112 protein-coding genes and 5 pseudogenes are annotated in these 112,746 nt (G+C 61.7%); 39 read left to right on the top strand and 78 right to left on the bottom strand.

The window, feature by feature from the left end; translation table 11 throughout:
• Positions 1–10: 10 nt before the first annotated feature.
• The 50 genes from flhB to LXM55_RS15180 all read right to left on the bottom strand — a co-directional run bounded on the left by flhB (position 11) and on the right by LXM55_RS15180 (position 53,726).
• The gene (gene flhB / locus LXM55_RS15425; protein ID WP_233321178.1) at positions 11–1,186 is read right to left on the bottom strand and encodes a flagellar biosynthesis protein FlhB; all 1,176 of its coding nucleotides are present in this window, start codon (positions 1,184–1,186) and stop codon (positions 11–13) included.
• A 3-nt stretch (positions 1,187–1,189) separates the two neighbouring features.
• Positions 1,190–1,972, bottom strand: a complete 783-nt coding sequence (gene fliR, locus LXM55_RS15420; protein WP_233321177.1) for a flagellar biosynthetic protein FliR — start codon at positions 1,970–1,972, stop codon at positions 1,190–1,192.
• 4 nt (positions 1,973–1,976) lie between these two features.
• Positions 1,977–2,246, bottom strand: a complete 270-nt coding sequence (fliQ, locus tag LXM55_RS15415; protein WP_011059988.1) for a flagellar biosynthesis protein FliQ — start codon at positions 2,244–2,246, stop codon at positions 1,977–1,979.
• Between the two features lie 24 nt (positions 2,247–2,270).
• The gene (gene fliP / locus LXM55_RS15410) at positions 2,271–3,020 is read right to left on the bottom strand and encodes a flagellar type III secretion system pore protein FliP (RefSeq protein ID WP_011059987.1); all 750 of its coding nucleotides are present in this window, start codon (positions 3,018–3,020) and stop codon (positions 2,271–2,273) included.
• On the bottom strand, positions 3,020–3,445 hold the full coding sequence (gene fliO, locus LXM55_RS15405) for a flagellar biosynthetic protein FliO (RefSeq protein ID WP_267924448.1): 426 nt from the start codon (positions 3,443–3,445) through the stop codon (positions 3,020–3,022). Before fliO ends, fliP begins: the two co-directional genes overlap by 1 nt.
• Before the next feature lie 18 nt (positions 3,446–3,463).
• A complete protein-coding gene (gene fliN, locus LXM55_RS15400) occupies positions 3,464–3,925 on the bottom strand; it encodes a flagellar motor switch protein FliN (protein ID WP_233321173.1) in 462 nt (153 codons plus the stop codon).
• A 55-nt stretch (positions 3,926–3,980) separates the two neighbouring features.
• Positions 3,981–4,949 (bottom strand): flagellar motor switch protein FliM, encoded by a 969-nt coding sequence (gene fliM / locus LXM55_RS15395; protein ID WP_011059984.1) that lies wholly within the window; start codon positions 4,947–4,949, stop codon positions 3,981–3,983.
• 9 nt (positions 4,950–4,958) lie between these two features.
• Positions 4,959–5,459, bottom strand: a complete 501-nt coding sequence (fliL, locus tag LXM55_RS15390) for a flagellar basal body-associated protein FliL (protein WP_233321171.1) — start codon at positions 5,457–5,459, stop codon at positions 4,959–4,961.
• Positions 5,460–5,649: 190 nt separating this feature from the next.
• The gene (locus LXM55_RS15385; protein ID WP_233321169.1) at positions 5,650–7,077 is read right to left on the bottom strand and encodes a flagellar hook-length control protein FliK; all 1,428 of its coding nucleotides are present in this window, start codon (positions 7,075–7,077) and stop codon (positions 5,650–5,652) included.
• A 98-nt stretch (positions 7,078–7,175) separates the two neighbouring features.
• On the bottom strand, positions 7,176–7,520 hold the full coding sequence (locus LXM55_RS15380; RefSeq protein WP_233321167.1) for an Hpt domain-containing protein: 345 nt from the start codon (positions 7,518–7,520) through the stop codon (positions 7,176–7,178).
• A gap of 30 nt (positions 7,521–7,550) precedes the next feature.
• Positions 7,551–9,248 (bottom strand): SpoIIE family protein phosphatase, encoded by a 1,698-nt coding sequence (locus tag LXM55_RS15375; RefSeq protein ID WP_325169899.1) that lies wholly within the window; start codon positions 9,246–9,248, stop codon positions 7,551–7,553.
• Between the two features lie 14 nt (positions 9,249–9,262).
• Positions 9,263–9,568: an STAS domain-containing protein gene (locus LXM55_RS15370; protein ID WP_011059979.1), complete on the bottom strand. Its 306-nt coding sequence runs from the start codon at positions 9,566–9,568 to the stop codon at positions 9,263–9,265.
• Between the two features lie 87 nt (positions 9,569–9,655).
• Positions 9,656–10,105, bottom strand: a complete 450-nt coding sequence (fliJ, locus tag LXM55_RS15365) for a flagellar export protein FliJ (protein WP_233321163.1) — start codon at positions 10,103–10,105, stop codon at positions 9,656–9,658.
• 6 nt (positions 10,106–10,111) lie between these two features.
• Positions 10,112–11,470, bottom strand: coding sequence for a flagellar protein export ATPase FliI (gene fliI / locus LXM55_RS15360; RefSeq protein ID WP_233321161.1), 1,359 nt, complete (start codon positions 11,468–11,470; stop codon positions 10,112–10,114).
• Complete coding sequence (fliH, locus tag LXM55_RS15355; RefSeq protein ID WP_233321160.1) at positions 11,460–12,305, bottom strand: flagellar assembly protein FliH; 846 nt, start codon at positions 12,303–12,305, stop codon at positions 11,460–11,462. Before fliH ends, fliI begins: the two co-directional genes overlap by 11 nt.
• A 9-nt stretch (positions 12,306–12,314) precedes the next feature.
• On the bottom strand, positions 12,315–13,334 hold the full coding sequence (fliG, locus tag LXM55_RS15350; RefSeq protein ID WP_011059975.1) for a flagellar motor switch protein FliG: 1,020 nt from the start codon (positions 13,332–13,334) through the stop codon (positions 12,315–12,317).
• A complete protein-coding gene (gene fliF, locus LXM55_RS15345; protein WP_233321157.1) occupies positions 13,327–15,114 on the bottom strand; it encodes a flagellar basal-body MS-ring/collar protein FliF in 1,788 nt (595 codons plus the stop codon). Before fliF ends, fliG begins: the two co-directional genes overlap by 8 nt.
• A 15-nt stretch (positions 15,115–15,129) precedes the next feature.
• Entirely contained in the window at positions 15,130–15,456 is a 327-nt protein-coding gene (fliE, locus tag LXM55_RS15340) for a flagellar hook-basal body complex protein FliE (protein ID WP_011059973.1), read from the bottom strand.
• Between the two features lie 128 nt (positions 15,457–15,584).
• A complete protein-coding gene (gene fleR / locus LXM55_RS15335; protein WP_233321155.1) occupies positions 15,585–17,003 on the bottom strand; it encodes a sigma-54-dependent response regulator transcription factor FleR in 1,419 nt (472 codons plus the stop codon).
• Between the two features lie 5 nt (positions 17,004–17,008).
• Entirely contained in the window at positions 17,009–18,220 is a 1,212-nt protein-coding gene (locus tag LXM55_RS15330) for a sensor histidine kinase (protein WP_442799760.1), read from the bottom strand.
• 110 nt (positions 18,221–18,330) lie between these two features.
• A complete protein-coding gene (locus tag LXM55_RS15325) occupies positions 18,331–19,806 on the bottom strand; it encodes a sigma-54 dependent transcriptional regulator (RefSeq protein WP_011059970.1) in 1,476 nt (491 codons plus the stop codon).
• A gap of 170 nt (positions 19,807–19,976) precedes the next feature.
• Positions 19,977–20,273, bottom strand: coding sequence for a flagellar protein FliT (locus LXM55_RS15320; RefSeq protein ID WP_233321154.1), 297 nt, complete (start codon positions 20,271–20,273; stop codon positions 19,977–19,979).
• Between the two features lie 11 nt (positions 20,274–20,284).
• Positions 20,285–20,680: a flagellar export chaperone FliS gene (gene fliS / locus LXM55_RS15315; protein WP_060842814.1), complete on the bottom strand. Its 396-nt coding sequence runs from the start codon at positions 20,678–20,680 to the stop codon at positions 20,285–20,287.
• Between the two features lie 128 nt (positions 20,681–20,808).
• The gene (gene fliD, locus LXM55_RS15310; RefSeq protein WP_233321153.1) at positions 20,809–22,269 is read right to left on the bottom strand and encodes a flagellar filament capping protein FliD; all 1,461 of its coding nucleotides are present in this window, start codon (positions 22,267–22,269) and stop codon (positions 20,809–20,811) included.
• A gap of 82 nt (positions 22,270–22,351) precedes the next feature.
• A complete protein-coding gene (locus LXM55_RS15305; RefSeq protein ID WP_016963146.1) occupies positions 22,352–22,723 on the bottom strand; it encodes a flagellar protein FlaG in 372 nt (123 codons plus the stop codon).
• Positions 22,724–22,796: 73 nt separating this feature from the next.
• The gene (locus LXM55_RS15300) at positions 22,797–23,648 is read right to left on the bottom strand and encodes a flagellin domain-containing protein (RefSeq protein ID WP_060842811.1); all 852 of its coding nucleotides are present in this window, start codon (positions 23,646–23,648) and stop codon (positions 22,797–22,799) included.
• A gap of 233 nt (positions 23,649–23,881) precedes the next feature.
• Positions 23,882–24,151 (bottom strand): hypothetical protein, encoded by a 270-nt coding sequence (locus LXM55_RS15295; RefSeq protein WP_233321152.1) that lies wholly within the window; start codon positions 24,149–24,151, stop codon positions 23,882–23,884.
• Complete coding sequence (locus tag LXM55_RS15290; RefSeq protein ID WP_233321151.1) at positions 24,148–25,437, bottom strand: motility associated factor glycosyltransferase family protein; 1,290 nt, start codon at positions 25,435–25,437, stop codon at positions 24,148–24,150. The genes LXM55_RS15295 and LXM55_RS15290 overlap by 4 nt, the downstream gene beginning before the upstream one ends.
• Positions 25,438–25,519: 82 nt before the next feature.
• Positions 25,520–26,446: a ketoacyl-ACP synthase III gene (locus LXM55_RS15285; protein ID WP_233321150.1), complete on the bottom strand. Its 927-nt coding sequence runs from the start codon at positions 26,444–26,446 to the stop codon at positions 25,520–25,522.
• Between the two features lie 231 nt (positions 26,447–26,677).
• Entirely contained in the window at positions 26,678–27,730 is a 1,053-nt protein-coding gene (gene pseI / locus LXM55_RS15280; RefSeq protein WP_233321149.1) for a pseudaminic acid synthase, read from the bottom strand.
• Positions 27,723–29,228 (bottom strand): UDP-2,4-diacetamido-2,4,6-trideoxy-beta-L-altropyranose hydrolase, encoded by a 1,506-nt coding sequence (pseG, locus tag LXM55_RS15275; RefSeq protein ID WP_233321148.1) that lies wholly within the window; start codon positions 29,226–29,228, stop codon positions 27,723–27,725. The genes pseI and pseG overlap by 8 nt, the downstream gene beginning before the upstream one ends.
• Positions 29,225–29,932: a pseudaminic acid cytidylyltransferase gene (pseF, locus tag LXM55_RS15270; RefSeq protein ID WP_233321147.1), complete on the bottom strand. Its 708-nt coding sequence runs from the start codon at positions 29,930–29,932 to the stop codon at positions 29,225–29,227. The genes pseG and pseF overlap by 4 nt, the downstream gene beginning before the upstream one ends.
• Entirely contained in the window at positions 29,929–31,101 is a 1,173-nt protein-coding gene (pseC, locus tag LXM55_RS15265) for a UDP-4-amino-4,6-dideoxy-N-acetyl-beta-L-altrosamine transaminase (protein WP_233321145.1), read from the bottom strand. Before pseC ends, pseF begins: the two co-directional genes overlap by 4 nt.
• On the bottom strand, positions 31,098–32,099 hold the full coding sequence (pseB, locus tag LXM55_RS15260; protein WP_233321143.1) for a UDP-N-acetylglucosamine 4,6-dehydratase (inverting): 1,002 nt from the start codon (positions 32,097–32,099) through the stop codon (positions 31,098–31,100). Before pseB ends, pseC begins: the two co-directional genes overlap by 4 nt.
• A 10-nt stretch (positions 32,100–32,109) precedes the next feature.
• Positions 32,110–35,046, bottom strand: coding sequence for a TIGR00180 family glycosyltransferase (locus LXM55_RS15255; RefSeq protein ID WP_233321142.1), 2,937 nt, complete (start codon positions 35,044–35,046; stop codon positions 32,110–32,112).
• A 50-nt stretch (positions 35,047–35,096) separates the two neighbouring features.
• Positions 35,097–35,834 carry a cephalosporin hydroxylase family protein gene (locus LXM55_RS15250; protein ID WP_233321141.1) on the bottom strand — a complete coding sequence of 246 codons (738 nt, stop codon included), beginning with the start codon at positions 35,832–35,834 and terminating at the stop codon, positions 35,097–35,099.
• Between the two features lie 20 nt (positions 35,835–35,854).
• Complete coding sequence (locus LXM55_RS15245) at positions 35,855–36,925, bottom strand: class I SAM-dependent methyltransferase (RefSeq protein WP_233321139.1); 1,071 nt, start codon at positions 36,923–36,925, stop codon at positions 35,855–35,857.
• Positions 36,915–37,772, bottom strand: a complete 858-nt coding sequence (locus LXM55_RS15240; RefSeq protein WP_233321137.1) for an NAD-dependent epimerase/dehydratase family protein — start codon at positions 37,770–37,772, stop codon at positions 36,915–36,917. Before LXM55_RS15240 ends, LXM55_RS15245 begins: the two co-directional genes overlap by 11 nt.
• 5 nt (positions 37,773–37,777) lie before the next feature.
• The gene (locus LXM55_RS15235; RefSeq protein WP_233321136.1) at positions 37,778–39,004 is read right to left on the bottom strand and encodes a class I SAM-dependent methyltransferase; all 1,227 of its coding nucleotides are present in this window, start codon (positions 39,002–39,004) and stop codon (positions 37,778–37,780) included.
• Positions 39,001–39,561: a dTDP-4-dehydrorhamnose 3,5-epimerase family protein gene (locus tag LXM55_RS15230; RefSeq protein ID WP_233321135.1), complete on the bottom strand. Its 561-nt coding sequence runs from the start codon at positions 39,559–39,561 to the stop codon at positions 39,001–39,003. Before LXM55_RS15230 ends, LXM55_RS15235 begins: the two co-directional genes overlap by 4 nt.
• Positions 39,558–40,640, bottom strand: coding sequence for a CDP-glucose 4,6-dehydratase (gene rfbG, locus LXM55_RS15225; protein WP_233321134.1), 1,083 nt, complete (start codon positions 40,638–40,640; stop codon positions 39,558–39,560). The genes LXM55_RS15230 and rfbG overlap by 4 nt, the downstream gene beginning before the upstream one ends.
• On the bottom strand, positions 40,622–41,395 hold the full coding sequence (gene rfbF / locus LXM55_RS15220; protein ID WP_233321133.1) for a glucose-1-phosphate cytidylyltransferase: 774 nt from the start codon (positions 41,393–41,395) through the stop codon (positions 40,622–40,624). Before rfbF ends, rfbG begins: the two co-directional genes overlap by 19 nt.
• 266 nt (positions 41,396–41,661) lie before the next feature.
• Positions 41,662–45,234 carry a glycosyltransferase gene (locus LXM55_RS15215; RefSeq protein WP_233321132.1) on the bottom strand — a complete coding sequence of 1,191 codons (3,573 nt, stop codon included), beginning with the start codon at positions 45,232–45,234 and terminating at the stop codon, positions 41,662–41,664.
• Positions 45,235–45,355: 121 nt separating this feature from the next.
• On the bottom strand, positions 45,356–46,924 hold the full coding sequence (locus LXM55_RS15210; RefSeq protein ID WP_233321131.1) for a flagellar hook-associated protein 3: 1,569 nt from the start codon (positions 46,922–46,924) through the stop codon (positions 45,356–45,358).
• A gap of 13 nt (positions 46,925–46,937) precedes the next feature.
• Positions 46,938–48,989, bottom strand: a complete 2,052-nt coding sequence (flgK, locus tag LXM55_RS15205) for a flagellar hook-associated protein FlgK (RefSeq protein ID WP_233321130.1) — start codon at positions 48,987–48,989, stop codon at positions 46,938–46,940.
• Between the two features lie 10 nt (positions 48,990–48,999).
• Positions 49,000–50,262, bottom strand: a complete 1,263-nt coding sequence (flgJ, locus tag LXM55_RS15200) for a flagellar assembly peptidoglycan hydrolase FlgJ (RefSeq protein WP_233321129.1) — start codon at positions 50,260–50,262, stop codon at positions 49,000–49,002.
• Between the two features lie 10 nt (positions 50,263–50,272).
• The gene (locus LXM55_RS15195; RefSeq protein WP_233321127.1) at positions 50,273–51,382 is read right to left on the bottom strand and encodes a flagellar basal body P-ring protein FlgI; all 1,110 of its coding nucleotides are present in this window, start codon (positions 51,380–51,382) and stop codon (positions 50,273–50,275) included.
• A 15-nt stretch (positions 51,383–51,397) separates the two neighbouring features.
• A complete protein-coding gene (gene flgH, locus LXM55_RS15190) occupies positions 51,398–52,093 on the bottom strand; it encodes a flagellar basal body L-ring protein FlgH (protein ID WP_233321126.1) in 696 nt (231 codons plus the stop codon).
• A 61-nt stretch (positions 52,094–52,154) separates the two neighbouring features.
• Positions 52,155–52,940, bottom strand: a complete 786-nt coding sequence (gene flgG, locus LXM55_RS15185) for a flagellar basal-body rod protein FlgG (protein ID WP_233321125.1) — start codon at positions 52,938–52,940, stop codon at positions 52,155–52,157.
• A 45-nt stretch (positions 52,941–52,985) separates the two neighbouring features.
• A complete protein-coding gene (locus tag LXM55_RS15180) occupies positions 52,986–53,726 on the bottom strand; it encodes a flagellar basal body rod protein FlgF (RefSeq protein WP_233321124.1) in 741 nt (246 codons plus the stop codon).
• A gap of 317 nt (positions 53,727–54,043) precedes the next feature.
• On the opposite strand from LXM55_RS15180, the pseudogene LXM55_RS15175 reads away from it, so the two are divergent.
• Positions 54,044–54,289, top strand: a pseudogene (locus tag LXM55_RS15175) (hypothetical protein); the annotation flags it as partial.
• A gap of 379 nt (positions 54,290–54,668) precedes the next feature.
• Here the strand turns inward: LXM55_RS15175 and LXM55_RS15170 are convergent.
• Complete coding sequence (locus LXM55_RS15170) at positions 54,669–56,231, bottom strand: sigma-54-dependent transcriptional regulator (RefSeq protein ID WP_233321123.1); 1,563 nt, start codon at positions 56,229–56,231, stop codon at positions 54,669–54,671.
• Between the two features lie 305 nt (positions 56,232–56,536).
• Here LXM55_RS15170 and phhA point away from each other — a divergent pair, with 305 nt between their 5' ends.
• The 3 genes from phhA (at position 56,537) to LXM55_RS15155 (ending at position 58,950) form a co-directional block, all read left to right on the top strand.
• On the top strand, positions 56,537–57,328 hold the full coding sequence (gene phhA, locus LXM55_RS15165) for a phenylalanine 4-monooxygenase (protein WP_233321122.1): 792 nt from the start codon (positions 56,537–56,539) through the stop codon (positions 57,326–57,328).
• A gap of 69 nt (positions 57,329–57,397) precedes the next feature.
• Complete coding sequence (locus LXM55_RS15160; RefSeq protein ID WP_007930096.1) at positions 57,398–57,754, top strand: 4a-hydroxytetrahydrobiopterin dehydratase; 357 nt, start codon at positions 57,398–57,400, stop codon at positions 57,752–57,754.
• A complete protein-coding gene (locus LXM55_RS15155) occupies positions 57,754–58,950 on the top strand; it encodes an amino acid aminotransferase (RefSeq protein ID WP_233321121.1) in 1,197 nt (398 codons plus the stop codon). Before LXM55_RS15160 ends, LXM55_RS15155 begins: the two co-directional genes overlap by 1 nt.
• 140 nt (positions 58,951–59,090) lie before the next feature.
• Here LXM55_RS15155 and LXM55_RS15150 read toward each other — a convergent pair whose 3' ends face one another.
• Both LXM55_RS15150 and LXM55_RS15145 read right to left on the bottom strand, forming a co-directional pair.
• The gene (locus tag LXM55_RS15150; protein ID WP_233321517.1) at positions 59,091–59,861 is read right to left on the bottom strand and encodes an anti-sigma factor family protein; all 771 of its coding nucleotides are present in this window, start codon (positions 59,859–59,861) and stop codon (positions 59,091–59,093) included.
• Positions 59,861–60,367 carry a sigma-70 family RNA polymerase sigma factor gene (locus LXM55_RS15145; RefSeq protein ID WP_233321120.1) on the bottom strand — a complete coding sequence of 169 codons (507 nt, stop codon included), beginning with the start codon at positions 60,365–60,367 and terminating at the stop codon, positions 59,861–59,863. Before LXM55_RS15145 ends, LXM55_RS15150 begins: the two co-directional genes overlap by 1 nt.
• Positions 60,368–60,515: 148 nt before the next feature.
• On the opposite strand from LXM55_RS15145, the gene LXM55_RS15140 reads away from it, so the two are divergent.
• The 5 genes from LXM55_RS15140 to LXM55_RS15125 all read left to right on the top strand — a co-directional run bounded on the left by LXM55_RS15140 (position 60,516) and on the right by LXM55_RS15125 (position 63,763).
• On the top strand, positions 60,516–61,487 hold the full coding sequence (locus LXM55_RS15140; protein ID WP_233321119.1) for a metallophosphoesterase family protein: 972 nt from the start codon (positions 60,516–60,518) through the stop codon (positions 61,485–61,487).
• 11 nt (positions 61,488–61,498) lie between these two features.
• A complete protein-coding gene (locus tag LXM55_RS15135; RefSeq protein WP_233321118.1) occupies positions 61,499–61,816 on the top strand; it encodes a cupredoxin domain-containing protein in 318 nt (105 codons plus the stop codon).
• Between the two features lie 228 nt (positions 61,817–62,044).
• Complete coding sequence (locus tag LXM55_RS32440) at positions 62,045–62,176, top strand: hypothetical protein (protein ID WP_267924420.1); 132 nt, start codon at positions 62,045–62,047, stop codon at positions 62,174–62,176.
• A gap of 87 nt (positions 62,177–62,263) precedes the next feature.
• Positions 62,264–62,446, top strand: a complete 183-nt coding sequence (locus tag LXM55_RS15130; protein WP_233321117.1) for a hypothetical protein — start codon at positions 62,264–62,266, stop codon at positions 62,444–62,446.
• Positions 62,447–62,563: 117 nt separating this feature from the next.
• A complete protein-coding gene (locus tag LXM55_RS15125; RefSeq protein WP_233321115.1) occupies positions 62,564–63,763 on the top strand; it encodes an MFS transporter in 1,200 nt (399 codons plus the stop codon).
• Here the strand turns inward: LXM55_RS15125 and arfB are convergent.
• Positions 63,760–64,173 carry an alternative ribosome rescue aminoacyl-tRNA hydrolase ArfB gene (arfB, locus tag LXM55_RS15120; RefSeq protein ID WP_233321114.1) on the bottom strand — a complete coding sequence of 138 codons (414 nt, stop codon included), beginning with the start codon at positions 64,171–64,173 and terminating at the stop codon, positions 63,760–63,762. The two genes, LXM55_RS15125 and arfB, sit on opposite strands and share 4 nt — an antisense overlap.
• Positions 64,174–64,321: 148 nt before the next feature.
• A complete protein-coding gene (locus LXM55_RS15115) occupies positions 64,322–65,743 on the bottom strand; it encodes an amino acid permease (protein ID WP_233321112.1) in 1,422 nt (473 codons plus the stop codon).
• Positions 65,744–66,762: 1,019 nt separating this feature from the next.
• Between LXM55_RS15115 and LXM55_RS15110 the strand changes: the two genes are divergently transcribed.
• Together LXM55_RS15110 and LXM55_RS15105 are read left to right on the top strand one after the other, a co-directional pair.
• Positions 66,763–66,900 (top strand): hypothetical protein, encoded by a 138-nt coding sequence (locus tag LXM55_RS15110; protein ID WP_232644369.1) that lies wholly within the window; start codon positions 66,763–66,765, stop codon positions 66,898–66,900.
• A gap of 63 nt (positions 66,901–66,963) precedes the next feature.
• Entirely contained in the window at positions 66,964–67,929 is a 966-nt protein-coding gene (locus tag LXM55_RS15105; protein WP_233321111.1) for a leucyl aminopeptidase, read from the top strand.
• A gap of 109 nt (positions 67,930–68,038) precedes the next feature.
• On the opposite strand, the gene rluB is transcribed toward LXM55_RS15105, so the two are convergent.
• From rluB to LXM55_RS15080, 5 genes are all read right to left on the bottom strand, one after another.
• A complete protein-coding gene (gene rluB / locus LXM55_RS15100) occupies positions 68,039–69,229 on the bottom strand; it encodes a 23S rRNA pseudouridine(2605) synthase RluB (protein ID WP_233321109.1) in 1,191 nt (396 codons plus the stop codon).
• Between the two features lie 226 nt (positions 69,230–69,455).
• Positions 69,456–70,463, bottom strand: a complete 1,008-nt coding sequence (gene scpB, locus LXM55_RS15095; RefSeq protein ID WP_233321108.1) for an SMC-Scp complex subunit ScpB — start codon at positions 70,461–70,463, stop codon at positions 69,456–69,458.
• A 12-nt stretch (positions 70,464–70,475) separates the two neighbouring features.
• Complete coding sequence (locus LXM55_RS15090) at positions 70,476–71,174, bottom strand: segregation and condensation protein A (protein WP_173655933.1); 699 nt, start codon at positions 71,172–71,174, stop codon at positions 70,476–70,478.
• 120 nt (positions 71,175–71,294) lie between these two features.
• Entirely contained in the window at positions 71,295–71,924 is a 630-nt protein-coding gene (locus LXM55_RS15085; RefSeq protein WP_233321107.1) for an L-threonylcarbamoyladenylate synthase, read from the bottom strand.
• Positions 71,925–71,937: 13 nt separating this feature from the next.
• Positions 71,938–72,798, bottom strand: a complete 861-nt coding sequence (locus tag LXM55_RS15080) for a PHP domain-containing protein (RefSeq protein ID WP_233321105.1) — start codon at positions 72,796–72,798, stop codon at positions 71,938–71,940.
• An 87-nt stretch (positions 72,799–72,885) separates the two neighbouring features.
• On the opposite strand from LXM55_RS15080, the gene LXM55_RS15075 reads away from it, so the two are divergent.
• From LXM55_RS15075 to LXM55_RS15050, 6 genes are all read left to right on the top strand, one after another.
• Entirely contained in the window at positions 72,886–73,482 is a 597-nt protein-coding gene (locus LXM55_RS15075) for a septation protein A (protein WP_233321104.1), read from the top strand.
• A gap of 1 nt (position 73,483) precedes the next feature.
• Positions 73,484–73,783 (top strand): YciI family protein, encoded by a 300-nt coding sequence (locus LXM55_RS15070; protein WP_233321101.1) that lies wholly within the window; start codon positions 73,484–73,486, stop codon positions 73,781–73,783.
• A gap of 110 nt (positions 73,784–73,893) precedes the next feature.
• The gene (locus LXM55_RS15065; protein WP_233321098.1) at positions 73,894–74,304 is read left to right on the top strand and encodes a translation initiation factor 2; all 411 of its coding nucleotides are present in this window, start codon (positions 73,894–73,896) and stop codon (positions 74,302–74,304) included.
• Positions 74,305–74,311: 7 nt separating this feature from the next.
• Complete coding sequence (locus tag LXM55_RS15060; RefSeq protein WP_233321097.1) at positions 74,312–74,989, top strand: response regulator transcription factor; 678 nt, start codon at positions 74,312–74,314, stop codon at positions 74,987–74,989.
• A 143-nt stretch (positions 74,990–75,132) separates the two neighbouring features.
• The gene (locus tag LXM55_RS15055) at positions 75,133–75,570 is read left to right on the top strand and encodes a Spy/CpxP family protein refolding chaperone (RefSeq protein WP_233321096.1); all 438 of its coding nucleotides are present in this window, start codon (positions 75,133–75,135) and stop codon (positions 75,568–75,570) included.
• A 65-nt stretch (positions 75,571–75,635) separates the two neighbouring features.
• Entirely contained in the window at positions 75,636–76,976 is a 1,341-nt protein-coding gene (locus tag LXM55_RS15050) for a sensor histidine kinase (protein WP_233321095.1), read from the top strand.
• An 81-nt stretch (positions 76,977–77,057) separates the two neighbouring features.
• Here the strand turns inward: LXM55_RS15050 and LXM55_RS15045 are convergent, their stop codons facing one another.
• Positions 77,058–77,624, bottom strand: coding sequence for a nitroreductase family protein (locus LXM55_RS15045; protein ID WP_233321094.1), 567 nt, complete (start codon positions 77,622–77,624; stop codon positions 77,058–77,060).
• 122 nt (positions 77,625–77,746) lie between these two features.
• On the opposite strand from LXM55_RS15045, the gene LXM55_RS15040 reads away from it, so the two are divergent.
• Positions 77,747–79,201: a TrkH family potassium uptake protein gene (locus LXM55_RS15040; protein WP_233321093.1), complete on the top strand. Its 1,455-nt coding sequence runs from the start codon at positions 77,747–77,749 to the stop codon at positions 79,199–79,201.
• Here LXM55_RS15040 and LXM55_RS15035 read toward each other — a convergent pair.
• Positions 79,158–80,219 carry an AraC family transcriptional regulator gene (locus LXM55_RS15035; RefSeq protein WP_233321092.1) on the bottom strand — a complete coding sequence of 354 codons (1,062 nt, stop codon included), beginning with the start codon at positions 80,217–80,219 and terminating at the stop codon, positions 79,158–79,160. The two genes, LXM55_RS15040 and LXM55_RS15035, sit on opposite strands and share 44 nt — an antisense overlap.
• Before the next feature lie 159 nt (positions 80,220–80,378).
• On the opposite strand from LXM55_RS15035, the gene LXM55_RS15030 reads away from it, so the two are divergent.
• Positions 80,379–80,690 (top strand): DUF962 domain-containing protein, encoded by a 312-nt coding sequence (locus LXM55_RS15030; RefSeq protein WP_233321090.1) that lies wholly within the window; start codon positions 80,379–80,381, stop codon positions 80,688–80,690.
• A gap of 98 nt (positions 80,691–80,788) precedes the next feature.
• A complete protein-coding gene (locus LXM55_RS15025) occupies positions 80,789–81,379 on the top strand; it encodes an HD domain-containing protein (protein WP_233321088.1) in 591 nt (196 codons plus the stop codon).
• A 22-nt stretch (positions 81,380–81,401) separates the two neighbouring features.
• Here the strand turns inward: LXM55_RS15025 and LXM55_RS15020 are convergent, their stop codons facing one another.
• The gene (locus LXM55_RS15020) at positions 81,402–82,223 is read right to left on the bottom strand and encodes a UDP-2,3-diacylglucosamine diphosphatase (protein ID WP_233321087.1); all 822 of its coding nucleotides are present in this window, start codon (positions 82,221–82,223) and stop codon (positions 81,402–81,404) included.
• Positions 82,224–82,355: 132 nt separating this feature from the next.
• On the opposite strand from LXM55_RS15020, the gene LXM55_RS15015 reads away from it, so the two are divergent.
• Positions 82,356–83,171 carry an AraC family transcriptional regulator gene (locus tag LXM55_RS15015; protein ID WP_233321085.1) on the top strand — a complete coding sequence of 272 codons (816 nt, stop codon included), beginning with the start codon at positions 82,356–82,358 and terminating at the stop codon, positions 83,169–83,171.
• 51 nt (positions 83,172–83,222) lie between these two features.
• Positions 83,223–84,116 (top strand): DMT family transporter, encoded by an 894-nt coding sequence (locus LXM55_RS15010; protein ID WP_233321083.1) that lies wholly within the window; start codon positions 83,223–83,225, stop codon positions 84,114–84,116.
• Here the strand turns inward: LXM55_RS15010 and LXM55_RS15005 are convergent.
• Entirely contained in the window at positions 84,110–84,397 is a 288-nt protein-coding gene (locus LXM55_RS15005; RefSeq protein WP_233321082.1) for a SelT/SelW/SelH family protein, read from the bottom strand. The two genes, LXM55_RS15010 and LXM55_RS15005, sit on opposite strands and share 7 nt — an antisense overlap.
• A gap of 71 nt (positions 84,398–84,468) precedes the next feature.
• Between LXM55_RS15005 and LXM55_RS15000 the strand changes: the two genes are divergently transcribed.
• Complete coding sequence (locus tag LXM55_RS15000; protein ID WP_233321080.1) at positions 84,469–86,658, top strand: patatin-like phospholipase family protein; 2,190 nt, start codon at positions 84,469–84,471, stop codon at positions 86,656–86,658.
• A gap of 96 nt (positions 86,659–86,754) precedes the next feature.
• Here the strand turns inward: LXM55_RS15000 and LXM55_RS14995 are convergent, their stop codons facing one another.
• Positions 86,755–87,189: a MarR family transcriptional regulator gene (locus LXM55_RS14995; RefSeq protein ID WP_233321077.1), complete on the bottom strand. Its 435-nt coding sequence runs from the start codon at positions 87,187–87,189 to the stop codon at positions 86,755–86,757.
• Between the two features lie 119 nt (positions 87,190–87,308).
• Entirely contained in the window at positions 87,309–89,435 is a 2,127-nt protein-coding gene (recQ, locus tag LXM55_RS14990; protein WP_233321075.1) for a DNA helicase RecQ, read from the bottom strand.
• A 274-nt stretch (positions 89,436–89,709) separates the two neighbouring features.
• On the opposite strand from recQ, the gene LXM55_RS14985 reads away from it, so the two are divergent.
• Positions 89,710–90,297 (top strand): UPF0149 family protein, encoded by a 588-nt coding sequence (locus LXM55_RS14985; RefSeq protein ID WP_041116614.1) that lies wholly within the window; start codon positions 89,710–89,712, stop codon positions 90,295–90,297.
• Between the two features lie 10 nt (positions 90,298–90,307).
• The gene (locus LXM55_RS14980; RefSeq protein WP_233321074.1) at positions 90,308–90,700 is read left to right on the top strand and encodes a YbaN family protein; all 393 of its coding nucleotides are present in this window, start codon (positions 90,308–90,310) and stop codon (positions 90,698–90,700) included.
• Between the two features lie 104 nt (positions 90,701–90,804).
• Here LXM55_RS14980 and LXM55_RS14975 read toward each other — a convergent pair whose 3' ends face one another.
• Complete coding sequence (locus LXM55_RS14975; RefSeq protein WP_233321072.1) at positions 90,805–91,410, bottom strand: tRNA-uridine aminocarboxypropyltransferase; 606 nt, start codon at positions 91,408–91,410, stop codon at positions 90,805–90,807.
• Positions 91,411–91,419: 9 nt separating this feature from the next.
• The gene (locus LXM55_RS14970; RefSeq protein WP_016962625.1) at positions 91,420–92,313 is read right to left on the bottom strand and encodes a LysR family transcriptional regulator; all 894 of its coding nucleotides are present in this window, start codon (positions 92,311–92,313) and stop codon (positions 91,420–91,422) included.
• A gap of 358 nt (positions 92,314–92,671) precedes the next feature.
• Between LXM55_RS14970 and speB the strand changes: the two genes are divergently transcribed.
• From speB to LXM55_RS32435, 4 genes are all read left to right on the top strand, one after another.
• Positions 92,672–93,622 (top strand): agmatinase, encoded by a 951-nt coding sequence (speB, locus tag LXM55_RS14965; RefSeq protein WP_011059912.1) that lies wholly within the window; start codon positions 92,672–92,674, stop codon positions 93,620–93,622.
• A gap of 105 nt (positions 93,623–93,727) precedes the next feature.
• Positions 93,728–93,922 carry a hypothetical protein gene (locus LXM55_RS14960; protein ID WP_233321070.1) on the top strand — a complete coding sequence of 65 codons (195 nt, stop codon included), beginning with the start codon at positions 93,728–93,730 and terminating at the stop codon, positions 93,920–93,922.
• Between the two features lie 132 nt (positions 93,923–94,054).
• The gene (locus tag LXM55_RS14955) at positions 94,055–95,434 is read left to right on the top strand and encodes a sodium:solute symporter (RefSeq protein ID WP_233321069.1); all 1,380 of its coding nucleotides are present in this window, start codon (positions 94,055–94,057) and stop codon (positions 95,432–95,434) included.
• A 219-nt stretch (positions 95,435–95,653) separates the two neighbouring features.
• On the top strand, positions 95,654–95,782 hold the full coding sequence (locus LXM55_RS32435) for a hypothetical protein (RefSeq protein WP_267924417.1): 129 nt from the start codon (positions 95,654–95,656) through the stop codon (positions 95,780–95,782).
• Positions 95,783–95,869: 87 nt separating this feature from the next.
• Here the strand turns inward: LXM55_RS32435 and LXM55_RS32430 are convergent, their stop codons facing one another.
• The gene (locus LXM55_RS32430) at positions 95,870–95,998 is read right to left on the bottom strand and encodes a PA1414 family protein (RefSeq protein ID WP_011059908.1); all 129 of its coding nucleotides are present in this window, start codon (positions 95,996–95,998) and stop codon (positions 95,870–95,872) included.
• 133 nt (positions 95,999–96,131) lie between these two features.
• Positions 96,132–97,025: a putrescine utilization regulator PtrR gene (gene ptrR, locus LXM55_RS14950; RefSeq protein WP_233321067.1), complete on the bottom strand. Its 894-nt coding sequence runs from the start codon at positions 97,023–97,025 to the stop codon at positions 96,132–96,134.
• A 104-nt stretch (positions 97,026–97,129) separates the two neighbouring features.
• Here ptrR and LXM55_RS14945 point away from each other — a divergent pair, with 104 nt between their 5' ends.
• Positions 97,130–98,290: a YbfB/YjiJ family MFS transporter gene (locus LXM55_RS14945; RefSeq protein ID WP_233321066.1), complete on the top strand. Its 1,161-nt coding sequence runs from the start codon at positions 97,130–97,132 to the stop codon at positions 98,288–98,290.
• A 7-nt stretch (positions 98,291–98,297) separates the two neighbouring features.
• On the opposite strand, the gene LXM55_RS14940 is transcribed toward LXM55_RS14945, so the two are convergent.
• The 3 genes and pseudogenes from LXM55_RS14940 to LXM55_RS14930 all read right to left on the bottom strand — a co-directional run bounded on the left by LXM55_RS14940 (position 98,298) and on the right by LXM55_RS14930 (position 100,374).
• Complete coding sequence (locus tag LXM55_RS14940) at positions 98,298–99,221, bottom strand: DMT family transporter (RefSeq protein WP_233321065.1); 924 nt, start codon at positions 99,219–99,221, stop codon at positions 98,298–98,300.
• Positions 99,222–99,269: 48 nt separating this feature from the next.
• Positions 99,270–99,509 (bottom strand): annotated as a pseudogene (locus LXM55_RS14935) (DUF2177 family protein); the annotation flags it as partial.
• A gap of 28 nt (positions 99,510–99,537) precedes the next feature.
• The gene (locus LXM55_RS14930; RefSeq protein WP_233321064.1) at positions 99,538–100,374 is read right to left on the bottom strand and encodes a CvfB family protein; all 837 of its coding nucleotides are present in this window, start codon (positions 100,372–100,374) and stop codon (positions 99,538–99,540) included.
• Between the two features lie 342 nt (positions 100,375–100,716).
• Here LXM55_RS14930 and LXM55_RS14925 point away from each other — a divergent pair, with 342 nt between their 5' ends.
• From LXM55_RS14925 to LXM55_RS14915, 3 genes are all read left to right on the top strand, one after another.
• Positions 100,717–100,905: a hypothetical protein gene (locus LXM55_RS14925; RefSeq protein WP_016962619.1), complete on the top strand. Its 189-nt coding sequence runs from the start codon at positions 100,717–100,719 to the stop codon at positions 100,903–100,905.
• 196 nt (positions 100,906–101,101) lie between these two features.
• Positions 101,102–101,821, top strand: a complete 720-nt coding sequence (locus LXM55_RS14920) for a TorF family putative porin (protein ID WP_233321062.1) — start codon at positions 101,102–101,104, stop codon at positions 101,819–101,821.
• 65 nt (positions 101,822–101,886) lie between these two features.
• Entirely contained in the window at positions 101,887–102,756 is an 870-nt protein-coding gene (locus LXM55_RS14915) for a DUF6279 family lipoprotein (protein WP_233321061.1), read from the top strand.
• Here LXM55_RS14915 and LXM55_RS14910 read toward each other — a convergent pair.
• The gene (locus tag LXM55_RS14910) at positions 102,753–103,145 is read right to left on the bottom strand and encodes a transcriptional regulator (RefSeq protein ID WP_233321059.1); all 393 of its coding nucleotides are present in this window, start codon (positions 103,143–103,145) and stop codon (positions 102,753–102,755) included. The two genes, LXM55_RS14915 and LXM55_RS14910, sit on opposite strands and share 4 nt — an antisense overlap.
• Before the next feature lie 193 nt (positions 103,146–103,338).
• Between LXM55_RS14910 and LXM55_RS14905 the strand changes: the two genes are divergently transcribed.
• Positions 103,339–104,082, top strand: a complete 744-nt coding sequence (locus tag LXM55_RS14905) for a DUF899 domain-containing protein (RefSeq protein ID WP_233321058.1) — start codon at positions 103,339–103,341, stop codon at positions 104,080–104,082.
• Between the two features lie 118 nt (positions 104,083–104,200).
• Positions 104,201–105,148 carry an AraC family transcriptional regulator gene (locus LXM55_RS14900; protein WP_233321056.1) on the top strand — a complete coding sequence of 316 codons (948 nt, stop codon included), beginning with the start codon at positions 104,201–104,203 and terminating at the stop codon, positions 105,146–105,148.
• Positions 105,149–105,288: 140 nt separating this feature from the next.
• On the opposite strand, the gene LXM55_RS14895 is transcribed toward LXM55_RS14900, so the two are convergent.
• Positions 105,289–105,870, bottom strand: a complete 582-nt coding sequence (locus LXM55_RS14895) for a hypothetical protein (protein ID WP_233321055.1) — start codon at positions 105,868–105,870, stop codon at positions 105,289–105,291.
• Positions 105,871–106,158: 288 nt separating this feature from the next.
• Between LXM55_RS14895 and LXM55_RS14890 the strand changes: the two genes are divergently transcribed.
• The 4 genes and pseudogenes from LXM55_RS14890 (at position 106,159) to nfi (ending at position 109,336) form a co-directional block, all read left to right on the top strand.
• Entirely contained in the window at positions 106,159–106,431 is a 273-nt protein-coding gene (locus LXM55_RS14890; RefSeq protein ID WP_233321054.1) for a hypothetical protein, read from the top strand.
• 159 nt (positions 106,432–106,590) lie between these two features.
• Positions 106,591–108,118: pseudogene (gene tnpC, locus LXM55_RS14885) on the top strand (IS66 family transposase).
• Between the two features lie 52 nt (positions 108,119–108,170).
• Positions 108,171–108,407: pseudogene (locus LXM55_RS14880) on the top strand (IS5/IS1182 family transposase); the annotation flags it as partial.
• A 230-nt stretch (positions 108,408–108,637) separates the two neighbouring features.
• Complete coding sequence (gene nfi / locus LXM55_RS14875; RefSeq protein WP_233321053.1) at positions 108,638–109,336, top strand: deoxyribonuclease V; 699 nt, start codon at positions 108,638–108,640, stop codon at positions 109,334–109,336.
• Here nfi and LXM55_RS14870 read toward each other — a convergent pair.
• The 3 genes and pseudogenes from LXM55_RS14870 to LXM55_RS32530 all read right to left on the bottom strand — a co-directional run.
• Positions 109,320–110,186: a hypothetical protein gene (locus LXM55_RS14870; RefSeq protein WP_233321052.1), complete on the bottom strand. Its 867-nt coding sequence runs from the start codon at positions 110,184–110,186 to the stop codon at positions 109,320–109,322. The two genes, nfi and LXM55_RS14870, sit on opposite strands and share 17 nt — an antisense overlap.
• On the bottom strand, positions 110,186–110,758 hold the full coding sequence (locus LXM55_RS14865; RefSeq protein WP_233321051.1) for a YwqJ-related putative deaminase: 573 nt from the start codon (positions 110,756–110,758) through the stop codon (positions 110,186–110,188). Before LXM55_RS14865 ends, LXM55_RS14870 begins: the two co-directional genes overlap by 1 nt.
• Before the next feature lie 34 nt (positions 110,759–110,792).
• Positions 110,793–112,721: pseudogene (locus LXM55_RS32530) on the bottom strand (DUF637 domain-containing protein); the annotation flags it as partial.
• Between the last annotated feature and the right edge of the window lie 25 nt (positions 112,722–112,746).

The raw sequence follows: 112,746 nt of genomic DNA, 5'->3' as shown, positions 1-112,746 counted from the left end.
AACCCGCGCTTTACAGCGGATCGATCGGGCCAGTGGACGACTGCTTGCCAGAGGTGTCGCGCCGCAGATCCGGCGGAATCGGCAGGTCCTTGAGCGGATCCGGACGCTTGCCCTTGCCCGCGCGATGCTGGCGGATCTGGTAGACGTAGGCCAGAACCTGGGCCACCGCCAGATACAACCCGGCAGGAATCTCTTCCTCAAGCTCGGTGGAATAGAAGATCGAACGCGCCAGGGCCGGCGACTCCAGCAGCATGACTTCGTGAGCCACGGCGATCTCGCGAATCTGCAGGGCCAGGAAATCACTGCCCTTGGCCAGCAACACCGGCGCCCCACCCTTTTCCGCGTCGTACTTGAGGGCCACGGCGTAGTGGGTCGGGTTGGTAATGACCACGTCGGCCTCCGGAATGGCCGCCATCATCCGCCGCTGAGACATCTCGCGCTGCAACTGGCGAATCCGCTGCTTGACCTCGGGCCGCCCCTCCTGGTCCTTGTGCTCGTCGCGCACTTCCTGCTTGGTCATCAAGAGTTTCTTGTGCGCCTGGTACAGCTGCACCGGCACATCCACCGCGGCAATCAGGATCAGCCCGCAGGCCATCCACAAGGTGCTCCAGCCCACCACCTGGACACTGTGGATGATCGCCTTCTCCAGCGGCTCATGAGCGATACGCAACAGGTCGTCGATGTCCGCCGAGAGCACCGAGAGCGCCACGAACAGCACCAGGCCGAACTTGGCCAGGGCCTTGAGCAGCTCGATCAGCGCCGTGGGAGAAAACATCCGCTTGAGGCCGTTGGCCGGGTTCATCCGACTGAACTTGGGCGCCAGGCTCTTGCCGGCGAACAGCCAGCCCCCCAGGGAAATCGGACCGATGATCGCCGCCAGCAGCAGCGTCAGCAACACCGGCTGCACCGCCAGAATGGCGATCTTGCCCGAGTGCAGCAGGTACAGCCCCATGGAACCGGGGCTGAGCAGCACTTCCCGGGGCAGGGAGAAATTCAGGCGCATGATTTCCAGCAGATCGAGGGCCAGGCCGCCGCCATAGACCAGCAGGCCACCCGCCCCGGCCAGCATGATGGCCAGGGTATTGAGCTCCTTGGAACGGGCGATCTCGCCCTTTTCCCGGGAGTCCTTTTTGCGTTTCTCCGTGGGTTCTTCTGTCTTGTCCTGGCCGCTCTCGCTCTCTGCCATGGCTTAGCGCGCCTTTGCCAGTTCGCGTAAAAACTGCAAAGCCTCGGAGGCCAGCGGTTGATACTGATTGAGAATGTCAGCCAGGCTGATCCAGACAATGCCCATGCCCAGCACCAGGGTCAGGGGAAAACCGATGGAGAAGATGTTCAACTGCGGCGCGGCGCGGGTCATGACACCAAAGGCGATATTCACCACCAGCAACGCGGTAATCGCCGGCAATACCAGCAACAAGGCCGCCCCCAGCACCCAGCCGAGCTTGCCCGCCAGCTCCCAGTAATGATTGACCATCAGGCCGCCGCCCACCGGCAAGGTGGTAAAGCTCTCGGTCAACACCTCGAACACCACCAGGTGGCCGTTCATGGCCAGGAACAGCAGGCTCACCAGCATGGTGAAGAACTGCCCGATCACCGCCACCGAAACGCCGTTGGTGGGGTCGACCATGGAGGCGAAGCCCATGCCCATCTGGATCGCCACGATCTGCCCGGCGACCACGAAGGCCTGGAAGAACAGCTGCAGGGAAAACCCCAGCACCGCGCCAATCAGGATCTGCTCGGCGATCAGCAACAGGCCGCTGAGATCCAGCGCGTGCACCTCGGGCATGGGCGGCAGCCCTGGCGCTATCACCACGGTGATCGCCAGCGCAAAGTACAAGCGCACCCGCCGCGGCACCAGGGTGGTACCAAAGATCGGCATCACCATCAGCAACGAGGTGACCCGGAACAGCGGCAACATGAAGCTCGCCACCCAGGTACTGATCTGGGTATCGGTCAACGCCAGCAGGGACATCGGCTCAGCCGATCAACTGCGGAATACTGCCGTACAGCTGGCGGATGTATTCCATGAAGGTTTGCACCAGCCAGGGGCCGGCGACAATCAGGGTCACCAGCATCACCAGCAAGCGCGGCAGGAAGCTCAGGGTCTGTTCGTTGATCTGCGTGGCCGCCTGGAACATGGCCACCATCAAACCCACCAGCAGGCTCGGCACCACCAGCACCGCCACCATCATGGTGGTCAGCCAGAGCGCTTCGCGAAACAGGTCTACCGCGACTTCTGGAGTCATTGTCGATCACCCGCAAACAAGGTTTTAAACACCACCAAAACTGCCCGCCAGGGTGCCAATGATCAACGCCCAGCCGTCCACGAGGACGAACAGCATGATCTTGAATGGCAGGGAAATGATCAGGGGCGAGAGCATCATCATGCCCATGGCCATCAGCACACTGGCCACCACCAGATCGATGATCAGGAACGGAATGAAGATCATGAAGCCGATCTGGAACGCGGTCTTGAGCTCGGAGGTGACGAAGGCCGGCACCAGGATGGTCAGCGGCGCCTGGTCGGGGCTGGCGATGTCGGTGCGCTTGGACAGGCGCATGAACAGCTCCAGGTCACTGCTGCGGGTCTGCGCCAGCATGAAGTCCTTGATCGGCACCTGGGCCTTGGCCACGGCATCCTGGGCGGTGAGCTTTTCCGCCAGGTAAGGCTGCAAGGCGTCCTGGTTCACCCGATCGAATACCGGCGCCATGATGAACATGGTGAGGAACAGCGCCATGCCGGTGAGGATCTGGTTCGATGGGGTCTGCTGCAGGCCCAGGGCCTGACGCAGGATCGAGAAGACGATGATGATCCGGGTGAAGCTGGTCATCAGCATGACGAACGCCGGAATGAAGCTCAGCGCGGTCATGATCAGCAGGATCTGCAGGCTGACCGAGTACTCTTGCTGGCCGCTGGCGTTGGTGCCAAGGGTGATCGCCGGGATCGACAACGGGTCCGCGGCCAACGCCAGCGGCGCCGCCAGCATCAGGGCCAACGTCAAGATGATGCGCAACGGCATTACTTCTTATCCTTCTGGTCCTTGCCCAACAGCTCCATCAGGCGCTGGGCGAACTCGGGCGTCGCCTGCTCGGCACTGGGCACCTGCACCGGCTCTTTGAGTACATGCAACGGGGTGATGGTGCCCGGGGTCAGGCCGAGCAGAATCTGCTCGCTGCCCACTTGCACCAGCACCAGGCGATCTCGCGGGCCCAGGGCCCGGGAACCGATCAGTTCAATCACCTGGCCCTTGCCGGCAGGACCGGCCTGCTGCACCCGGCGCAACAGCCAGGCAAGAAAGAAGATCAAGCCGATCACCAGCAGCAAGCCCAGCACCAGTTGGGTCAACTGGCCACTGACACTGCCCGTTGCCGGCGCGGCCGCCACCACCGCGGCGGTGGCCGCCGGCTCCGCAGCCAGGGCGCTCAGGGGCAGCGCGAGCGCCATGCCAAGCAGCTTGCTCACTTAGCGCAGCTTCTTGATGCGTTCGCTGGGGCTGATCACGTCAGTCAGGCGAATACCGAACTTCTCGTTGACCACCACCACCTCGCCGTGGGCGATCAGGGTGCCGTTGACCAGCACGTCCAGCGGTTCGCCGGCCAGGCGGTCGAGCTCGATGACCGAGCCCTGGTTGAGCTGCAGCAGGTTGCGGATGTTGATATCGGTACTGCCCACTTCCATGGAGATCGACACCGGAATATCCAGAATCACATCCAGGTTGGGGCCGTCCAGAGTGACCGGCTCGTGGCTCTTGGGCATGCTGCCGAACTCTTCCATCTGCAAACGCCCGGAACTTGACGCTGCACCCTCATCCGCCGCCAACAGCGCGTCGATATCCGCCTGACCGGCATCACCGGTCTCTTCCAGCGCAGCAGCCCACTCGTCGGCCAGCGCCTGGTCGTCCTGGGAGTTAATTTCGTCAGCCATCATGGGTCCTCGACGGGCAAAAATTCATTGAACAGCAAATAGGTTGAAGCGCCGCTCAACGGCGCTCGATCGGCTCGATCACTTGCAGCGCCAGGTTGCCCTTGTGGGAACCCAACTTGACCTTGAACGACGGCACGCCATTGGCGCGCATGATCATGTCTTCCGGCAGCTCCACCGGGATCACATCGCCCGGCTGCATGTGCAGGATGTCCCGCAGGCGCAACTGGCGACGGGCCACGGTGGCGCTCAGCGGCACGGCCACATCCAGCACGTCCTCGCGCAGGGCCTTGCTCCAGCGCTCGTCCTGGTCATCCAGGTCGGACTGGAAGCCGGCGTCGAGCATTTCGCGGATCGGTTCGATCATCGAATACGGCATGGTCACGTGCAGGTCGCCGCCACCGCCATCGAGCTCGATATGGAAGGTCGATACCACAATGGCTTCGCTGGGGCCGACGATGTTGGCCATGGCCGGGTTCACTTCGGAGTTTATGTACTCGAAGTTGACCGGCATGATCGCCTGCCAGGCTTCCTTCAGGTCGACGAAGGCCTGCTCCAGCACCATGCGCACCACCCGCAACTCGGTGGGGGTGAACTCACGCCCTTCGATCTTGGCGTGGCGGCCGTCGCCACCGAAGAAGTTGTCCACCAGCTTGAACACCAGCTTGGCGTCAAGGATGAACAGCGCCGTGCCGCGCAGCGGCTTGATCTTCACCAGGTTGAGGCTGGTGGGCACGTACAGCGAGTGCACGTACTCGCCGAATTTCATGACCTGCACGCCACCCACCGCCACGTCCGCCGAACGGCGCAGCATGTTGAACATGCTAATACGGGTGTAGCGGGCAAAACGCTCGTTGATCATTTCCAGGGTCGGCATGCGTCCACGGACGATGCGATCCTGACTGGTCAGGTCGTAGCTTTTGACACTGCCGGGCTCGGCAGCGTGTTCGGTCTGTACCAGACCATCGTCGACGCCATGCAGCAGCGCGTCGATCTCATCCTGGGACAGCAGGTCCTGCACGGCCATGTCGTGTTCCTACTGCAGTACGAAGTTAGTAAAGAGCAACTGCTCGACCACCACTTTGCCGACCTCTTTCTGCGCCACTTCCTGGACGCTGGCCGTGGCCTTCTGGCGAAGCATTTCCTGGCCGACCGGGGTCGCCAGGGTGTCGAAATTCTGTCCGGAGAAGAGCATCACCAGGTTGTTGCGAATAACCGGCATGTGCACTTTCAGCGCGTCCAGATCAGCCTGGTTACGCGCCAGCAGGGTAATGCTCACCTGCATGTAGCGCTGCCGACCGTTCTGCGTGTAGTTGGCAACGAAGGCCGGAGCCATGGGCTCGTAGATCGCCGCTGGCTTGACGTTGCTGACGGTTTCCGCTGCCGGCGCGGGCTTGCTCTGGGAGCTGTGCATGAAGTACCAGGTGGCGCCGACCGACAGGCCGATGGCCAGCAACAACGCCAGGACAATCAACAGGATAAGCTTGAGTTTGCTTTTCCCTGCGGTGGGTTTCTCTGCTGCTTCGCTCTTCGCCATGCCAATAATCCGTCACTATTCGGGGGTTCACAGTCGCACGGCAAGGCAAGAGCAAGTGTTATGCCAGATTTGTCAGAAAGACCGGGATGAACAGCGAAGGGCAATGTTGCGAGGGGAAACCTGCGGGGCAACCGATTACCGTTGCACCGCAGGGATCAACGCGGGGACCGGGAGCCGGCCCCGACACGGGTCAAGCGTAGTAGTCGACGGCACTACTACCAATCACGGTCTGTACCGGAGCCTGCACTTCTGCCACGGCCGGAGACGACTCGTCATCGCCAGCGTCCCGGCGCCCACCGCTGGTGCTGGAACCGCTGCGGCGATTCTGTTCCTGTTGCGCCTGCTCCTGGCCCTGCCAGCCACGGGACTGATCGGACACGTTGACATCCACCTGCCCCAGGCCCTGCTGGTTGAACATGTCGCGCATGCGGTGCATCTGCCCTTCCAGGGCTTCGCGAACCCCGGCATGGGCACTCATGAAGGTGACCTGGGTCTGCTGGTCGGGAATCATGTGCACGCGAATGTCCAGGCGCCCGAGCTCGGCCGGTTGCAACTGAATATCCGCCGACTTGAGGTTGGTGCTGGACAGGTACATCACCCGGTTGACCACCTCCTCGGTCCAGCCGCTCTGGTGCATGGCCAGAGGCTGGTTGACCGGGACCGCGTTGGCGGTCTTGGGGGTCGCCGCCTGAGTCAGTGCCGCCAGGCGATTGGCGAAGTCATCCACACGGGTGTCGCTGGAGGCACCCTTGAGATCCTTCAGGCCCTCAGTGATCAGCCCGGTAAAGGCCTTCTCACTACCCTGCTCGGTGCCGCCCTTGCCGGCCTGCTGCTCAAGCATGCCGAGCATGCCATTGGCGAAGTTCTGCACCGAGGCCAACTGCCCCTCGTTGCCGGCACTGCTCGGCGCGGCCTTCGGCTGGGCCTGGCTGGTTGCCGATACGTGGCCACCCTGCTCCATGGCCAGGCGCACTGCCGGCAAGGCATCCAGGGGATCGGCCTCGGGGTCGAACTCCGGCTTGGCGGGCTCGGGGGCTGGCGCGACGATGGCGGCAGCGATTGCCGGCACCGGCACAGCGGGCGCCGCCTCGACCTGAGGCGCTGGCACCGGCACGGGCTCCGGCGTCGCGGGCAGCGCTTCAGCGGGCACCACAGGCGCTGGCGGGGTTAGCTGCACCAGGCTCGGATCGAGCACCGGATCGCTGGGCGGCGGGGTATCGGTTTGCGCGGTATCCGTCGACTTACTGGTATCCGTCGACTTGCTGGTGTCCGTGGACGCCGTTTTGTTGTCGCTGCTCGCCGGCTTGTCGGCAGGCAAGGATTTGCCGCTATCGGCAACCGCTGGCTGCGGCGCGGCAGACGAGTCGTTGCTGACATCCCTCTTCGGGCTGTTGTCGCCAGGCTTGTCGCGCACCGGCTTGGGCGAGTTGTCGGCAACACTCGGGAGCCTGGCTTGCGGCTTGCTCTGGGACTCCTTGGCATACAGCTGCGCAAAGCTGGAAGCCTTGTCCCCAGGCTCGGCAACGCTTGCCAGGGGGCTGGCAGGGGCCGCTTGAGTCTTGGACTTAGCGCTGGCCTGGGCAGTGGCCTGAAAAAGCGAATTAGGGGTAACAGCCATGGGACAGTCTCCGCTGCACGGGGATCATGGGTACAGTTGTGAGACTTGAATGCAAGGGCCGAGCCAGTTTCACCAACCCGCTGATAAAAAATGGCTTCTCAACAGTGAAAGCGCTGCAGTTCCTGCTCGCACAAGCGCCGGACAATAGCGAACTCGCCATCGATCTCACCCACCAGTTGGCGAATGCCATCAGTGGCCGACTGCCCGGCGCGCACCTCCAGCTGGTGACAGAGCTCAGCCAGACGGGTGGCGCCCATGTTACTGCTGCTGCCCTTGAGGCTGTGGGCGGTGGCTACCAGCAAAATCGCATCTTCGGACTTATGCAGCAGGCGCACGCGCTCCTCGGAGTCACAGACGAAGGTATCCAGCAGCACGGGATATTCATCCTCCATGACTTCCTGCAAAGCATTGAGCACCGTGTGGTCCAGATGAATCTCAGCCACTTGTTCACTCCTTGATCAAGAACCCGGGAATTATGCCAGAGCCTCCCAAGAAAACTCCACGCAGACACTGCGTCCATCGTCCGCCCACTCGGCCTGCCGACTCATCTGCCGGATCAGGCTGACGCCACGCCCCGACAAGCGCCCGAGGTCATTGGGCCGCGCCAGGACCGTGGCAACATCAAACCCCTCGCCACTGTCCTCGACCCGCACCACCAGGCGCCCTCCCGTTCCCTGCGGCTGCACGTGCAGATGCACGCGAACGTAGCCTTCCTGCAACTGCGCCAGCCTCGCCGAGCGCTCGCGGTAGTAACGGGTAAAGCCCTCGGCATCACGCTTGAGCCGGGAGTCGAGCTTGAGCACGCCATGCTCCAGGGCATTGGAATAGAGCTCCGCCAGCACGCTGTACAGGGCACCGCTCTGGGAGCGCAGGCCATGCACTTCAAGCAACAGCTGGAGCAGATACGGCAAGGGGTTGAAACGCTTGAGGGTGGCGGCGCGAAACTCGAAACTCACCGACCAGTCCAGGGGGCAGGATTGGCCGCTGTCCGAATACACCACGGCCGGCGGCGTCAACCGGGGACACTCCGGCAAGCCCACTTCAACCATGCTCACATCGTCTCGGGCACCGCCACCGAACCGCTCCAGGGCCTGCTGTATCTCTTCGAACAGCAGCGCCTCCTGGCGATTGGCGGCGAACACCTGGTGCAAGCGCTCAACGCCAAACAGCTCATCCTCGGCGTTGCAGGTATCGATCACCCCATCCGACAGCAGGAACACCCGATCCCCCGGCGCCATGGGAAACACTTCGGTACGGTCCTCGAAGGCCTCGGCACTCAACACCCCAAGAGGCAGATGACGAGCGACCAGCGGCGTTCGCGTACCACTCGCCTGCCGGTACAGATAGCCCTCGGGCATGCCGCCATTCCACACCTCGACCGCATTGCGCTGAACACTCAGGCACAACAAGGTGGCGCAACAGAACATGTCCACCGGCAGGATGCGCTTGAGCTTGGCATTCATCTCCCGCAGGGTTTCCGGCAGGCCGTACCCCTTGGCGGTCATGCCATAGAACACCTCAGCCAAAGGCATGGCACCTACCGCCGCCGGCAGCCCGTGACCGGTAAAGTCGCCAAGCAGCACATGCATGTCACCCGCCGGGGTATGGGCCGCCAGCAGCAAATCACCGTTGAACAGTGCATAGGGCGATTGCAGGTAACGGATATTCGGCGCATCCAGGCAGCCGGAATGGGCAACCTTATCGAACACCGCCTTGGCTACCCGCTGCTCGTTGAGCAGGTAATCGTGGTGACGGGTGATCTGGTCGCGCTGGCGCAGAACGGTTTCCTGCAGGCGCCGCAGGCGATCCATGGCGTTGATCTTGGCGCCCAGCACCACCGGGTTATAGGGCTTGGCCAGAAAGTCGTCACCGCCCGCCTCAAGGCAGTGGGCCAGCGCCTCGCCCCCACTCAGGGACGTGAGAAAAATGATCGGCACCAGGCTCTCGCCGGCCAGGGCCTTGATCTGCCGGGCAGCCTCGAACCCGTCCATGACGGGCATCAGCGCGTCCATCAGCACGATGTGCGGGCGCTGCTGCTGAAACAACTGCACCGCCTCGGCACCATTGCTCGCCGCCAGCACCTGATGACCATGACGCCGGATAATGCTGGACAGCAGCATACGGTCCGCCGCGCCGTCTTCGGCGATCAGCACACACAGGGGCTCGAGCATCGACTGCCTACCGCTCAACTGATGTCGAAAAGCTTGTCGAAGTTGGAAATGGCGAGAATCTTGCGCACGTCCGAGTTGCTGTTGATCACCCGGACATCGGCATTGTCGCCGCCTGCGTGGTCACGCAACAACAGCAGCATGCCCAGGGCCGAACTGTCGAGGTAGGTGGCTTCCTTGAGGTCCACCACGATGGACTCCGGCGTCCGGTTGAGGCGCTCGTAGGATTCGCGAAACTCCTGATGGCGCCCGAAATCGAAACGCCCTCTGATGGATATCGTGAGTTTTTGCCCGTCCGGGGAAATTTCTGTAACGACCGACATGTGACTGCTTCCTTGTCATTGACGACGTTTAAAAGGTTTAGCACCCACTTGCCAGAGGGACAACCTGAACAAGGCAAATGAACGCTATCAGTAGGGATTCTGACGAGGCAGACGCTGGGAAAGTTCATCCAGCAACTTCTGCTCGCGCTTGTCCTCAAGCGCCCTGGCCTCGTCGACATAGCGCTGCACCAGCTTGCGCAGCCCCTCAACCCGAGCATAAGCCTGCTGCCAGGCCTCCCGAGCACGATCGAGGTTGTTCTGATGCCAAGCCAGGCTTTGCCGTTGCTGACCGACGGCAGTGTCCAGTTGGCTGAGAAAGTATTGGTAGTTCATCAGCCAGTGGCCGCTGACACCCAGCTTGCCACGCTCGACCCACTGCTCCTGGTAGTCGCCACGAAAGCGCTCCAGGTCGCCCAGCTTGCTCTGGGCGACGCGCACTTGGCCGTTGAAGTATTCCAGGCGCTGAGCAGCGGTGCGCTCGGCGTTTTCAGCCATGTCCACCACCGGCGCCAGGCGCGCCGCACGGCTACCGGCCACGACCGGTTACCCGCCCGCTGCCGGAGCGAACAGCAACTCCAGGTGGGTCTGGCTATGACCCAGGCTGACATTGTCGTTGAGCCCCTGGCGCAGGTACGCAACCATCGCCGGGTGCAGGGAGATTGCCGCGTCGGTATCGCGGTCGCCGCCGGCCACGTAGGCGCCGACGCTGATCAGGTCCCGAGCCTGCTGATAGCGCGACCACAGCTGCTTGAAATACTGCGCCCGTGCCATATTGTCGGGGCTGATCACCGCCGGCATCACCCGGCTGATCGAGGCCTCGATGTCGATGGCCGGGTAATGCCCCTCCTCCGCCAGGCGCCTGGACAGCACGATATGCCCGTCGAGCACGCCCCGCGCCGAGTCGGCGATCGGGTCCTGCTGGTCGTCGCCTTCGGACAATACCGTGTAGAACGCGGTGATCGAGCCACCGCCCGCTTCGGCATTACCGGCCCGCTCCACCAGCTTGGGCAACTTGGCGAACACTGAAGGCGGGTAGCCCTTGGTCGCCGGCGGCTCGCCGATGGCCAGGGCAATTTCCCGCTGGGCCTGGGCAAAACGCGTCAGGGAGTCCATCAGCAACAGGACATTCTTGCCCTTGTCACGAAAGTATTCGGCGATCCGCGTGCAGTACATTGCCGCCCGCAGACGCATCAACGGCGCGTCGTCCGCTGGCGATGCCACCACCACCGAACGCTTGAGGCCCTCCTCACCGAGGATGTGCTCGATGAACTCCTTGACCTCACGACCCCGCTCGCCAATCAGCCCGACCACAATGATGTCGGCCTCGGTGAAGCGGGTCATCATGCCCAGCAGCACACTCTTGCCCACGCCGGTACCGGCGAACAGGCCGAGACGCTGGCCGCGGCCTACCGTCAATAAACCGTTGATACTGCGAATGCCCACATCCAGCGGCTGGCTGATGGGGTCGCGCTTGAGCGGGTTGATGGTCGGCCCGTCGATCGGCACCCAGTCTTCGGCACGCATCGCACCCTTGCCGTCCAGGGCCCGACCAGCGCCATCCAGCACGCGCCCGAGCATGCTCATGCCCATGGGCAGGCGACCGGTATCGGCCAATGGCACGACCCGCGCACCCGGCGCAATCCCGGCAACGCTGCCCACCGGCATCAGGAATACCTTGCCCCCGGAAAAGCCCATGACTTCCGCCTCGACCTTGACCGGGTGATAGCTGTCATCATTGATCACCAGGCAACGGGTGCCCATGGCGGCGCGCAAGCCCTCGGCCTCAAGGGTCAGACCGACCATGCGCAACAGCCGCCCTTCCAGGATCGGCTGGCCCGGCAAGCTGATAGCCCCGGCGTAGCCGCCCAGGCGCTTGCCGAAGCTGGTGCGTTCAAGGCGCATAGCTGGGGTCCGCAAACTCGTGTTCGGCGGCTTCCTGCTCGGCGGCGGGATCGGCAGCCGCACGCTCCGGCACCGACGGCGTCAAGGGGCCCAGGTCCAGGCCCAGGTCCGCGGCCGCCGGATGCAGCGACTGCTCGTGCAACTGGTCGGCCAACTGATCCATGGCCTGGGCGATCCGGGTCTCCACGCTGGCGTCGATACGGCTGTGCTCGGTCTCGACCCGACAACCGCCAGGCAGCAGCGCTTCGTCCTCGACGATGCGCCAGCTCTCTTCATGCCGCTCGCGCAGGCTTTTGACCTGCTCGAAATCCTGTGGATTGACGTACAGCCGCACATTGCCGACGCCCAGAGGCAACAGCTTGAGCGCTTCGCGCATGACGTGCTCGATCTGCGTGGAATCCATCGCCAGCTCACGCTGGATCACCTGGCGAGTGATGTGCTTCACCAACTCCACCAGGGTCTTTTCAATTTGCGTGTCTTGCTCGGCAATCGGCTCGAACAGGTTGACCATCAGTTGCTCGAGCGCCTGCAACTTGGCGCTCAAGGCCACTTCGGCTTCCTGGCGCACCTTGAGGGTGGTGCTGTGAAAGCCCTCTTTTTCACCCGTGGCGAACCCTTCGTTATAGGCTTCCTGGCGAATGCTCTCGAGCTCTTCGAGGGTCAGCGGCTGGACTTCCTCCAGCGGCACTTCCTCGATTTCTTCCTGCACCTCTTCAGGCTCGGGCTCGGGCTCGGGCGGCTCGGGATCGAAACTGGGCAGTGCCCAGACGTCAAAACCCTCGACGTCCCGGGCACGAATCAGTTCGCTTTGGGACTCATCACTGCTGGACGACATAAAGCGACCTTAGATCATTTCTTCGCCGCCCTTCCCGCCGAGAACGATTTCTCCGGCTTCGGCCATACGGCGGGCAATAGTGAGGATTTCCTTCTGCGCGGTTTCCACATCGCTGACGCGAACCGGGCCCTTGGCTTCCAGGTCGTCGCGCAACAGCTCCGCCGCACGCTTGGACATGTTCTTGAAGATCTTTTCCTTGACCCCTTCGTCCGAGCCCTTGAGGGCCAGTACCAGCACGTCGGAAGAGACTTCGCGCAACAACGCCTGAATGCCGCGATCGTCGACATCGGCGAGGTTGTTGAAGACGAACATCAGGTCCTCGATCTGACCGGACAGGTCTTCGTCCACTTCGCGGATCGAATCCATCAACTGGCCTTCGATCGAGCTGTCGAGGAAGTTCATGATGTCGGCAGCACGCTTGATACCACCCAGGGTGGTACGGGAAGCGTTGGAGTTGCCGGAGAACTGCTTCTCGAGAATCTGGTTGAGTTCCTTGAGCGCCGCCGGCTGCACGGTATTGAGCGAGGAAACCCGCAAAATGATGTCCAGACGCGCCTTATGGTCGAAGTTGCCCAGCACTTCACCCGCCTGATCCGGATCGAGGTAAGCCACCACGATCGCCTGGATCTGCGGGTGCTCGTAGCGGATCACGTCGGCCACGGCCCGCGGCTCCATCCATTTCAGGCTATCCAGGCCGCTGGTGTTGCCACCCAGCAGGATGCGGTCGATCAGGCCGTTGGCCTTGTCTTCGCCCAGGGCCTGGGTGAGCATTTTGCGCACGTAGTCATCGGAGCCGACGCCGAGGCTGGTCTGGTCGCCGACGATGTCGACGAACTCGCTCATCACCTGCTCGACCTGCTCACGGTGCACGTTGCCCATCTGCGCCATGGCCACGCCCACTCGTTGAACCTCTTTAGGGCCCATGTGGCGCAGCACTTGCGCGGCATCGGTAGAACCCAGGGACAGCAGCAGGATCGCGGCCTTGTCGACCCGGGTCAGTTTGGCGGTAGCGGCTCGGTTATCACTCATCTGCGTTAATCCACTCTTTCACGACCTGAGCCACACGACCCGGGTCTTCAGCCACCAGACTCTTGATTGCGTTCAACTGAGCGTCATAACCCTCGCTCGGGCTCGGCAGCAGAATGCTCTGCGGCCCGCCGAGGCTGACGCGATCGTTGGCCAGCTCGCCGTCCAGGCCGCCCATGCCGCCCAGTTCGACATCACTGCCCAGGCCTGCCAGTTGCTTGTTCTTGCCACCGCCGGTGATGTTGTTGAGCACCGGACGCAATACACCGAACACCAGCACCAGGATGAACAGCACGCCGAGCACTTGCTTGACGATGTCCCAGAACCAGGGCTGCGAGTAGAACGGAATGTCGGTGATCACTTCCCCACGCTCGGCGGAGAACGGCACGTTGATCACGCTGACGCTGTCGCCGCGGCTGGCATCGAAGCCCACGGCGTCCTGCACCAGGCGGGTGAAGCGCGCCAATTCGTCGGCGCTCCACGGCGCACGGCTGGTCTCGCCATTGGCCGGGTTGACCTTGACCTGATCGTCCACCACCACCGCTACCGACAGGCGATTCAGGCGCCCCTGCTGCTGCTTGGTATGGCTGATGGAGCGATCGAGTTCGAAGTTCTTGGTGGATTGTTGACGCTTGTCCGACGGGTACGGTGCCAGCATCGGCTGACCGGTCGCCGGATCCATGATCTGTTGACCATTGGCGTCAAGCAGCGGCTGCCCCGGTTGCACCATGCCTGCCGCGGCAGTCGCGCCACCGGTGGTCTGCGGCGCCGAAGCCGGCGAAGGTGGCTGGTTGCTCAGGGCACCCGGAACACCTTGCGGGCCATTGCTGCTGGAACGCTGTTCATTCACCGACTGCTCGCTGCGCAAGGCCGGCTGGTCGGGGTTGAACTGCTCGGAGGTGGATTCCACCGCGCTGAAGTCGACATCGGCCGAGACTTCAGCCTTGTAGCGATCATTGCCCAGCACCGGCTGCAGGATGTTGTGCACCCGCTGGGTCAACATGCCTTCCAGGCGACGGCTGTAGTCGAACTGCTTGCCGGCCATGGTCAGCGCGGAGTTTTCCGCCTGATCGGACAGCAGGTTGCCCTTCTGGTCGACCACGGTGACCTGGGACTTGTTCAGTTCGGGAACACTGGTCGCCACCAGGTTGACGATGGCCATGACCTGGCCCGGCTCCAGGGAGCGGCCGGAGTAGAGTTCAACCAGGACCGAAGCACTGGGCTTGCGCTCGTCACGAACGAACACCGAGCTTTTCGGAATCGCCAGGTGCACGCGGGCGCCCTTGACGTTGTTCAGGCTGGAGATGGTACGGGCCAGCTCACCTTCCAGGCCGCGACGGTAACGGGTCGCTTCCATGAACTGGCTGGTGCCCAGGCCCTGCTCTTTATCAAGGATCTCGAAACCGACGTTACCGTCACCCGGCGCTACGCCAGCGGCGGCCAGTTTCAAGCGGGCACGGGACAAGTCGTCGGCCTTGACCAGCAAGGCACCGGAATTGGGCTCAACGGTGTAAGGAATGTCGGCAGAGGCCAGGGTATCCATGACCTGCTTGGCATCCATACCCGCCAGGCTGCCGTACAGCGGCCGGTAATCGGGCTGTTGGGACCACAGCACCACGGCAAAACCGATCGCCACGCTGGCGGCCAGGCCCACCAACAGGCCGACCTGACGCAGCATGGTCATCTGAGACAGGTTTTCCAGGAAGGACAAACCGAACAGCGGCGGTTTACCGTCGATCGGGGTGGCCTTGGCCGGTACGTTATCGGCGACTGCTTCTGCCATGACTCAATCTCGTCCTTAAACCGGCATCTGCATGATGTCTTGATACGCTTGAACCAGCTTGTTGCGAACCTGGGTCAAGGCTTGAAAAGACACACTGGCCTTTTGCGAGGAAATCATCACATCCGTCAGGTCGACACCGCTCTTGCCAATTTCAAAGGCGCTGGACAGCTGATTGGATGCTTGCTGGGTGTCATTGACCTTGTTCACGGCCTGGCCAAGCATGTCAGCAAAACTGCTGCCGCTGACTTCTGCCACCGCGGCGGATTTAGGCTGCGACATTGCGTCCATCTGCATGGCTCGCATATCCAGCATCAACCGATTAAATTCAACACCTTGGCTCATGGTCTACTCTCTCTGACGACCCGCAATTTTTTGACGCTCACTCAGCGGTTAGTGAGGTGTTAGCAACAAGGGTGCCAGCTCCATGGCCCTTCTCGACAAAAGCCCATCCTGGGCTTTCCACTCACCGGTCAGGTCGCGAACAGATAAGCCTCGACGTCCATTCCAGCGTCGCGCATCTGCGCCAGTTTGTAGCGCAAGGTCCGCGGGCTGATGCCCAGGCGCTCCGCCGCTTCCTTACGTCGCCCGCGCTCTGAACGCAGGGTGTCGATAATCATCTGAAACTCCCGACGCCGCAGGTCATCGCCCAAACCGCCAGATTCTTGAGCCTGCACCTCCGTTTCTCCCGGCACGCCACGGGGCGCCATCGCCGACACCGGAGCCAACGCCGGAGCCAACGCCGGCAACGGCGCACACGCCACTGGGCCGGCAAGACAGAAGTCTTCCGGCTGGATCAGGCCGCCCTGCTGCAGAATCAATGCACGCTGCAATGCGTTGTCCAGCTCCCGCACGTTGCCCGGCCATGGATAGGCCAGCAAGCAGGCCTGGGCTTCAGCGGACAGTCTGGCCGCCGCGTGCTTCATTTTATTGACGTGCTTGGCCAGCAGACGCTCGGCCAGCGGCAGGATATCGGCGGTACGTTCGCGCAATGGTCTCCAGGCCAGAGGGAATACCGACAGCCGGTAATACAGGTCCTCACGGAACCGCCCCGCTGCCACTTCCCCCGCCAGATCGCGGTTGGTGGTGGCGACCACGCGAATATCCAGAGTGATCGGCTTGCGCGCCCCCACACGCTCCACCTCGCGCTCTTGCAACACCCGCAGCAACTTGGCCTGGAGCCCCAGAGGCATTTCGGAAATCTCGTCCAGCAGGATGGTGCCGCCGTCGGCCTGCTCGAACTTGCCCGGCTGGGCAGCGATGGCGCCAGTGAAAGAGCCTTTCTCATGGCCAAACAACGTGGCCTCGAGCATGTTGTCCGGGATTGCCGCGCAGTTGATGGCAATAAATGGCTGACTGACTCGATGCGAATGCTGATGGATATAGCGCGCCAGCACTTCCTTGCCGGTACCGGACTCACCGGAAATCAACACCGTGGAATCACTGCGCGCCACCCGCGCCGCCAATTCCAGCAACTGCGCACTGGCCGGTTCGAAGGCCACCGGCCCCTCATCTTCGCCAGCCCCCAGGTTGCCCAAGGCATGGCGCGCCACCAGATCGAGCAGGGCCCGCGGCTCGAAAGGCTTGACCAGATAGTCGGCCGCCCCCTGACGCATGGCTTCCACGGCACGCTCGACGGCGCCATGGGCGGTCATCAACAACACCGGCAATTGCGGTTGGCGAGCACGCAGCAGGCCAAGCAACTGATGACCATCCATGCCTGGCATATTGACGTCGCTGACCACTAGGCTGAAGGACTCGCCAGCCACTGCCTCCAGCGCTTCTTCCGCACTGCCGACAGCCTTGTAGTCATGACCGGCCAACAACAGGGTATCGGCCAGCGCCTCGCGCAACGCACGGTCGTCTTCAACCAGTAGAACCTTGATTGCCATTACCTTCACTCCACTCCATGAGCGCTGGAGAACAAAGGCAGTGTCACCAGCGCACAAGTACCGCGCCCGGGACGCGAGCGCAGCGACAATTCTCCCTGATGAGCACGGGCAACCGCTTTGACTACAGTCAGGCCGAGCCCGGTTCCGTTGGTCTTGGTGGTGAAAAACGGCTCCCCCAGGCGCGCCAGGACCGCAGCCTCTATGCCGCTGCCGCTGTCACTGATGCACAACCGCAGGGTGTCGCCCCGCGTGTAGAGGTGGACCTTGAGCCGCGCCTTGCCCGCACTGGCCTGGATGGCGTTCTCGATCAGATTGAGCAAGGCGCCCACCAGCGTGTCGCGGTTGCACAGCAACTCGCCGCTGTGACTGTCGCACTGCCAGCGCACCGCAACATCCTGGACGTGGGTCAATGCGGCAGCCTGCAACGACTGCAGCAGGGACTTGGGCGTCAGGCGATCGGTCAGGGGCAATTCACCACGGGCGAACACCAGCATGTCGCGCACCTGGTGCTCCAGTTCGTGCAAACGCTCCTTGAGTTTCCCGGCGAAACGCTGATGAGTGGCCACCGGCAACTCTTGTTCGGTGAGATGACTGGCGTACAGCAGGGCCGCCGACAGCGGCGTACGAATCTGGTGCGCCAGGGAGGCGACCATCTTGCCCAGGGAGGACAAGCGCTCGTGACGAGCCAACTGGTCTTGCAGGTGGCGGGTTTCGGTCAAGTCATTGAGCAGCACCAACTGCCCGGGCTCGGCATCCAGCGAGCGCGTGGAAATCGACAGGCGCCGACCGTCACGCAGAGAGATTTCATGGCCGTCGTCTTCACGGGGCGCAAAACTGCGGGCGATGATGTTGCGCCATAGCTGCCCTTCCAGCGGCAGCCCCAACAGCTCGCCGGCGGCCGGATTGGCTTCGGTGACGATGCCATGGCCGTCGATCACGATGACCCCGCCTGGCAACAGGTCCAGCAGGTTCTGCAGACGATTGGCCAACCGCTCCTTTTCCGCCAGCTCCTGCATGCGCTGGGCGCTGACCACCGCCAACTCGCCCTTGAGTTCGGTCACTCGGGCTTCAAGCATGCTGTAGGAGTCAGTAAGTTGGCTCGACATCTGGTTGAACAAGGCGAAGGCCTGCTCAAGACCGAGCCGACTCGCCTGCTCTACGGACGACGATTGCCCCTGGGTATCGGGGGCAGGAGACATCTGGGCGGCTTGGGGCATCGTGCTCTCTCGCGTGGCTGACCGTCAGTTAAACGGAACGTTGCAAGAGACTTAGCAATACCCGTGCCTAAAAAAAACCACCCAATTTTCAACAACTTGAAAAACCGGCGTCAATCATCCGCCTGTTCATCACCCTCACGACGGCTCATGCCGTACTTGCGCATCTTCTCCACCAGGGTGGTGCGACGAATGCGCAAGCGCTCTGCAGCACGCGCCACAATGCCATTGGCATCATCCAGCGCCTGCTGGATCAGGCCCTGCTCCAGGCTACCGAGGTAATCCTTCAGGTCCAGGCCTTCCGGCGGCAGCATGGCGGTTGCGGCAAAGTCCGGCGCATGGCCATTGATCGCCACTCGCTCTTCCAGATCGCTGCGCAGGCTGTCCACCAGCTGCTCATCTTCGTCATCCACATAGCGGAATTTCTTCGGCAGCTCGACCACACCGATCACGCCATAAGGGTGCATGATCGCCATGCGCTCCACCAGGTTGGCCAGCTCGCGAACGTTGCCTGGCCAGCCATGCCGACACAGAGACATGATGGCAGCGGAGTTGAAGCGAATCGAACCGCGCTTTTCATGCTCCATCCGCGAAATCAGCTCATTCATCAGCAGCGGAATGTCTTCCACACGCTCACGCAGCGGCGCCATTTCGATGGGGAACACGTTGAGGCGGTAGTACAGATCCTCACGAAAACTGCCGACTTCGATCATGCTTTCCAGATTCTTGTGGGTGGCGGCGATGATTCGCACGTCAACACCTTGGGTCTTGTTGCTGCCCACACGCTCGAAAGTACGCTCTTGCAGCACTCGGAGCAGCTTGACCTGCATCGGCAGCGGCATGTCGCCAATTTCATCGAGGAACAGGGTACCGCCGTTGGCCAGCTCGAAACGCCCGGCACGGCTGGTGATGGCCCCCGTGAACGCGCCCTTCTCATGACCGAACAGCTCGCTCTCGAGCAACTCCGCCGGAATGGCTCCGCAATTGACCGGAACGAAAGGCGCGTCGCGACGCTTGGAGTGATAGTGCAGGTTACGCGCCACCACTTCCTTGCCGGTCCCCGACTCACCAAGGATCAGCACGCTGGCATCGGTGTCCGCTACCTGCTGCATCATCTGCCGCACATGCTGGATGGCGCGACTGGTGCCAACCAGGCTGCGAAACAGATTGGGCTCACGGTGACGCCCACGCTCACGGGCCTGATCGTACATTTCACGATAGACCTGAGCGCGGTGCAGGGAGTCGAGCAACTTGCTGTAGCTGGGAGGCATTTCCAGGGTGGAAAGCACACGACGACGCTGGTCTTCTGGCAGGTCAATGGAAGAATTTTCGCCCATCAACAAAACCGGAAGGAACTCATCCCAGGTAGAGAGTGTCTTTAACAGGCCCAGAAGTGCACCAGGAGCATTAACAGTCCCGATGAGGACGCAAATTACTTCACGACTTGACGACAAAGAGCCGACAGCCTGCTGCCAGTCATGGCTACCGCAGGGTAAATTTTCTTCGCCAAGAAAATTTAAAATCACCGCCAAGTCGCGGCGGCGCACGCTATCGTCATCGATCAGCAGAATTTTGGTTTCACGCCACATGCAATAGCAACTTCCCTAGTCAACTCAATGCCCAGATAAGGGGCAAGCTAGACGCGCTTGTAGGCATTTTCTGCCCTATAGACGCCTGAAATCTGAAAACAGCCACTAGTTAAGTCAAAAAAGCGTGCACAGTCAAATTTATGGCGCGCAGTGTTCGGATTAACTCAACATCAACCGAACAAATGGTAAACCTTTGCCGCGTTCTGTGCTTGCTGGATCTGCGACATCTCGTCGACTATTGCCTGGCGCTCACCGGTTGCCACCTCAAGCAACTGCCGGTAAACCCCCAACAACTCCTCCAGATTGTCGCGCAAAGCGACCTCGTCGACCTGAGCTTCGCTGAGCACGTCCTCCATGCACGAACGACAAGCCAGATCCAACTCACCAATGGCTTGCCAATTGCGCTCAGCAAGGGCGTCGACCAATGCCTCGCGAGTTTCTTCGATACGTTGCAGGACAGCGCTCATGGTGTTCCTCCTCAGAACTGCGGACCCGGCGCAGCGATGGCATCCCAGCCATCCTTGACCGTACGCAGCAGACCGGCAACCTCATCAAGGATCTTCGGATCAGTTTTGATATTGGCTTCAGCCAGACGCTTCATCATGTAGGTATAAAGACTATCCAGATCCCCCAGAGTGTCCATGGAGTTTTCCAGATCCAGGCCTTCGCGCAAGCCGCCGATGATGCCGATGGCCTTGCCGATGAACACGCCCTTGTTGGCAACATCCTTGCGCTCCATCGCACCCTTGGCCTGAGCGATACGATCCAGGCCGCCTTCCATCAACATCTGCACCAGACGATGTGGACTGGCTTCGGAGGTCTGTGCCTGCGCACCGACCTTCTGATACTGCCGAAGGGCTAACATCGGATTCATGTAATACCTCTTCAAAACTCAAGGGTTCGTATAAGCATTGTATCGACGCAACGTCAAAAAACTTTAGGCCAAATACAAAAGCCCGGAGCGCTGAAAAACGCTGCCGGGCTTTTGGCACAGGCCGGATATTAACCTTTTTTCTGTGCGTTCAGCGCTTCGAACATCGACGTGATGTTGCTGGCGGTGGCCTTCAACTTACCTACCAGAGTGTCCATGTCGTTGTACTTCTTGGTCAGCACTGCCGTCAGTGTTGCCACTCGACGATCCAGAGCATCCTGCTGATCAGAAAGCTTTTTCTTGGTCAGATCCAGGGTCTTGCTCCGAGTGGTCAAGATCCCCTCTTTCATGCTGCCTACGCCCTCAGTGAAGGGCTTGATCGCCTTGGTCATGCGATCCAGCAGGCCCGGGTTGGTGCCATCACCGGTAAACAGCTTCTGCACTTCACCACCGAGCTTCTTGTCGGTCATGGCGGCGGTGAACTTCTTGTCGTCGAAATCCAGCGCACCAGTCTTCTGGTTGGTGGTAATACCCAACTGCGCCAGTACGGTGAGCTTATCGCCTGCGCCGGTTTCGGACAGCGGCGCGCGAATGGCTGCCAGAATCGAGCGAGGCAACGAGTCACCGGTCAACTGCGCCGGAATTGTCGGCTTGCCGTTGTCGTCCAGAGAAGGCTTGGTCAGGGTAGTGATACCGTTGGCCACTGCGTTGTAAGCATCGACAAATTTCTGGATCGAGGTTTTCAAACCCTCAGTGTTGGTCGCGACCGTCACGGTGATAGAGGTGTTAGCGGCGGTTGGAGCAACAAGGTTGAGTTTCAGACCGGAAATGGCCTGTGTAACCGTATTGGTTTTGCTGGTCAGTTGCATGCCGTCGACGGTGAAAACCGCATCCTTGGCCAACCCTCCGATATTACCGGACGAGGTTGCCGTGGCTGGATTGGTCTCACTCGACATGGACTGGGTGCCATCGATCTCCAGCCCGGCAATACCACTGACCGAAATATCAGAGCCGGTGCCCGTCTTGTCGGAGCCGATCACCAGTCGCGAACCGAAAGAGTCAGTCACGATGTTCGCACTGAGCCCAGCCATGTTCATCTTCGAATCAGCGTTGATCGAATCACGCACCGACTGCAACGTCGCATTGGCGCCAATGGTCAGCGGATAGTTAATGCCATTTTGAGTGATGTTTAGCGTACCACTCGGAATGGCACTGGTATTGCCTCCGGAAAAAGCAGCGCTGGCCACTTTTGAGGAAGTTGCAAGATTTTTAACAGTAACCGTGTATTTGCCGGCAACCGCATAGTTGTCTGCCGTGGCGTCCACAGTCTTGCTGTCGCTGGAGGTTGCAGCAAAGCCGGCAAAGGCAGGATTGACAGCACTTCCCAATCCGGCGACCGACAAGGTGCTCTGAAAGGTCGACAGCAGCGACTGCAAGGTACCGATACCAGAAATACTGGCGCTATTGGTGGTGGTCGCACGATCGATCTGACCCTGCTTGGCCGCTTTGTCAGCCGCCACGAGCGCCTTGACGATAGCACCCGTATCGAGACCAGAACCCAAACCAGTACCCGGTAGAATTGGACTTGCCATGTGTGTCTCCCTTCATAGTGCCGCCAGTCTTTTGACCACTAACGCGCCCAAAAGAACACAGCAACAAGTTTCATGCCAGCTATCAGACTTTCGCACTGAACAGCAGGCTACTGGCGTCATTCAAGCTGTGGGCCAATCTCAGCACTTCTTCGTTGGGGATCTGACGAACCACCTCTCCCGAATCACTGGCAATCACCTTGACCACAACCTGGCCGGAGGGCTCATCGATCGAGAACTCCAGGTTACGCTTGACCGACTGGACGAATTTTTCAATTTCCTGGACGGCCATCTTCAACTTTTCCTGCTCGGTCCGAGCTTCTTTCTTACTGTCCTGACTGGTGGTTTCGACCACAGCCGGGACCACCTCTCGAGGCTTCTCGACGGGCTTGTCAGTGACTGGCGTCACCGGCTTGGCCGCAGGATAAGACAAGTTCAGCTTCACGCTCATATCCATGTCCACCACCTCTTAAACTAAAAAAGCGAGAGAGCACGACCAGCGCACTCCCCCGCCAAAGCTTAGCCAGCTATTACTGAAGCAGCTTCAGTACAGCGGATGGCAGTTGGTTGGCCTGGGCCAGAACTGCGGTCGAAGCTTGTTGCAGAGTCTGCTGCTTGGTCAACTGAGCAGTTTCAGCAGCGAAGTCGGTATCTTGTACGCGACCCAGTGCAGCACTGGCGTTTTCGTTGATGTTCTGCAGGTTGGAGATGGTGCTGGTCAGACGGTTTTGTGCAGCACCGAGGTCGGCACGGCTGGAGTTGATGGTCGACAGAGCCTTGTCGATAGCGTCCATCGCAGCCTTGGTGCTGGTCTCAGCAGTGGCGCTGTCGTTACCGGTGATGCTGATGGTGGCAGAGTCAACGCCCAGGGTAGTAGCGTCGAAGCCGCTGGCCAGGGTGATGGTGATCTGGTTGGTTGCACCAGTGTTGGAACCGACCTGGAAGGTCATGGTGCCAGCGGAACCGTCGATCAGGTTTTTGCCGTTCAGGTTGGTCGACTTGGCGATACGAGTCAGCTCGTCCGACATCTGAGCAAATTCTTTGTTCAGAGCTACGCGGTCTTGAGTACCGTTGGAGTCGTTTCGCGACTGAACAGCCAGTTCACGCATACGCTGCAGGATGTTGGTGGATTCTTGCATCGCGCCTTCAGCGGTCTGGGCGATGGAGATACCGTCGTTGGCGTTTTTGATTGCCATGGTCTGACCACGGATCTGCGAGGTCATACGGGTAGCGATCTGCAGGCCGGCGGCGTCGTCTTTTGCACTGTTGATCTTCAGGCCGGAAGACAGGCGAGTCATCGAAGTCGACAGAGCGTCGGAAGCGCGGTTCAGGTTTTTCTGAACGTTCAGCGACGTGACGTTAGTGTTTACTGTTAAAGCCATGACGAATTCCTCGTTGGTTGGGTACTGCGGCTTCCGGCCCTGGCAACCGCCGGGTAATGGCCTAGAGAACCTTCGTAATAGTTATCGTCGGTAATGCAAGTTGCTTTAGGGCTTTTTCAAAAATATTTGCCATCACCCTGCCACCCCTTGAAAAACAAGGGGTTAAGCCAAGACCAAACGAAAAACTGACGCCAGAAAACCCCCACCATAAACCACCTGCCTTGTCTGCAAACTCATCCGCCAAATTCAGCCAGCAGCCACTCCAGCAGTTCGTATTCAAGATAGTCGGCCAACCCCAGCCAATCCTGCCCCTCCTGGCACGCCAGCATCAGCGTCAGCAACTGCGCCCAATCCTGCTGGAGCGACACTTGCGCAGCATCCACCAGCGATTGCACAGGCTCGAACAGCTCGACCATGCCTCCTACGGCCTCGACATCTCGGCCCAGGCGGAACAGATCGGCGATTTCCCGGGCTCGGGCAAACACAGGCTCTAGTTGATTCATTGAACAAAGTCCGGATGGAAGGTGGTACCGAGGATCATCGCGCCACTGCGGCTGGTGTTGAAAAACGTCACTTCAGGCTGGCTGCGAATGTAGCGCTCCAGCTCGCACAGGTAGCTGCGGAAATTGAGCTGGGTCTTGACTCGTTGCCCGTGACCATCCAGCACCCAATGCCGGGCGGCGCCGAGTTGCGGTCCCAGGTCGCCATCATGCCAACCGGCATGGGTGCGGCTCATGGGGAACGCGAAGTCCGCACCAAACAGGGTGATGCGCTGCCCACCCATTTTTACCGCCAGATCCACGGCCGGATGAATCACGCTTCCACCTGCATGCAACAGCGCGCGCGGGATGCGCTGACGCAGCGCCTGAAACACCGGACTGGCGGAGTACCCCACATACCGAGGACCGAGCCACCCTTCAAGCACCTGCGGGTCCGCCAGCGGCATATACACCAGAGCGGTACCCTCACTGCCCTGAGCCGGTAAATGTCGAGTGGAGATTCGCTGGTCGATACTCACCACCAGGTCCGCCCGGATACCCTGTTTGAGCAGTGGCTGATAAGCCGTGTCGACACAAATCAGCAGTGGCCGCTGCGGCTGCCCGGCCACTGCGCGCAATGCCGCGTAGTGCTGCTCGAGGCTCGGCCCCGTGGCGATCACAAAGACCTCGCTCGCGGGATGGCGATCGAACAGCTCGGCGACATCGCGATCCAGACCAACCCAGGGTTCAATGGCCGCCAAGCGCTCGGCAATATCCGCCGCTTCAGCAGTAAACAGGCGATTGTTGAAGGACAGGTGAGTCTCGCTGATCAATCGATCGCGGATCTTCGCGCTGAAGTCGTCAGCCAATACCAGCTCGGCCGGCAGGGCAAAGAACGGCAGCGCAATCTCCGGCAGGTCGCCGGCATACAGCAATTCGACCCGCGGATCAGCCAGCCACTCCTGCTGCTCAAGCACTTGCAATACCAGCTTGAACAGCGCGCCATTGAGGATGTGCACATACAAGCGCTGCAACCCCGGCCGCTGCAGTAACACCCCTTGCAGATCCCCCAGGCCACAGCCATAGAGGTGCAGTACCGGTGCCTCGGGCAGGCTGGCCGCCTGGACTTGAGCCTCGCGCCGGCGATCATGGCGACTGGTGAGCTGGACCCCGCCAACGCTCAGGGTCGAGCCCAGGCCTTCCACCAGGTCCGCCTGCAACGCAGCAGCATCCTCAGCCTGCACCCGCGCCAGCAGCGCCGGCCAGCGCTCGCCAATCACCCGGGCGTTGCCTTCAAAGCTGTCACTCATGCTGCCTCGCTTATCACTCGAGCAAAAAAATAGCGCTCAAGATTACACCTTGAGCGCTATCTGTGCCGCCGCGAGCAGAAACTCAGGCGCGATAGATGATCGCCGACCCCCAAGACAATCCAACGCCAAAGCCACTCAAGGCCACGCGCTTCCAGTTGGAGTCGAACATGTGTTTTTCCAGCAGCAGCGGAATGCTCGAGGAAACCGTATTACCGGTCTCCACCATGTCCTTGATGAACTTGTCCGGGTCGCCCTCGAAACGCCGTGCCACCGCATCGACGATCGCTGCACTGCCCTGGTGAATGCAGAAGGCATCGATATCGTCAGGCTGCAAGCCCGACTCGGCCAGCAACTCATGCAGATGCGCCGGCACCTTGAGCAACGCGAAGTTGAACACCTGCCGACCATTCATGAAGAACACGCCGTCGCTGACCTTCAAGTGCGGAGCGCCGGAACCGTCGGTGCCGAACTTGGCCTTGCCCAACTGCCAGGCCGCGCCCTCGCCCAGCCAGGTGGCAGTGGCGGCATCGCCGAACAGCATGGTGGTGTTGCGATCTTCGGGATCGACGATCTTCGAATAGGGATCGGCGGTGACCAACAGGCCGTTTTTCAGGCCCGCTGCTTCCATGAAGCCCTTGATGGCATAGATTCCGTAGACATACCCGGAACAGCCCAGGGAGATATCGAAAGCAGCGACGGTAGTCGGCAGGCCCAATTTGTCCTGCACGATCGCGGCGGTGTGGGGCAACCCTTCCTCGTCACCGTTCTGGGTGACCACGATCAACACATCGATGGCTTCACGCTTGAGTTCCGGGTTACCGGCGAACAAAGCATTGACCGCTTCGACACACAGATCGGAAGTCTCTTGCCCGGCGTCTTTGCGCGGCAGAAAAGCAGAACCGATCTTGCCCAGGATGAAGTCTTCATCCTTGGCGAATTTTGCACCTTGTGCGTAATTGTCCACGCCGGCTACAGGCACGTAGCTCGCAATGCTTTTTATGCCAATCATTACGGCTTCCCAATAATAAACAGCTCAATACCCCCGCTCAGTCACTGAGCAGGGGCTGCCGAAAGAAACACAGATACTTGCGCCGAACACAACGGCATCGGGAAGAACAAAGGGCTATCACGGGTCCTGTCACGCAGGGCTGGCGCCATCTTCCCGGGCAATACAATACAGTGAAGATGCACGTTATGACTCACAGGTCACGCCATTTTGCCGAATCAGCAACACAAAGGCCTATTCGACGAATGCCCAGTCCAGTGCGGTGCCGCGCTTGAGGGCCTGGCGCGCGCGACGACCGAGTAGCGCGTCGTAGTGCTTGGGAGCCAGCCCCAGCCCGGGACGGATGGCCCGCACATTATCGGCGCTGAACAGCTCTCCGGCCTGCATGTCGCGAGTGACATACAGCGACCGGCGGTAGACCAGTGATGGGCTCTCTGCCTGGGTGGCGCCATAGCGCACCTGCCCCATGGCCTGCCAGGCGCGCTCGGTTTCCAGCACCAGGCTGGCCAGCTCCGCAGGCTCCAGAGAGAAGCTGGCATCGACCCCGCCAGCGGCGCGATCCAGGGTGAAGTGCTTTTCGATCACCGTGGCACCCAGCGCCACCGCAGCCACGGACACCCCGACTCCCATGCTGTGGTCGGACAACCCCACTTCACAGCCGAACAGCTCCCGCAGATGGGGAATGGTCAGCAGATTGCTGTTCTCTGGCGAGGCCGGGTAGGTGCTGGTGCACTTGAGCAACACCAAGTCACGGCAACCTGCCTCACGGGCAGCGCGGACACTTTCGTCCAGCTCGGCGATGCTGGCCATGCCGGTGGAGATGATCAGCGGCTTGCCGGTGGCGGCGACCCGACGAATCAAGGGCAGGTCGGTGTTTTCAAAACTGGCGATCTTGTAGGCCGGGACGTCGAGGCTCTCGAGAAAATCCACCGCGCTCTCGTCGAACGGGGTGGAAAACGCCAGCATGCCCAACTCCCGCGCCCGGGCGAAGATCGGCGGGTGCCACTCCCAAGGCGTATGGGCGCGCTGGTAAAGGTCATACAGGGATGAACCGGCCCAGAGGCTGTTCGGGTCCTTGATGAAGAACTCGCCCTGATCCAGATCCAGGGTCATGGTATCGGCGGTGTAGGTCTGCAATTTCAAGGCATGGGCACCGGCCTTGGCCGCCGCCTCGACAATCTGCAGGGCCACCTCCAGCGATTGATTATGGTTGCCGCTCATCTCGGCGATGATCAACGGCGCCGCACCGGCGCCCACCGAGCGCGAGCCGATCTTGAAACTAGTCATCCAGAGATTCCTTCAATACTCGGGTGAATTCGCAGGGTGCCTGGCAGTAGCCGGCGTGGCGAAACAACGCCAGTGAAACCTGGTTACCTGCCAGCACCTGAGCCCCCAGGCGCTGCACATCAGGCCAATGGCGCATCAGGTATGCCTCACCCTGCTCCAGCAACGCAGCCCCCCAGCCCAGGCCCAGGCGCTCGGCAAACAGGTAGATCGACACCTCGGCCTGGACGCCTTGGCGGTCATAGCGCAACACCCCCACCGGCCCCTCGGGCACTTGCGCGACCAGCAACAAGCGCTGCGGATCCTTCAGAGAAGCCTCCAGCCAGTGCAGATGCTCCGGCCACTCAAGCGTCCCGGGCTGCTGGGACCAACACCTGACAAGCTCGGCATTACGTCCGTCGAACAGCAGGCGGGCATCATCCAGGGTCGCCGGACGCAAGTGCAGCGCGGTGGCGAACAACGCCGCCGCCACGCGCTGCACGCCACGGCCATCCACCAGTTCGCGGGCCCGCCGGGCCAGGCTATGACGCAACCATGGATTGTCCAGCAGCAGGCTCACGGCCTGACGCACCTGCTCCACACTGACCTGCTCACAAGGCCCCAGATACAAGTGGACGCCGGCTTCGGCCAGCAAGCGCGCATTGACCTCCTGGTTGCCGGCCACGGTGATGCACAGCGTGGGCACGCCCAGCACCGCGCGCTCCCAACTGGTACCGCCCCCGGCGCCCAGGCACAGATCGGCCTCGGCCAGCAGAGCGGCAAAATTCTTCACATAGCTGTGCAGGCGCCAGTGCGGCCGCCCCGCGGCCAAGGCCTGCATGGCCGGCCAGTCCGGGTTGCCGCTGCCGGCGACGAAATCCACCTGCAACTGGTGGAAATCCGCCAGCGCCAACATGGCCTTATGGGTCTGACCGGCGGCATCGAAGCCACCGAAGTTCACCAGCACCCGCCGCGGCTGGGGCCGAATCGGGATCGCTGGACGTCGGAACTCTTCACGCAGCAAGGCGAAATGCGGGCCGAACAGAGTCCGGCAGCGCTCGTCATGCAACCCGGCATAGGCCTGGACGCTACCGCTGAAGTTCTGGTCCAGCAACAGGTCCACGGCGTGCCTGCGGTTGGCCAGGTCGTCGATGGCGGCGATCCTGGGCGCCCACTGCCGAGCCGCAACCTGCCATTGGTGATCAAGGCCGTAATGGTCCACCAGCACCCAATCGAAGGCTGCTTGAGTGGCCAGCGCCCGCTGCAACGCGGCGATGTCTGCCTGCCAGGGCAAGGGCGTCTCGATCCCCAACTCGGGATGCTCGTCGGCATAGCGCTCCGGCAACTCGAAGGTCTGGAACCCCTCGGCCTGCAGCGCCTCCAGGCGATGCCCGAGCAGACGCCGACAGGCGAATGCCACACTGGCGCCCTGGCGGCGCAGCTCCTGGGCCAGGGTCAGGCAGCGGGCCACATGGCCACTGCCGATAGCCGGCGAAGCGTCGGCGCGGATCAGCACCCTCACTCCAGCTCTCCCCCGGCCTTGAGCGCGGCATACAGGTATTCAGCGCGCCGCCAATCCTCTTCGGTATCGATGTCCTGCACCAGATGACGCGGCAGGATCACCGGCAGGCTGCGAGTCGAGAACAACACCTCGCCTTCCAGCCAAGCCTGAGTCCTGCCCCAGTAGAACTGCCCCGCATCCTGATAGGCCGGCGGAAGATCCTGGGAACGGCTCTGGCGAAACTCCGGATACAAGGCATTGAGCGCCCCTTGCTCATCGAGAACCAACGCCCGCTGCACGGGAAAGCCGAAGCTGCACACCGAGAAGGCAAACCCTTTGTCCGGGTGCCGCATCAACATCTCCAGCCCCTGACGCAGATAACGTTCCTGCAGCAAGGGCGCAGTGGCATAGATGCAACAGGCGTACTCGAATTCCCGCCCCTGCTCCCGCAACGTCTGCAAGGCATGGACAATCACCGCCGCGGTGCCAGTGAAGTCATCCGCCAGGGTCGACGGCCGGATGAAGGGCACCTCGGCCCCACAGGCGAGCGCCAACTCCGCGATCTCAGGGTCATCGGTACTGACCACCACCTGCCGGAACAACCCACAGCTCAGCGCCTTATCAATAGAGCGCGCGAGCATCGGCACGCCATCGAAGGCCTTGAGGTTCTTGCGTGCAATACGCTTGCTGCCGCCTCGGGCAGGAATGATGGCAATCGCACTCATGATCCTGAAGACTCCTGTACCCAGCGCCGTACCTGCTGGACAATGAAATCCTGTTCGCTGTCACTCAACCCGGGATAAATCGGCAGGCTGAGAGCTTCCGCGTAATAGCGCTCGGCCTGGGGAAAGTCCCCCTGAGCAAAGCCCAGCGCCTGGTAATACGGCTGCAGGTGCACCGGAATGTAATGCAGATTGACCCCAACTCCCGACTCACGCAGCCCCTCGAAAACCTGTCGATGAGAGTGCTTCAGTCCTTCGAGCTGCAACCGCACCACATACAGATGCCAGGCCGACTGTGCATCGGCCTGAGCCTGGGGCAGTGTCAATGGCAGACCCTGCAATAGGCGCTGATAGCGAGCAGCCAGGTATTGGCGGCGCCGCACAAAGTCATCCAGCCTGTTCAACTGGGACAACCCCAGCGCAGCTTGAAGATCGGTCATCCGATAGTTGAAGCCCAGTTCCACCTGCTGGTAGTACCAGGGACCATGACTGGCCTCACTCATCTGTGCCGGATCACGCGTCATGCCATGGCTGCGCAGGCGTCGCAGACGCGCCGCCAGCTCGGGGCGATTGGTCAGAACCATCCCGCCCTCGGCGCTGGTAATGATCTTCACCGGATGAAAGCTGAACACGGTCATCGCAGCAAACTCACCGCAACCGACTGGCCGGCCCGCATAGCAGGCGCCCACCGCGTGGGAAGCATCTTCGATCACCGTGAAGGCATATCGCTCAGCCAACTCCGCCAACCGGCGCATGTCGCAGCTCTGCCCGGAAAAAGCCACCGCCACCACCACCTTGGGCAACCGTCCACACGCCTGGGCAGCCTGTAGCTTGTCAGCCAGGGCCTCGACATCAAGATTCCAGGTCTGCGGATCGATATCGACAAAGTCCACATCCGCACCGCAGTAACGCCCACAGTTGGCCGAAGCCAGAAAGGTATTGGGACTGGTCCACAGCCAATCACCTGGCCCCAAGCCGGCCGCCAGGCAAGCGATATGCAAAGCTGCCGTGGCATTGCAGACGGCCACTCCATGGGCCGCCTCGCAGCACGCGGCCATGGCCTGCTCAAAGGCTTCGATGGCCGGTCCCTGAGTCAGCCAGTCGGACTGCAGAACGTCTACGACGGCATCGATATCCGCCTGGTCGATACTCTGGCGACCGTAGGGAATCATGCCGAAATTCCGTCATGCAACTCGGCAATCTGCCCCACCGAGAGGAAGTGCGGGTTGGTATCGGAGCGGTACTCGAAATCCTCGGCGACCGAAACGCCCCGCTCCCCCACGCCATCAACGGCAAAGTCGACATTGACGCTGGTAAAACGAATGGACGGTTGAATCGTGTAATGATCGGCAAACTCCAGGGTCATGCGCGCATCATCCAGCGGCACCATCAACTCATGGAGCTTCTCTCCTGGACGGATGCCGACCTGTTTCTGCGGCAGATGGGCAGCCATGCCCGACGCCAGATCGACAATGCGAATCGAAGGAATCTTGGGCACGAAGATCTCCCCGCCATGCATGCGGGCGAAGCTGTCCAGAACAAACTGCACACCATGATCCAGCGTGATCCAGAAACGCGTCATGCGCTCATCGGTAATCGGCAGCTCCCTGGCTCCCTCGGCAATCAGTTTGCTGAAGAACGGCACGACCGAACCACGGGAGCCGGCGACATTGCCGTAGCGCACCACGGCAAAACGGGTCGGCTGCTCACCGGCAATATTGTTCGCCGCCACAAACAGCTTGTCCGACAGCAGTTTGGTGGCACCGTACAGGTTGATCGGACTGGCCGCCTTGTCGGTGGACAAGGCCACAACCCTTTTCACCCCGTTGTCGATGGCTGCAGCGATTATGTTCTCGGCACCATTGACGTTGGTACGAATGCACTCGGTGGGGTTGTATTCGGCGGCAGGCACCTGCTTCAGCGCGGCGGCATGGACCACATAGTCGATACCGCGCATGGCCTGACGCAGACGCTCAGCATCGCGCACATCGCCAAGGAAGTAACGCATGCACGGCGCATTGAAGGTTTGCTGCATCTCATACTGCTTGAGCTCGTCGCGGGAAAACACCACCACCCGCTTGGGCTGGTACTGCTCCAGCAGGCGTCGAATGAAGTTGCGCCCAAAGGAACCGGTGCCACCGGAAATGAAAATCGACTTACCGTTGAACATGACTGGATCCTTATCCGAGCAACTGAGCCCAGTTCACCGTGCCTGCAACACCCAGGACAAAGCCCTTGCCGCTCAACGCCAGGTTCGAGTTATAGGCAATATCCTGGGCAAAGCGCGCCGCCCACTTGTCCTGCAGGGCCGCTGCGGCTTGTGAATCCTGCGCCAGGGTGCCCGGGTGCTGAATCTGCGCCTGGGGAGTCACGACGGTGAGGTAACCGGCATCGGCGACCTTCAGGCACAGGTCGACATCGGCGAAAGCCTGGTCGAAATGCTCTTCGTCCAGTCCACCCACCGCCTCGAACAGCGCCTTGGCGATCATCAGGCAGGCACCGGACACCGCCGAGTAGTTCTTCTCCACCCACAGGCTGTTCATGTAGCCCGCGGCGTCCTTGGCCTCGCCAGCGAAAGCCGCGCCCAGATGGCCGTCGAAGCCCAGGATCAGTCCGGCCTGGGTGGTCGCACCCTTTTCGTTTACCAGCTTGGCACCGACAACGCCGACTTCCGGACGCTGGGCCTGGTTGAGCAGGCTCTCGATCCAGTTGGCGTTGACCACCTCGGCATCCGTTGCCAACAGCACCAGGTACTCGCCTCGGGCCTCAAGGCTGGCGGCGTTGTACAGGGCCGAGGAGCTCAGACGCCGCTCGCTGCGCAGCACACGAATACGATCGCCGCGACGCTCCAGACTGGCGAGCCAGCTGTCGAGTTCGGCGTTCTGGCTGTGGTTCTCGGCAATCAGCACTTCGTAGCGCTGGTAGCGAGTGCGCTGTAGCACGCTGACCAGGCAGCGTTGCAACTCGGCGAAGTTGTCCTGGCTCGCCAGAATGATCGACACCAGCGGACGCTCGGCGTGCTGATACTCGATCTGGTAAGTGCCCGGCTGCGCCGAACTGACCTGGGCGCGATAACCCCGTGCCGCCAGGTGTCGGGTCAGTACCTGACGCTCCTCGGCGCTGGACTCATCTGTTGGAGCACGGCAGATCAACAGTGGCTCGGCCAGATGGGCCAGTCCCGCGAGGCCGCCATCCTGGATCAAGCGCAGCAGCACATCGAATTCCAATGCCTGCTTGAGATCGCTGGAGAAACCACCGATCTGCATCAAGGCGTCACGCTGCAGCAACCAGTGCCGGGCCATCAATCCGGGAGCGCATTGCAGCTGGTCAAGGTTGAGCCCAGGACGGAATACCGAACTCAGGGTGAAATCACTCCGACGCTGCACTTCATCCATCGCGACCGCACGAATGCCTTCGGCGCCCAGCAGCTCCAGACTGGCCCGCAGCAGGCCACTGGCGGTGAACTGATCACCGGCCTCGGCCAGCAGAATCCAATCAGCGCGAGACTGGGCCAGAGCCAGGTTGATCCGCTCCACATAGTTGCTCTCGGTGACCTTGACGAAGTGCAAGGTGTCCTGAGCGGAGGTGGTGGCCGGCAAGTCGCCGGTGGTCAGTACCACCAGCTTGAAGGCTTTGAAATGGCTCGCCACCAGACTGTCGAAAGTGGCCTGCAGCTTGACCATGTCGGCATCGAGGTCGAGCAGCAGGATCTGCACCTGTGGACCGCCGCCATGACGCGCCAGATGCTCACTGATGGCACTCAGTTGCGCAGGCTCCGGCGCACGAGCGTCCAGCCAGTTGAGCAGGCGACCGGACTCGGTGGCATCAAGCAGCACTCGACTGTCCGGCCCTTGCACGGAATCCAGGCGCTCGGCCCAGGCCTGCAGCTTGCTCGCCTCTTCCTGCTCGTCCGTATCGCGCATGGACTCGACCAGGCGCTTGACCACCTGGCGGTTGAACATGTTCAGGGTCAAGGCTTCCCATAGCCGACTGCGCAGGGTTCGCGCGGTGTCATTGGGATGCACCCGCATCAGCTCCTCCTGGCGCAGCAGCACGCCTTCCAACTCCTGGAGCTGGAGCCGGCCCGCCGGCATCGCGTGCATGAGGAACTCGAACTGGGTCAGCAGATCGAACATCGGCTTGTTGTAGAACGGCATCTCGACGAACTGCTCGGCGCCGAACGAACGCACCGGCTCGGCACCGACTTCGACCCAGGCCGAACGGAAAATCATCGCGCCCTTGAGGGAACGTTTGGAAAGCAGGCAATCGGCCAAGGCGGTGAAACTGTCCAGGGCAATCTGCTTGATCTCTTGCGGGTCCCGACCACTGAAGCCTGTGGGCAGCGAAGCGAGGAACTCGGCAAAGGCCTGCCGTTGCTCCACCGACCGGGCGTCCTGAAACGCCAGCACAGTCAGCACGTCGGTGTTGTGCTCGGAGCTGCCATAGTTGGCCTCGCGCACGGCAAAGGGAATCGGCAGGATGCGCGCCTTGGCACAAGCCAGGAGGTAGAAACTATGACCGATTTCCTGCCACTCGAAATTGACCCCGGCCGGCAACTGGTTGTACCACTGGCGCAGCAGGTCCGTGCGGATCACGCCGTAGAACGGCGGCAGGAAGTTCTCCATGAAGCTCATGACCCGCTCACGCGGATCGTCGGAGGCATAATCCTCGACCACCCGACAATCGCGACGGTAGAAATTGGTCTCCGTTGCCCGCGCCACGTACATCATCCCGTAGCCATGACACAGACCGTAGTCCTGGTTTGCCTCAAGAAACTCCACCGATGCATTGAGCGCATCATGAATCAGGAAGTCGTCATCGGCAGCAAACGCCATGTAAGGCGTGGTGACCAGATTGACACCGTAGGTCAGCTTGTCCTGCAGGCCCTTGTAGCCGAATTGCGGCAGATGCCGGTAGTCGACCTCGGGATAGCGCTCGGCCAGAGACTCGTCCGGCTCCTGGGATGAATCCAGGACCAGGATCGAACAGGGATAGGTGCTGTAGTACTGCAAGGTACGTTGCAGGAACGCCTTGCGGTTGTGGGTCATCACCACGAGGGTGAAACGTTCGCTCATCGGCGTTGCGCTATTGTTCATCACTTTGTCTTCACCCCACATAAAACCTTCCCCACCACCGGCCACACGTCCGGAACTGCAACCATTGATATTCAGCGAACCCGACGCAGGTAACCGTCCGGCGCCACGGTGATCAGCAACTTGTTCTGCATCTGATAGTCGATCTCGAAATCGCGGTTCTCTTCCAGGTAGGCCCAGACCGCGGTTTTCGGGTTGTCGCCCGGGCCCCAGGGACGATCCGGGAAGAAGTTTTCCGGCATGTCCTCGACCACGGTGTCCATGACCACGCAGTAGCTGCCCACCGACACCAGCGGCGCATACAGGCGCAGCTCTTCGAGCACGTGCTCGTGGGTGTGGTTGGAGTCCAGAACCAGAATCACCTTCTTGCCTGCTGCGGCGGCCCGCACCTGCTCGGCGATGGCCGGATCGATGCTCGAACCTTCGATCATGCGGATGCGCTTGCTCATCGGATGCTGCTCGATGGCTTCGCGGTTGTGCGGGCGGATATCCAGGTCGATGCCCAGCACTTCGCCATGGCCCTGCAGCTCCAGCAGCGAGGCGTAGTAGATGATCGAACCGCCGTGGGCGATACCGCATTCGATCACCAGGTCCGGCTTGACCTGCCAGATGATCTCCTGCATCGCCATCATGTCCTGGGGCAGCTGGATGATCGGCCGGCCCATCCAGGAAAAGTGATAGCTGTACTTGTGGCTCGCGGACTCATTGAAAAAGTCACGGGCCAGGCCCTTGAGCTTTTCATCCTGGCCCTGGGCGCTGATCTGCGCCTGGCATTCTTGTTCAAAGGCTTGAATGACGTTGTGCTCGGTCATGTTCGGTTCTCAATGGCAAATTAGCTGAACGAAGCGCTGTCGACGGCGTGATAGACATAACGGCCGTCGGTCATGCGCTTGATTTCTTCGAGGTAGTTGGAATTCATCACGAACAGGTTGGCGCCTGCCGGCAGTGCCTCCATGGCTTCTTGTGGCGATGACACGCGCATCCCACTGAGCGGCAGGTACCGGCCCTGTTTGGCCGGGTTGATATCGACGACCTGATCCACCGCCACACCGGCCCGTTGCAGGAACAGCGAATAGATCACGCCCTTGGAAGAGGCCCCCCAGATCCCGGCAGCGGTTTGCGGTGCCGCCTGGATGATGCGTTTGGCGCATTCGATGCTGGCGGTGAAATCCGCCGGCATCCGCAACGGCTGCAACGGCGCCGGCAACGCCGACTGCAAGCTGCCCAGGTCCGCCACCACGTACAGGTACTGGCCGCCAAACAGATGCCCGGCTTCATGCACAGTGCCGAACATGCGCTGCAGGTCTTCGAGACGGAAGTAATTGACGTGCTCATAGAACACATCGAACCAGGCGCGATGCTCGAGGATCCAGTCGAAACACGGCACTTCGATGTAGATCTGCCCGCCCTGGTTGGCATCGGCAATCTCCGCCAGAAAGGCCAGCGGATCGGCAATATGCTCCAGCACATGACGCAGCACGATGGCCTCGGCCGCCAGCCCCAGACCACGAGTGAACGGCGCCTTGATCACCTCGGGGTTGGTCCCCTCGTAGGCCGGGTCGATGCCGGTGATGGCATAGCCCTCGCTGCGCAGCAGTTCGAGGAAATAGCCCTTGCCGCAACCGACCTCGATCAGCTCGCGCCCCTTGAAGTGCCGGGCGATGATGCCCTCCACATCCATCAGGTGCTGCTGGAACTGCGCCGAGTGGGCCTGCTCGTTCTGATAGTCGCTGTCGTAGCTGAGCTTGTCGGCATCGAAGGCCTGATTGAAGATCAGCCCGCTCTGCAGGTCTTGCACCAGGACGATATCCGCAGACGCCGAGGCACGGGCACTCTGGGCATCGGCGAAGGTGCGATTCTGCAGCACCGGCAAGTCGGCGACCCGATACAACTCATGCGCCATGTTCGGCTCCTGTTATGTGCTGCAAGCGCTGGTTCAAGCCCCAGAACGCCATGGGTTCATAGTCCGGGTACGGGTAATGCCCCAGGTTCAGGCGGATCGCCGCGCCGCGCTGAGCGATACGCTGCTCCACCAGGGAGCGCACGGATACCGGCCGGCCACTGGAGCAATTGACCACCCCGGAAAATCCGCGCTGGTCGAGCAGCGCCGCCAGGTAGCCGGCGGCCTCCTCGATGCCCAGGTAGTCCCGCAGTTGTTCGCCGCCGGACATATTGAAAACCTCGTCACCGGCATCGATCGCTCGGTCCAGCGCCGCCAGCAGGCTCTTGGGGTTCTGCCCCGGGCCATGCAGGTAGAACAACCGCGCCCATTGCAAACTGAAGGGCAACTGCTGCTGCAGGGCTTGCAGAAACAGATGCAGGCTGTGCTTGGCCAAACCGTAGGGATTGCTCGGGCGCGCCTCGACGTCTTCATCCAAGGGCCCGCTCTGCATGCCGTACTCGAAGCAGGTGCCGGTGACCAGCACTTGGTTCACCCCGGCCTCGACCACGGCTTTGATCAAGCGGTAATCAGCCATCAGGTTGTGCTCGAGGTGAAACAGCGCCTGATAGTTCGGCAGCCCCGGCCAGGCCAGATGGGCCAAGGCATCGACGCCTTCCACCAGCGCCGCGACATCGAGCTGCGGGGCGTGCACGTCCAGGGCGCGAAACTCCACCGCGTCAAACCAGGGCAACTGCCGCGCCTTGTCCGCATCCCGCGCCACCGCACGCACGCGGCATCCCCGGGCCAGCAAGGCCGTCACCAGATGCTGGCCAACAAAGCCGCTGGCGCCGGTGACCAGCACCGTCATGCCCTTCACAGCAGCTTCAACTCGGGCACGGCGATCACGAAGCGCCCGCCCCATTGCCGCACCTGGGCCAGTTGCTCACTGACTTCGCCGAGCAGGTTCCACGGCAGCACCAGCACATAGTCCGGTCGCTCCTGATCGATACGCTCAGGCGCGACCACCGGAATCCGGCTGCCCGGCAAGTACTTGCCCTGCTTGTGCGGGCTGGCATCGGCCACCCAGGCCAGGAGGTCGGGCTTGACCCCGGCGTAATTGAGCAAGGTGTTGCCCTTGGCCGCCGCGCCATAACCCACCACACGCTTGCCTTCGGCCTTGGCCTGGAGCAGGAAACGCAGCAGCTCGTGCTTGATCCGCTCAGCGGCCGGCGCCAGAGTCTGGTAGTACCCGGGCGTGTTCACCCCGGCCTGCTGTTCCAGCAGCAATTGACGCGCCACGCTGTCCAGCACGGGACGGCGCTGGCCATCGACACGCTGCACGAACACCCGCAGCGAACCGCCATGGGTCGGCAAGGTTTCGACATCGAAGATTTCCAGGCCGTTACGCTGGCACAAGCCCTGGACCGCCGTCAGCGACAGGTAGGAGTAGTGCTCGTGGTACAGGGTGTCGAACTGCTGCCCGGCCATCAGGGTCAGCAGCTGGGGAAACTCGAAAGTCGCCACGCCGGTGGGCTTGAGCAATGCGGCAAAACCACAGAGGAAGTCGTTGATGTCCGGCACATGAGCCAGCACATTGTTGGCCGCCATCAGGTCGGCGGCCCAACCCTCTGCCAGCAACTGCGCGGCGGTATCGCGGCCGAAGAACGACTCACGGATCAGCAGCCCCTTGTCGCGCGCCGCCTGGGCGGTACTGCGGGTCGGCTCGACCCCGAGGCAAGGGATGTCACGCTGGGCCACGTACTGCAACAAGTAGCCATCATTGGCCGCCACTTCCACTACCCGGCTTCGGGCATCCAGGCCGAAACGCTCGACCATCTGCGCCACGTAGTCCCGGGCATGCTGCAGCCAGGTCGTGGAGAACGAGCTGAAATAGGCGTAGTCGGCGTCGAACAGGTGGTCGGCGCGGGTGTAGTCCTCAGTCTGCACCAGCCAGCATTGCTGGCACACCTGGACCTTGAGCGGCACCCATTGCTCGGCCTGATCCAACTGCCCGGCCCGCAGGTAGGCGTTGGACGGCGGCGAGGTGCCCAGGTCGATCAGAGGCAGGCTCAGGCATGCGCCACAACCGCGGCAATTCATAGACTCACTCCAGCGAAAGCAGCATCGAGCAAGGGGTGGCTGGCATCCCGGGTCGACAGATTATTGACAGGCAACGGCCAGTTGATCGCCAGGCGCGGGTCCAGCACCGACAACCCGGCCTCGTGCTCGGGGGCGTAGTCGGCGCTGTGCAGGTAGAGCAGTTCGGCATCCTCGCTCAGGGTCTGGAAACCATGGGCGAAGCCTGCCGGCAACAACAGGCTGCGGCCGTCGCCCGCCCTCAGGTGCTCCGCGTGCCAGTGGAGGAACGTCGGCGACTCGGGGCGCAGGTCCACCGCCACGTCCCAGACCTCGCCCCGCAGACAGGTAATGAGCTTGGCCTCAGGACGCGCGGCGGTTTGATAGTGCAGGCCACGCACACTGCCCCGCTCGCGGGTGCAGGAATGGTTGATCTGACGAATATGAAACGGCTGGCCAAAGGCACTCAGGGTGCCTTCGCAGAACAACCGGGAGAAATGCCCGCGCTGATCCTCGAAGCGTTTATGGCGCACCTCGCACAACCCGGCCATTGGCAGAGCCAGGACCTGAAACTCGCTCACAGCGTCCCCCGATACAGGTTCAACTGCCCCAGGGTCACCGCGCGCATGTCCGCGCCGCTCTTCCAGGCCAGGTGCCAGTCCAGGGTCTGCGCCAGGCATTGCTCCAGGCTCCAGCGAGGTTTCCAGCCGAGCAACTGTCGCGCGCGGCTGCTGTCCAGACGCAACAGACCCGCCTCGTGCAATTCACTGGGCTCGATACGCAGGCCAGGGGCTTCTGGCCAGTGCCGGGCCAGCAGTTCCACCACTTCACCGACGCTGCACATGTCTTGCTCGCCAGGACCGAAGTTCCAGGCCCCCGCGTAGTGCGGACCCTGCTCATACAGGCCGGCCGCCAGTTGCAGATAACCGGCCAGGGGCTCCAGGGCATGCTGCCAGGGGCGCACGGCCTGCGGATAACGCAAGGTCACCGGCTCGTCGGCGGACCAGGCCTTGAGCACATCGGGAATCAACCGCTCGGGGGCAAAGTCGCCACCGCCCAGGACGTTGCCCGCGCGTGCCGTGGCCAAGGCCAGGCCATGTTCGGCATAACGCTCGGCGGCAAAGAACGAAGAGGCATAGGACTGGGCTAGCAGCTCGCAACAGGCCTTGCTGCTGCTGTAGGGGTCATGACCGCCCAAGGGTTCGTTTTCCCGGTAGGGCCACAGCCACTCCTGGTTGGCGTAGACCTTGTCGGTGGTCACCAGCACACAGGCGCGCACCCCGCCCACCTGGCGGATCGCCTCCAGCAGGTTGAGGGTGCCCATGACATTGCTCGAATAAGTCCCTAACGGGTCGCGATAGGCCTCGCGCACCAGGGGCTGGGCCGCCAGGTGCAAGACGATTTCCGGCTCGACCTGGGCGATCAACTCCAACAGGCTGCCCAGGTCGCGCAAATCACCGCGATGATCATTGATGCCTTCGGCCACCCGCGCCAGTTCGAACAGGCTCGGCTCGGTACTCGGGTCCAGGGCAAAACCACTGACCTCGGCCCCCAGGCTCTGCAGCCACAGGCTCAGCCAACTGCCCTTGAAACCGGTATGGCCGGTCAGCAAGACCCGTTTGCCACGCCAGAACTCCTGGCTCAGTCCCATTGCTTCCACGGGGCCTCCCCGCTTTGCCAGAGCTGTTCCAGATGGTTCTTGTCGCGCAGGGTGTCCATTGGCTGCCAGAAACCACCGTGCTCGAATGCACGCAATTGCTGGTTCCTGGCCAGTTGCATCAGTGGCTCGGCTTCCCAGGTGGTACTGTCGCCATCGATATAGGACAGCACCTTGGGCGACAAGACGAAGAACCCGCCATTGATCCAGCCGCCGTCGCCACGAGGTTTTTCAGTGAACCCCAGGACCTGGTCGCCATCACGCTCCAGAGCGCCATAGCGGCCTGGCGGCTGTACTGCGGTCACGGTGGCCAGCTTGCCGTGAGCCTTATGAAAATCCACCAGGGCGCCGATGTTCAGGTCCGACACACCATCGCCGTAGGTAAAGCAGAACGCCTCTTCATCCTGCAGGTAGCGCCCGGCACGGCGCAGGCGCCCACCGGTCATGGTTTCCTCGCCGGTGTCGATCAGCGTCACGCTCCACGGCTCGCTGTAGTTCTGATGCACGTCCATGCGATTGTTGCGCATGTCGAAGGTGACATCCGAGGTGTGCAGGAAGTAGTTGGCAAAGAAGTCCTTGATCGCGTAGCCCTTGTAGCCCAGGCAAATCACGAAATCATGAATTCCGTGGGCGGAATACTGCTTCATGATGTGCCAAAGAATTGGCTTGCCACCGATCTCGATCATGGGCTTGGGCTTGAGGTGGGACTCTTCGCTGATTCGCGTACCCAGTCCACCAGCCAGAATTACGGCCTTCATCGCTGTCCTCTTGCTCTTCGCGGGCTGTATCAGCCCTCCTGAGACCTGGCTGAGCACCAGCCGCAGATCATTCATTCGCAGCCAGATCCCTTGCACAGCGTCGCTGCGAAGGTTTTATGGCGATATGCAAGGGACTTGCAGGAAGTGCGCCAATTGCGCAGGGGATGCCTTGGGACGCGCTAAAAGAAAGCCCCTGGCCGTTATCTCCGACAGGGGCTTGTCTGAACAGCCGGTCACAGCACGAAACGTCCCGGCCAGCAATGGAATCAGTCCGGTAACCAACCCCACAACCAGTGCTGCAGGTTGTCACTGCGCAGCATGAAGTCGCGATGCACCGCCTCACGCAACTCATCGCCCATGCGATAGCTGGCTGCCGGATCGGCCAGGTGCATGCGGATCGCCTGCAACCACTCCTCGGTACTGTTGCTACGGACCCGGGTACAAGGCAGGAAACCGCGATAGGCCTCAGTATCGGTGCAGATCACCGGATAACCGCAGGCCCCGTACTCCAGTAGCCGCAGGTTGCTCTTGCAGTCGTTGAAGATATGGAATTCCAGCGGAGCCAGAGCCAGATCGAGGTTCAGGCTGGCCAACTTGAACGGATAGGCCTGCAAACCGATCGCCGGATAGAATTCGTGCACATAGGGACGCAATGCGTCCGGACACATGCCGAAGAATACCCACTCCACCTCCTTGGCCAGCTCGCGCACCACCTCGGCAATAATCTCCAGGTCCCCCGTGTGGCTGGTCCCCCCACCCCAACCGATACGCGGCTTGCTGGACGTGCCCCGCCGACTGGTGAGCGTCGCCCAAGGATCGGGCGAGAGCATATTGGGCACGACACGGATGTCGCTGTGCATGCTGGACAGCGCATCAGCCAGCGGCTGGGTGGTGACCAGCAAACGATCGCACAAGGCGATCCCCTCACGGAGCAATTGCTCGGTATTCTCCGGCTTGTTCCGCGCATGGATATTCTTCTTCGGCGCATTGACGATGTAGTCATCAATCTCAAAAATACGCAGCGCACTGGAGTACTTTTTCATCCGCAGAATATCGTCGGCCGCGCCCTCGCTGTACCGACACTGAAGCACGATGGTATCGGGAGACAGACGCTCGATTTCCACCATCGTCGGCGACTCGTAGGCTACCCGCCCCATAACCCGCCCTGCCTCCTCGAGCGCATTCAGGGGCGCGGTGACCCGGTAGTGGCCGACCGCGCTGGTGTTGACCGGCAAGCCCAGTATCAGCGGCAAGGCCCGACTGCAAAATGGATCCCAGTGGTTACGCAAGGTCGGCTCAAGGCTGAAGCTGGAGAAGCCCAGACTCAGAGCCGGATTGTATGCGGGGTCCCGAGCGATCTTGGGCAGCCACTGAAGATAGAAACTCTCGCACTCCGCTTCCCGTTCTGGCCGGTGCTCGATTGCCTCCGGCTGCTGCTCGACCGCACCCAGCATCAAGGTGGCATAAGGCGTCCAGACCACCAGATAGCCATCACGATCCACCCGCAGGCACAGGTCCGCCGCACCGAGCTCGCCACTGACGTATTGCTCATCCAGGCCGCCGAGAGCGCAGAACACTTCCTTGCGCACCATCAGGCAGTCGCCACTGACCGAGCTCCAGTTTTGCACCACTTGCAGCCGCTGCATGTACCCGCGCACACCCAGCATCTCGCCGACATAAGGCGAACCCACAGGACCAGCCAAGCCCAGCACCTGCCCGGCATGCAGGATAGAACCGTCCATGTCCAGTATCCGCGCACCGACCACGCCGACTTCCGGGCGCTGAGCCTGGTTGAGCAGCTCATCCAGCCAGTCACCGGTACAGATCCGTGCCCAGGGGCTCAGCAGCAACAGGTACTCACCACGAGCCTGTTGCGCAACAGCATTGACCCGCATCGCCTGGTTGTCCGGACCCTCGTAGGGCAGCACCCGCAACATGCCGCCCCCCAACTGCGCCATGGCCGCCAGCCAGCCCGCCATGGCCGGATCGCGACTGCCGGCATCCACCAGCAACAGCTCGTAACGGTTGTAGGCGGTCTGCTCGATCAGACCTTCGACACAGCGCTGCAGAGCCGACAGCGAATCACCGCAACTGACGATGATCGACACCAATGGCCGCGCCTGATGCAGATAATCGATGCGGTTGAGCAAGGGCAAGTCGTCATGACGGATCCGGTGCTCAACGCCGATACGCCGCAGATGCGCAGCCACCAGTCCCTCACTGGCCTCGATCACCTGCGACCGCGACAGCCACTGAGCAAATGTAAATTCCGACTCCAGTTGGATATCGGCGATGTGTTCGATGGTCTGCGGGCCTGCGCCTTCCACCAGTCGCCACAGCAGGTCTTGAGGCGCCAGCTCGCCATGGGCAGAATCGAAGCCGCCCTCGGCCATGAAACGCTCGCGGGAGAAAGCCAGGGCCCGGCCGACATAAGGATAGGAACGCATCAGATCGAGGTTGAAGTCGGGCTTGAAGACCGGTTCAACCGACTCCCCCTCCAGCAGTGCACCTTCATCGCTATAGGCACAGAGCATGCCCGAGGTGTTGGCGATGCGTTCGGCCAGCACCAGCAAAGCCGAATCCCGCAGACGATCACCGGCCCGCACCAGATAAAACCAGTCGCAGCCCTCCAGTTGCGGCACCCACTCATTGAGCTGCCCGGCCCAATCGGCGCGCAGGGGTTGCTGCAGTACCCGCTCGCCGATCTCACATTCGGCATCGGACAGCACCACCACCGCCTGAGGCGCATAGAGCTGCTCGGCCAGACTGTCCAGGGTCCGCTGGAGCGCGGCGCTATCGGCCTCGAAGTCGATAACCACGGGCACGATCTGCACCCGCCGCGGCCAACTGTCGATACGCTGCGCCATCAGCCGCTGTTCCGTCGTCGAGAACTTGCGCACAGCCAGCCACTCTCGATAGAACTCCTCGTAGCTCTGGCTCCCGCCACCGACCCGTCCGTTTACCACGGTATTGCGATTGCCCAGTATCCGCACCACGAACAGCTCCTGCCACGGACGCGGCTGCTCATGGGCCTGGTACAGCTTCACAGTACGCACCCAACCTGAAGCGGGCGCAGGCTCACCACTACGGACCGCCAGCATCTGCGCCAGCCATTGCCACTCGGCAGCGGCGAACTTGAGCATTTCCGGCGTGCCACTGAGGCGCCCGGGGTAGAGCCGCTCACAACTCAAGACGCTGGTCAGCGCAACAACATTGCCGCGACGCATCAGGCAGATAAACAAGGCCAGGTCGAGCAAGGCGAGAAATCCGGCGCCCTCCTGAATCAATGCAGGCAACAACTCGAGCACATCAGCGCGACGCATCAGAGCAGCGCTGAAATTGCCCACGAAGTTTTTCGGCATGGTTTCAAAAACCGCCAACAGGTCATCGCCCTTGAGCAATGTATCGCCCCGGGTAAAGCGACAGTTGTCGATCCGCGACGGCAGGATGAAATTGCCCGCGTCACTGAACACTCTTAACGCGAACACCAGGCTGACATCGGGATTGTCGAGCAATGCTGGTGCCTGTTCGGCGACGCTCGGCGAAAACAAGCGATCGTCGTCACACAAGACCTTGATCAGCTCGCCACGAGCCTCTTCAACGCAGCGCAACACGTTCTTCTGCAACCCCAGGCGCTGCGGGTTGCGCAGATAGCGCACAGGGTGTGCAGGCTCGGTAATGGCCTCGACGATACGCTGGATCTGATCGTCGGCACTGTCGTCGCAAATGACGATTTCCAGGGGCTGGTAGGTCTGGGCCAGGGCACTCTCGAGGGCCTGACTGAAGAAGCGCGGGTTGAAGGCGGGGATAACGATGCTGACTAGAGGGGCTTGGTTCACGGTTGCAAACTCTCGAGCGGCGAGCCCCGGCCAGAAAGACCAGGGCTGCAGAACCGCTTAAAAAAGACGGCCGGCGGCTCGACGATCACGGCGTTCGAGGCAGGCCTCGAACGCCCTGTACTCAGACCTTGTTGAACAGGCCGAGCTGAGTGATCTTGCTGAAGGCCAACTGCGAGGCCTGCAACATGGTCTGCTGCAGGGTCAGACGAGTCATGACTTCGGCCGGATCGGAATCACTGATGGCGGAACGCGTGGTGACGTTGGCTGCCGCCAGGCTTTCGTTGATTTCGTTCTGGGTGTCCAGCGCCGAACCACGACCACCGATGGAGCTGATGCCGATGGACAGCTGATCGACACCACTGGCCAGGTTGGCCATCCCCGAGGCGAGGTCCGCCAGCTGCTTCTGGGTCGCCAGGACGTTACCGTCAGTGGGTACGTTCAAGGCGTTTTTCAACTGACTCACGGTGTCCAGGATGTTCTGGGTTTCGTGGGTGTTGACCGAGACGCTGAACTGATCGTTGGCAGCCGGCGAAGGCGCACCCGTCAGGGTGAAGCTCACGCCCGCCGCAGTGGCGATATTGCCCGGCCCTACCACACCCGAGGACACCGGCTTGCTGTCAGCGGTCAGCGGCGCGGCATAGAGGTCAAAGTTGGTGGCGCTGGTGAACTTGAGCACTGCATTGCCGCTCGGGAACGTCGAGTTGTAGGCCACCGGATCCGTCACGCTGGTGGCTGAAACCTGAGTCATGCTCGGGTTGCCCGGAGAACGTGCAACGTTGAAGGTGTCCGGCTTCGACGCCAAGGTGAAACTGTGGCCCGGCAGCACCGCATTGGCGACATCGCCAGACTTGAGATTGACGTTCAGGTTCAGATCGACACCCCGGAAACTCACCGTCTGATTCGGCGAAGTATCGACCACACCGCCCTTGCTGGCCTCAGCGGTCACATCGTTGCCGCTGCCATCAAGGATCTTCAACTGGGTACCGCTGACGAACGACACGGTGTAAGGCTCGCCAGCGCGGAACTGGCTGTTGTAGCTGCCACTGTTGCTCATCTGGCCATTGGACAGGGAAACCCGCCCATCATCCACCGCCGGCGAGGTCATGGTGACCTGGCTACGACTGGTGTTGAGCGCCTGCTGGAACACATCCCAACCGGTGCTGTTGGCAGCCATCATCATGGTGTCGCCCACCGGCAGCTTCAGGCTGCTCTGGTCACCGTTGTAGCTGTAGGTGCCATCGGAGTTGCGGCTGAACGGCGGAACGTCGTCCTTGGAACCACCGAAGAGGTACTTGCCGTTTTCGTCCTGAGAGTTCATCAGGCTCAGCAGTTGCTCTTCGATCTGCCCCAGCTCGGAAGCGTTGGCCTGCCGGTCGGCATCGGTGTAACCGGCGCTGCCCGCGCCGGTGGCCAGTTGCTTGGCCCGATCCAGGACGTTGTTGATGCTGGTCATCACCGACTCGGCCTGGCCCAGGGAAGCCTTGATCGAGTTGCTGTTGGCCTTGTATTGATCAAGCAGCGAAGCCTGCTGACCCAATTGCAGCAGACGGGCAGCGCCCACCGGATCGTCGGCGGCGGTCTTGACCCGGACCAGGCTGCTGGCCTCTTCGCCGCTCTTGATCGCGTTGGAGAAGTTCTTCTGATAGTTGGCAGCCGAAGTCTCGTAATACTGGGCGGTGGAAATGCGCATGGGCTACGGCTCCTTAAAGGCTGTTGATCAGCGTGCTGAAGGTTTCCTGCGCAGCCTTGATGATCTGCGAAGACGCTGTGTAGTACTGCTGAAACTTGACCAGGTTGCCAGTCTCATCATCCAGGTTGACCCCGGACAGCGAGTCCCGGGCGCCCTTGGCGTTGGCCAGGATGGAACCGTTGGCAGCGGTGTCGAGCTTGGCCTGGCTGGCCTTGGCGCCGACGTTCTCGATCAGCTTGCCGTAGGCATCCACCAGCGTGATGCCCTTGCTCGCCGAACCGGTGTCCACGGTCTGCTTGGTCTGCAGGCCCGACAACGCCAGGCCGTTGCGGTTATCGGAAGAACCAGCGCCATTCACCGAAATGCTCATGTTGTCACCGGCGTTGGGCGAACCGGCAACGGTCATCTGCACCGTGAAGGTCTTGGTCACGGGTGGCGTGCCGCCGTCGGTGATCGGGTTACCGCTGGCATCGAGCATATTGACTTGCAGGTTCAGGACATTGCTCTGCCCCGGCACGATGGAGCCGCTGCCCATCTTGACGCCCTTGGCGTCAAAGTAATCGTAGGTCTGGCTGCCGCCGGACGCGGTATTGAACACCACCTTGACCGGGCCGGAGTTCTTGAGGGCGGTCTGCATTTCCAGCTTGCTGGCTGCATCGTAGTTGTCGATCGGCACCGCCAGGGACGGCTGCGAAGAAATGCTCAGGGAGCTCTTGACCCCGGCACCGAGCTCGGCCTTCAACGGCGCGGCCAGTGCCAGGCGCTTGGAGTCGGTCATTTCCGTCTGGATGGTAGCCGCGGCATTGCGGGTCGGGATGATCTTGAAGCTGTCACCGGCGGCCACCGTACCACTGAGGTTCAGCGAAAAGCCGTCGATCACCGGCGCCGGGCTGGTGGTCGTGCTGAAGCTGCCCAGGTCGGTGCCATCGGAACGCTTGACGCTGTAATCCGTGGCGCTGCTGAAGGTCACCGTGTAGTCATTGGTGCTCAGCTTGCCGGTGTCCTTGATCGTCACATTGAAGTTGCCCGAACCGGCACTGTTGGCGGCGTTGGCCATACTGCGCTGGCTGATCATCCTGAGGCTGTTGATATCGTTGAACAGGTTGCCGCCGAATTCACCGTTCTTGTCGATGCCCTGAGCCATCTGGCTGTTCATCTGGTCGGCTACCACCAGGGCCACGCGCCCCAGTTCATTCATTGCCGGGTCCAGCACTTCGCTGCGATAGCGCAACAGGCCGCCAATCTCGCCACCCGTGGTGACGTTGGTGATGTCCGCGGTACTGGTACCCCGATTGATCTGCAGCATGGAGCGGGTCGGATCAGTCTTGCCCTGCACCACTTCCAGGGTGTTGGCGGAGTTGCCCATCACCAATGGCTGGCCGCTGCCCAGGTACAGATCGAGGCTCGAACCACGCTCCGATACCTGAACACCGATGAACGTCGAAAGCTGGCGCACGGTTTCATTACGAGCATCCAACAGGTCGTTGGGCATGCCGTTGCCGTTGGTCGACAGCTCGGAAATCTTCTGGTTGAGCTGAGCCACGGTGTTGGCCAACTTGTTGACCTGGTCGGCCATGCTCGCCAGGTTGCCATTGATGTTGCTGTTCTGCTCGTTGAGCTGGCTGGACACCGAGTTGAAACGGTTGCTCAAGGCCTGAGTGTCGCTGAGCAGCAACTGCCGAGAGGCCTCGTCGGTGGGCTTGGCGTTGAGGTTCTGCAGCGAGGCGAAGAACTTGGTCAGGGCGCCGTTCATGCCGGTGCCGTTGTCCGACAGCAACTGGTCGATCGGGCTGATCTGGCCCTGGTAGGCCGCAACGTCACTGTTGAGGGACGTGGCGGTGCGCAACTGGGCATCGAGGAAGCTGTTGTACACCCGGCGCACGTCGGCCAGGGTGGTACCGGTGCCGATGAAGACATTGCCGAACTGGGCGGAGGCCTTGGTGCCCTGCACGGTCTGCTGGCGCGAGTACCCGGCGGTGTCGGCGTTGGCAATGTTGTTACCCGTGGTCATCAACGACGTTTGGCTGGCGGCCAGCCCCGACATCCCGATATTGAGCAAACTCATGATTCAGACCTTATAAATTCGTGGAAACGCCCGCCGCAGCGTAGTTCTGGTAGTTCTTCATCTGCTTGGCTATCTGCGAAATCTTGCTAGCGTAATCCGGGTCCGTTGCATACCCGGCTTTTTGCAACTCGCGAACAAACTGTTCTGGTTTATCGGCCACCTTCAACACTTCTTGATAGCGATTGTTGCTCTGCAACAAGGTCACCAGATCGTGGAAGCTGTCCTGATAGGAATCGTAGGAACGGAACGCCGCCGTCTCCTTGACCATCTGCCCATTGCGGAACTCACTGGTGATCGCCCGGGCCTGGGCACCCTGCCAGCTCTTGCCGGCCTTGATGCCGAACAGGTTGTGACTGCTGCTGCCATCCTGCTGGCGCATCACTGATTTGCCCCAGCCGGTTTCCAGCGCGGCCTGGGCCACCAGATAGCGTGGATCGACGCCAATCCGCTGGGCCGCCTGCTGCGCCATTGGCAACATGGTGGCGACGAAGTCGTCGGCAGAACTGAAGGCGCGCTTGGCCGGTGCCAATGGCGGCTGGGCCATGGCCCGACCATAGACCCGCATCTTGCCCTGGGACGCGGCATACCCCTGGTTGACTCGCCATTCGCCACGCAGCACGGCATCGGCCGCTGCGCTGTTGCGGGTCGGCGCAGCGTTCTGCACACCCCCCTCGACCGCCCCGGCCGAGGGCACGATGCCGGTCAACAGACGATCAGTGAGCTTGCTCGGCAGCGACAGGCGCCGCTGATTGAGCAGCGCCATATCGTTGTGCGACACCGTGCTGCGCAACGGATCCTTCGCCCGCGAAGCCCACATTGGCCGCTGGCCATTGACCCGGCTCAACGGACCATCCTGAGCGGTGGTGCCTGCGGCAATCGGAGTCGGGGTCGCCACGGGCGCAGCGGCCGTCAAGGCCGTGCCGGCTGCCTCCGGGTGGACGGGCTTGTTCTTCATCATCTGGCGCATCAGCACGTTGGCCAGGCCGATACCGCCGCCCTCGCGAGACAGGGACACCGCCAGCTGCTGATCGTACATGTCCTGGTACTGCTTGGCGGCCGGGGTATTGAGCGGGTTGTCCTGAGCAATGACGTCCGTGGCCTTGCGCATGGACTTGAGCATTTCATTGAGGAACAGCGACTCGAACTCCTGCGCCACCTTGCGCACGTTGGCTTCGCCATTCTTGTCGCCAACCTTCAGTTGCTGCAGGCGGTTGAGGTCGGAATAGGACCCGGAGTCGCCGCTGCCAATCAGTCCGCTCTTACGTATATCCATGGCGCTCACCTCAAATCACAATCAGGTCGGCCTGCAAGGCACCGGCCTGTTTCAAGGCTTCGAGGATCGCCATCAAGTCACCTGGCGCGGCCCCCACCTGGTTCACCGCACGGACGATTTCATCCAGGGTGGTACCCGGGCCAAACTTGAACATCGGCTTGGCTTCCTGCTGGGCGTTGACCCGCGAACGGGGCACTACCGCGGTCTGGCCATTGGACAGAGGACCGGGCTGGCTGACGATCGGGTCTTCGGTAATGGTCACGGTCAGGCTGCCGTGGGTCACCGCCGCCGGCGAGACCTTGACGTTCTGGCCAATGACGATGGTGCCGGTACGGGAGTTGATGATGACCTTGGCCACCGCCTGCCCCGGATCGACTTCCAGGTTTTCCAGGATCGACAGGTAATCCACCCGCTGGCTTGGGTCCAGGGGCGCGGTAACCCGGATCGAGCCGCCGTCGATGGCCTGGGCCACACCCGGGCCAAGCATGTCGTTGATCTTGTCGACAATGCGTTTGGCCGTGGTGAAATCCGAACGATTGAGGTTCAGGGTCAGGCTGTTGCCCTGGTTGAAACCACTGGGCACGGCACGCTCTACCGAGGCGCCGCCAGGAATCCGTCCCGCCGACGGTACGTTGACGGTGATCTTCGAGCCGTCGCGCCCTTCGGCGTCGAAGCCCCCCACCACCAGGTTGCCCTGGGCGATGGCGTAGACGTTGCCATCAATCCCCTTGAGCGGCGTCAACAGCAAAGTGCCGCCACGCAGGCTCTTGGAGTTGCCGATGGAGGAAACGGTGACATCCACCTGCTGGCCCGGCTTGGCGAACGCCGGCAGATCAGCACTGATCGACACCGCCGCAACGTTCTTCAACTGCACGTTGCCGGAACCGGCCGGCACCTTGATGCCGAACTGCGACAGCATGTTGTTGAAGGTCTGCAGGGTGAACGGGGTCTGGGTCGTCTGGTCGCCAGTGCCGTTAAGCCCGACCACCAGGCCGTAACCGATCAACTGGTTGGAACGCACGCCGGAAATACTGGCGATATCCTTCAACCGCTCGGCCTGAACGCCCAGGGAAGTGGACAGCAACAAGGCCGCCGCCATCAGGTGCTTGAAGTTGAACATGAGGCTTCTCATCACCTAGAAAGGGAACAGCGGGCTGAGGAAGAAACGGTCGAACCAGCCAGGCTGGTTGGCATCGGCGAACGAGCCGGTACCCGAGTAAGTGATGCGCGCATCCGCGACCCGGGTCGAAGACACCGTGTTGTCGGTGGCGATATCGTCCGCCCGCACCAGGCCGGCAATCCGCACCAGCTCGTCGCCGGTGTTGAGGGTCATCCACTTTTCGCCGCGTACCGCGATGATGCCGTTGGGCAGCACGTCAGCCACGGTCACAGTGATCGAACCGGTCAGGCTGTTGCTCTGGGCGGCCTTGCTGTCGCCCTTGGTGGCGCGGTTGCCGCTGTAGCCGGCATTCAGGGTCAGGTCACCACTACCCAGAGGGTTGTTGGTGTTGGGCACGGAACCAAACAGCGAGGTCAGGCCAACGCTGTTGGAACTGGTCTTGGTCAGCGCCGAGTTGGCACCTTTACTGGCCGCGGTCTTCTCGTTGAGGGTGATGGTGATGATATCGCCGACCCGGAAGGCCTTGCGGTCGCTGTACAGGTTCTGTTCGAAACCGGCCTGATAGATAGAGCCATTGTTGGACGCGGAAGGCAGCGGCGTACGCGGCAACACCGGCGCGTAGTAAGGGTCATTGGGCTTGGGCGGTGGGGCAACACAGCCCGCGAGCACGGCACTCCCACTCAGCGCTAGAACACAAATAAACCGATTCATGACCCTTCCTCACGATGTTGCCGGTACGCCACTTCAGACCCGTGGCGACCTCAAGACTTGATTACAGCTTCTGCGTTATGAACGAGAGCATCTGGTCGGCGGTGGAGATCACCTTGGAGTTCATCTCGTAGGCGCGCTGAGTGGTGATCATGTTGACCATCTCTTCAACGGTGCTGACGTTGGATGCTTCCAGGGTGTTCTGCAGCGTGGTGCCGAAACCGTTGAGCCCCGGGGTGCCGATCTGCGGCGCACCACTGGCGGCGGTTTCCAGGAACAGGTTGCCGCCCTGGGACTGCAAGCCGGCCGGGTTGATGAAGTCGGCGGTTTGCAAGTTGCCGATCACCTGGGACGCCGGGTTGCCGGCGACGGTGATGGACACGGTGCCGTCCTGACCCACGGTGAAGGTCTGCGCGTCGTTGGGCACGACAATCGCCGGCTCCAGGGCAAAACCGCCGGCGGTGACGATCTGGCCATTGGAGTTCAGGTGGAAGGTGCCGTCACGGGTATAGGCCGTGGTGCCATCAGGCTGCAGGATCTGGAAGAAACCGCGGCCGTTGATGGCCAGGTCCAGAGGCTGTTCGGTGGTCTGCAGGCTGCCGGCATTGAAGTTCTTCTGGGTGCCGACGATGCGCACACCGGTACCGACCTGCAGGCCGCTTGGCAGTTCGCTGTCCTGGGTGGTCTGGGCACCCGGCTGGCGCTTGATCTGGTACAGCAGGTCCTGGAATTCCGCGCGATCACGTTTGAAACCCGTGGTCGAGACGTTCGCCAGGTTGTTGGAAATGACACTCAGGTTGGTGTCCTGGGCGGACAGACCGGTTTTGGCAACCCATAGAGCCGGAAGCATTCGATTCTCCTCTCGCGCCTGTTTTACGGCGCTAGATACTGGTAATTAGCTGATCTGCAAGACCCGAGCCATGGCCTGGTCGTCTTCTTTGGCGCTGTTCATCATCTTCACGTGCAATTCGAACTGCCGGGACAAGGCCAGCACCGCGGTCATTTCTTCAACGGCATTGACGTTGCTCGACTCCAGGAAGCCCGAGACCACCTGGACATTGGCATCGGCGGGTGCCGGCTGGCCGTCCTTGGTCTTGATCGAACCGTCCAGGCCTTTAGTCAGGTTCTTGATGTCCGGATTGACCAGCTTGATACGGTCAACCTCGGCCATGACCCGCGGGCCCTCGCCCATGGCACGAATGCTGATGGTGCCGTCCTGGCCGACTTCAATCTTCTGCTCCGGCGGCACGGCGATCGGACCGCCATTGCCCATGACCGGCATGCCGTTGCCGGCGCGCAGTATGCCCAGGGCGTCAACATTCAAGCTGCCGGTGCGCACATAGCTTTCGCTGCCATCGGGGCTCTGCACGGCGATCCAACCCTTGCCGCTGACGGCCACGTCCAGGTCGCGACCGGTCTCCACCATGGAGCCGGGAGTAAAATCCGTCGCCGGCCGTTCGCCCATGGCAAACGCCCGCGCCGGAAAACTGTCACCAAACACCGGCATCGCGCGCGCCTGTTCCAGGTCGCGCTGAAAGCCGTTGGTGGAGATGTTCGCCAGATTGTTGGCATGAGCCTTTTGCGCCAGTGCGTTCTGGCTGGCGCCGGTCATTGCCACATAAAGGTACTTGTCCACAATCGTTCCTCATCTGCCGGACGTTTGCCGCCCCACACTGTAGTGGCCATGGCGCAAGCAATTTCTACACCAACTTCCACACCCAGCAACGCACACCATGCAGGCCGGGGCTTTGCCGCATGCAGCGTGATTTTCAAGACGAGCCAAGAGACGAAAAAACGGCGGACTTATGCCGCTAACGGCAAGTATCGGTCGCGCCCCGGGGTAAATTCTGACCGCCAAGCCGACACTTTGTGAACGGTTCTTGCTAGGCACAGTCGCTGGCGCTTGCAACTTCAGTTTGCAGGGGGGGGCCGACACCTAAACCAATGACCACCAAGGAAAGCATCACGGTGGCGTTCGATGGCGAGACCAACCACCCGGCACTGCACACCCTGATACCGGTGGAAGAGTTCGTCAGCCGGGTTACCCGGCTCAAGGGCCAGTTCACCAACAACCAGCGCGCCAAGGATCTGATCCTCGGCTTAATTCACGAGATCGGCATCGACCCTCGAGACTACTTCTTCGACGAACCACGCCTGCGCGTCGTGCCCAGCTACGACTACCTGCACGCGGGCGCCAGCCCCGAGCCAAACGAAAAGCCCCGCTACTTCAGCGTAATGCTGTTCACTTAACAAAAAACGGCGCTTCCTCAAGATGAGCAAGCGCCGTTTTTTGGGCTTCGCTGCCGCCCCAAAAGAGACATTCTTCGTTCGGCCGCTCAAGTGCAGAGCATTGCCCTGTGGCGAGGGAGCTTGCTCCCGCTGGGGTGCGCAGCGCCCCCAGTAGCGTCCACGCGGTGAGCCTGATGAACCGCGCTGGCAGGCTCTACGACCGCTACGCGGCCGAGCGGGAGCAAGCTCCCTCGCCACAACAGGCCTTGTCACCACAACAAGCCCCCCCCCCCCCCGCTCGTTCGGCCGCTTAAGTGAACAGCATTACGCTACTTAAGCGGGGCTTTTTTCATTCCGGCGATTCCTTGCCAACCTCGTATTGGCGCAACTTGTTGGCGATGGTGGTGTGGGACACTCCCAGCCGCTTGCCCAACTGACGGCTGCTGGGGTGCTCGGCATACAGACTTTCGAGCACCGCCTTTTCAAAGCGTCCGACAATCTGCTCCAGGCCGCCCTCCAGGGAAAAATCGCCCAGCGGTTGGCGCGCGCCATAGTCCGGCAGGCGGATGTGCTCGGTCTTGACCGTACCGCCATCGCACAGCGAGACCGCCTGGAACAGCACGTTCTCCAACTGACGCACATTGCCCGGCCAATGGTAGTGGCTCAGACGCTCCATGGCTGCGGGCACCAGCCGTGGCAAAGGACAGCCGATCTGCCGGCTGGCCTGGTCGAGGAAGTGCTCCACCAGCGGCGTCAAGCCGTCGAGGCACTCGCGCAACGGTGGAATATGCAGCGACAGCACATTCAGCCGGTGATACAGATCCTGGCGAAACTCGCCACGCGCGCACAGCTCGGACAGGTCAACCTGGGTGGCACAGATCACCCGCACATCCAGGTACACCTCCTCATCGCTGCCCACCCGGCGGAAGCAGCCATCCTGCAAGAAGCGCAGCAGCTTGACCTGCAAGCGTGGGCTCATCTCCCCAACCCCATCGAGAAACAGGGTGCCGCCCGCGGTCAGTTCCAGCAGCCCCAGCTTGCCCTCTGCCCGAGCCCCCTCGAAGGCTCCAGGGCCGTAGCCGAATAACTCGGTCTCGGCCATGGACTCCGGCAACCCGGCGCAGTTCAGGGCCATCAGCGGCGACTGCCCGCGGGGGCTGGCCAGGTGGCAGGCGCGGGCCAGCAGCTCCTTGCCGGTGCCGGTTTCGCCCTCGATCAGCAGCGGCGCATCCAGCGGCGCCATGCGCCGCGCCTCACGCACCACCGCTGCCATGACTTTCGAACTCTGGAAAATACTGTCGAAACCGCGCAACTCCTGCTTGCGCACGTTGTAGATGCGCTCACCGACCCGGTCCGCCCGATGCAAGGTCAATACCGCGCCGGCCATGGCCTCGCTGTCGTCGTGCTCGGATTGCAGCGGGGCGATATCCGCCAGGAACACATCGCCCTTGACCTTGACCCGCAGCCCGTTGATCCGCGACTGGTTGGCCCGTACCAGTTCCGGCAAGTCGAAGTCCTCGGCATAGCGCGACAGGGGAATCCCCGGCACCTCATCCACCCGCACCCCCAGCAATTGCGCCGCCGCCCGGTTGGCGGCAACGATGGAGCCGCCCATATCGATGGACAGCACCGGGAACTCCAGCGCCCCCAGCAGCGCATTGAGCTCCATATGCCGGCGCTCGCTGGGCATCAGCCCGACGCGCTTCACACCAAAGACCCCGGCAATGGATTCGAACTTGGGGCGCAACGCCTGGAACTGCAGATTGATCAGGTTCGGGCAGTGCAGGTAGATGGCGTTGCCATGCTCGCCCCCCACTTCGCCACGGGCCACGTTGATCCCGTACTCCACCAGCAGATTGAGAATGTCGCGCAGGATGCCGATGCGGTTCTGGCAATGAACTTTGATACGCATAAAAGAAGGCCCGGAGCTGATGATAAAGGGCATAAACGCCGAAAACCGACGCTTTTGGCGCCGGCCTTTGCAAACTTTCTGCGGGGTGACGCAGATAATCGTCAAGATTATGTGACAGCAAAGGGCTTTTTCAAACCCGAAAACCCACAACATGCCGGCCACCCGGGCAAAACCGTAACGATTACTTTACGAATAGCCGCCCAACGGCCCCTCTCGCCCGCCGAACGCCTGCTGCAAAGCGTCGCACCCTCGGGTAACACTGGGGTCACACATAACAAGAACGCATCCCCTGGCAGGAGAGCAGCATGAAGCAGACGCAGTACGTGGCCCGCGAGCCCGACGCGCAAGGTTTTATCGACTACCCACCCGAAGAACACGCGGTGTGGAATACCCTGATCACCCGCCAGCTGAAAGTGATCGAAGGCCGTGCGTGCCAGGAATACCTGGACGGCATCGACAAGCTCGGCCTGCCCCACGACCGTATTCCGCAACTGGGCGAAATCAACAAGGTGCTGGGCGAAACCACCGGCTGGCAAGTGGCCCGGGTGCCGGCACTGATTCCTTTCCAGACCTTTTTCGAACTCTTGGCCAGCAAGCGCTTTCCGGTGGCGACCTTCATTCGCACCCGCGAAGAACTCGACTACCTGCAAGAGCCGGACATCTTCCACGAGATCTTTGGCCACTGCCCGCTGCTGACCAACCCCTGGTTCGCCGAATTCACCCACACCTACGGCAAGCTCGGCCTGCAAGCCACCAAGGAAGAACGAGTGTACCTGGCGCGCCTGTACTGGATGACCATCGAGTTCGGCCTGGTGGACACCCCGGCCGGGCGGCGCATCTACGGCGGCGGCATCCTCTCCTCGCCCAAGGAAACCGTGTACAGCCTGTCCGAGGAGCCGGAACACCAGGCTTTCGACCCGTTGGAAGCCATGCGCACGCCGTATCGCATCGACATCCTGCAACCGATCTATTTCGTCCTGCCCAACCTCAAGCGCCTGTTCGACCTGGCCCATGAAGACATCATGGCGCTGGTCCACCAAGGCATGCAGCTGGGCCTGCACGCACCCAAGTTTCCGCCAAAACCCAAGGCGGCCTGAGCGGCCCGCACTCGCGAGCCGCTGCGAAAGATAGTAACTTCCAACAAGAATCGAACTCAGGAACCCACCATGACCGCTCTGAACCAAGCCCATTGCGAAGCCTGCCGCGCCGATGCCCCTCAAGTCAGCGACGAAGAACTGCCGGTACTGATCAAGCAGATCCCTGACTGGAACATCGAAGTTCGCGATGGCGTGATGCAGTTGGAGAAAGTCTTCCTGTTCAAGAACTTCAAGTTCGCCCTGGCCTTCACCAATGCCATGGGCGAGATCTCCGAGGCCGAAGGCCACCACCCAGGCCTGCTCACCGAGTGGGGCAAGGTCACCGTGACCTGGTGGAGCCACTCGATCAAGGGCCTGCACCGCAACGACTTCATCATGGCGGCTCGTACCGACGAAGTGGCCAAGACCGCAGAAGGACGCAAGTAATGCATTTCGACGCCATCGGCCGGGTACCCGGCGACCCGATTCTCGGCCTGATGGGGGCCTACGCCAGCGATCCCAACCCGAACAAGTTCGACCTTGGCGTGGGCGTCTACAAGGACGCCCAGGGCCTGACTCCGATTCCGCGCTCGGTGAAACTGGCCGAGCAGCGCCTGGTGGATAGCCAGGACACCAAGATCTACATCGGTGGCCACGGCGACGCGGCGTTCGGCAAGGTGATCAATCAACTGGTGCTGGGCAGCGACTCGCCACTGATCGCCAGCCAGCGCGCCGGCGCCACCCAGACCCCGGGCGGCACTGGCGCCCTGCGCCTGAGCGCCGACTTCATCGCCCACTGCCTTCCGGGCCGGGGCGTGTGGCTGAGCGATCCGACCTGGCCGATCCACGAGACCATCTTCGCCGCGGCCGGGGTCAAGGTCAGTCACTACCCTTATGTGGGCAGCGACAACCGCCTGGACGTCGAGGCCATGCTGGCCACCCTGAACCAGGTGCCCAAGGGCGACGTGGTGCTACTGCACGCCTGCTGCCACAACCCGACGGGCTTCGACCTCAGCCATGCCGACTGGCAGCGGGTGCTGGACGTGGTGCGCAGCCGCCAACTGCTGCCGCTGATCGACTTCGCCTACCAGGGCTTTGGCGACGGCCTGGAGCAGGATGCCTGGGCAGTGCGGCTGTTCGCCGCCGAACTGCCGGAAGTGCTGATCACCAGCTCCTGCTCGAAGAACTTCGGCCTGTACCGCGATCGCACCGGCGCCCTGATCGTTTGCACCCAGGACGCCGAGAAGCTGCTCGACGTGCGCAGCCAACTGGCCCACATCGCCCGCAACCTGTGGTCCACGCCACCGGACCACGGCGCCGCGGTGGTCGCCACCATCCTTGGCGACGCGCAACTGAAAAGCCTGTGGGTCAACGAAGTCGAAGCCATGCGCCAGCGTATCGCGCAACTGCGCGCCGGCCTGGTGGAAGCCTTGCAACCCCATGGTCTGGCCGAGCGCTTCGCCCATATCGGCGTGCAACGCGGGATGTTCTCCTACACCGGCCTAAGCCCGGCCCAAGTGCAGGCGCTGCGTGAACAGCACAGCGTGTACATGGTCAGCTCCGGCCGCGCCAACGTGGCCGGGATCGACGCCACCCGCCTGGACCTGCTGGCCCGCGCCATCGCCAGCGTCTGCAAGGGCTGAATCCAGCCCCTGCCGGCATGCCCGGCCTTTGCACTGCGGTGCCGAGGCCGGGCTTGCTGCCCCCGCCCTCAAGCCCTCAAGCCCTCAAGCCCTCGGGCCGCCCTCGCTGCCCCCCCCCAAAAAAAAGCCCCCCCCCCCCTTCAAAGGCCTTTCTGGATCAACTGCCCCAGCGCCGCCAGCTCGCCCTGTTCCAGGTCCGACACCAGGATGAAACGCAGGTGATTGTGCCGCCACGCCACCAGGTTGTAGCCGCGCAAGGAGAGGTTTTGCGCCGCGCCATCGGCCTGCGTCGTGGGCAGGATGAACAGGTTGATCACGTGCCGCCCATGGCCGTAGGTCAGGGCCGCCGCACTTTGCTGCTGGAGGTAGTCCAGGCGCCCGCCCAGCAGCGGATAGCCCTGCTGACTGAAATCGAAGACCGGCGGGGCAAAATCCAGCTTGCCGGTGAACCAGGGCTTGACCGTGTGCCGGTCCGAGGACACCACGTCATTCAAGTGATCGACCATCAGCGAACGCACATGGCTGGACACCGCCTCATCCAGCCACGGCCGCTCGGCAGAGGGCGCCGCCAGGTAGAGCATCAGCGACAAGGCCAGCGCCAGGGTTGAAAACCCCGGGGCCAGCCAACGCCAACCATCACCGCCCAGCCAGCGCTGGAGCCGCCCCTCACGGGGCGGCGCAGGTGCCTCGAGACTCGCCCGCAGGTGCTGGGCCAAACCTGCCGGCGCCTGGTAATGGGGCATGTGAGCCCTGAGCTGCGCCACCAGGCGCTGGGCGTCGGCATATTCCCAGGCACACTCGGCACAGTGGCGCCGGTGCTCGGCCACCTCGGCAGCGGCATTGGTCTCCAACTCGTTGTCGAGGTCACCGTGCAGCCAGGCCCGGCAGGTCTTGCAGTCGATGGGGTGGATCATGGCCGGGACTTCTGCAGTTGCAGCCGCAGCAGCGAGCGCGCCCTGGCCAGACGCGACATGACCGTTCCCAGGGGGATATCGACGATCTTGGCAATGTCCTTGTAGGGCATGTCTTCCAACTCCTTGAGCACTATCACCTCACGAAACACCGGCGCCAGGGCCTGAAGCGCCTGTTGCAACTGCGCGGCCTCCTGCCCCTGGATCAACTGCCATTCCGGGGTGCGCCCATCGGCCAGGGCCGGGTCGTCCTCGCCATAAGCCTCGTCGAAAGCCACCGCGCCCTGGCGCGCCGCAGCCTTGAGCCAGTTGTAGCTTTCGTTGCGCACTATGGTCAGAAACCACGCCTTGGGATTGCTGCCGTCGAAACGATGGAGAAACTTCACCGCGCGAAACGCGCTTTCCTGGACCACGTCCTGGGCCGCGCTGTCGTTATCGGTCAGCCAGCGCGCGAGGTTATAGGCCGCATTCAGATGCGGCAGGAACAGTTCCTCGAATCGCGTCATGGTGGCTCCGTGTCCTTTGCACCCTATAACGGTGAAAGCCGGCATTTTATTCCCGAAATAAAAATACGCCTTCCCGGAATAAAGCCCTGCACCGCGCGGTTTTACAGATGTGAGACCCATCACTGTAGACCGCTACCGAGGGCGCACCATGGACACTCCCGTCACATCGCACACCCGAACCACCGAAGGCCCGCAGAATCCCGACCGGCGCACCCTGCTCAAGTGCTCGGCCTGGGCCGGCGCCGGCGTCATCTGGGCCTTGAGCGGAGGTATCCCGCGGGCCTTCGCCCTGGATCAGGCAGGCCAGCCGACCGATCCCAGTGCCCTGAACAGCAGTTTTCACTTCGTGCAGATCAGCGATTCGCATATCGGCTTCAACAAGGAAGCCAACCCGGAACCGGTCAAGACCCTGCAAGTGGCCATCGACAAGGTCATTGCCCTGCCCAAGCGGCCCGCGCTGATCCTCCACACCGGAGACATCAGCCACCTGTCCCGGGCTGAAGAGTTCGACACCGCCGCCCAGTTGCTCAAGGGCCTGCCGTCCACCGTGCACTATGTACCAGGCGAGCACGACACCCTCGATGCAGGCGGCGGCCTGCTCTATCTGCAACGCTATGGCAAGGGCACGCGGGGCAACGGCTGGTACAGCTTCGACCAGCAGGGCGTGCACTTCATTGCCCTGGTGAATGTCTTCAACCTGCAGCCCGGCCATGAAGCCACCCTGGGCGCCGAGCAACTGGCCTGGCTGGCGGACGACCTGCGGGCCGTGACCAGCAGCACCCCGATCGTGGTCTTCACCCACATCCCGTTGTGGACCATCTACCAGCCCTGGGGCTGGGGCACCGAGGACGGCGACCAGGCCATCGCCCTGCTGCGCCGCTTCGGCTCGGTGACGGTCCTCAACGGCCATATCCATCAGGTCATCCAGAAGGTCGAGGGCAACATCACGTTCCATACCGCTCGCGGCACCGCCTACCCGCAACCGGCTCCCGGCGCGGCGGCGAACCCGGGGCCGATGACCGTGGCCGCCGATCAATTGCGCAATTACCTGGGCATCACCGATGTCCGCGCGACCCAGGGCGAGCATCCCCTGGCGCTAATCGACTCCACCCTGGTCTGAGGTCCCGCGCGATGAAGACATTGCTCACGCTGCTACTCCTGGGCTGCCTGGCAACGCCGGCCTGGGCCCAGGAGGTGAAGATCGATATCCGCGAGTTCATGTACAACCCCCAGGATGTGCAAATCACCGCGGGTACCCGGGTCACCTGGGTCAATGACGATCAGATACCGCACACGGTGACGGAGACCCACACGCTGTTCCGTTCCGCGGCCCTGGACACCAACGACCGCTTTTCCTACCAGTTCGATACCCCCGGCACCTACCAGTACTTCTGCGTCCTGCACCCACAGATGATCGGCAAGATCATCGTCAGCCCGCCACAACCCTAGGCAACAAGCCCGGTGCAGCGCTCTTTGCGGCGCAACACCGGGCGGCCGCGGCCGGTGCGGCCATGCACTGTCACGCGCCACCAAAACACCCGGGACCTGACGAATGACCCTCGACCGAGGGGAAATAAAAATCTTTCTGTCATTTGTACTGCTGTATCCTGCCCAGGCTTTTTAAAAGCGCGGATCTACCCAGCGATTTAAAAAACAGACTTTGCGAGGAGCAACGACATGCATGAGATCCCGAATCTCCCCTTCCCAAGCCTGCACGAAACTGAGCAGACAACCCCGCCACAAGCCAGCGCCCAAAAGCCTGCAGTGCAAGAAGCCGCCGACAGCCGCAAGGCCGACAGCGAAGACTGAAGAAGAGCTGTAACCAGACCGTGTGGAAAGCGCTACTCAAGCGCTTTCCACACCGCCTGAAACCCTCCCCCCGAGCCCCGCCACACCATGACCGAATCTTTCAGCGAAACCCAAGCCAGCGTGCTGATCGGCGCTGCCGAACAGATGATCGAAGTGTGGAATCGCCTCAGCGCGGAAAAACAGGCCGCCTTGCTTGCCCGCTTCGGCACCCAGGAAAACGCCCTGGCCGCCTTGGTTACCACCCGTTTGCTGGGCAGCAAAGACGCCTGAGCCGGCAACTGGCCAGGTAAAAATCTGAACAACACGTCGATTTCTCCCACAACCCCTCCCTGCACATCGGTATCATAAGCACCCTATCTATTCAGCTGTCGCAGTGGTCCCCTCCCCATGCCAGATTCCCAGCGCCCCTTGACGGTCACGCTGCAAGTCGTCTCCATCGTTCTGTTCACCTTTATCGGCTACCTGAATATCGGCATTCCGCTGGCGGTACTGCCGGGCTATGTGCACAGCGACCTGGGTTTTGGCGCAGTGATTGCCGGCCTGGTGATCAGCGTGCAGTACCTGGCCACCCTGCTCAGCCGACCGTACGCCGGGCGCATCATCGACAACCTGGGCAGCAAGCGCGCGGTGATGTACGGCCTGGCCGGCTGCGGCCTGAGCGGGGTGTTCATGCTGCTCTCGGCCTGGCTACAGGCCCTGCCGACCCTGAGCCTGGTCAGCCTGCTGATCGGCCGCCTGGTCCTGGGCAGCGCGGAAAGCCTGGTGGGCTCGGGCGCCATCGGCTGGGGCATCGGCCGGGTCGGCGCGCAGAACACCGCCAAGGTGATTTCCTGGAACGGCATCGCCAGCTACGGCGCCCTGGCCATCGGCGCACCGCTGGGGGTATGGCTGGTGAATCAGCTGGGGCTGTGGAGCATGGGCGCGAGCATCATCCTGCTGGCGTTGATCGGCCTGCTGCTGGCCTGGCCAAAACTCGCCGCGCCCATCGTCGCCGGCGAACGCCTGCCGTTCATCCACGTGCTGGGCAAAGTCTTCCCCCACGGCTGCGGCCTAGCCCTGGGCTCCATCGGCTTTGGCACCATCGCCACCTTCATCACCCTGTACTACGCCACTCAGCATTGGGCCAACGCCGTGCTGTGCCTGAGCCTGTTCGGCGCCAGCTTCATCGGTGCCCGCCTGCTGTTCGGCAACCTGATCAACCGCCTCGGCGGCTTTCGCGTGGCAATTGCCTGCCTGTCGGTGGAAACCCTCGGCCTGTTGCTGCTGTGGCTGGCTCCCGACGCCCACTGGGCCCTGGCCGGCGCAGCCTTGAGCGGCTTCGGCTTCTCCCTGGTGTTCCCGGCCCTGGGGGTGGAAGCGGTGAACCTGGTGCCGGCCTCCAGCCGTGGTGCCGCGGTGGGCGCCTACTCGCTGTTCATCGACCTGTCGCTGGGCATCACCGGCCCCCTGGCCGGGGCGATTGCCGCCGGCTTCGGCTTTGCCTCGATCTTCCTCTTCGCCGCCATCGCCGCCTGCAGCGGCCTGGTGCTGAGCCTGTACCTGCACCACCAGGCGCCCAAGCTGCGCCAGGAACGCGAGGCGCGCTAGAAGTCCACTTTGCCGCGCCCGGCCTTGATGCTGCCGCGCTTGGCCTTGGTTTCCAGGCGGCGCTTCTTCGAGCCCAGGGTCGGCTTGGTCGGGCGGCGTTTCTTCTCCACCTTGATGGCGCTGAGAATCAGCTCGGTGAGGCGCTCCAGGGCATCGGCACGGTTCTGCTCCTGGGTACGGTATTGCTGGGCCTTGAGGACGATCACGCCGTCACTGGTGATGCGGCTGTCGCGCAGCGCCAGCAGGCGCTCCTTGTAGAACGGCGGCAGGGACGAGGCCGGAATGTCGAAGCGCAAATGCACCGCGCTGGACACTTTATTGACGTTCTGCCCTCCGGCGCCCTGGGCGCGGATGGCGGTCAGCTCGATCTCGGCATCCGGCAGATGCACGTTGTTGGAAATCACCAGCATGGAACAGGAATCCGTTTTCAGGGCGCACAGGATACCCCCATTCCCCATGCTCTTGCGGGCCTCTTCGCTGGCAAGCCAGCGCCTCCCACAAAGGTCACAGGCATGAAAAACCCGGCCGGAGCCGGGTTAGTCATGGCCGGGGCCGCCCTTACTTCAGCGAAGGGCTGGCCGCCTGCAGCGCATGCTGGGCACTGCGCTTGTTCTTGATCAGGTAGCAGACCCACATGAACACCACCCACACCGGGATCGCGTACACCGAGATCTGGATGCCCGGGATCATCAGCATGATGCCGAGGATGAACACCACGAACGCCAGGCAGACGTAGTTGCCGTAGGGGTACCACAAGGCCTTGAACAGCGAGGTCTGGCCGGTGCGGTTCATGTGCTGGCGGAACTTGAAGTGCGAGTAGCTGATCATCGCCCAGTTGATCACCAGGGTGGCCACCACCAGGGACATCAGCAGCTCCAGGGCATGCTGCGGGATCAGGTAGTTGAGCACCACGGCGACGAAGGTCACCACCGCCGAGGCGAGGATCGACATCACCGGCACGCCGCGCTTGTCGATCTTGGCCAGGACTTTCGGCGCATCGCCCTGCTCGGCCATGCCCAGCAGCATGCGGCTGTTGCAGTAGGTGCCGCTGTTGTACACCGACAGCGCCGCGGTCAGGACCACGAAGTTGAGGATGTGCGCCGCGGTGTTGCTGCCCAGCATCGAGAACACCTGGACGAACGGGCTGCCACTGTAGGCATCGCCGGAAGCGTTCAGGGTCACCAGCAGGGTGTCCCACGGTGTCAGCGACAGCAGCACTACCAAAGCGCCGATGTAGAAGATCAGGATGCGGTAGATCACCTGATTGATCGCCTTGGGAATCACGGTCTTCGGCTTGTCGGCTTCAGCAGCGGTGAAGCCGAGCATTTCCAGGCCGCCGAAGGAGAACATGATGATCGCCATGGCCATCACCAGCCCGCTCACGCCGTTGGGGAAGAAGCCGCCGTGGGACCAGAGGTTGCTCACCGAGGCCTGCGGGCCGCCGTGACCGCTGACCAGCAGATAGCTGCCCAGGGCGATCATGCCGACGATGGCCACCACCTTGATGATGGCGAACCAGAACTCGGCCTCGCCGAAGACCTTGACGTTGGCCAGGTTGATGGCGTTGATCATCACGAAGAACACCGCCGCCGAAGCCCAGGTCGGGACGTCCGGCCACCAGTAGTGCACGTACTTGCCAACCGCGGTCAGCTCCGACATGCCCACCAGGATGTAGAGGATCCAGCAGTTCCAGCCCGAGAGAAAACCGGCGAAACCACCCCAGTACTTATGGGCAAAGTGGCTGAAGGAGCCGGCGACTGGCTCCTCGACGATCATCTCGCCGAGCTGGCGCATGATCATGAACGCGATGAAACCGCAGATGGCGTAGCCGAGGATCATCGACGGGCCGGCGGATTTGAGCACCCCGGCCGACCCCAGGAACAAACCGGTACCGATCGCGCCGCCCAGGGCGATCAGTTGAATGTGGCGATTTTTCAGGCCGCGTTTCAGCTCGCCCGAATGCGAGTTTTGTCCACTCATGAAAAGGCTCTCACGCAAGGTAATGTGTGTCAGACGTTGCCGCCCGGTAAAGGCTTAAGCGGCGCGGATCAAACCCCAGCGCAGGCACCAGAAGTTCAGCGTTTTTTTAACGGTCATGCGTCACCTGTTTGTTTTTATCTGTGACGAAATCGAACCCACCACGCTCGTGACGCGGCGGGGTGAACAAGGTGGATAACCTTGAGTTTATTGGCCCGGCAGCGGTGTTTTCAGCACCCTCGGGGCAAGCTGAAACACGCGGCGCAGACGCAAAATGCGCGGGTACGCAGTTGGGTCACAGTTAAAACGCCGCGCATTGTACACCCCTGCCCCCCTGTCGCCAGACACCGCTGTTTCAGCGTGCCGGTAACCGGGATCCCGCGGGGCCGGCTCGATGCTCGGCATCGGCGGCAAAAAAGTGGACGGACCGCGTGGGGTCGTCGATGAATGAGCGAAGGCCATCGCCCATCGAAGGGTATTGGTGAAAGACGGTTACGGCGTTCATTGCGCCTCCTTCTTGTTATGTACCTGTACGCAGGCAGGTGTGCATCTCACCTGCCTTGGCGCCCCGGAACAAGCGGCCTAGAGCCTTGGCGCTGGCTTTTCCAGGCATCCTTCGGAAGCTTTTCCTTACAGCCGCTGCGCGACGACGCATTGCGGCCAGTTCATGGCCCTTCTCGTCATGTTTTCTTTACGACGCGTAACGATAAATTGCCAAGGCAGATCATCCAGGGCGCCGACTGCAAATTGACACCCAAGCCGCTCGGCACCGGGGAAAGCCTTAGCTTTTTGTTTTCAAGCAATAAATCTTTCAGTGAAAAATAGAAAATAAAGTCCAGCAGAAAATAATCTAATTATTTTTTTGCACTTCAAAATCCCCTGGACTAGGTTTCCAGCCACTTGCCGGATCACTCATCCGGCAAGTTCCCGGAGTGGCTGGACGGCCCCGTAACCCTCCCGTTCGCCGCTGTTCAACTGCTCCAACAATGGACTGCTTACGCACTGTATCTAGGAGAGACACCATGCAAGCACTTGAACAGGACCTGGAAACCGAACTGCAGCTGGACGACTGGTTCGAAGCCACAACCCATGAAGCCGCAGTGGAAATGATGCAGGCCGACGCGGTGGTGCCATTCGGCACTGCCATGTGGCCGATGTAAGGCGCCCGGGCCGGAGCAGGCACCACGCCTGCCCCGGTCTCCTTTGTCCTCCAGGGAGGTTTTATGGACCAGACCCGCGCCATCCACCATTTCCTGTATTACCTCGAACGACACCCGGCCTTGAGCGGCACTCGGAAACCCAGGGTGGTGATCGGCCACACCGCCGAGTACCAGGCCATGGTCGGCGCCATCGTCGAACAGTCGCGCCAGGCCACGCCGTTGACGATCAGCGCCCTGCGCCTGGACCTGGAACCCGCCGAACAGCTGGCCCGGGCGATCATCGAGTGCGACCTGTACATCTTTTTCTACGATTCCTCGACCCTGCCCCAGCCGCGCCCCGACGGCCCGGAGTTCCTCCGCCCCCTGCACGGGCTGATGGCCGAGCACTGGAAGAAGTCGCTGCTGTTCAAGGATTACGGCGAGTACTTCTACGACACCTTCAGCGTCGAGCCCCAGCGCATCGCCGACCTCAATGCCACCTTGATCCGCCGCCTGTCCCAGGCCTCGACCCTGAGCTTCAGCGACCCGCAGGGCTCATATTTCGAGGCGCCCTTGAGCAGCGTGAGGAAATGGACCGACATCAACGGCGTCGGCAACTACGACCTGGCACCGGGGGAAATCGCCACCCACAGCGATGCCATCAACGGTCATGTGAAGTTTCTCGGCACCTTCCTCAGCACCATCCCCTTCGCCCGCAAATACGGGGTACTGAAAGCACCGCTGGAGCTGTGGATCGACAACTCGAGTATCAGCCGGGTCGCCACCGAGGTGCCCGGGCTGGCCAATGACTTCAACAAGTACCTGAACGCCAATCCGTCCAACCGGCGCATTGAGGAACTGGGCATCGGCACCAACGAGGGCATCAGGTCCCTCTATGGGCGCAATTCCGGCTTCGAGGAACGTCACTGCGGCCTGCACCTGGGGCTGGGAGGCGGCGCCAAGGGCAGCCACCACCTGGACCTGATCTTCAGCTCGGGAGTGCTGACGGTGGACAACAAGCCGGTGTTCGACGGCCAGTTTGCCTTCTAGCGCAGCAACCAGCTTGCGGGCCTGTTCGCCGGCCAGCCGGTTCCTACGTGGCGGCAGGCAAAAAAAAACGCCAACCCGCAGGTTGGCGTTTTTGTCGGCGGGCCGAAGCTTACTCCGGCTTGCGACGACCGAAGCCAGGACGCTGGCCTGTACCGGCCGGGGCGCCACGACGCTTGCCGGACGGCGCGTCCTTGTCCAGCACCAGGCTTGGGCGCTTGGACTTCGGCGCCGGTTTGGCGGGGCGCTTGGTGTCCGCCGGACGCTCGGCTACCGGGGTACCACGGCCAGTGGCCGGACGCGGAGCACGGGAGCCACGCTCGCCATCCGGGCGCGCCGCCGGCTTGCGCCCTGGGCGCTCGCCTTCGATCTGCGGCTCACGGGAAACACGCGGGTTGGCCGGTGCACCGTTGGCCGGACGCAGGGTGCGCACGCGCTCGCTCTTGCCCACCGGACGCGAGGATTTGCGCTGCATGCGCTCCAGCTTGTCCTTGGACTTGGCGTTGAGCTGCGGCAGCGCCACCGGGGTCAGGCCGACTTCGGCACTGAGCACATCGACTTCGTACTGGCTCATTTCGCGCCAGCGGCCCATGGGCAGGTCGGAGTTGAGGAACACCGGACCGAAGCGCACGCGCTTCAGGCGGCTGACCACCAGGCCCTGGGACTCCCACAGGCGGCGCACTTCACGGTTGCGCCCTTCCATCACCACACAATGGTACCAGTGGTTGAAACCTTCGCCACCGGGCGCCTGCTGGATGTCGGTGAACTTGGCCGGGCCGTCTTCGAGCATGACCCCGGCCTTGAGGCGCTCGATCATCTCGTCGTCGACTTCACCACGCACACGCACCGCGTACTCGCGGTCCATCTCGTAGGAAGGGTGCATCAGGCGGTTGGCCAGCTCACCGTCGGTGGTGAACATCAGCAAGCCGGTGGTGTTGATGTCCAGGCGACCGATGTTGATCCAGCGGCCTTCGCGCGGACGCGGCAGCTTGTCGAACACGGTTGGACGGCCTTCCGGGTCGTCACGGGTGCAGATCTCGCCGTCGGGCTTGTTGTACATGATCACGCGGCGCACCGATTCGGCGGCCTCTTCGCGCTTGATCACCTTGCCATCGATGGAAATGGCGTCATGCAGGTCGACGCGCAGGCCCAGGGTGGCCTCTTTGCCGTTGACCTTGATCCGGCCCTGGCTGATCCAGGCCTCGACGTCGCGGCGCGAGCCAACGCCGATGCGGGCGAGGACTTTCTGCAGTTTCTCGCCGGCTGGACGGATTTCCTGGTCGTTCTGATCGGTATCGCTCATCTGGGCACCTCCCGGTGTAGCGCTTCAGGTTAGAGCGGCCTGAAGACGTGAAAACAGGTTCTGTGGCGAAGGGATCGCCAAAGGGTCGCGAATCATACGCTCATGGCGGCAGTTGCGCATCACAGACTAGTTGATAAGTCGCCGCCCGGGCTTTTTTCCGCCCATCGGTGACGAACATCCCCCCGTAGAAGCCGGCTGGCCGACGAAGAGGCCCGCAAGCCGTGCGTCAGTCGTCCAGCAGGCGGCGTTCGTTTTCAATGGCTTCGGCCAGGGCCAGGGCTTCGGCCTCTTCTTCGCTCAACTCCGGCACCGAAGGCTCCAGGGCTGCAACGGCGGCCAGCAATTTGGCCCGGGCCTCGGCGACACCCAGCACATCGTCCTCGGCTTCAACCTGCGGCTGCGCTTCGGGCTCGACTGCAAACTCATGGGAGTCATCCAAGTCGTCACCCGGGATGTCAGGCTCGGCTTGCACCTCTGGCTGATCGAACAGCGGCTCCGAGTTCCCAGGCTCAACCGCGCCATCACGATGCAGGTCGTCGAAGTCGGTCTTGATCCCCTCCTCCATGGAGTCCAGCTCCAGCAACAGGGTATGGAAGCTGGTTTCTTCCTTGGGCTCTTCCGGCTCGGCGCTGGCGTCGGCCAGTTGCTGCAGGTGCTCGGGCACGGGCGCGTCATCGAACTCCAGCACCGGCTCGGCCTCGATCTCCCGCAGCTCGGCCAGCGGCGGCAGGTCGTCAAGGTTCTTCAGATTGAAGTGGTCGAGAAAGGCCTTGGTGGTGGCGAACATCGCCGGTTTTCCCGGCACATCGCGATACCCCACCACACGGATCCACTCGCGCTCCAGCAGGGTCTTGACGATGTTGCTGTTGACCGCCACGCCGCGCACGTCCTCGATCTCGCCGCGGGTGATGGGTTGGCGGTAGGCAATCAGCGCCATGGTTTCCAGCAGGGCACGGGAGTAGCGCTGCGGGCGCTCCTCCCACAGGCGGCCGACCCAGGGCGCGAACTTTTCGCGGATCTGCAGGCGATAGCCGGAAGCCACTTCCTTGAGCTCGAAGGCCCGCCCCTCGCAGGATTTGCCGAGCAGGGTCAGGGCCTTCTTGAAGACCGCAGGGTCCGGCCGCTCGGCTTCTTCGAAGAGCTCGAACAGGCGTTCCAGGGACTGGGGTTTTCCCGAGGCCAACAGAAAGGCTTCGAGCAGGGAGGCCAGCTCGCGGGGTTCATTCAGGTTCATGATTTAAGCTCGTTATTCGGCTCGCGCCCGTACGTGGATGGCCGCAAAGGGCTCATTCTGCACCAGCTCGACCAGGGATTCCTTGACCAGTTCGAGGATCGCCATGAAGGTCACCACCACCCCCAGGCGCCCTTCCTCGGCGGTGAACAGCTCGACAAAGGGCACGAAACCGCCGCCCTTGAGCCGCTCCAGCACATCGCTCATGCGCTCGCGGGTAGAGAGGGCCTCACGGCTGACCTGGTGGCTTTCGAACATGTCGCCACGGCGCAGCACCTCGGCCATGGACATCAGCAACTCTTCCAGGGCCACATCCGGCAGCAGCTTGCGCACCCGGGCCTCGGGAGCATCGAGCTTGGGCACCACCACGTCGCGACCAACCCGGCTCAGGCCATCGATGCCTTCAGCGGCGGCCTTGAAGCGCTCGTATTCCTGCAGGCGGCGAATCAGTTCGGCTCGCGGGTCGTCCTCTTCTTCCTCGACCTCGGCGGAACGCGGCAGAAGCATTCGCGATTTGATCTCGGCCAGCATCGCCGCCATCACCAGGTACTCGGCGGCCAGCTCCAGGCGCACCGATTGCATCAACTCCACATAGCCCATGTACTGGCGGGTGATTTCCGCCACCGGGATGTCGAGGATATTGATGTTCTGCTTGCGGATCAGGTACAGCAGCAAGTCCAACGGGCCCTCGAAGGCTTCGAGGAAGACCTCCAGGGCATCCGGGGGGATGTACAGGTCCAGGGGCATTTCCATGACCGCCTGGCCGTAGACCATGGCAAACGGCAGCTCCTGCTGGGCGCCGGCCTGATCGTCAACGGTTTCCACTGCGGACATCTAGGCCTCGGCCATGAACGGCGCGGGGTCGCCGCAACCGACGCGGATCACTTCCGGCTCGCCATCGGCAAGGTTGATCACCGTGGAGGACTCGGTGCTGCCGAAACCGCCGTCGATGATCAGGTCCACCTGGTGCTCCAGCAACTGGCGCATCTCGTAGGGATCGCTCAACGCCTCGGTATCACCGGGCATGATCAGGCTGACGCTCATCAGCGGCTCGCCCAGTTCGGCCAGCAGCGCCAGGGCAATCGGGTTGCTCGGCACCCGCAGGCCGATAGTGCGGCGCTTGGGGTGCAGCAGCAGGCGCGGCACTTCCCGAGTGGCGTTGAGAATGAAGGTGTAAGGCCCCGGCACATGGGCCTTGAGCAGGCGGAAGGTACCGGTGTCGATCTTGGCGAACAGGCCCAACTGCGACAGGTCACTGCAGATCAGCGCGAAGTTGTGCTTTTCGTCCAGCTGACGCAGGCGTCGCACCCGCTCGATCGCGCCCTTGTCGCCCATCTGGCAGGCGACGGCGTAGGACGAATCGGTGGGATAGATCACCACGCCACCGCTGCGAATGATCTCGACAGCCTGTTTGATCAGGCGTGGCTGTGGGTTTTCCGGGTGGATCTGGAAAAATTGACTCACTGTCTCTACCTGTTCAGGCGGCAATAATTGGCTCATGTTTGAACCGACACCAAAGGGGCGGCAGGTCCTCCGGAACCGGGCGGTACTCGCCGATCTCGGACCAGCCTCCAGGTCCATGAAAGTCACTGCCGGCGCTGACCAGCAGTCCGAATTCACGAGCAAGAATAGCCAAACTGCCCACTTGCTCTGCAGGTTGGTGGCCATTGACCACTTCGATTGCATGACCACCGGCTTGAATATAGTCGGCAATCAAGCGGCGACGCTTGCTGCGGGTGAAATCGTAATGCCAGGGATGGGCCAGGCTGACCCAGGCCCCCGCGGCCCGCAGCGTGCCGACGGTTTCTTCCAGGGTCGGCCAATGCTGCTTGACGTCCCCCAGCTTGCCGGCACCCAGCCATTTGCGAAACGCCTCGGCACGATCCTTCACAAAGCCGGCGCGTACCAGATAGTCGGCAAAGTGCGGCCGCGCCGGGGCGTTGCCGCTGTCTCCCAGTTCCTGCTGGATCGCCCGGGCGCCTTCCAGCGCTCCCGGCATGCCCTTGAGGGCCAGCTTGCGGCTGATCTCCTCCGAACGCAGCCAGCGGCCTTCGTGGAGTTTTTCGATGGCCTCCACCAATGCTGGAGCCCGGGTATCGAAGCCATAGCCCAGCACATGGATGGTGGCGCCCCCCCAGGTACAGGACAGCTCGACCCCATTGACCAATTGCATGCCCAGTTGTTGCGCCGCCTGACGGGCCTCGTCCAGCCCTTCGAGGGTGTCGTGGTCGGTCAGGGACAGGATTCGCACGCCTCTCTCGTACGCACGCGCAACCAGAACCGCAGGCGCAAGAGCGCCGTCGGAGGCCGTGCTATGGCAGTGCAAATCAACATTCACAGGACGATAAAACCTCAAGTCAGCTGGCGCTTTCGCTACCAAGGATGTTTGTTATTATGCCGGGACATCCTGCTTCTGGCTGCCACTGTGAAACAATTCATCGACTTCATCCCGCTGTTCCTGTTTTTCATCGTCTATAAAATCGATCCCCGCGTCGTCGACCTTGCCGGTCATGAAGTCAGCGTGGGCGGTATCTACAGCGCTACAGCAGTGCTGATCATCAGCTCCCTGGTGGTGTATGGCGCGCTGTTCGTGTCCCAGCGCAAGCTGGAAAAAAGCCAGTGGCTGACCCTGGTCGCCTGCCTGGTCTTCGGCAGCCTGACCCTGGCCTTCCACAGCGAAACCTTCCTCAAATGGAAAGCCCCGGTGGTCAACTGGCTGTTCGCCCTGGCCTTCATCGGTAGCCATTTCATCGGCGACCGCCTGCTGATCAAGCGCATCATGGGCCACGCACTGACCCTGCCGGAGCCGGTCTGGACTCGCTTGAACATCGCCTGGATCGCCTTCTTCCTGTTCTGCGGTGCCGCCAACCTGTTTGTCGCCTTCACGTTCCAGAGCATCTGGGTCGACTTCAAGGTCTTCGGCAGCCTGGGCATGACGGTATTGTTCCTGGTGGGCCAGGGCATCTACCTGTCGCGCCACCTGCATGACGCCGACCCCACCACCCCGAAAACCGAGGACTGACATGCTTTACGCAATCATTGCCACAGACGTTGCCAATTCCCTGGAAAAACGCCTGGCCAACCGGCCGGCCCACCTGGAACGGCTGCAAGTGCTCAACGACCAAGGGCGTGTGGTGCTGGCCGGCCCCCACCCGGCGATCGACAGCAATGACCCGGGCGCCGCCGGTTTCACCGGGAGCCTGATCGTGGCCGAGTTCGAATCCCTGGAAGCCGCCCAGGCCTGGGCCGAGGCCGACCCCTTCGTGACCGCCGGCGTCTACGCCAATGTGCTGGTCAAGCCGTTCAGGCAATCGATGCCGTAATTCCCCCGAAACGCGATGAACCTTCAGGGGCCATCGCGTTCTCAATCGCTCATTATTCTCGTTTGACTGCCGACAACCTGCCCAACACTCGATTGGAATCAGGAGTTTCGATGCGCCAAGGTCCGCTGTGCCTGCTGTTGGTCATGTTGTCGATCGGGGCTCCGGCCCTTGCCGAAGAAACTCAGGAAACCGGCCATTCGACGCCGCTGTCCCTGAGCGCCGGCAGTCAGATCACCGAGTTGCAGCAACGCTTGAAAGAAAGCGAACGCCTGCGCGATGAGCTGAGCAAACAACTGCAAAGTGCCGATGCCGAACGGGAAAGCCCCCAGCTGAACCGCTTGCGCCAGGAGAACCAGCGCCTCAAGCTGCAACTCAAGGAGGCCCAGGCCAACCCGGCGCCACGCTGGTTGACCGATCAGCAGCAGTGGTTCGTCACCGGTGGCGGCGTGGCCCTGCTGGCCCTGCTCTGCGGTATCTTTGCCAGTGGCGGGCATCGCAAGCGTCGACAATGGCTAAATTGAGAGATTCATGAGCGACCTGTTACTGATTGATGATGACCAGGAGCTGTGCGAGCTCCTGAGCAGTTGGCTCGGCCAGGAAGGCTTTCAGGTTCGGGCCTGCCACGATGGCCTGAGCGCCCGTCGCGCCCTGGCCGAAACCGCGCCGGCGGCGGTAGTGCTGGACGTGATGCTGCCGGACGGCAGCGGCCTGGAGCTGCTCAAGCAACTGCGCAATGACCATCCCGACCTGCCGGTGCTGATGCTCTCGGCCCGCGGCGAGCCCCTGGACCGCATCCTCGGCCTGGAACTGGGCGCCGACGACTACCTGGCCAAACCCTGCGACCCTCGCGAACTCACCGCCCGCCTGCGCGCCGTGTTGCGCCGCAGCCATCCGGTGGCGGCATCCAGCCAGATGGAACTGGGCGACCTGTGCTTCAGCCCGGTGCGCGGCGTGGTCAACATCGACGACCAGGACATCGCCCTGACCGTTTCCGAAAGCCGCCTGCTCGAAGCCCTGCTCAAGCAACCGGGCGAGCCACTGGACAAGCAGGAGCTGGCGCAAATCGCCCTCGGCCGCAAACTGACCCTGTATGACCGCAGCCTGGACATGCACGTCAGCAACCTGCGCAAGAAAATCGGCCCGCACCCCGATGGCCGCCCACGGATCGTCGCCCTGCGCAGCCGCGGCTATTACTACAGCCTGTGATTCCAATGTGCCCTGGCGCATGTGTCAGGGCCCGGAAAGACCTTCTTTACCCAAGCTTTACCCTCCGCTGACTGCCGCTGACCTTGATCTGCGTAACCTGAACTCATCCGGAACTTACCGGGAATGAGACAAGGAGACACACCATGCGCAAGACCCTGATCGCTCTGATGTTCGCCGCCGCCCTGCCAACCGTGGCCATGGCCATGCCTGAAGGTCACGGCCCGATGGGCCCCATGGACGGCCCTCGGCACAGCGAACACATGCGCGGCAAAGGCCCTTTCAGCCAACTGGACCTGAGCCGTGAACAGCGCCAGCAAATCGGCAAGCTGATGGGCGAGCAAATGCACGACCGCAAGGCCGTGGTGGAAAAGTACCTGGAGAAACTCTCGCCGGCCGACCAGAAAGCCATGAAGGATGAACTGGACGCCAAACATCAGAAGACCCAGGCCGATATCCGCGCCCTGCTCAAGCCCGAGCAGCAGAAGGAATTCGACGCCATTGTGAAGAAACAAGAGGAACGTCGCGCCGAATGGGCCGAGTTCAAGGCCTGGAAAGCGCAACAACCGCAAAAAGCGCAATAATGCGTTAGCGTCCATCCCAGCCCAGTGGCCTCCCCCCACTGGGCTTTCGCGTTCGAGGAGTTCCCGTGCGTTCATTGTTCTGGCGCATTCTGGCCAGCTTCTGGCTGGCCATCACCCTGGTTGCAGGGCTGTCGATCCTGCTCGGGCACATGCTCAACCAGGACGCCTGGATCCTCAGTCGTCATCCAGGCCTCAACAGCCTGACCGAGGAATGGACGCAAACCTACGAGAGCCAGGGCGAAGACGCCGCCCAGGACATCCTCCAGCAGCGCAAGCGCCAGTACCACATCGATGTTCAGGTACTCAACGAGAGCGGTGACCCGGTGGTACGCGGGACCTTCCCGCGTCGCGCCGCCGCCTTCGAGGCCCGGCAGAACAACGACGACCGACACCTGCCCTGGCGCCGCCTGACCGCGGAATACACCAGCCCGACCACCGGCGACACCTACCTGTTCATCTACCGCATTCCCCACCCGGAACTGGACGCCTGGCACCGCGACAGCCTGACCTGGCCCCTCAGCGCCCTGGCCATCGCTCTGGTGGTGCTGACCCTGTTCAGCCTCCTGGTGACCCTGTCCATTACCCGCCCGCTAAGCCGCCTGCGCGGTGCGGTGCATGACCTGGGCCAGGCCACGTATCAGCAGAACAGCCTGGCACGCCTGGCCAATCGCCGCGATGAGTTCGGTGTGCTGGCCCGGGACTTCAACCGCATGGGCTCACGCCTGCAAAGCTTGATCGGCAGCCAGCGCCAACTGCTGCGGGACGTTTCCCACGAACTGCGCTCGCCCCTGGCACGCCTGCGCATTGCCTTGGCGCTGGCGGAGCGGGCAGCCCCCGAAGAACGGGAAAAGCTCTGGCCGCGGCTGACCCGCGAGTGTGACCGCCTGGAAGCCCTGATCAGCGAGATTCTGGTATTGGCCCGGGTCGATGCGGACAACGCCAGTGCTGAAGAGGTGGACCTCAACGCCTTGCTGCTGGCCGTGCAGAAAGACGCGCAACTGGCCTGTCCGGAACAGCCGGTGCAGATAGAGGCCCAGCCGCAGCTGAACCTGCGCGGCTGGCCGACCATGCTTGAACGTGCGGTGGACAACCTGCTGCGCAACGCTCAGCGCTTCAACCCTGCCGGGCAACCGATCGAAGTCACGGCCCTGCGCCAGGGCGAAAAGATCCAGATCAGCGTGCGCGACCATGGCCCAGGCGTGGAAGCCGAGCACTTGCGCCAACTCGGCGAGCCGTTCTTCCGCGCGCCAGGGCAAAGCGCTCCGGGCCACGGCCTGGGGCTGGCCATCGCCCGGCGCGCGGCGGAACGCCATGGCGGCAGCCTGATACTGGACAACCATCCCCAAGGTGGATTCATCGCCACCCTGGAGCTGCCCCTGGTCCCGGGAGCCGTGGCGCAGGCCTGAATGCAACGCGGGCAAGCCGCTGCTGCAAGGTTTGACAGCAGCGGGCTTGCCCGCGAAGTGCTCAGCGCGGGAAGGGAATAGTCAGGCCCTGGCCGTCCAGGCACTGACGAACTCGGCGGTGTCGACTTTAGGGGCCACCCGCGGCTCGTTCAACGGTGTGCCCAGGTACAGGAAGGCAATGATCTCCTCGCCGTCCTGCAGCCCCAGGCCCTTGGCCACATGGGCCGAATAGGACAACTCACCGGTGCGCCAGACCGCGCCGATACCCTGGGCATAGGCCGCCAGCAGAATACCGTGGGCCGCGCAGCCCGCCGCCAGCAACTGCTCGCTCTTGGGCACCTTGAAGTGCTCCTGCAAGCGCGCGACCACCACAACCACCAGCGGTGCGCGCAGGGGCATGGCGCGAGCCTTGGCCAAGGCGGCCTGGGTCACCTCGCCGCCCTGCAGCTGTACCGCCTCCACCAGCAACTCGCCCAACTGCTCGCGCGCCGCGCCTTCGACAGTGAGAAACCGCCAAGGGCGCAATTGCCCATGATCCGGTGCGCGCAGGGCGGCAGCAAACAACGCCTCGCGCTGCGCGGCATTGGGCGCGGGCTCCACCAGGCGCGGCACGGAAACACGGTTGAGCAAAGCGTCGAGAGCCTCCATCGGCCACCTCCTGAAAAAAATGTCCGGCCATTCTAGCGGTATCTGCCAGCCGGGTGCCGGTTTACATGCCCTGCCCCGCAGGTAGAATGAGCGCCCTTCTTCTACCAGCCCGAGCGGAACACATGGCGTTGCCGACCCTAAGGATCATTGGTTTCATCATCGGCATCTTCCTCATCACCCTGGCCATCGCCATGGTGGTTCCGATGGCGACACTGGTGATCTTCGAACGCACCGGCGACCTGCCGTCCTTCCTCTGGGCCAGCATGATCACCTTTATCGCCGGCTTGGCCCTGGTGATTCCCGGTCGCCCCGAGCACATTCACCTGCGGCCCCGGGACATGTACCTGCTGACGGTTTCCAGCTGGGTGGTGGTGTGTATCTTTGCCGCCCTGCCGTTCCTGCTGACCCAGCACATCAGCTACACCGACTCGTTCTTCGAAAGCATGTCCGGCATCACAGCCACTGGCGCCACCGTACTCAGCGGCCTGGACAGCATGTCCCCGGGCATCCTGATCTGGCGCTCGATGCTGCACTGGCTGGGGGGCATCGGCTTTATCGGCATGGCGGTAGCGATCCTGCCGCTGCTGCGCATCGGCGGCATGCGTCTGTTCCAGACCGAATCATCGGACCGCTCGGAAAAGGTCATGCCGCGCTCGCACATGGTGGCGCGGCTGATCGTCGCCACCTACGTCGGCATCACCATCTGCGGCAGCCTGGCGTTCTGGTGGGCCGGGATGAATGTGTTCGATGCCATCAACCACGCCATGTCGGCAATCTCCACCGGCGGCTTCTCCACCTCCGACGAATCCCTGGCCCACTGGCAGCAACCGGCGGTGCACTGGGTAGCGGTGGTGGTGATGATTCTCGGCAGCCTGCCCTTTGCCCTCTATGTGGCAACCCTGCGCGGCAACCGCAAGGCATTGATCAAGGATCAACAGGTCCAGGGCCTGCTCGGCATGCTCCTGGTGACCTGGCTGGTGCTCGGCACCTGGTACTGGTGGACCACCGACCTGCACTGGCTGGATGCCCTGCGCCACGTGGCGCTGAACGTGACTTCGGTGGTCACCACCACCGGGTTTGCCTTGGGTGACTACAGCCTTTGGGGCAATTTCTCACTGATGCTGTTCTTTTACCTGGGGTTTGTCGGCGGTTGTTCTGGGTCGACTGCCGGCGGGATCAAGATCTTCCGCTTCCAGGTGGCCTACATCCTGCTCAAGGCCAACCTCAATCAATTGATCCACCCCCGGGCGGTGATCAAGCAGAAATACAATGGCCATCGCCTGGACGAGGAAATCGTCCGTTCGATCCTGACCTTCTCGTTCTTCTTCGCCATCACCATCTGCATGATCGCCCTGGCCCTGTCGCTGCTCGGCCTGGACTGGATGACCGCCCTGACCGGCGCCGCCAGCACCGTATCCGGGGTGGGCCCGGGCCTAGGCGAAACCATCGGCCCGGCCGGCAACTTCTCGACCCTGCCGGACGCCGCCAAGTGGATCCTGTCCCTGGGCATGCTCCTGGGCCGACTGGAAATCATCACGGTGTTCGTATTGTGTGTTCCGGCGTTCTGGCGTCATTGACCTGGGCCGGCATCGCCTGTAGCCGCGCCCGGTACTCACCGGGTGTGGCATCGAACCAGCGGCGAAATGCCCGAAAGAAATTGCTCGGGTCGGCAAACCCCAGCAGATAGGCAATCTCCAGCAAGGTCATGCGCGGCTGCGCCAGGTACTGCTCAGCCAGCTCCCGGCGAGTGTCATCCAGCAAAGTCTGAAAGCTGGTGCCCTCTTCCTGCAGGCGACGCTGCAAGGTGCGCTGGGACAAATGCAGAGTCTGCGCCACCATCTCGCGCTTGGGTTCGCCCTGGGGCAGCAAACGGCACAGCACCTGCCGCGCCTTGTGGGTCACCCGACTTTCCGAGAACCGCGCCAGGTATTCGCCGGCGAAGCGGTCATGCAGCAACGCCATGGCCTCGTTGGCGGTAGGCAGCGCGGCCTCCATGTCGGCACGCTCGAAGATCAGTGCATCGAAGGGCGCCGCAAATACCAGGGGCGCATGGAACATGTCTTTATAGGGCTGCACATCCTGGGGCTGCTCCCCTTGTAGCAATACCTTGCGCGGCTGCAACGCGCGCCCCGTCAGCCAACCACACAAGGCCAGGGCACAGGCCAGCGAAGCCTCGGCACTCTGCCGGGTGGGCGGCAGATGATCGCCATGTACAGTCAGGATCAGTGCGTAACCTTCAGGCAGAAGGCGGAAACTCAAGTCAGCGCTTTCGGCGATGATCCGCTGATAACGCACCAGCCGCTGGAAGCCCTCCGCCAGGGTACGGCTCGACATCAGCGCATACCCGGCCACATGAAAGGACGCCGGACGCACCAACTTGCCCATGTTCAAGCCAATGGCCGGGTTGCCGGAAATCTCCACGGCACGCTGCCAGAGCCGGGTCATCGAATCCTGGGTAAAGCGTGCATCGGGATCTTCCAGGGCGCCGTAGTCGAGCCCCAGCTGCTTGAACAGGGCCAGGCAATCCAGCCCCTCCATCTCCAGGGCCTTGACGATCCCCAGGGTCCAGCTTGCAGAAGTCGTTCGTTCGCTCATGAGCTTTTCTTACATGATGAGCCGCATGCTACGGCCAATTTTCCAAGGATACTAAAGTGGCGCCTATTGTCACTGGCCTGTACTGCCAAGGACTCTAGACTCAAATAAGCTCCCCGCAGAACATCCGCCTACAGAACAACAAACACAGAGATCGCGGCCATGGAAAACATCCGACAGTTCAACAGCTTCGCCGAGTTCTATCCCTACTACCTGAGCGAACACAGCGACAGCACCTGCCGACGCCTGCACTTCATCGGCACCAGCCTGGTGATCTTCCTGCTCGCCCTGACCATCGGCAAAGGCGCCTGGTGGCTACTGCTGGCGTTGCCGGTGGCCGGGTATGGCTTCGCCTGGGTCGGGCACTTCTTCTTCGAGAAAAATCGCCCCGCCACCTTCCAGCATCCGCTGTACAGCCTGCTGGGGGACTTTGTCATGTACCGCGACATGATCCTCGGCAAGGTGCCCTTCTAGGCCTCGCTGGACAGCAAGCCGGCCCGCACAGCCACTGCGCCGGGCAGCCCCCTGCCTACACTCGAATCCTCCAGCCCATGACAACAAGAGGATGGCCGATGAACACTCATGCGCGTTTTACCCATATGCAGGACGGCACCCAAGAGGACTGGGCGATCATTGCGGCAGATTTCAGCGCCTACGCCAAACAGTTGCCGGCCCGCATCCTGGCCCACCTGCAACTGCTTGAGGGCGACTTCGGCGGCTTCCCGGTGGACCGCCTGACCCATTCACTGCAGACCGCCAGCCGCGCCTGGCATGACGGGCGCGACGAGGAGTACGTGGTCTGCGCCCTGCTCCACGACATTGGCGACACCCTGGGCTCCTACAACCACGCCGATATCGCCGCAGCCATTCTCAAGCCCTTTGTCAGCCCGGAAAACCTGTGGATGGTGGAGAAACATGGGATCTTCCAGGGTTACTACTTCTTCCATCACCTGGGGATGGATCGCCATCTGCGCGAGCAATTCAGCGAACATCCGCTGTACCAGTACACCGCCGAATTCTGCGCCAAGTACGACGCCGCGGCCTTTGACCCAGCCTATGAGAGCCTGCCCCTGAGCTTCTTCGAACCCATGCTGCGGCGGCTGTTCGCCCAGCCCCGGCAATCGCTGTACAAGGCCGCCATGGAGCAGGCCGGCCCGGCGTGAACAGCCGCTGCCAACGCGGGGCTCAGGCCGGTTCCGCGACGTTCATCCGCTCGGCCTTGAGCCGGGCTTCGCGGGCCTGGGCTTCGGCCAGGCGGTAGAGCTCGATGCTGCCGTCCCAGTGTTCGATCAAGGCGGTGCAGGACTCCACCCAGTCACCGCAGTTGAGGTAGTCCACCTCGCCGACCTTGCGGATCTCGGCATGGTGAATGTGGCCACAGACCACCCCGTGCAACTCGCGCTTGACGCATTCGTGGGCAATGGCTTCCTCGAAATCGCTGATGAAGCTCACCGCCGTCTTGACCTTGTGCTTGAGGTAGGCCGACAGCGACCAATAACCGTAGCCATAGCGTGCCCGCCAGTGGTTGAGCCAGCGGTTGAGGGTCAGGGTGAATTCGTAGGCCGAGTCGCCGAGAAAGGCCAGCCAACGGTGATAGCGGGTGATCACATCGAACTGGTCGCCATGAATCACCAGCAGGTGACGCCCGTCCGCGGTGACATGCACCGCCTCGTCCACCAGCTGGATATTGCCCAGGATCAGCTTGGAGTAGCGCCGCAGAAACTCGTCATGGTTGCCGGTGACGTAGATCACCTCGGTGCCGCGCTTGCTCATGGTCAACAGGCGCCGGATCACGTTGGTATGGGCCTGGGGCCAGTACATGCCGCCGCGCAGCTTCCAGCCATCGATGATGTCGCCCACCAGGTAGATGCGATCAGCGTGGTAGCCCTTGAGAAAGCGCGCCAGGTGTTCCGCCTGGCAGTCCCGGGTGCCCAGGTGCACGTCTGAAATCCATAGGGTTCGCACCCGTTGCTTGCGGCTGGGCTTGGCGAGTTCGGCATGGGTCATGGGCGCTCTCCTGGATTTTGTGCGAGCTTGCGCCCCAGCGATTAATAGCCCATGACACAAATACGGCAGCGCGATGACAGCGCGAAACAGCCGACCGCCGGTGTAGACTGGCCGCCTGCCAAGGAGACCGTGATGGGATCTATCCTCACCCTGCGCCACTACAGCCACGACCTGATCGCCCACAGCCACGAACATGCGCAACTGGTGTTCGGCCTCTGCGGCCAGCTCGATTTCGAAGTCGAAGGCCAGGGCAGCCAGGTGCAGCAGCAGAGCTTTGTGGTCGTGCCGGCCGGTGCCCGGCATGTCTGCGGCAGCCCCCGGGGCAGCCACTGCCTGGTGCTGGACATACCCGGCGAACACTGGGTGAAACAATCGTTGGGAGAACATGCCGAGGCCAGCCGACGCTTGCTCGACACGCCTCTGCACCGGGTCCTGGGCCCGAGCCAGAGCCGCCTGGTCAGCTGGTTGGCGGACAGCCCGGTGGACGATCCGCTGATTGCGCAACAAGGCGCGGTCTTGCTCTTGGCCAGCCTCAACCATGCGAGCGCCGGCCACCCCGGCGAGCGCCGCCTGCCCTATGCCGCCCTGAATGCGCACATCGACCGCCACGCCGCCCACCCCTTGCAAGTGGCCGACCTGGCACGCATCGCCGGGCTGTCCGGCGCCCGCCTGCATGCACGGTTCATCGCCGAATGCGGGGCTACCCCCATGGAATACGTGCGGCGCCGACGCCTGCACATGGCCCTGGAGCTGTTGCGCGGGTCGGCGTTGCCCATGGGGGAAATCGCCAACCGCGTGGGCTACAGCTCGCAGAGCGCCTTCGCCGCGGCGATACTGCGCGAATTCGGCCACTCGCCGCGCCAGCTCAGGCGCGGGGCGCACGCTAATCCCTCGACAAAAGACGCCAGGGCCGCGACAGACCCGCAGGCCGCTGCGCCCCTAGACTGAACCCGTTGCCGCCCAAGGCAATGACTGCCCGTCTTGTGGTTAAGGAAAAAAATGACTCCGCGTACCGCCCTTGGTGCCTTGCATATCGGTGCCCTGATGTTCGGCCTGACCGGTGTATTCGGTAAGCTCGCCGCCGCTTCACCTGCAGTAATCGTCTTCGGCCGCGCGGCCTTTGCCGTGCTCGCCCTGGCTATGTTCGCCCGCCTGGCGAGCCATACCCCCTGGCAAAGGCTGGCCGCCACCGACTGGCGGCGCCTGCTGCTCAGCGGCCTGCTGTTGGCGGGGCACTGGGTGAGTTTCTTCGTTGCGGTGAAAGTCGCCGGGGTGGCTATCGCGACCCTGGGCTTTGCCAGCTTCCCGGCCTTCACGGTGATTCTTGAAGGGCTGATCTTCCGCGAACGGATCCGCTTCAACGAAATGCTACTGGTGGTCCTGGTGAGTATCGGCCTGATGCTGGTGACCCCGGACTTCGACCTGGCCAGCCAGGCCACGACCGGTTTGCTCTGGGCCGTCGGTTCCGGCCTGCTGTTCGCCCTGCTGTCCTTGAACAACCGCGCCAGCTCCGGACGGATGCCGGCGGTACAGGCGGCGCTCTGTCAAAACGTGGTGGTCGCCCTGTGCCTGTTGCCCGTGGCGGCTCCGGCGCTTGGCCAGGTGCGGGCCATGGACTGGCTGTGGATCAGCCTGCTGGGGATCTTCTGCACCGGGCTGGCCCACAGCCTGTTTGTCGCCAGCCTGGCGGTGATCAAGGCACGTACCGCGGCGGTGGTGTTCGCCCTGGAACCGGTCTACGGAATTACCGTGGCTTGGCTGCTGTTCGGCGAGAACCCGACCCTGCGCATGTTGTTCGGCGGGGCCTTGATCATCGTCGCCATCGTGGTTTCAAGCCGCCTGTCCACGGGCTCAGGGAACAAGGCAGCGCCGGCTGAAGCCAGCGCTCACTGAGTGCGGTCGTTGTGGCCCAGATCGCGCTCGGGGTCGATCTGGTCGCGGACCCGTTGCTTGAGCACCTTGGCCTCGGGAAAGCCGCCATCGGCCTTGCGCTCCCAGATCTGAACACCGTCGCAAGTGATGCGAAAAACCCCACCGGTTGCCGGCGCCAGGGACACCTTGCCCAGGTCGTCGCTGAACGTACTCAAGAGTTCCTGGGCCAACCACGCCGCGCGCAGGAGCCACTGGCATTGGGTGCAGTAGGTGATGATCACTTCGGGTTTACGTTCAGTCATGGTCCGGCCAACTCCTGGGTTCTAGGGCGTCGCTATAATAGCCGGCTTTATCGCCCGCCCCGAGAACCGTGATGCGCCGCCTGCTGTCCTGCCTGCTCCTCTGCCTGCTGCCCTTGCTCGCTCAATCTGCCGAAGCACCACGACCGAAAATCGGCCTGGTGCTGTCGGGGGGCGCCGCCCGGGGCCTGGCCCACATCGGCGTGCTCAAGGCGCTTGAGGAACAAGGCATCCGCATCGATGCCATCGCCGGCACCAGTATGGGCGCAGTGATCGGCGGGCTGTATGCCTCGGGCTACAAGATCGACGAGTTGGAAAAGCTCGCGTTGAACATCGACTGGAAGCAGGCCCTGTCCGATGCCCCGCCTCGACAAGACGTGCCGTTCCGGCGCAAACAGGACGATCGGGATTTCCTCGTCAAACAGAAACTCAGCTTTCGTGACGACGGCAGCATGGGGTTGCCGCTGGGGGTGATCCAGGGCCAAAACCTGGCACTGCTGCTGGAGAGCAAGCTGGCGCACGCCAGCGACACCCGCGATTTCGACAAACTGCCGATCCCCTTCCGAGCCGTGGCCACCGACATCGCCAGCGGCGAGAAAGTGGTGTTTCGCAAGGGCCACTTGCCCCAGGTGATCCGCGCCAGCATGTCGATCCCGGCGGTGTTCGCACCGGTGGAGCTGGATGGCCGGCTGCTGGTGGATGGCGGCATGACCGACAACATCCCCCTGGACGTGGCCCGGGACATGGGGGTCGACATTGCCATCGTGGTGGACATCGGTACGCCGCTGCGCTCACGCAAGCAACTCAATACCGTGGTCGATGTACTCACCCAATCCATCACCCTGATGACCCGACGCAACTCCGAGGTGCAACTGGCGGCGTTGCACAAGGACGACGTGCTGATCCAGCCATCGCTGTCGAGCTTCGGCGTCACCGACTTCGGCCGAGCCCAGGAAATGATCGATGCCGGCTACCGCGCCACTCGCATCCTCGACGCACGCCTGGCGCGCCTGCGCCCGGCCCATCCGCTGGATGGCGAGCTGGCCGCCGCGCGCCAGCCCAGCCAGCGCACGCCGATCATCAGCGCAATCAAGGTAGAGAACGACTCCAAGGTCAGCGATGAAGTGATCCGCTATTACATCCGTCAGCGCATCGGCGAACCTCTGGACCTGGACCGCCTGGAAACCGACATGGGCACCCTGTACGGCCTGGATTTCTTCGAACAGGTGCAATACCGCGTAACGCACAAGGGCCAGGACAACACCCTGGTGATCAGCGCCCGAGGCAAGCGCAGCGGCACCGACTACCTGCGCCTGGGCCTGAACCTGTCCGATGACATGCGTGGCGACAGCGCATTCAATATCGGCGCCAGCTACCGCATGAACGGCATCAACAGCCTGGGGGCGGAATGGCTGACCCGGGTGCAGATTGGAGACCGGCAGGAAATCTACAGCGAGTTCTACCAACCGCTGGACGCGGGCTCACGCTATTTCGTGGCGCCATTCATCGCCGCCGAAGCGCAGAACGTCGAGGCGGTGCTGGACAACGACCCAATCGCCGAATACCGGCTGGAACGCTACGGCCTCGGCCTCAACCTGGGACGGCAGATCGGCAACAGCGGTGAGGTGCGCTTCGGCGTTGGCGAAGCCTGGGGCAAGGCCGACGTCAGAATCGGTGACCACAACCTGCCCAGCGAGAACTTCAACGAAGGCTATTACCAGTTGCAGTACTCCTTCGACTCCCTGGACAACGTCTACTTCCCCCACTCCGGTGAGGATATCGGCCTGACCCTGCGCCAGTTCGAGCCGAGCCTGGGTTCGGACAATCGCTACCGGCAATGGGAATTCAAACTGGACAAGGCCTTGAGCAGCGGCCCCAACACCTTTGTCCTGGGCGGACGGTATGGCCGGACCCTGGACAACGCCGATGTGGTGACGTCCAGCTTTCTGCTGGGCGGGGCGCGACAACTGTCCGGCTTCCGCCAGGACGCGCTCTCAGGGCAGAACATCAGCCTGGCTCGCGCCGTGTATTTCCGCCGCCTGACACCACGCTCCTATCTGCCTCTGGAGTTTCCGCTGTACCTGGGAGGCTCATTGGAACGCGGTCGCGTGTGGAACAACGACAACGCCTTCGACAGTGGCTACATCAATGCGGCCAGTATCTTCCTCGGCTTCGATACGCCGCTGGGGCCACTGAACTTCAGCTACGGCTTCAACGATGACAACCAGAAAGCCCTGTCACTGAATCTCGGCCAGACATTCTGACAGGCGTGCAGATACCGCCCCAGAAATACAGCAGGCCAGGATTCACAGCAGTGGGAGAACAGGACAAACCGGGGTCAGACAACCCCGGTGAAGGCGTCAGGACTTTTCCAGATTAGCCAGGATGCGCCCATGAACGCGCATGCAGACCCGCAGGTCTTCATCGTCAACGCCAATGAACAGTTCATGGCGCAGGGCAGTGGCAATGGTTTCGATCTGTTCGATCAATGGCCGGGCCGAAGGACAGAGGACAATCTTCTTCGCCCGACGGTCTTCCACCACCGACTGGCGCTGGACCAGGCCCTGGGTTTCCAGGCTGTCCAGCAGCCGGGCCAGAGTCGGCCCTTCCACACCGACGCTTTGCGCCAGCTCACGCTGGGTCGGCGCCTCTTCGAAGCGGGCCAGGTGCAGCAGCACCAGCCAGCGAGCCTGGGACAGGCCAAGCCCGGCCAGGCGACGGTCCAGTTCAGCACGCCAGCCGCGAGACATATGCGCCAGCTGCATACCAAAACGGTGTTCATCGGTTAACGGCATAAAACACTCATGATCAGACTGAAAATAAAGAAAAACTAATTATTAGTCAGCTAAGCATGCCCCTTGCCCGGAGGCAAGGCCTGTAAGGGACTGAATCGTTACAACATTGACGCACCCCTTCACATTTCAAACTCCGACTGCAAGGCCGCACGCACGCAATACAACACCCCTTCAGGCACCCGTCCGGCGAACACCTCGATAATCTCGGCCACGGGCGGTAGTTCGCCCTCGCCGTCGAGGAAAGCGTCCTGGATTTCCCCCAACAGGTCTTCCGGCAAATCCAGGGCCTGCTCCAGGGACAGTTGCTGCTTGCCGATCGCTTCGGCCAGCAAGGTGTAGACGTTCTTTTCCGTGCATTGCAGTTGGCCAGCGATCTGCACCGGGGTCATTCCTGCACGAGCGAGGGTGATCAATTCGTGGCGAATGTCGGCGACCACCTTCGGCGCTTCGACACCGCCCCCCAGGACTTCCAGGAAGGCCGCGCCATAACGCTCCAGTTTGCGCGCGCCAACACCGCTGACCTCGGCCATTTCCGCCATGGATCCCGGCTGGCTGCGAAGCATTTCGAGCAAAGTGGAATCGGGGAAAATGACATACGGCGGCACCCCATGCTCTTCCGCCAGCTTGCGCCGCAGGGCCCGCAGCGCCTCCCACTGTTCGCGCTCCTCGCCCCGCACCAGTTGGCTGGCCTGGCTGGTACTGCTCTTGGGGCTGCTTTGCGGCTTGAGATCGCGCCGCAGCTCCAGGGTGACTTCCCCCTTGAGCAAAGGCCGACAAGTGTCACTCAAGCGCAAGCCGCCATAACCCTCCAGGTCGATATCCGCCAAGCCGCGCGCCACCAGCTGGCGGAACAGCGAACGCCATTCGCCTTCGCTACGGGCCTTGCCGACACCGAACACCGACAGATGCTGATGACCGAAGCTACGGACCTTTTCCGTGTCCTTGCCCAGCAGCACATCCACCAGATGGCCGACGCCATAACGCTGGCCGGTGCGATAGATCGCCGACAGCGCCTGACGCGCCGGTTCGGTGGCATCCCAGGTCTGCACCCCATCGACGCAGTTGTCGCAATGGCCGCACGGCTGCGGCATGTCTTCATCGAAATAGGCCAGCAGGGTCTGGCGCCGGCAGCGGGTTTCCTCGCACAAGGCCAGCATGGCATCGAGCTTGTGCTGCTCCAGACGCTTGTGGCGCTCATCGCCTTCGGAGTTCTGCAGCATTTGCTTGAGCATCAGCACATCCTGCAGGCCATAGGCCATCCAGGCATCTGCCGGTAGGCCATCACGGCCGGCACGCCCGGTTTCCTGGTAGTAGGCCTCCAGTGACTTGGGCAGATCCATGTGGGCCACAAAGCGCACGTTGGGTTTGTCGATACCCATGCCGAAGGCGATGGTAGCCACCATGATCAAGCCTTCCTCGTTGAGGAAGCGCTTCTGGTGGTAGGCGCGCAGTTCGTTGGGCAGCCCGGCGTGATACGGCAACGCGGTGAAGCCTTGTTCGCAGAGGAATGCGGCCACCTCGTCGACCTTCTTGCGCGACAGGCAATAGACGATCCCGGCATCGCTGCGCCGCTCGTTGAGGAACGCCTGCAACTGCTTGCGTGGCTGTTCCTTGGGCACGATGCGATAGAAGATGTTCGGCCGATCGAAGCTGGAGAGAAAACGCTCGGCGTTCTGCAAGTGCAGGCGATTGACGATCTCTTCGCGGGTGCGTTTGTCCGCGGTGGCGGTCAGGGCAATACGCGGCACCTGGGGGAACATTTCCGCCAGTTGCCCCAGTTGCAGGTATTCGGGACGGAAGTCATGACCCCATTGGGATACACAGTGGGCTTCGTCAATGGCGAACAAGGCAATATCAAGGCCCTGCAGGAACGCCAGCATGCGCGGCTGGACCAGGCGCTCGGGGGCCAGGTAAAGCATCTTCACCTCGCCGCGTCGGATACGCGCCGCCAGGTCACGCTGCTGCTCGGCGCTCAGGGTGGAGTTCAGGGCCGCCGCCGCAACACCGAGCTCCTCCAGGGTCGCGACCTGGTCGTCCATCAGCGCGATCAGTGGCGACACCACCACCGCCAGGCCTTCGCGCAGCAGCGCCGGGACTTGGAAGCACAGCGACTTGCCCCCCCCGGTGGGCATCAGTACCAAGGCATCGCCGCCGCTGGCCACGCGCTCAATGATCGCACCTTGGCGACCACGGAAACTGTCGTAGCCGAAGATGTCCTTGAGGACGCGTTGAGCCTGTTCGAGCATGAAAAACTCCAAAAATCGCTGAAATCCCTGGGGGCAGACTGGACGAAAAGCCGGCATGCTTCACCGACATTTGCGTTAGCGGACTTGTCCGGGGCGGACACTTGGCCTGCAGGGCATCACAAAACGCGCGAGTATACCCGAGCCCTTCCCGGCAGAGGGCGTCGACAATGGACCACTGGTAACCTTTAGAACCGCTCAAATCTGCCCCGCGGCTGGCTTGAGCGCGCAAGAAAGCCTAGAATTCAGCATCGTTTATTCCCCAAGGTAGCCGTCAATGTCCTTCGCTGAGCAACTAACCCGCCTGCAAGTCTTCCTCGATGCAGATGATCTGCACGACGAGGCGCTGGACTACGTGGCCGCTCACGGCTACCTGACCGCGCTGTCGATCTGTTCGGAAAGCGTTCCGGATCGCGAATGGATCGATGCCCTGTTCGCCGAAGAGCCGCATTACCGCGACGACGCCGAACGCGAAGCGATCGAGTCGACCCTGCTGGCCCTCAAGGCGCACATCGCCCGCCAACTGGCTTCCGACGAAGAATTCGAGCTGCCTTGCGAGCTCGACCTGGGCGACGATCCGGACGACTCGGACCTGCGTGGCTGGTGCATCGGCTTCATGGAAGGCGTGTTCCTGCGTGAAGCCGCCTGGTTCGAAACCGCCGAAGAAGAAGTCAGCGAGATGCTGCTGCCGATCATGGTGGGCTCCGGTCTGTTCGACGAACAGCCTGAGTTCTCCGACATCGCCAGCGATGCCAACCTGATGGACGACATGATCGTGCAGATCCCCGAAGCGCTCACCGCGCTGTACCTGCTGTGCAACGCCCCCGACGAAAAGCCCGCGCTGCTCAAGCCTCGCCACCACTGAGTCGTTGCCTATGGCCAAGCCCATAGGCCAGCGCTCCCTGATATGGCGTTACGTTCTGCTGGCCATCGGCTGGTTGAGCGTAGCGCTGGGGGTGGTGGGGATCTTCCTTCCGGTATTGCCTACCACACCTTTCCTGCTGCTGGCGGCCGCGTGCTTTGCGCGCAGTTCGCCACGCTTCTACCAGTGGCTGGTGCAACACCCGCGCCTGGGTCCGTGGATCCGTGATTATCTGGACGGCAACGGCATTCCACTCAAAGGCAAGGTGTATGCGATCGGCCTGATGTGGCTGAGCATCGGGCTCTCCTGCTATCTGGTCCCGCTGCCCTGGGCTCGGGGGTTCATGCTGACCAGCGCGGTGCTGGTGACCTTCTACATCCTGCGCCAGAAAACCTTGCGCTCCTGAGCCATTGCTCTGCCTGACGAACACGCCCGCACTGACCTGCGGAAGCCGGCTTGCCGGCGAAGAGTCGGGCAAGCCCTGCCCCCGTTTTCGCGGACAATCCCCTCCTACAAGGAAGGGCTGAGGCCGTGGTTGCGTTGGTAGGTGTCTTCACCCATCGCGGCAATCTGCCCTTCGATCAGTGCCTCGAAGGGCCGCAGCAGCGGCTCGAACGAGGCCGGCGCTTCCAGCACCTGCAATGCCTGGACAATCGCCTCCAGGGTTGACAAGGCTCCCGGCCCCGGAGCCTTGCGCAGGCGATAGCGCGAGGGCGTTGCGACCGCCAACGTCACCCGCGGCAAAGCCGCCAGCAGGGGGTTGAGGTGCAGCAGTTTGCGCGCCTTGCGCCAGGTGCCGTCGGGCACCACCAGCAGCAGCGGTTCATCCGTCTCGGCGTAAGCCTGCAATGGCTGGGCATCATCCGCCGGGAACAGCAGGCATGCGCGGTATCCGGGCTGAGCGAGCAGCACCGGCAAATCCTCGAACACCTCGCCAACCACCAACTCGGCGTTACTCAATCCCAACGCAGCCAGTCGTGCAGTGTTCAAGGCATGGTTGACCTCGCTGGGATGCTGCAACAGCAGCACTCGGGTGCGGCTGGACAGCTGTGGAATCAGCGGACACAGACAGTGGCCGGCAGGGCGCAGGCAACGCTCGCAGCGTGCTCGGGACATGGGGGCTCCTTATGACTGGTTGAGCTGGGCTTTGAGCAGGTCGCGAAACGTCTGGATCAACGGTTCACGACCGCGCCCGCGACGCATGATCATGGAAAACGGCGCCTGGTAGCCAAAGGTCGCCGGCAGCAGCACCCGCAAGTCGCCCTTGTCGGCCCAGGCCTGGGCGTAATGTTCCGGCAGGTAGCCGATGTAGGCGCCGGACAGCACCAGAATCAACTGTGCCTCCATGCTTTCCACGGTCGCCGCGCTGTGCTTGAAGCCGTGCCGGGCCAGCTCGGCCTGGCTCCAGTAACCGCGGCCAACCATGCGCTGCTGGGTAATCACCTGCTCGGGAATGCGCCGCTCGCTGTACAGCGGATGACGGTTGCTGCAGTACAGCCAGTGCTGTTCACGGTACAGCGGCATGTACACCAGCCCGCTCATGCGCGTGGAAAAAGCGCCAATGGCCAGGTCCAGACGGTTGTCCTGCACCCCCAGTTGCAGCTCATGCGGGCTCATCACCGACAAGTGCAGGTGCACCGCCGGATGCTCCTGGCTATAGGCACCGATGGCCTCGGCGAACGGCAAGGCCTTGTCGCTCACCGTGGAGTCGATCACCCCCAGGTTCAGAGTCCCGCGCAACTCGCCCTTGAGGGCCGCGGCATATTGCTCGAAGCCTTCCAGTTCAGCCAGCAGGCGCAGGGTTTCCTGATGGAACAACTCACCCTTGCTGGTCAGGCTGAACCCGCCCCGGCCCCGATGACAGAGCACCAGCCCCAGGGAAGCTTCCAACTGGCTCATGTAGGTGCTGATGGCTGAGGTCGAGAGGTTGAGCTCGTGCTGGGCATTGGCGAACCCCTGATGCCGCACCACACTGACAAAGATGCGCAATAGTTTCAGATCAGGTAAAGCGTTGGCCATGACAGGCTCCGATAACAGGCAAAACAACAACCTCCCTGTGGCGAAGAAGCACGCTCCCGCCGGGCAGTAAAGCTGCCCCGATGACGTCCATGCCCACTTCCAATCTGACCGTGCAACCCGGATAACAGAGGCTGCGCCTCCCAACGGGAGCAAGCTCCCTGGCTGCGAGGAGCCCTGGGAGCAGCGCAGGAGTCTAGCGCGCCCGCCGCCATTAGTTTAGAAAAATCTGAACTAAGTATTTGTCCGTAGCGATTCTTTCCCCGCACTACATTTCGCAGAATCGGTCCACTCGGTTGTTCGGGCAGGATTCGCTGCGCCGCCGACCCCATAAATATAAAACAACGATGAGGCCTATCCCGTGGACAAGATTCTCCACCAACCACTGGGCGGCAACGAAATGCCGCGCTTCGGCGGCATCGCCACCATGATGCGTCTTCCCCATCTGCAATCCGCTGCCGGCCTGGACGCTGCCTTCGTCGGCGTGCCCCTGGACATCGGCACCTCGCTGCGCGCCGGCACCCGTTTCGGCCCGCGGGAAATCCGCGCCGAATCGGTGATGATCCGCCCCTACAACATGGCCACCGGTGCCGCTCCGTTCGACTCGCTGTCGGTGGCCGACATCGGCGACGTGGCAATCAACACCTTCAACCTGCTGGACGCGGTGCGCATCATCGAAGAAGCCTACGACGGCATCCTTGAGCACAACGTGATTCCCCTGACCCTGGGTGGCGACCACACCATCACCCTGCCGATCCTGCGGGCCATCCACAAGAAACACGGCAAGGTCGGGCTGGTGCACATCGATGCCCACGCCGACGTCAACGACCACATGTTCGGCGAGAAGATCGCCCACGGCACCACCTTCCGCCGTGCCGTGGAAGAAGGCCTGCTGGACTGCGACCGAGTGGTACAGATCGGCCTGCGTGCCCAGGGCTATACCGCCGAAGACTTCAACTGGAGCCGCAAGCAGGGTTTCCGCGTGGTCCAGGCCGAAGAGTGCTGGCACAAGTCCCTGGAACCCCTGATGGCCGAAGTTCGCGAAAAAGTCGGCAATGGTCCGGTGTACCTGAGCTTCGACATCGACGGCATCGACCCGGCCTGGGCACCTGGCACCGGCACTCCGGAAATCGGCGGCCTGACCACCATCCAGGCCATCGAGATCGTCCGTGGCTGCCAGGGCCTGGACCTGGTCGGCTGTGACCTGGTGGAGGTCTCGCCGCCTTATGACACCACCGGCAACACCTCGCTGCTGGGCGCCAACCTGCTGTACGAAATGCTCTGCGTACTGCCTGGCGTGGCCCATCGCTGAAACCCGGCCTTCGGAAGGCTGCTGCCGCGCTCGCCCATGAGCGCGGCCATGGAACCGTGCAGGCAAAGGAGTGCAACACCTTAGCCAACGTGATCGGAGCAGATCATGCATAACAACAAAGAAAAGAGCCTGAGCGACATCTCAACCAACAGGGTCGAACAGTTCCTCGACCACGAGCGCGGCAGCGGGCCTTGCGACCTGGCCAGCGCGCCCCTCGACATCATCAAAGCCACCGACTCCAGCACCGCCAACAGCGGTGTCAGCAGCCTGCTGGCAAGTCGCGCACTGCTGCCTGGATAACCCTCTGGAGCCACAGGACCCGCGATAGAGCCCTTGAGTCTTACTGAAGACTCAAACACGCCTTCGCCGCGCAACCAGCGCCTGCATGAACCGTTTGTTTCACATAAAAAAGATAATCGGAGACACGCCACCATGGCTTTAGATCTATTTGTCGTACTCATCTATGCCGCCGGCATGCTCGTGCTCGGCTACTACGGCATGCGCAAGGCCAAGACCCACGAGGACTACCTGGTGGCCGGCCGCAACCTCGGCCCGACCCTGTACATGGGCACCATGGCCGCCACCGTCCTGGGCGGTGCTTCCACCGTCGGTACCGTGCGCCTGGGCTACGTCCACGGCATTTCCGGCTTCTGGCTGTGCGCCGCCCTGGGCGCGGGGATCATTGCCCTGAACCTGCTGCTGGCCAAGCCACTGCTCAAGCTGCGTATCTTCACCGTCACCCAGGTCCTGGAAAAGCGCTACAACCCCATGGCCCGCCAGGCCAGTGCTGTGATCATGCTGGCCTATGCACTGATGATCGGAGTGACCTCGATCCTCGCCATCGGCACCGTGCTGCAAGTGCTGTTCGGCCTGCCGTTCTGGATCTCGGTGCTGCTGGGCGGCGGCGTGGTGGTGGTCTATTCGGCGATCGGTGGCATGTGGTCGCTGACCCTCACCGACATCGTCCAGTTCGTGATCAAGACCGTGGGCCTGATGTTCATCCTGCTGCCGATCTGCCTGTACCGCGTGGGGGGCTGGGATGAACTGGTGGCCAAGCTGCCGGCTTCCAGCTTCAGCTTCACCACCATCGGCTGGGACACCATCATCACCTACTTCATGATCTACTTCTTCGGCATCCTGATCGGCCAGGACATCTGGCAACGGGTGTTCACCGCCAAGACCGAGAAAGTCGCGCAATACGCCGGCACCCTGGCGGGCTTCTACTGCATCCTCTACGGCCTGGCCTGCGCCCTGATCGGCATGGCCGCGCATGTCCTGCTGCCGGACCTGGACAACGTCAACAACGCGTTCGCCGCCATCGTCAAAGCCTCGCTGCCGGACGGCATCCGCGGGCTGGTGATCGCTGCCGCCCTGGCCGCCATGATGTCCACCGCCAGCGCCGGCCTGCTGGCCGCCTCGACCACCCTGACCGAAGACCTGCTGCCAAGGCTGCGCGGCGGCAAGCAGTCGAGCCTGGGGATTAACCGCCTGTTCACCTTCCTCACCGGCATCGTGGTGCTGGGTATCGCCCTGGTGGTCAACGACGTGATCAGCGCCCTGACCCTGGCCTACAACCTGTTGGTGGGCGGCATGCTGATCCCGCTGATTGGCGCCATCTTCTGGAAACGCGCCACCACCGCCGGTGCCATCGCCAGCATGGGCCTGGGCTTTGTCACCGCCCTGGTGTTCATGTTCAAGGACGGCCTGGATGCCAACACCCCGATCTACTACAGCCTGGCCGTGGGCCTGGTGAGTTTCGTGGTGGTGAGCCTGTTTTCCCGACGCTCGGTGCCACTGGCCAACGCGATCTGAGTTGAAGTCGGACGCCTGAAGTTTTTCTTCGACGGGTGCGGCGTCGGTGGCCGCACCCGTTTTTTTTCGTCCTCAAGAAACCCTCGCCATGCCATCGCCGACGCTGCCCGTCCCGCCTGAGCCCTCCCCCGACCTACCGGACGCGACGCAAATGAATCCTGCCCACGCACGCGCGGCCGTGCACCTGCTGATCCGCCAGGGGCTGGGTGAATGTTTTCGATGAGCAAAGCGCTCTGCAGCGCACTCGGGCCGGACAAGCAGGAGATCGAGTGGCTGCTCTGGCGCCTGGAGAAGGTCGAATACCTGGCGCAGCGGTGGTTGGAAAGGTCCCGGCAAGATCAAGGTTGACCCGATCGCTCCGGGTGGGTGGCTGGCGACTGCCAGCCAGAAAACACCCGCGAGAGCCGGAGTCTGCACTCCGCTCTCGCATCGGCCTCAACGACGACGTTGTTGACGGCGCCGCAGTTCTTCGTCGGTAGGAATCGGCACCGGTTGCAGCGGTGGCTCGATCAGGCCCAGTGCGACGCCAAGGTCGTGCAGCCAGCTTTGCAGTTTATCTTTCATAGTGCCCCCTCAGGGTCGTGCCGAGCGGCGATTCTGCGCCGCCTCAAGCAGATAATAGTCCGATCTTTTCCGGCGCGCTGCAGCGCAATAGCAATGAACTGTTACTGGATTGAAGCCAATCGCCACTGCCCCTTCAGCCATGCGCCCGCGCTGGCTCCGCAAGCCCCACGCCAGCGCTTTGCTGCAGCTCGATCCAGGCATTGAGGTTGGCCCCGACCATGCCCCTGCGCCACATCAACCAGGTGCTGGCACACGCGAAGGGTTCGGCCAGAGCATGCACCGCCACACTCTCGCGCCCCGGCAAACTGTCGAGCATTGACTGAGGCATCAGCGCCACTCCGGAACCGGCGATCACACAAGCCAGCATGCCCTGGTAGGACTCGATCTCCATGGCCCGGCCCATCGCCGCATGGTAGTGGGCAAACCAGGACTCCAGGCGCATGCGATAGGCGCAGCCCTGGCGAAAGGTGAACACCGCACGGCCCTCCACATCCCGGGCCGTGCACACCGGCGGATGGTCGATCTCGCTGATCAGCACCAGGGTCTCGTCACACAGGGGCACCCCATCCAGCCCTGCCAGCTCCAGCGGCCCGTCCACCAGGGCTGCATCCAGGCGCCCGGTGAGCAAGCCTTCAAGCAATTCACCACTGGGCCCGGACTGCACTTGCAGGTTCACCGCCGGATAGGCCCGGTGATAACGCGCCAGCAACGCTGGCAAGTGAATCGCGGCCGTGCTGTACATGGTCCCCAGAACAAACTCTCCCGCGGGCTGGCCACCCTGCACGGCTGCGTGGGCCTCGTCGTGCAGGGCGAACAGACGCGCGGCGTAATCGAGCAGTACCTTGCCCGCCGGCGACAACTGCAAGCGCTGGCGCTCGCGCAGGAACAGCTCGACTCCCAATTGCTCCTCCAGTTGCTTGAGCCGGGTCGAGAGGTTCGACGGCACCCGGTGCAGGCGCTCGGCGGCGCGGGTGATGGAGCCTTCCTCGGCCACGGCCTGGAAGATGCGCAATTGGCTGAACTCCACGACATTCTCCAAAACTGAACAAGTTACTCAATATTATTCATTTTTATAGAAAGTCAATCAGTCCTAGCCTGACGCTCATTGTTCCTGCCGATGGAAGCCCGACCATGTCTCCCCTGCTCCGCCTGCTTGCCAGCTTCATTGCCCTGATGATGGCCATGGGCATTGGCCGCTTTGCCCTGACCCCGCAATTGCCGCACCTGATCAGCGAAGGCCAGGTCGACCTGACCGCCGCCGGGCTGATTGCCGCCGCCAACTACCTGGGTTATTTCCTCGGTGCGCTGGACGCCATGTTCGCCCGGCGCCCGGCGCAGGTACGCCTGCGCCTGCTGGGCGGCCTATGGCTGTGCGTGCTGCTGACCCTGGCCTCGTTCTGGGCCCAGGGCTTCTGGCCGCACCTGGTGCTGCGCTTCGGCACCGGCGTGGCCAGTGCCTGGGTCCTGGTGATGATCACCGCCCTAAGCCAGCCCCTGGCGCAGGCGGCGGGCCGGCCGCGGCTGGGCGCCCTGGTGTTTGCCGGCCCGGGGCTGGGGATCATGCTGACCGGGCTGCTGGCCCTGGGCTCCAATCTGCTGGGGCAACGCTCGGCCACTCTGTGGCTGCTGTATGCCGCCGTCGCCTGGTTGATGCTGCTGGTGATCCTGCCGATCCTGCCTCCGGCCTCGGCACGCCCGAGTGCTGCCTCGCAGGGCAACGCTGCCAGCGAACACAGCGTGGCGCGCCTGGGGCTGGTCTACGCCCTGTACGGCGTGGGCTACATCATTCCTGCGACGTTCCTGTCACAGATGGCCAATGCGCGCTTCCAGGGCCAGTGGCAGGCTGACCTGTTCTGGCCCGGCTTCGGCCTGGCCGCCGCCATCGGAGTGGCCCTGGTCAGCCTACGGCGGCACAGCCCGGACAGTACCCGCCAATGGCTGATAGCAACCCTGTGGCTGCAAGCCCTCGGGGTCTTCGCCTGCCTGTTGGGCAGCGGCCTGGGGCTGGTATTGGGGGCCTTGTTGTGCGGCACGCCGTTCCTGGCCTGCATGCAACTGGTGATGCAACGCTCCCGGGAACTGGCACCGCAGTCGGCGCAGCGCAACGCCGGCCTGCTCACCGCGTGCTTCGCCGTCGGTCAGCTCAGCGGTCCGTTACTGGCCGCCCTGAGCAGCCACTTCAATGGCAACCTGCACCTGGCGCTGATAGTGGCGGGTTGCGGCCTGCTGCTCGGTGCCAGCCTGCTCTGGCAACAACGGCCCGAAGCGCAGCGCTGCACGGCGCTGTCCTAGGCGCAGGCTACAGAAAGCGCTTGATCCGCCGCCGCAGCCACTGCTCGGCACTGACAAAGGTGATGCCCAACAGCACCAGCATTGCCCCCAGCACGAAGTTGAGGCTCAAGGGTTCACCCAACAACAGCACGCCGAAGGTCACGCCGAACATCGGGGTCATGAAGGAAAACACCGCCAGGTTCGCTGCCAGATAACGCCGCAGCAGCCAGAACCAGGTCAGGTAGCTGAAAAACGACACCACCAGGCCCTGGAACAACACGCTGGCTACCGCCACCGGGGTCAGGCTGACCTGGGTGACCTGGCCGCTGAGCACGGCAATCAGCAACAGGCCGACGAAACCGACGATCAATTGATAGAACAGGGTCAGGGTCGCCGGCGCCTCGGACAATCGCGAAGCCCGCACCACCACCGTGGTCGCCCCCCAGGCCAGCCCAGCCAGCAAGCCCAGCACATCGCCCAGGAGCATGCGCCGGTCGAGATTGTCCAGCGAGACCCCGGCGGCAAAGGCGATGCTGATGCCAATGAACGCGAGGACAATCCCCAGCCACTGCAGAGGCCGCAAACGCTCACTGGGCAACAGCCAGTTGACCCCCAGGGCGGTGAAGATCGGCGCGGTATAGAGAAACACCGACATGTGTGCCGCACTGGTAAGCTTCAGCCCTTCGGCAATGAACAGGAACTCCAGGCCGAACAGGGCACCGGCCAGCAAGCCGCCGCGCCAAGTGCTGGAAACCTGGGACCAACCGCCCTTCCAGCACATCAACAGGGCCACCAGCAGCGCCGAGATCCCGGAACGGGCGGCAGCCTGCATCACCGGGGCGATGTCCGCCGCGGCCCACTTGATCATCACCTGCTGCACGCCCCAGATCAGGCACAACCCCAACATCACCTGCAGGGCAAAGCCGTCGGCGCTGCGCCGTTCGATGCTCACCGCTGTTCCTCACAGTGTTTGAATGACATGACACCTACCCAAGATAAAAAGTTGCGCCCCCAGGCGCACTGCCCGACGCCAGCCGCCCTGCTGCAGGGCGGGACGCACAGCAGGCAACCCGTAACGTAGAGGAGATAGAACAGCGATGTCGGCAACAGCCGTGGCTGTTCCAGCAGCGAACCCAGCAGGGGCCGGTAGGTGGGGCCCACCATCAGCCCCAACCAAAGCGCGTCGAGCAGCAGGGAACGCCAGCAAGGTGGCGAGCCAGGCAACCAGGGTGGTTTTCATGAACCTCGCCTGCAGCGTGAAGTGAGCCTCAGCTTAGCTCGATGCGATCCGCGTGGATGACAATCTGACCCTGCTTATAGAGGGCGCCGATGGCCTTCTTGAAGTTGCCCTTGCTGACCCCGAACAAACTGCTGATCAATGCCGGGTCGCTCTTGTCACTGACTGCCAGGGAGCCATTGTTTTCCCGCAACTTGGCGAGGATCTTCGAGTTCAGGCTGGTGGCCGCCTGTTCCCCGACAGGTTGCAGGCTCAGGCTGATCTTGCCGTCAGCCCGCACTTCCTTGATGAAGCCTTTCTCTTGCATGCCGGAGCGCAGGAACTTGAACACTTCGTTCTTGTGGATCAGGCCCCAGTGCTTATTGTTGATGATCGCCTTGAAGCCCATGTCGGTGGATTCGGCCACCAGCAAGTCGACTTCCTGACCGGCCTTGTAGTTGGCCGGTGTCTTGTCCAGATAGCGATCCAGACGGGCCGTGGCGGTGATACGGCGGGTGTGCTTGTCCAGATAGACATGCACCACGCAGTATTCGCCGGCGTTCATCTGGCGCTTTTCTTCGGAGTACGGCAGCAGCAGATCCTTGGGCAGCCCCCAATCCAGGAACACCCCGATACTGTTAACTTCGACAACTTTGAGACTGGCGAACTCACCCACTTGAACTTTCGGCTTTTCGGTAGTTGCGATTAACTTGTCAGCACTGTCCAAGTAGACAAAAACATTCAACCAGTCTTCATCTTCACTGGGAATATCCTTGGGAATATAACGATTGGGCAGCAATATCTCGCCGTCCGCTCCACCGTCCAGATACAAACCAAAGTTAGTGTGTTTAACCACTTGCAAACTGTTGTAGCGCCCGACTAAAGCCATTTCCAATACCCTCATTGCGTGGGCGGCATTCTACCTGTTTTCCAGGCTGACGTTGACGCTCCTGAATCGACGGTCATGAAATCCTTGATTTTTCTGGCTTTCCCGGCCGCTGACCCGCCACTCGTCAGGCAAACAGCGGCGCATCGGGCTTGCGCAGGCCACTGCGCAAGGACATTTCTGCTGATGGGTATTTAGTTAAAACAGCGACTTAGGCAAATATTCGGAAAATAAACTTAGGAAAAATAGAAGAAAGCAGCACCCTGTTTCCGAGGATATTTACCAAGCAATTGTCAAGTATTTCTGATAAGATGCCTGGCCAAATTAATTTTCCCCAAAGGTTAAATGGCCGCCATGCGAGTAAAAGCCTCCAATAGCAAAGCAAAACCAGCTCCCGCCGTTGAAACCAGCGAATCGATCAACGAACAAATCGCAGCGTTCCTGAAATCGGGCGGCGAAATCCAGCAAATCGCCAAAGGCGTCAGCGGCCAGACTTTCGGCCCGTCCAAGCAGATCAGCCTGGGCAAAAAGTAATACCCCCGCGCATTATCCTGGTCCCTTAGCGCTTTGCCCTCAAAGCGCTAGGACTGGCACCTTCTCTCCTTCCCACTACCAGAAATCGACGAACGGCCTTCAGCAAAAAGCATTCGCCGGTATCCTTTGGCCCTTCTGGATCAATCGTTTCAGCCGACTTTCAGGTTGTCACTCCGCGCAGTTCAGGGAGTGCTGCATGCTCAAACCCTCATTGCTGGCCGGCAGCCTGCTGCTGACCTGCACCATCGCCCACGGGCAGATTTTTCAGCGCGAGCTGGGCGACTTCGACCTCAAACTGGGCACCAGCCCCAGCCGCAGCATGGCCCAGGGCCTGGTCAAACCTTCGTCCAGTGGCTCGTTCCATGGCGGCCTAGACCTGAGCCACGACAGCGGCTGGTACGCCGGCCAATGGTCCCCGAGCATGGGCCTTAGCCCTTCTAGCAAGCTGGAAGTGGATTCCTACCTGGGCTTCAAGCAGCCCTTCGACCAGACCCTGGGCTACGAGCTGGGGACGATCCACTACAACTACCCACAGTTGCGGACCCAGGACAGCCAAGAGTTCTACGGCGGCCTGACTCTGCTGGGCAGCCGTTTTGGCGCCGCCTTCAGCAACGACCCGGACAAACGCAACAGCACACTGTTCGCCGACTTGGGTGGCAACCCGCCGTTCGGCATCGGCGTCAGCGTCAAATACACCACCCATCGGCTGAACAATGGCGTCGTTGTGGCCAACGGTGGCTACGTGGCCGGCTTCAACGACTGGTCGGTCAAGCTCTCGCGCCCCTGGCTGGGGATCGACCTGAACCTGATCTACAGTGACTCCAGCCTCAGCGGCAACGACTGCAGCGCCTACTCCGGGCACAACCCCCAGTGCGATGGCCTGCTCACCTTCAAGGCCGAGCGGGCGTTTTACTGAACGTCTGAACGGCGAGGCGCGTTCAGGGTTCAGATACAGCAACCCGCCCCCGCAAGGACTCGAACATGGCGCGACGCTGGCACCTGCTCATTCCCTTCCTGATCATCAGCCTGCTGCTGGGCGCCTGCAGCCGCGTCGGCCTGGCCTACCGCAACCTGGACGTGATCATTCCCTGGACCCTCAACGACTACCTGGACATGAACCGCGAGCAGAAGAGCTGGTTCAACCAGCGTCTGCGACAGCACCTGAGCTGGCATTGCAGCACCCAATTGCCGGGCTATCTGAGCTGGCTCGACCGCTTGCAACACATGGTGCAGTACAACCAGATCAGTGACGAAGGTCTGCAAGAGCGCGCCCGGGAGGCCAAGCAGGCCATTGCCGAAACCGCGCGGCAGATCACTCCGTCCGCCGTGGAGTTGCTCCAGGGCCTGGACGATCAGCAAGTCCAAGAGATGAACACGGCCTTCACCAAAGACCTGCAGGAGCACCAGGAGCAATACCTCAAGCCGCCACTGGCACAGCAGATCGCGCAGCGCAGCCAACGCATGAGCAAGCGCCTGCATGCCTGGCTCGGCCCCTTGAACCCGAACCAGCAGCAGCGCATCGAGCAATGGTCCGCCAGCCTGGGCGAGCAGAACCAACAGTGGATCGCCAACCGCGCCCGCTGGCAGGCACAGTTCAGCGCCGCACTGGCGCAACGGCAAAACAGCGATTTCCCACAACGCATCGAGCAGTTGCTGGTGCACCGCGAGAGCTTATGGACGCCGGACTATCGCCAGGCCTACGCCCACACCGAACAGGCCGCACGCAGCCTGCTGGTGGACCTGATGGCGCACAGCAGCCCGGCCCAACGCCAGCGTCTGCTGAAGAAAATCGACGCGGTGCGCAAGGACTTCGCCGAGCTCAAATGCCTGCAGAGTGCCGGCCAGGGCTAGGCGATCTGGGCCTTGGACGCCAGCAGATCGAAAGTTGCCGACTCCAGCGCATCAGCCTGCTCGTCCAGCACTTGGCGCGGGTGATCATGACCGGGAATGCTGCTGTCGATCAGGCACAGCAGGCTGGAGCCGCGGAGCGTAAGCACGAAGTTCTCGCCATTGCCGCCCTGACCTTCCGGTCGGCTCTCGATAAATCCCCGATCCAGCAGTAATTTTTCGTACTCGGTGGCGGTGACTTTCAGATCATCCAGGTTGCCGGCGGGCTCGCCTTGCGCCGCCTTGGCCGCTGCATGCTGCTCGGCATAGCGCCGAGGAGTAAAGCTGTGGCCGGCGCCATTCTGCACTTCGTGCAACAGCCGTTCGATCAGATCCCAATTGTAAGTTGTCATGCTGATTCAACCTCCAGATAAGAGCAGGAAATGCCTTCACAGGTTGTGACCGACTGGGCTTTCGGCCGTTCAGGAAATCCACCCCGGATGCCCGCCCCCGAGCGGAAAACCGCTGGGCGGTTTGTCGATCGGCCCCGGCGCCAAACGACTAGCGTGTGTAAGACCTTTCGCCCACTGCCTGAGGAAAAATGTCATGTCCGCTACCCATCATCCCGTGGTCTCCCGGGAACAATGGCTGCAAGCCCGCAAACAGCACCTGATCCACGAAAAGGCCTTTACCCGCCACCGCGACCAACTCAGCGCCGAACGCCGGGCGTTACCCTGGGTAAAGATCGACAAGCCCTATCAGTTTCAAGGCCCGAATGGCCCGCTAAGCCTGGCCGAGCTGTTCGGCAGCCATAGCCAACTGCTGGTCTACCACTTCATGTTCGGCGCCGGCTGGAAAGAGGGCTGCAAGGGCTGCTCGTTCCTGGCAGACCACTTCGATGGCGCCAACCAGCACCTGACCCACCACGATGTGGCGCTGGTGGCGGTGTCCCACGCGCCCTACGCCGCATTCCAAGCCTTTCGCCAACGCATGGGCTGGCACTTCGACTGGTACTCCAGCGCCGGCGATGACTTCAACCAGGACTTTGGCGTCAGCCTCAGCGACGAGCAACTGGCCCAGGGAACCGCCAGCTACAACTACGAACAGGCCAGTGGCGATGAGCGGGAGCTACCCGGCCTGAGCGTGTTCTATCGCAACCAACAAGGTGATATTTTCCACACCTATTCCACCTATGCCCGCGGACTGGACCTGTTGCTGGGGGCCTACAACTTCCTCGACCTGACGCCCAAGGGGCGCAACGAAGAACAGATCATGGACTGGGTTCGACACCACGACCGCTATGAAGAAGCGCCCAAGGGCCAGAGTGACAGTTGCTGTGGTGACGCTTGAGAGCCTGTTCGCCGGCAAAGGCCTCCCTCAGGGGCCGGCTTGCCGGCGAATCGCACTCATCAACGGCACACATCTGCGGCAGACTGCGACGACCCACCCAGCCAACTAAGCTGAAGACATGAGCGCCGCCTATCACAGCCTCCATGAATACACCCTGCGCATGAACCGGGTGCTGGAGCATATCGACCAACACCTGGACCAACCGCTGGAGCTGGCGGACTTGGCGCGGGTCGCGCATTTCTCGCCTTACCACTTCCACCGCCTGTTCAGCGCCTGGGTCGGCGAGCCCCTGGGCGTCTACCTGCGTCGCCGGCGCCTGGCCTGCGGCGCCTACCTCATGGCCAGCCGCCCCGAAGCCTCGATCCTGGAAATCGCACTGGAAGTCGGCTTCGGCTCCGGCGAAGCCTTTTCCCGAGCCTTCAAGCAACACTTCTCGGTCTCCCCCAGCACCTGGCGCGACACCGAACCCAAACGCTGGCACCGCCGCCTCGACGACATCCGAGAACGGCGCCTGCGTGAATTGCGCAATCCTGATCAGACCCACATCCCGGCCTTCGACGATCCTGACGCCATCATTCACCTGAAGGAAACAGCGATGAACGTCACCCTGCAGCAACTGCCCGCCACCCGCGTGGCTTACCTGCGCTACATCGGCGCCTACGGCCCCGGCATAGGTCTGTTCTGGCGCGAAACCGCCGCGCCATGGATGCTCGAACACCACCTGTTCAACCGCGTGCGCTACGGCATCGGCCACGACGACCCGGACCTCACACCCGCCGACAAATGCCGCTACGACGCCTGCGTCGAAGTGCCGGAAGACTTCAAGGCCAACGCCCCGGCCGTCATTACCACCCTACCCGGAGGCCTCTACGCCGTGGCCCACTACCGCGGCCTGGGCCCAGCCATCGCCGACGCCTGGATCGAACTGTGCCGTGACTGGCTGCCCAAGAGCGGCCTGCAGTTCGACCCGCGCCCGGCGTTCGAACGCTATCCGGCGGATGCGTACTACGACGCCAAGACCGGGGAGTTGGAGTGCGAGATTTGTATTCCGGTGAAGGCGCTATAAGCCAAAACGCATGTTAATCCCCATGTAGGAGCGAGCTTGCTCGCGATGAACGTCAACGACAACGCGCCACAACTGGAAGAACGCAGCGCCCTCGGCTCATCGCGAGCAAGCTCGCTCCTACCATCCCACCACACACCTACTCAGCGCGAAGGAATGGCCTTGATATCACTGACAATGAACTTCGGCAGAGTGCGAATGTAGAAATTCTCCACATCCGAATTACCGCTGTTGGTGATCACCCCCAGCATGCTCTTCATATTGCGCAACTGGCCCATGGCCCCGGCAGGCTGCAAGCCTTGGCGCTCCTGAGCGAAATGCAGCACCTCGGCGCCGCCGCGCTTGACCTGCACCTTGTAACCGAAATCGACACTGGCAAGGATCGTATTGTCATCGACGACCATCGACACCAGCCCACCCTTGGAATCACTGAGCCGGCGCTTGTACACCGCATCCACATCCAGCAGGTAGTCGGCGCTGTCCTTGCTGGCGGCGTAGCGATTGGCATTGCCCAATTGCCGGATCAACTCCATGCCCAGTTGCTGACGCAACTTGTCCTCGGGCAGAAAGCGCTCGCTCTCGCCGACCAATTGCAGGTTGAAGGTGTCGATCCAGTAAGTGGCGGTGGCGGGAATCTGCACCGGTTTGGGCGAGATGTAATAGTCCGGCGTGGAAGCACAACCGGAGAGTAGAACGAGAGTGAACAGCAACGAAAAAAGACGCATGACGGATCTTCCTTGAGAGGGTTTTCAACAACGCACCGCCACCTGAAAAGCATCTCTGGTATGGCGATGAGCGGCGGCATTGTAAGCCAGGAAAATCGCGACGGACCGGCTCGAAAAGATACTCTCGGCAAATTAGGAATTGCCTTACAGCAGAAGCAGACGATCCAGTAGGAATGGGGCTTTAAGGACAGAGGAAGCGCTGGATATAGTCGAGGGGTCGTTGAATGGACGACCGGGTTTGGCGACCTGATCTACAGAGTCCTCAGTCAAACTAAAGAGGCTCAATAAATGACGCGTTATCAAGCTATTACCGGCCACGACTGCAACATCCCCTCACTGCTGATCGATACCCAAGCCCCCATTGACGTCCTGCACGATGCAGCGGCGTATCGCATTCGCGCTGTGACTCAACTACTGGAAAACTTCGCGGCTTCTGATGAAGCGCCCAAAGGTGCAGTGGTGCTGCAGGAACTGTCGCTGGTGTGCAGTATTTTGCTGCGAGATGGGTGTGATTTGATGGATGTGACGACGAGGCGGATGCAGGAACAAGTGCTCCAGTAAGCTAAAAAGGGCGGCTTGATCAGGCGGTGTGAAAACGCAGCCTGTTGAAAATTCGCATAAACAGAAAGGGGCGGTATAAAGCAGCCCGACTTCAACCTTGACATCTAACTAAAAGCACAGTACCCGTCCAGTTCAGCGTGACTTGGTATAATCCGGGTCATGATTTCTCTGCCCGATGACCTTCCTGATGATCCTGTTCTGCTCAAGCAACTGCTGTTTGAGGTGCTCACTCACCAGGTGGAATCGGCCCAGGCTTATCAGCCCCACATCGTCGATCTGAACGAACAGATCAAGCTATTGCGTAACCGTCGGTTTGGACGCAAATCCGAGCAAACCGCTGAGCCCAACACCCCGCAACTGGCCTTGTTCAATGAGCCTGAAAGCAAACCCATGTCGTTGTTTGGCGACGCCGATGATGAGGTTGTTGAGCAGCCACCTCGTCGTGGCAAACGCAAGCCGCTGTCCGCTGATTTGCCCGCCTCGAAATCATCCACGAATTGACCTGTGCTTGCGGTTGCCGCAAACATGCCATCGGCGAAGATACCAGCGAGTAACTGGACATCGTGCCGATGCAGATCCGGGCCATCAAATATATCCGCAAGATCTACGGGTGCAGGGGCTGCGAAGCAGCGCCTTTCACGGCTGAAAAACCTGCGCAACTGATCGAAAAGAGCATGGCCAGCCCAAGCGTATTAGCCATGCTGTTAACGACTAAATACGTCGATGGTCTGCCGCTGCACCGCTTCGAAATTGTGCTGAGCCGACACGGCATCGAGATCCCTCGGCAAACGCCGGCTCGCTGGATTATCCAGTGCAGTGAACACTTCCAGCCGCTGATTAATTTGATGCGTGACCGCCTGTTGGAAAGTCCGATAATCCACTGCGATGAAACCCGTGTCCAGGTGTTGAAAGAACCGGTTCGAGACCCGACCAGCCAATCCTGGATGTGGGTGCAAGCCATCGGCCCGCCAGATCGTAAAGTCGTGCTGTTTGATTACGCGTCCAGCCGTGCTCAGGAAGAGCCACTGCGTCTGCTGGAAAATTACCGTGGTTATGTCATGACCGACGATAACGCCGGCTATAACGCGTTGGCGTTGCAATCCGATGTGGAACGTCTGGCGGGCATGGCCCATGCACGACGCAAGTTCGTGGACGCGCCAAAAGTGCAGCCCAAGGGTAAAACCTGACGGGCCGATATCGCGCTGACGATGATCAACAAACTGTACGCCATCGAGCGTGAGCTCAAGGACGTCAGCGATAAACAGCGGTTTGTAGGTCGACAGGAGAAAAGCCTGCCGATCCTGGCACAACTGAAAAGCTGGCTGGAGAACCCCCAGGCTCAGGTGACAGCACAAAGTGCTGTTGGGCAAGGCCGTGCATTATCTGGCGAATAACTGGAACAGGTTTGAGCGCTACGTTGAAGCGGGCTATTTGCCTATCGACAATAACGCAGTTGAGCGAGCCATCAAGCCGTTTGTCACCGGGCGCAAGGCCCGGCTGTTCAGCGATACCGTCAACGGTGCCGGTGCCAGCGCGAAGATCTATACCCTGGTTGAGACCGCCAAGGTCAACGGCCAAGAGCCTTATACGTGGCTATGCCACATACTAGAGCGGCTGCCGCATGCCTTCAGTAAAGGACTACGAGGCGCTACTGCCGTGGAACTGCTCGCCAGAAATACCACAGTAAACCGTTGCCCCGCTGTTGGGTTGGTGGGGTTTATGGATCGCATACCAAACAGCCGAGCAAACGCAGTGTCCTGTACAAGACTAGGCGCACGATCGAGAAGGCAAAAAAGCAGATGTGGGCCAAGGTCGGACATTCATTTTGGGTGATCAAACGACAGTTCCGCAAAATCGAAGTACGCTTCCGAGGCCTGGCCAAAAACACCGCGCAACTGGTCATCTTGTTCGCCCTGTCGAATCTATGGATGGCCCGCCGAGAGTTGCTGGCTGAAACGGGAGAAGTGTGCCTGTAAAACGCAGACCCCCCGGTCAAAAGCCGGGTTTCTGGTGAAGCCTGCCGCCGAAGACCAGGCTGAAAAGCGATTCGGTCGCCAATCAAATGCCCGTCGCTGACTTGTTCGGAGTTTCCTTAAGCATAAGACCTTCCAGACTCGCAACAGGATAAACTTTCCAGCAGTCGAAAATTGCATAGTATGTATATAAAATATCAGCCTACTCAAACCAGCGCACCAGAGCCCCTTATATGCTACCTGCCATAAGACATGCTTGGGACATTCCTCCCAGCGAAGCAATAGACTTACAAATAAAACTCTCAAAGCAAGTAGTCAAAAAAGATCGACTGGGAGTGGTAAACCGCATCGCTGGAATTGATGTTGCCTACCATAAAAATAACGACACACTAATTGCATCTATTGCTATAGTTGATGCGCACAGCCTAGAAACTATCGAAAGCCATGCATGGGCAGGCATGGCGTCATACCCTTATGTACCTGGTCTTTTTTTGTTTAGAGAACTGCCTTCAATCGTAAGACTTTTATCAACTATAACCCACCGACCTGACCTGATCATTTGCGACGGGCAAGGTATAGCTCACCCTCGTCGGTTTGGCTTGGCATCACACTTGGGGGTACTTTATGACATACCCACTATTGGATGCGGAAAAAGTCGTTTCATCGGTGAATACGCACCTCCCCTTAATGAAAGGGGATGCCACTCAGGCCTGTTCGACGGTGACGAACTAATCGGGGCCGTGCTCAGGACTCAAGAAAATGTAAAACCTGTGTTCGTTTCAATCGGCCACCGAATTTCCCTTGAAACCGCCTGCCACTGGGTATTGAACGTCACACGCAACTATCGATTACCAGAAACAACACGGCTTGCAGATCGACATGGAAAGCAATTTTACGAACAGAACAAATACGCCATCACCCCGCCAAACTAACCTTGCGATTATTTAAATACACATCACATTCGGGTCGAAGTATCTGAAACTGTACGCACCCTTCACGCCACCAGTCAAAGCAATGCTTAGCAGCCACAATTTTCAATACACTCAACTGCTGAAGATTATTCAAACACTGCAGGAGTTCCGGCGTCCCATTGACACCATCCAACTCCAACTCTCTGATACGCCGCTGATTTTCGCCCAAAAAAATGTAACCAATCACGGCCGTGTCAATACCATCCCCACTGAGTAAAACTCGGCCCGCACACTTAAGAGAGGAGAGCTCCGCTTTATCACGTAACATAGGAAACCTTATGCAGCCAATCACTTTCGGCAACCTAGAAAAGTAGTCACCCAACAAAGTCAACCGCTCTAGCCCTTCCAATGAAAATTTCAATGAAAACATAAAAACATTATTTTGGTGAACCGTCATCGCTTCCAGCCCGCCGCCTTCGAACCACTCATAACTCTGTGGGACATCCTCCCCGATCTCGACAGTACGCAACTGGCCATCTGGAAAGTAGGTTACTTCCTCTATCACCCAGCCATATTCATACAAGCGCTCGCTGACACATATATCTCCGCTGAACTCATAGGAAAAACCATTGTAAACCTTACCTTCCCAATAAAACTGCTCCCCCGTATAGTCACGTTCCATTTCGATGCTATTGCGCACCTCCCCAAGAATAAACTCGCTACGGTAGACATCAACAAAGCGGCCTTCCTCATACATACCGCCCCCCACCACATGACCACTCGAGAGTTCCAACACGCCCCCGGTGTATGGCACGTCCCGAAAAGTCCACAATCCACCTTGGTTGCTTAGCGCATTTTTTTTGATAATCATCAGTGCCTCCTTCCGGTAATCACATCGACATCCTTCAGTACACCGCTGCAGTTCGAGCACGCCTTGAATTTATCGCCTTGACCCTGCCTAGGTGCCAGCTTGTAGGTGGCCACTTTCACCTCATCAATTGATACCTTTGGGTACCGAGTAAGTGCACTATTCACGGCTCTGACCTCGGCGTGCAACCCAGGAATACCATTCTGTACATCAAATCTCTTTCCATTGCTGACAAGGTTTTCAATCACCTCTCTAACCTGGGGTGTCAGCGGCGTTCCTGTGTCAGCATACAGCTGGTCCACCTTTCGCATGAACGCCCCCTGATCGACCACTGTAAAATATTGTTTGGTCTCACCAAATCGTTCGATCCCAGGGAAGTTCGGTACTTTTGCGTTGATATTGGTGAACGCCTCGCTCACATAATCCCGCCCAGGTACACCTGCCCTCGACAACGCGACGCCGGCAGTATCCCCTGCTTTAATTAGCGCCTCAGCTTCTGAACCAACCTTCTGGAAAAGCAGGCGGTCAAATTCGGCACTATTCAACGGATCAAGGTGGCCAAATTCCCCGTCCACCCAGGGCCCCTTGCCCGCACCGCCACTGGCGCCCCTACCAGCTGACGCCCCCCCCCGCATCAACCAGAGTTTCCTTGCCAGCCGCAGCGCCACCTGCCTCGGCCATTGCAGCACTAACCCGCTTGGCCAGCAACGCCCGCAACACAGCAGGCGCCCCTGCCATCGCCAAAGCGATATCCAGGTCCACCGTCACATCCTCCACACCGCCCGTGACAATGACCGAGAGGCGCTCCATCAGGTCTTTCATTTCCTCCGGGTTGCTCGAGACCTGCCCAATCTCACGTATGTAGATTGCGGCATTCTTCTCACCAAACTGCCGCTTCCATGCCTCGGGCACCATATCGACTTCACCGGCCCAGCTGTTACCCGATGCCTGCGTCCATTTCGAGACGGTATTGAACAACGCGTGGTCCTGGAACTGCTTTCCAGTGGACTGGAATGCTTTGACCTCATCACCATAGGCCGTGATCGGACGGCCGTCCTTCCAGGTCAGGACGATGTCCTGGGCTGCCAATTTGGCAATGCTCTGCTGGGCGATAAGCAGATTTCCGGCAAAATTCTGCCCCTCTGGATTATTCGAGCCGTACATCTGCAGCAGCGCCTGCAGCCGCTTGTTCTCCGTCTCGTCTACATGGGCGTTGGCTGCCAGCAGCAGCAAGTCGTCCCAGGACAAATCGGTCCCTGGCTTGCCAAGTCGCTTCTGCAGTTCTGCCGCTTCGGTCGTGAGTGCCTTCTTTTCGGCGTCATGTAACAGGCGATTGTAAGAGGTTGCGCTGCTCGCGACCCACGACCCCGTCTGCAGATCCTTGGCGTCGCCGCCAGCGGCTGCAGCGGTCAATACGCCAATGAGCTGCGAGTTCATCACCAACAGCTGGTTTTTTTCCTCTTTCGGCATCTTGGTGTACTGATCGGCCAGCAGTCCGACCACGGCTTCATTTACACCAGCTGACAGGGCCCCCATCCTGAAATCGCCTCCCGCAGCCTCCGCTGCGAGGCCGCCCATGAGCGCATGGAGCGCGATTTTGGGTAATCCCCCATCCTTCAGGTTGAGTTTGTTTTCTCCGCTGATATCACCAACCCATTTGAATCCAGCCGCCGCAAAGGTGTTAACCAGACTATTGCGCAATGCATCGCTGAACGAGCTGTTACCGCCTAGTGCGCGGTCGATCACAGCGGAGGTACCGTTCTGCAACATCTGACTGCCGGCGAAACGCCCGACCCCGTCCAACGTAGAAAGCCCACCCGGCGGCAGCACCGCAGTTGTCTTCGCAACGGCCCCGGTCGCGCCAGCCGCACCAGCAACGTCAGCCTTAGTCCCCGTCCACCCGTCGAACAGCCCCGCGGTCAGCCCTGCGGTGATACCCGAGACGGCGTATCCTCGCAGTGCATCCTTGGACGTCACATCCTTGAGCACCAGACTCAGGTTGCCCTTGTTGTTGATCGTGCTGATGGCTGTATTACTGGTCATGCCCATAGCGCCGGCAGTCACCATCGCATTAGCCCAGCCAATACCCTGCAAGGACGCCCCCGTACCGGCCGCCCACATGCCACCGGCTGTAGTCGCCGCCGTGGAAGCACCTGCAGCCGAGGCCCCGCTGGCAACCAGCCCGCTAGCAGCACCTGCCGTGAAATAGGCAATCAGGATGGCAATGACCATCTGCGCACCGGCCCCAAGCCCGGAATGGCTGTACTTGAAGGAATCATGCACTTCCTTCACCTGCCGCCAGTCCACATCCCCGCGCTGCTCGACTTCCTTCAACCAAGCCAGCTGTGGATCAGCCGCGACCATGGCGTCGATGCTCTGGCTGATGGTCGCCTGGTCGACATGTTTCACATCGACCTTCAAGCCATCCACCGCCTTGATCACCAAATCGCCCTTGGCCGTCAACTGGCTCTGGCGCAGGGCCTCGTCGGTGCTGCCCTTGCCCTTCATGCTGTTCCAGGCAAGGTCACCCTTGCCCTGCACTCAAGGTGCCGCCCTGGTTGTC

The organism is Pseudomonas sp. Au-Pse12 (assembly GCF_021341665.1).
GTDB lineage: Bacteria > Pseudomonadota > Gammaproteobacteria > Pseudomonadales > Pseudomonadaceae > Aquipseudomonas.
This window is presented reverse-complemented; position numbering and strand designations above follow the sequence as displayed.

What these genes read in the sequence shown, in the direction of transcription:
- flhB (WP_233321178.1), bottom strand. Translation starts at nt 1,186, where the DNA reads ATGGCAGAGAGCGAGAGCGGCCAGGACAAGACAGAAGAACCCACGGAG.
- fliR (WP_233321177.1), bottom strand. Translation starts at nt 1,972, where the DNA reads ATGTCCCTGCTGGCGTTGACCGATACCCAGATCAGTACCTGGGTGGCG.
- fliQ (WP_011059988.1), bottom strand. Translation starts at nt 2,246, where the DNA reads ATGACTCCAGAAGTCGCGGTAGACCTGTTTCGCGAAGCGCTCTGGCTG.
- fliP (WP_011059987.1), bottom strand. Translation starts at nt 3,020, where the DNA reads ATGCCGTTGCGCATCATCTTGACGTTGGCCCTGATGCTGGCGGCGCCG.
- fliO (WP_267924448.1), bottom strand. Translation starts at nt 3,445, where the DNA reads ATGGCGCTCGCGCTGCCCCTGAGCGCCCTGGCTGCGGAGCCGGCGGCC.
- fliN (WP_233321173.1), bottom strand. Translation starts at nt 3,925, where the DNA reads ATGGCTGACGAAATTAACTCCCAGGACGACCAGGCGCTGGCCGACGAG.
- fliM (WP_011059984.1), bottom strand. Translation starts at nt 4,949, where the DNA reads ATGGCCGTGCAGGACCTGCTGTCCCAGGATGAGATCGACGCGCTGCTG.
- fliL (WP_233321171.1), bottom strand. Translation starts at nt 5,459, where the DNA reads ATGGCGAAGAGCGAAGCAGCAGAGAAACCCACCGCAGGGAAAAGCAAA.
- LXM55_RS15385 (WP_233321169.1), bottom strand. Translation starts at nt 7,077, where the DNA reads ATGGCTGTTACCCCTAATTCGCTTTTTCAGGCCACTGCCCAGGCCAGC.
- LXM55_RS15375 (WP_325169899.1), bottom strand. Translation starts at nt 9,248, where the DNA reads ATGCTCGAGCCCCTGTGTGTGCTGATCGCCGAAGACGGCGCGGCGGAC.
- LXM55_RS15370 (WP_011059979.1), bottom strand. Translation starts at nt 9,568, where the DNA reads ATGTCGGTCGTTACAGAAATTTCCCCGGACGGGCAAAAACTCACGATA.
- fliI (WP_233321161.1), bottom strand. Translation starts at nt 11,470, where the DNA reads ATGCGCCTTGAACGCACCAGCTTCGGCAAGCGCCTGGGCGGCTACGCC.
- fliH (WP_233321160.1), bottom strand. Translation starts at nt 12,305, where the DNA reads ATGTCGTCCAGCAGTGATGAGTCCCAAAGCGAACTGATTCGTGCCCGG.
- fliG (WP_011059975.1), bottom strand. Translation starts at nt 13,334, where the DNA reads ATGAGTGATAACCGAGCCGCTACCGCCAAACTGACCCGGGTCGACAAG.
- fliF (WP_233321157.1), bottom strand. Translation starts at nt 15,114, where the DNA reads ATGGCAGAAGCAGTCGCCGATAACGTACCGGCCAAGGCCACCCCGATC.
- fliE (WP_011059973.1), bottom strand. Translation starts at nt 15,456, where the DNA reads ATGAGCCAAGGTGTTGAATTTAATCGGTTGATGCTGGATATGCGAGCC.
- fleR (WP_233321155.1), bottom strand. Translation starts at nt 17,003, where the DNA reads ATGGCAATCAAGGTTCTACTGGTTGAAGACGACCGTGCGTTGCGCGAG.
- LXM55_RS15330 (WP_442799760.1), bottom strand. Translation starts at nt 18,220, where the DNA reads ATGCCCCAAGCCGCCCAGATGTCTCCTGCCCCCGATACCCAGGGGCAA.
- LXM55_RS15325 (WP_011059970.1), bottom strand. Translation starts at nt 19,806, where the DNA reads ATGTGGCGTGAAACCAAAATTCTGCTGATCGATGACGATAGCGTGCGC.
- LXM55_RS15320 (WP_233321154.1), bottom strand. Translation starts at nt 20,273, where the DNA reads ATGAGCGCTGTCCTGCAACGTATCGAAGAAACTCGCGAGGCATTGGTC.
- fliS (WP_060842814.1), bottom strand. Translation starts at nt 20,680, where the DNA reads ATGAATCCGATGTTAGCCCTTCGGCAGTATCAGAAGGTCGGTGCGCAG.
- fliD (WP_233321153.1), bottom strand. Translation starts at nt 22,269, where the DNA reads ATGGCAAGTCCAATTCTACCGGGTACTGGTTTGGGTTCTGGTCTCGAT.
- LXM55_RS15305 (WP_016963146.1), bottom strand. Translation starts at nt 22,723, where the DNA reads ATGGATATGAGCGTGAAGCTGAACTTGTCTTATCCTGCGGCCAAGCCG.
- LXM55_RS15300 (WP_060842811.1), bottom strand. Translation starts at nt 23,648, where the DNA reads ATGGCTTTAACAGTAAACACTAACGTCACGTCGCTGAACGTTCAGAAA.
- LXM55_RS15295 (WP_233321152.1), bottom strand. Translation starts at nt 24,151, where the DNA reads ATGAATCAACTAGAGCCTGTGTTTGCCCGAGCCCGGGAAATCGCCGAT.
- LXM55_RS15290 (WP_233321151.1), bottom strand. Translation starts at nt 25,437, where the DNA reads ATGAGTGACAGCTTTGAAGGCAACGCCCGGGTGATTGGCGAGCGCTGG.
- LXM55_RS15285 (WP_233321150.1), bottom strand. Translation starts at nt 26,446, where the DNA reads ATGATTGGCATAAAAAGCATTGCGAGCTACGTGCCTGTAGCCGGCGTG.
- pseI (WP_233321149.1), bottom strand. Translation starts at nt 27,730, where the DNA reads ATGACTAGTTTCAAGATCGGCTCGCGCTCGGTGGGCGCCGGTGCGGCG.
- pseF (WP_233321147.1), bottom strand. Translation starts at nt 29,932, where the DNA reads ATGAGTGCGATTGCCATCATTCCTGCCCGAGGCGGCAGCAAGCGTATT.
- pseC (WP_233321145.1), bottom strand. Translation starts at nt 31,101, where the DNA reads ATGATTCCCTACGGTCGCCAGAGTATCGACCAGGCGGATATCGATGCC.
- pseB (WP_233321143.1), bottom strand. Translation starts at nt 32,099, where the DNA reads ATGTTCAACGGTAAGTCGATTTTCATTTCCGGTGGCACCGGTTCCTTT.
- LXM55_RS15255 (WP_233321142.1), bottom strand. Translation starts at nt 35,046, where the DNA reads ATGTGGGGTGAAGACAAAGTGATGAACAATAGCGCAACGCCGATGAGC.
- LXM55_RS15250 (WP_233321141.1), bottom strand. Translation starts at nt 35,834, where the DNA reads ATGACCGAGCACAACGTCATTCAAGCCTTTGAACAAGAATGCCAGGCG.
- LXM55_RS15245 (WP_233321139.1), bottom strand. Translation starts at nt 36,925, where the DNA reads ATGGCGCATGAGTTGTATCGGGTCGCCGACTTGCCGGTGCTGCAGAAT.
- LXM55_RS15240 (WP_233321137.1), bottom strand. Translation starts at nt 37,772, where the DNA reads ATGACGGTGCTGGTCACCGGCGCCAGCGGCTTTGTTGGCCAGCATCTG.
- LXM55_RS15235 (WP_233321136.1), bottom strand. Translation starts at nt 39,004, where the DNA reads ATGAATTGCCGCGGTTGTGGCGCATGCCTGAGCCTGCCTCTGATCGAC.
- rfbF (WP_233321133.1), bottom strand. Translation starts at nt 41,395, where the DNA reads ATGAAGGCCGTAATTCTGGCTGGTGGACTGGGTACGCGAATCAGCGAA.
- LXM55_RS15210 (WP_233321131.1), bottom strand. Translation starts at nt 46,924, where the DNA reads ATGCGCATTTCCACCGCCCAGTATTACGAGACTTCGGCTGCCAACTAT.
- flgK (WP_233321130.1), bottom strand. Translation starts at nt 48,989, where the DNA reads ATGAGTTTGCTCAATATCGGGATGTCGGGGCTGGCCGCCAGCCAAACG.
- flgJ (WP_233321129.1), bottom strand. Translation starts at nt 50,262, where the DNA reads ATGGATATACGTAAGAGCGGACTGATTGGCAGCGGCGACTCCGGGTCC.
- LXM55_RS15195 (WP_233321127.1), bottom strand. Translation starts at nt 51,382, where the DNA reads ATGTTCAACTTCAAGCACCTGATGGCGGCGGCCTTGTTGCTGTCCACT.
- flgH (WP_233321126.1), bottom strand. Translation starts at nt 52,093, where the DNA reads ATGAATCGGTTTATTTGTGTTCTAGCGCTGAGTGGGAGTGCCGTGCTC.
- flgG (WP_233321125.1), bottom strand. Translation starts at nt 52,940, where the DNA reads ATGCTTCCGGCTCTATGGGTTGCCAAAACCGGTCTGTCCGCCCAGGAC.
- LXM55_RS15170 (WP_233321123.1), bottom strand. Translation starts at nt 56,231, where the DNA reads ATGCGTATCAAAGTTCATTGCCAGAACCGCATCGGCATCCTGCGCGAC.
- phhA (WP_233321122.1), top strand. Translation starts at nt 56,537, where the DNA reads ATGAAGCAGACGCAGTACGTGGCCCGCGAGCCCGACGCGCAAGGTTTT.
- LXM55_RS15160 (WP_007930096.1), top strand. Translation starts at nt 57,398, where the DNA reads ATGACCGCTCTGAACCAAGCCCATTGCGAAGCCTGCCGCGCCGATGCC.
- LXM55_RS15155 (WP_233321121.1), top strand. Translation starts at nt 57,754, where the DNA reads ATGCATTTCGACGCCATCGGCCGGGTACCCGGCGACCCGATTCTCGGC.
- LXM55_RS15145 (WP_233321120.1), bottom strand. Translation starts at nt 60,367, where the DNA reads ATGACGCGATTCGAGGAACTGTTCCTGCCGCATCTGAATGCGGCCTAT.
- LXM55_RS15140 (WP_233321119.1), top strand. Translation starts at nt 60,516, where the DNA reads ATGGACACTCCCGTCACATCGCACACCCGAACCACCGAAGGCCCGCAG.
- LXM55_RS15135 (WP_233321118.1), top strand. Translation starts at nt 61,499, where the DNA reads ATGAAGACATTGCTCACGCTGCTACTCCTGGGCTGCCTGGCAACGCCG.
- LXM55_RS32440 (WP_267924420.1), top strand. Translation starts at nt 62,045, where the DNA reads ATGCATGAGATCCCGAATCTCCCCTTCCCAAGCCTGCACGAAACTGAG.
- LXM55_RS15130 (WP_233321117.1), top strand. Translation starts at nt 62,264, where the DNA reads ATGACCGAATCTTTCAGCGAAACCCAAGCCAGCGTGCTGATCGGCGCT.
- LXM55_RS15125 (WP_233321115.1), top strand. Translation starts at nt 62,564, where the DNA reads ATGCCAGATTCCCAGCGCCCCTTGACGGTCACGCTGCAAGTCGTCTCC.
- arfB (WP_233321114.1), bottom strand. Translation starts at nt 64,173, where the DNA reads ATGCTGGTGATTTCCAACAACGTGCATCTGCCGGATGCCGAGATCGAG.
- LXM55_RS15115 (WP_233321112.1), bottom strand. Translation starts at nt 65,743, where the DNA reads ATGAGTGGACAAAACTCGCATTCGGGCGAGCTGAAACGCGGCCTGAAA.
- LXM55_RS15110 (WP_232644369.1), top strand. Translation starts at nt 66,763, where the DNA reads ATGCAAGCACTTGAACAGGACCTGGAAACCGAACTGCAGCTGGACGAC.
- LXM55_RS15105 (WP_233321111.1), top strand. Translation starts at nt 66,964, where the DNA reads ATGGACCAGACCCGCGCCATCCACCATTTCCTGTATTACCTCGAACGA.
- rluB (WP_233321109.1), bottom strand. Translation starts at nt 69,229, where the DNA reads ATGAGCGATACCGATCAGAACGACCAGGAAATCCGTCCAGCCGGCGAG.
- scpB (WP_233321108.1), bottom strand. Translation starts at nt 70,463, where the DNA reads ATGAACCTGAATGAACCCCGCGAGCTGGCCTCCCTGCTCGAAGCCTTT.
- LXM55_RS15070 (WP_233321101.1), top strand. Translation starts at nt 73,484, where the DNA reads ATGCTTTACGCAATCATTGCCACAGACGTTGCCAATTCCCTGGAAAAA.
- LXM55_RS15065 (WP_233321098.1), top strand. Translation starts at nt 73,894, where the DNA reads ATGCGCCAAGGTCCGCTGTGCCTGCTGTTGGTCATGTTGTCGATCGGG.
- LXM55_RS15060 (WP_233321097.1), top strand. Translation starts at nt 74,312, where the DNA reads ATGAGCGACCTGTTACTGATTGATGATGACCAGGAGCTGTGCGAGCTC.
- LXM55_RS15055 (WP_233321096.1), top strand. Translation starts at nt 75,133, where the DNA reads ATGCGCAAGACCCTGATCGCTCTGATGTTCGCCGCCGCCCTGCCAACC.
- LXM55_RS15045 (WP_233321094.1), bottom strand. Translation starts at nt 77,624, where the DNA reads ATGGAGGCTCTCGACGCTTTGCTCAACCGTGTTTCCGTGCCGCGCCTG.
- LXM55_RS15040 (WP_233321093.1), top strand. Translation starts at nt 77,747, where the DNA reads ATGGCGTTGCCGACCCTAAGGATCATTGGTTTCATCATCGGCATCTTC.
- LXM55_RS15035 (WP_233321092.1), bottom strand. Translation starts at nt 80,219, where the DNA reads ATGAGCGAACGAACGACTTCTGCAAGCTGGACCCTGGGGATCGTCAAG.
- LXM55_RS15030 (WP_233321090.1), top strand. Translation starts at nt 80,379, where the DNA reads ATGGAAAACATCCGACAGTTCAACAGCTTCGCCGAGTTCTATCCCTAC.
- LXM55_RS15025 (WP_233321088.1), top strand. Translation starts at nt 80,789, where the DNA reads ATGAACACTCATGCGCGTTTTACCCATATGCAGGACGGCACCCAAGAG.
- LXM55_RS15020 (WP_233321087.1), bottom strand. Translation starts at nt 82,223, where the DNA reads ATGACCCATGCCGAACTCGCCAAGCCCAGCCGCAAGCAACGGGTGCGA.
- LXM55_RS15015 (WP_233321085.1), top strand. Translation starts at nt 82,356, where the DNA reads ATGGGATCTATCCTCACCCTGCGCCACTACAGCCACGACCTGATCGCC.
- LXM55_RS15010 (WP_233321083.1), top strand. Translation starts at nt 83,223, where the DNA reads ATGACTCCGCGTACCGCCCTTGGTGCCTTGCATATCGGTGCCCTGATG.
- LXM55_RS15005 (WP_233321082.1), bottom strand. Translation starts at nt 84,397, where the DNA reads ATGACTGAACGTAAACCCGAAGTGATCATCACCTACTGCACCCAATGC.
- LXM55_RS15000 (WP_233321080.1), top strand. Translation starts at nt 84,469, where the DNA reads ATGCGCCGCCTGCTGTCCTGCCTGCTCCTCTGCCTGCTGCCCTTGCTC.
- LXM55_RS14995 (WP_233321077.1), bottom strand. Translation starts at nt 87,189, where the DNA reads ATGCCGTTAACCGATGAACACCGTTTTGGTATGCAGCTGGCGCATATG.
- recQ (WP_233321075.1), bottom strand. Translation starts at nt 89,435, where the DNA reads ATGCTCGAACAGGCTCAACGCGTCCTCAAGGACATCTTCGGCTACGAC.
- LXM55_RS14985 (WP_041116614.1), top strand. Translation starts at nt 89,710, where the DNA reads ATGTCCTTCGCTGAGCAACTAACCCGCCTGCAAGTCTTCCTCGATGCA.
- LXM55_RS14980 (WP_233321074.1), top strand. Translation starts at nt 90,308, where the DNA reads ATGGCCAAGCCCATAGGCCAGCGCTCCCTGATATGGCGTTACGTTCTG.
- LXM55_RS14975 (WP_233321072.1), bottom strand. Translation starts at nt 91,410, where the DNA reads ATGTCCCGAGCACGCTGCGAGCGTTGCCTGCGCCCTGCCGGCCACTGT.
- LXM55_RS14970 (WP_016962625.1), bottom strand. Translation starts at nt 92,313, where the DNA reads ATGGCCAACGCTTTACCTGATCTGAAACTATTGCGCATCTTTGTCAGT.
- LXM55_RS14960 (WP_233321070.1), top strand. Translation starts at nt 93,728, where the DNA reads ATGCATAACAACAAAGAAAAGAGCCTGAGCGACATCTCAACCAACAGG.
- LXM55_RS14955 (WP_233321069.1), top strand. Translation starts at nt 94,055, where the DNA reads ATGGCTTTAGATCTATTTGTCGTACTCATCTATGCCGCCGGCATGCTC.
- LXM55_RS32435 (WP_267924417.1), top strand. Translation starts at nt 95,654, where the DNA reads ATGAGCAAAGCGCTCTGCAGCGCACTCGGGCCGGACAAGCAGGAGATC.
- LXM55_RS32430 (WP_011059908.1), bottom strand. Translation starts at nt 95,998, where the DNA reads ATGAAAGATAAACTGCAAAGCTGGCTGCACGACCTTGGCGTCGCACTG.
- LXM55_RS14945 (WP_233321066.1), top strand. Translation starts at nt 97,130, where the DNA reads ATGTCTCCCCTGCTCCGCCTGCTTGCCAGCTTCATTGCCCTGATGATG.
- LXM55_RS14930 (WP_233321064.1), bottom strand. Translation starts at nt 100,374, where the DNA reads ATGGCTTTAGTCGGGCGCTACAACAGTTTGCAAGTGGTTAAACACACT.
- LXM55_RS14925 (WP_016962619.1), top strand. Translation starts at nt 100,717, where the DNA reads ATGGCCGCCATGCGAGTAAAAGCCTCCAATAGCAAAGCAAAACCAGCT.
- LXM55_RS14920 (WP_233321062.1), top strand. Translation starts at nt 101,102, where the DNA reads ATGCTCAAACCCTCATTGCTGGCCGGCAGCCTGCTGCTGACCTGCACC.
- LXM55_RS14915 (WP_233321061.1), top strand. Translation starts at nt 101,887, where the DNA reads ATGGCGCGACGCTGGCACCTGCTCATTCCCTTCCTGATCATCAGCCTG.
- LXM55_RS14910 (WP_233321059.1), bottom strand. Translation starts at nt 103,145, where the DNA reads ATGACAACTTACAATTGGGATCTGATCGAACGGCTGTTGCACGAAGTG.
- LXM55_RS14905 (WP_233321058.1), top strand. Translation starts at nt 103,339, where the DNA reads ATGTCCGCTACCCATCATCCCGTGGTCTCCCGGGAACAATGGCTGCAA.
- LXM55_RS14900 (WP_233321056.1), top strand. Translation starts at nt 104,201, where the DNA reads ATGAGCGCCGCCTATCACAGCCTCCATGAATACACCCTGCGCATGAAC.
- LXM55_RS14895 (WP_233321055.1), bottom strand. Translation starts at nt 105,870, where the DNA reads ATGCGTCTTTTTTCGTTGCTGTTCACTCTCGTTCTACTCTCCGGTTGT.
- LXM55_RS14890 (WP_233321054.1), top strand. Translation starts at nt 106,159, where the DNA reads ATGACGCGTTATCAAGCTATTACCGGCCACGACTGCAACATCCCCTCA.
- nfi (WP_233321053.1), top strand. Translation starts at nt 108,638, where the DNA reads ATGCTACCTGCCATAAGACATGCTTGGGACATTCCTCCCAGCGAAGCA.
- LXM55_RS14870 (WP_233321052.1), bottom strand. Translation starts at nt 110,186, where the DNA reads ATGATTATCAAAAAAAATGCGCTAAGCAACCAAGGTGGATTGTGGACT.